General features: G+C 73.3%; 112 protein-coding genes, 1 tRNA gene, 1 pseudogene and 1 riboswitch (1 of these 115 only partly in view). Of the genes and pseudogenes, 68 read left to right on the top strand and 46 right to left on the bottom strand.

Annotated elements, in window-relative coordinates; all coding sequences use genetic code 11:
* Positions 1-184: the 3' end of a GntR family transcriptional regulator gene (locus ACGFIA_RS26415; RefSeq protein WP_393262642.1), read on the top strand. 467 nt of this gene lie to the left of the window's left edge; 184 of the gene's 651 nt are visible here — the last part of the coding sequence; the start codon falls outside the window, past its left edge; its stop codon occupies positions 182-184.
* Complete coding sequence (locus ACGFIA_RS26410) at positions 181-1,464, top strand: nitrate/nitrite transporter (protein ID WP_393262639.1); 1,284 nt, start codon at positions 181-183, stop codon at positions 1,462-1,464. Before ACGFIA_RS26415 ends, ACGFIA_RS26410 begins: the two co-directional genes overlap by 4 nt.
* A 46-nt stretch (positions 1,465-1,510) precedes the next feature.
* Here ACGFIA_RS26410 and ACGFIA_RS26405 read toward each other — a convergent pair whose 3' ends face one another.
* Positions 1,511-1,924, bottom strand: a complete 414-nt coding sequence (locus ACGFIA_RS26405; RefSeq protein ID WP_357389837.1) for a hypothetical protein — start codon at positions 1,922-1,924, stop codon at positions 1,511-1,513.
* 140 nt (positions 1,925-2,064) lie between these two features.
* Here ACGFIA_RS26405 and ACGFIA_RS26400 point away from each other — a divergent pair, with 140 nt between their 5' ends.
* The 5 genes from ACGFIA_RS26400 (at position 2,065) to ACGFIA_RS26380 (ending at position 6,890) form a co-directional block, all read left to right on the top strand.
* Positions 2,065-3,153: an S-(hydroxymethyl)mycothiol dehydrogenase gene (locus tag ACGFIA_RS26400; protein ID WP_013286410.1), complete on the top strand. Its 1,089-nt coding sequence runs from the start codon at positions 2,065-2,067 to the stop codon at positions 3,151-3,153.
* Entirely contained in the window at positions 3,150-3,779 is a 630-nt protein-coding gene (locus tag ACGFIA_RS26395; RefSeq protein WP_357389835.1) for an MBL fold metallo-hydrolase, read from the top strand. The genes ACGFIA_RS26400 and ACGFIA_RS26395 overlap by 4 nt, the downstream gene beginning before the upstream one ends.
* Before the next feature lie 131 nt (positions 3,780-3,910).
* On the top strand, positions 3,911-5,011 hold the full coding sequence (locus ACGFIA_RS26390) for a DUF3626 domain-containing protein (protein ID WP_393262637.1): 1,101 nt from the start codon (positions 3,911-3,913) through the stop codon (positions 5,009-5,011).
* Positions 5,012-5,222: 211 nt separating this feature from the next.
* Positions 5,223-5,948: a hypothetical protein gene (locus tag ACGFIA_RS26385; RefSeq protein WP_357389831.1), complete on the top strand. Its 726-nt coding sequence runs from the start codon at positions 5,223-5,225 to the stop codon at positions 5,946-5,948.
* 390 nt (positions 5,949-6,338) lie between these two features.
* The gene (locus tag ACGFIA_RS26380; RefSeq protein ID WP_357474837.1) at positions 6,339-6,890 is read left to right on the top strand and encodes a hypothetical protein; all 552 of its coding nucleotides are present in this window, start codon (positions 6,339-6,341) and stop codon (positions 6,888-6,890) included.
* A gap of 51 nt (positions 6,891-6,941) precedes the next feature.
* Here ACGFIA_RS26380 and ACGFIA_RS26375 read toward each other — a convergent pair whose 3' ends face one another.
* Positions 6,942-7,859 (bottom strand): alpha/beta hydrolase family protein, encoded by a 918-nt coding sequence (locus tag ACGFIA_RS26375; RefSeq protein ID WP_393262636.1) that lies wholly within the window; start codon positions 7,857-7,859, stop codon positions 6,942-6,944.
* Positions 7,856-8,197 (bottom strand): hypothetical protein, encoded by a 342-nt coding sequence (locus ACGFIA_RS26370; protein WP_357389825.1) that lies wholly within the window; start codon positions 8,195-8,197, stop codon positions 7,856-7,858. Before ACGFIA_RS26370 ends, ACGFIA_RS26375 begins: the two co-directional genes overlap by 4 nt.
* A 70-nt stretch (positions 8,198-8,267) precedes the next feature.
* Between ACGFIA_RS26370 and ACGFIA_RS26365 the strand changes: the two genes are divergently transcribed.
* On the top strand, positions 8,268-8,825 hold the full coding sequence (locus tag ACGFIA_RS26365) for a helix-turn-helix domain-containing protein (RefSeq protein ID WP_357474828.1): 558 nt from the start codon (positions 8,268-8,270) through the stop codon (positions 8,823-8,825).
* Here ACGFIA_RS26365 and ACGFIA_RS26360 read toward each other — a convergent pair.
* Both ACGFIA_RS26360 and ACGFIA_RS26355 read right to left on the bottom strand, forming a co-directional pair.
* Positions 8,798-10,240: an MFS transporter gene (locus ACGFIA_RS26360; protein ID WP_393262632.1), complete on the bottom strand. Its 1,443-nt coding sequence runs from the start codon at positions 10,238-10,240 to the stop codon at positions 8,798-8,800. The two genes, ACGFIA_RS26365 and ACGFIA_RS26360, sit on opposite strands and share 28 nt — an antisense overlap.
* Positions 10,241-10,311: 71 nt before the next feature.
* Entirely contained in the window at positions 10,312-10,548 is a 237-nt protein-coding gene (locus ACGFIA_RS26355) for a hypothetical protein (protein ID WP_043323944.1), read from the bottom strand.
* A 143-nt stretch (positions 10,549-10,691) separates the two neighbouring features.
* On the opposite strand from ACGFIA_RS26355, the gene ACGFIA_RS26350 reads away from it, so the two are divergent.
* A complete protein-coding gene (locus ACGFIA_RS26350; protein WP_393262672.1) occupies positions 10,692-11,840 on the top strand; it encodes a geranylgeranyl reductase family protein in 1,149 nt (382 codons plus the stop codon).
* Between the two features lie 11 nt (positions 11,841-11,851).
* Here ACGFIA_RS26350 and ACGFIA_RS26345 read toward each other — a convergent pair whose 3' ends face one another.
* On the bottom strand, positions 11,852-12,886 hold the full coding sequence (locus ACGFIA_RS26345) for an NAD(P)-dependent alcohol dehydrogenase (RefSeq protein WP_393262629.1): 1,035 nt from the start codon (positions 12,884-12,886) through the stop codon (positions 11,852-11,854).
* Positions 12,887-12,979: 93 nt separating this feature from the next.
* Between ACGFIA_RS26345 and ACGFIA_RS26340 the strand changes: the two genes are divergently transcribed.
* Positions 12,980-13,165 carry a hypothetical protein gene (locus tag ACGFIA_RS26340; protein ID WP_357389817.1) on the top strand — a complete coding sequence of 62 codons (186 nt, stop codon included), beginning with the start codon at positions 12,980-12,982 and terminating at the stop codon, positions 13,163-13,165.
* Positions 13,166-13,204: 39 nt separating this feature from the next.
* Here the strand turns inward: ACGFIA_RS26340 and ACGFIA_RS26335 are convergent, their stop codons facing one another.
* Positions 13,205-14,995: a bifunctional metallophosphatase/5'-nucleotidase gene (locus ACGFIA_RS26335; protein ID WP_393262627.1), complete on the bottom strand. Its 1,791-nt coding sequence runs from the start codon at positions 14,993-14,995 to the stop codon at positions 13,205-13,207.
* Between the two features lie 152 nt (positions 14,996-15,147).
* Here ACGFIA_RS26335 and ACGFIA_RS26330 point away from each other — a divergent pair, with 152 nt between their 5' ends.
* Positions 15,148-16,050 carry an SDR family oxidoreductase gene (locus ACGFIA_RS26330; protein WP_393262624.1) on the top strand — a complete coding sequence of 301 codons (903 nt, stop codon included), beginning with the start codon at positions 15,148-15,150 and terminating at the stop codon, positions 16,048-16,050.
* A gap of 63 nt (positions 16,051-16,113) precedes the next feature.
* Here ACGFIA_RS26330 and ACGFIA_RS26325 read toward each other — a convergent pair whose 3' ends face one another.
* The gene (locus ACGFIA_RS26325) at positions 16,114-16,764 is read right to left on the bottom strand and encodes a nucleotidyl transferase AbiEii/AbiGii toxin family protein (protein WP_357389811.1); all 651 of its coding nucleotides are present in this window, start codon (positions 16,762-16,764) and stop codon (positions 16,114-16,116) included.
* Complete coding sequence (locus tag ACGFIA_RS26320) at positions 16,761-17,087, bottom strand: hypothetical protein (RefSeq protein ID WP_357389809.1); 327 nt, start codon at positions 17,085-17,087, stop codon at positions 16,761-16,763. The genes ACGFIA_RS26325 and ACGFIA_RS26320 overlap by 4 nt, the downstream gene beginning before the upstream one ends.
* Positions 17,088-18,015: 928 nt before the next feature.
* On the opposite strand from ACGFIA_RS26320, the gene ACGFIA_RS26315 reads away from it, so the two are divergent.
* The 6 genes from ACGFIA_RS26315 to ACGFIA_RS26290 all read left to right on the top strand — a co-directional run bounded on the left by ACGFIA_RS26315 (position 18,016) and on the right by ACGFIA_RS26290 (position 25,794).
* On the top strand, positions 18,016-18,603 hold the full coding sequence (locus tag ACGFIA_RS26315; RefSeq protein ID WP_357389807.1) for a hypothetical protein: 588 nt from the start codon (positions 18,016-18,018) through the stop codon (positions 18,601-18,603).
* A gap of 377 nt (positions 18,604-18,980) precedes the next feature.
* Complete coding sequence (locus ACGFIA_RS26310; protein WP_357389805.1) at positions 18,981-20,480, top strand: hypothetical protein; 1,500 nt, start codon at positions 18,981-18,983, stop codon at positions 20,478-20,480.
* Between the two features lies 1 nt (position 20,481).
* The gene (locus ACGFIA_RS26305) at positions 20,482-21,684 is read left to right on the top strand and encodes a zinc ribbon domain-containing protein (protein WP_357389803.1); all 1,203 of its coding nucleotides are present in this window, start codon (positions 20,482-20,484) and stop codon (positions 21,682-21,684) included.
* On the top strand, positions 21,685-24,072 hold the full coding sequence (locus ACGFIA_RS26300) for a GTPase-associated protein 1-related protein (RefSeq protein WP_357389801.1): 2,388 nt from the start codon (positions 21,685-21,687) through the stop codon (positions 24,070-24,072).
* Positions 24,069-25,625: a hypothetical protein gene (locus ACGFIA_RS26295; RefSeq protein ID WP_393262619.1), complete on the top strand. Its 1,557-nt coding sequence runs from the start codon at positions 24,069-24,071 to the stop codon at positions 25,623-25,625. Before ACGFIA_RS26300 ends, ACGFIA_RS26295 begins: the two co-directional genes overlap by 4 nt.
* On the top strand, positions 25,612-25,794 hold the full coding sequence (locus ACGFIA_RS26290; protein WP_357389797.1) for a hypothetical protein: 183 nt from the start codon (positions 25,612-25,614) through the stop codon (positions 25,792-25,794). Before ACGFIA_RS26295 ends, ACGFIA_RS26290 begins: the two co-directional genes overlap by 14 nt.
* On the opposite strand, the gene ACGFIA_RS26285 is transcribed toward ACGFIA_RS26290, so the two are convergent.
* From ACGFIA_RS26285 to ACGFIA_RS26270, 4 genes are read right to left on the bottom strand one after another with little or no spacing between them, the layout of a single operon-like run.
* The gene (locus ACGFIA_RS26285; protein WP_393262616.1) at positions 25,791-29,876 is read right to left on the bottom strand and encodes an SAV_2336 N-terminal domain-related protein; all 4,086 of its coding nucleotides are present in this window, start codon (positions 29,874-29,876) and stop codon (positions 25,791-25,793) included. The two genes, ACGFIA_RS26290 and ACGFIA_RS26285, sit on opposite strands and share 4 nt — an antisense overlap.
* The gene (locus ACGFIA_RS26280; RefSeq protein WP_357387483.1) at positions 29,866-30,873 is read right to left on the bottom strand and encodes a MoxR family ATPase; all 1,008 of its coding nucleotides are present in this window, start codon (positions 30,871-30,873) and stop codon (positions 29,866-29,868) included. Before ACGFIA_RS26280 ends, ACGFIA_RS26285 begins: the two co-directional genes overlap by 11 nt.
* Before the next feature lie 9 nt (positions 30,874-30,882).
* Positions 30,883-32,625, bottom strand: a complete 1,743-nt coding sequence (locus tag ACGFIA_RS26275; protein ID WP_393262613.1) for a trypsin-like peptidase domain-containing protein — start codon at positions 32,623-32,625, stop codon at positions 30,883-30,885.
* Positions 32,622-32,966 (bottom strand): CU044_2847 family protein, encoded by a 345-nt coding sequence (locus ACGFIA_RS26270; RefSeq protein ID WP_357387479.1) that lies wholly within the window; start codon positions 32,964-32,966, stop codon positions 32,622-32,624. The genes ACGFIA_RS26275 and ACGFIA_RS26270 overlap by 4 nt, the downstream gene beginning before the upstream one ends.
* Positions 32,967-33,197: 231 nt before the next feature.
* Here ACGFIA_RS26270 and fdh point away from each other — a divergent pair, with 231 nt between their 5' ends.
* The 9 genes from fdh (at position 33,198) to ACGFIA_RS26225 (ending at position 43,726) form a co-directional block, all read left to right on the top strand.
* Entirely contained in the window at positions 33,198-36,521 is a 3,324-nt protein-coding gene (gene fdh, locus ACGFIA_RS26265) for a formate dehydrogenase (RefSeq protein ID WP_357387477.1), read from the top strand.
* On the top strand, positions 36,514-37,557 hold the full coding sequence (locus tag ACGFIA_RS26260; protein ID WP_357387475.1) for a 4Fe-4S dicluster domain-containing protein: 1,044 nt from the start codon (positions 36,514-36,516) through the stop codon (positions 37,555-37,557). The genes fdh and ACGFIA_RS26260 overlap by 8 nt, the downstream gene beginning before the upstream one ends.
* Entirely contained in the window at positions 37,554-38,735 is a 1,182-nt protein-coding gene (nrfD, locus tag ACGFIA_RS26255) for an NrfD/PsrC family molybdoenzyme membrane anchor subunit (RefSeq protein ID WP_357387473.1), read from the top strand. The genes ACGFIA_RS26260 and nrfD overlap by 4 nt, the downstream gene beginning before the upstream one ends.
* 45 nt (positions 38,736-38,780) lie before the next feature.
* Positions 38,781-38,876: transfer RNA gene (locus ACGFIA_RS26250), tRNA-Sec, on the top strand.
* A gap of 22 nt (positions 38,877-38,898) precedes the next feature.
* Positions 38,899-40,191 (top strand): L-seryl-tRNA(Sec) selenium transferase, encoded by a 1,293-nt coding sequence (selA, locus tag ACGFIA_RS26245; protein ID WP_393262608.1) that lies wholly within the window; start codon positions 38,899-38,901, stop codon positions 40,189-40,191.
* 5 nt (positions 40,192-40,196) lie between these two features.
* Entirely contained in the window at positions 40,197-41,960 is a 1,764-nt protein-coding gene (gene selB / locus ACGFIA_RS26240) for a selenocysteine-specific translation elongation factor (protein ID WP_357387469.1), read from the top strand.
* A gap of 45 nt (positions 41,961-42,005) precedes the next feature.
* Positions 42,006-42,203 (top strand): hypothetical protein, encoded by a 198-nt coding sequence (locus ACGFIA_RS26235; RefSeq protein ID WP_013286387.1) that lies wholly within the window; start codon positions 42,006-42,008, stop codon positions 42,201-42,203.
* Positions 42,203-43,480 (top strand): hemolysin family protein, encoded by a 1,278-nt coding sequence (locus ACGFIA_RS26230; protein ID WP_357474398.1) that lies wholly within the window; start codon positions 42,203-42,205, stop codon positions 43,478-43,480. The genes ACGFIA_RS26235 and ACGFIA_RS26230 overlap by 1 nt, the downstream gene beginning before the upstream one ends.
* 66 nt (positions 43,481-43,546) lie before the next feature.
* On the top strand, positions 43,547-43,726 hold the full coding sequence (locus ACGFIA_RS26225; protein ID WP_073829444.1) for a hypothetical protein: 180 nt from the start codon (positions 43,547-43,549) through the stop codon (positions 43,724-43,726).
* A 9-nt stretch (positions 43,727-43,735) separates the two neighbouring features.
* Here ACGFIA_RS26225 and ACGFIA_RS26220 read toward each other — a convergent pair whose 3' ends face one another.
* Complete coding sequence (locus ACGFIA_RS26220; RefSeq protein WP_357387465.1) at positions 43,736-44,392, bottom strand: hypothetical protein; 657 nt, start codon at positions 44,390-44,392, stop codon at positions 43,736-43,738.
* Positions 44,393-44,519: 127 nt separating this feature from the next.
* Here ACGFIA_RS26220 and ACGFIA_RS26215 point away from each other — a divergent pair, with 127 nt between their 5' ends.
* Positions 44,520-44,720: a hypothetical protein gene (locus ACGFIA_RS26215; RefSeq protein ID WP_393262603.1), complete on the top strand. Its 201-nt coding sequence runs from the start codon at positions 44,520-44,522 to the stop codon at positions 44,718-44,720.
* Here ACGFIA_RS26215 and ACGFIA_RS26210 read toward each other — a convergent pair.
* From ACGFIA_RS26210 to ACGFIA_RS26200, 3 genes are all read right to left on the bottom strand, one after another.
* A complete protein-coding gene (locus ACGFIA_RS26210; protein WP_357387463.1) occupies positions 44,717-45,190 on the bottom strand; it encodes a hypothetical protein in 474 nt (157 codons plus the stop codon). The genes ACGFIA_RS26215 and ACGFIA_RS26210 overlap by 4 nt on opposite strands.
* The gene (locus ACGFIA_RS26205; RefSeq protein WP_120569853.1) at positions 45,187-45,396 is read right to left on the bottom strand and encodes a phosphatidylethanolamine-binding protein; all 210 of its coding nucleotides are present in this window, start codon (positions 45,394-45,396) and stop codon (positions 45,187-45,189) included. The genes ACGFIA_RS26210 and ACGFIA_RS26205 overlap by 4 nt, the downstream gene beginning before the upstream one ends.
* Positions 45,397-45,489: 93 nt before the next feature.
* Positions 45,490-46,323: a universal stress protein gene (locus ACGFIA_RS26200; protein WP_357387461.1), complete on the bottom strand. Its 834-nt coding sequence runs from the start codon at positions 46,321-46,323 to the stop codon at positions 45,490-45,492.
* Between the two features lie 128 nt (positions 46,324-46,451).
* Here ACGFIA_RS26200 and ACGFIA_RS26195 point away from each other — a divergent pair, with 128 nt between their 5' ends.
* The 15 genes from ACGFIA_RS26195 to ACGFIA_RS26125 all read left to right on the top strand — a co-directional run bounded on the left by ACGFIA_RS26195 (position 46,452) and on the right by ACGFIA_RS26125 (position 58,135).
* Positions 46,452-47,198 carry an SAM-dependent methyltransferase gene (locus tag ACGFIA_RS26195; protein ID WP_393262598.1) on the top strand — a complete coding sequence of 249 codons (747 nt, stop codon included), beginning with the start codon at positions 46,452-46,454 and terminating at the stop codon, positions 47,196-47,198.
* 98 nt (positions 47,199-47,296) lie between these two features.
* Positions 47,297-48,484 carry a GAF domain-containing SpoIIE family protein phosphatase gene (locus tag ACGFIA_RS26190; protein WP_357387457.1) on the top strand — a complete coding sequence of 396 codons (1,188 nt, stop codon included), beginning with the start codon at positions 47,297-47,299 and terminating at the stop codon, positions 48,482-48,484.
* A gap of 48 nt (positions 48,485-48,532) precedes the next feature.
* The gene (locus ACGFIA_RS26185; protein ID WP_357387455.1) at positions 48,533-49,003 is read left to right on the top strand and encodes a MarR family transcriptional regulator; all 471 of its coding nucleotides are present in this window, start codon (positions 48,533-48,535) and stop codon (positions 49,001-49,003) included.
* Positions 49,004-49,303: 300 nt separating this feature from the next.
* Positions 49,304-49,942, top strand: coding sequence for a CDP-alcohol phosphatidyltransferase family protein (locus tag ACGFIA_RS26180; RefSeq protein ID WP_357387453.1), 639 nt, complete (start codon positions 49,304-49,306; stop codon positions 49,940-49,942).
* Positions 49,939-50,907, top strand: coding sequence for a DUF881 domain-containing protein (locus ACGFIA_RS26175; RefSeq protein WP_357387451.1), 969 nt, complete (start codon positions 49,939-49,941; stop codon positions 50,905-50,907). The genes ACGFIA_RS26180 and ACGFIA_RS26175 overlap by 4 nt, the downstream gene beginning before the upstream one ends.
* Positions 50,904-51,236, top strand: a complete 333-nt coding sequence (locus tag ACGFIA_RS26170; RefSeq protein ID WP_007071104.1) for a small basic family protein — start codon at positions 50,904-50,906, stop codon at positions 51,234-51,236. Before ACGFIA_RS26175 ends, ACGFIA_RS26170 begins: the two co-directional genes overlap by 4 nt.
* A gap of 10 nt (positions 51,237-51,246) precedes the next feature.
* Positions 51,247-52,179 (top strand): DUF881 domain-containing protein, encoded by a 933-nt coding sequence (locus ACGFIA_RS26165; protein ID WP_357387449.1) that lies wholly within the window; start codon positions 51,247-51,249, stop codon positions 52,177-52,179.
* A gap of 54 nt (positions 52,180-52,233) precedes the next feature.
* Positions 52,234-52,614 (top strand): glycine cleavage system protein GcvH, encoded by a 381-nt coding sequence (gene gcvH / locus ACGFIA_RS26160; RefSeq protein ID WP_357387447.1) that lies wholly within the window; start codon positions 52,234-52,236, stop codon positions 52,612-52,614.
* Between the two features lie 216 nt (positions 52,615-52,830).
* Positions 52,831-53,280 (top strand): FHA domain-containing protein, encoded by a 450-nt coding sequence (locus ACGFIA_RS26155; RefSeq protein ID WP_046570336.1) that lies wholly within the window; start codon positions 52,831-52,833, stop codon positions 53,278-53,280.
* Between the two features lie 50 nt (positions 53,281-53,330).
* Entirely contained in the window at positions 53,331-54,032 is a 702-nt protein-coding gene (locus ACGFIA_RS26150) for a MerR family transcriptional regulator (protein ID WP_357387445.1), read from the top strand.
* A 213-nt stretch (positions 54,033-54,245) separates the two neighbouring features.
* Complete coding sequence (locus ACGFIA_RS26145; protein WP_091577612.1) at positions 54,246-54,710, top strand: bifunctional nuclease family protein; 465 nt, start codon at positions 54,246-54,248, stop codon at positions 54,708-54,710.
* A 157-nt stretch (positions 54,711-54,867) separates the two neighbouring features.
* Positions 54,868-55,455, top strand: coding sequence for a MerR family transcriptional regulator (locus ACGFIA_RS26140; RefSeq protein WP_357387443.1), 588 nt, complete (start codon positions 54,868-54,870; stop codon positions 55,453-55,455).
* Positions 55,456-55,890: 435 nt separating this feature from the next.
* The gene (locus tag ACGFIA_RS26135) at positions 55,891-56,280 is read left to right on the top strand and encodes a group 1 truncated hemoglobin (protein ID WP_194803355.1); all 390 of its coding nucleotides are present in this window, start codon (positions 55,891-55,893) and stop codon (positions 56,278-56,280) included.
* 2 nt (positions 56,281-56,282) lie between these two features.
* On the top strand, positions 56,283-57,458 hold the full coding sequence (locus ACGFIA_RS26130; RefSeq protein ID WP_357387441.1) for a globin domain-containing protein: 1,176 nt from the start codon (positions 56,283-56,285) through the stop codon (positions 57,456-57,458).
* Positions 57,455-58,135 carry a DivIVA domain-containing protein gene (locus tag ACGFIA_RS26125; RefSeq protein ID WP_357387439.1) on the top strand — a complete coding sequence of 227 codons (681 nt, stop codon included), beginning with the start codon at positions 57,455-57,457 and terminating at the stop codon, positions 58,133-58,135. The genes ACGFIA_RS26130 and ACGFIA_RS26125 overlap by 4 nt, the downstream gene beginning before the upstream one ends.
* Positions 58,136-58,184: 49 nt before the next feature.
* On the opposite strand, the gene ACGFIA_RS26120 is transcribed toward ACGFIA_RS26125, so the two are convergent.
* A complete protein-coding gene (locus ACGFIA_RS26120) occupies positions 58,185-58,835 on the bottom strand; it encodes an NAD(P)H-binding protein (RefSeq protein WP_357387437.1) in 651 nt (216 codons plus the stop codon).
* Positions 58,836-58,917: 82 nt separating this feature from the next.
* Here ACGFIA_RS26120 and ACGFIA_RS26115 point away from each other — a divergent pair, with 82 nt between their 5' ends.
* Both ACGFIA_RS26115 and gcvP read left to right on the top strand, forming a co-directional pair.
* Entirely contained in the window at positions 58,918-59,760 is an 843-nt protein-coding gene (locus ACGFIA_RS26115; protein WP_357387435.1) for an NAD-dependent protein deacetylase, read from the top strand.
* Positions 59,761-59,817: 57 nt separating this feature from the next.
* A riboswitch (glycine riboswitch) is annotated at positions 59,818-59,908 on the top strand.
* Positions 59,909-59,981: 73 nt separating this feature from the next.
* Positions 59,982-62,804 (top strand): aminomethyl-transferring glycine dehydrogenase, encoded by a 2,823-nt coding sequence (gene gcvP, locus ACGFIA_RS26110; RefSeq protein WP_393262588.1) that lies wholly within the window; start codon positions 59,982-59,984, stop codon positions 62,802-62,804.
* Positions 62,805-62,898: 94 nt separating this feature from the next.
* On the opposite strand, the gene ACGFIA_RS26105 is transcribed toward gcvP, so the two are convergent.
* Complete coding sequence (locus ACGFIA_RS26105) at positions 62,899-63,099, bottom strand: DUF5999 family protein (protein ID WP_013286363.1); 201 nt, start codon at positions 63,097-63,099, stop codon at positions 62,899-62,901.
* A gap of 123 nt (positions 63,100-63,222) precedes the next feature.
* On the opposite strand from ACGFIA_RS26105, the gene ACGFIA_RS26100 reads away from it, so the two are divergent.
* Positions 63,223-64,410: a chorismate-binding protein gene (locus ACGFIA_RS26100; RefSeq protein ID WP_393262585.1), complete on the top strand. Its 1,188-nt coding sequence runs from the start codon at positions 63,223-63,225 to the stop codon at positions 64,408-64,410.
* A gap of 92 nt (positions 64,411-64,502) precedes the next feature.
* Here ACGFIA_RS26100 and pip read toward each other — a convergent pair whose 3' ends face one another.
* Positions 64,503-65,453: a prolyl aminopeptidase gene (gene pip / locus ACGFIA_RS26095; RefSeq protein ID WP_357479081.1), complete on the bottom strand. Its 951-nt coding sequence runs from the start codon at positions 65,451-65,453 to the stop codon at positions 64,503-64,505.
* 48 nt (positions 65,454-65,501) lie between these two features.
* Between pip and ACGFIA_RS26090 the strand changes: the two genes are divergently transcribed.
* On the top strand, positions 65,502-65,999 hold the full coding sequence (locus ACGFIA_RS26090) for a MarR family transcriptional regulator (RefSeq protein ID WP_357387427.1): 498 nt from the start codon (positions 65,502-65,504) through the stop codon (positions 65,997-65,999).
* A 21-nt stretch (positions 66,000-66,020) separates the two neighbouring features.
* Positions 66,021-66,530, top strand: a complete 510-nt coding sequence (gene def / locus ACGFIA_RS26085; RefSeq protein ID WP_357387425.1) for a peptide deformylase — start codon at positions 66,021-66,023, stop codon at positions 66,528-66,530.
* Here def and ACGFIA_RS26080 read toward each other — a convergent pair.
* Both ACGFIA_RS26080 and ACGFIA_RS26075 read right to left on the bottom strand, forming a co-directional pair.
* On the bottom strand, positions 66,510-67,313 hold the full coding sequence (locus tag ACGFIA_RS26080) for a GNAT family N-acetyltransferase (RefSeq protein ID WP_357387423.1): 804 nt from the start codon (positions 67,311-67,313) through the stop codon (positions 66,510-66,512). The genes def and ACGFIA_RS26080 overlap by 21 nt on opposite strands.
* Entirely contained in the window at positions 67,298-68,071 is a 774-nt protein-coding gene (locus tag ACGFIA_RS26075; RefSeq protein WP_357387421.1) for a TSUP family transporter, read from the bottom strand. The genes ACGFIA_RS26080 and ACGFIA_RS26075 overlap by 16 nt, the downstream gene beginning before the upstream one ends.
* Positions 68,072-68,245: 174 nt before the next feature.
* Here ACGFIA_RS26075 and ACGFIA_RS26070 point away from each other — a divergent pair, with 174 nt between their 5' ends.
* A complete protein-coding gene (locus tag ACGFIA_RS26070) occupies positions 68,246-69,025 on the top strand; it encodes an endonuclease/exonuclease/phosphatase family protein (RefSeq protein ID WP_357387419.1) in 780 nt (259 codons plus the stop codon).
* 3 nt (positions 69,026-69,028) lie between these two features.
* On the opposite strand, the gene ACGFIA_RS26065 is transcribed toward ACGFIA_RS26070, so the two are convergent.
* Together ACGFIA_RS26065 and ACGFIA_RS26060 are read right to left on the bottom strand one after the other, a co-directional pair.
* Entirely contained in the window at positions 69,029-69,895 is an 867-nt protein-coding gene (locus ACGFIA_RS26065) for a tetrahydrofolate dehydrogenase/cyclohydrolase catalytic domain-containing protein (RefSeq protein WP_357387417.1), read from the bottom strand.
* Between the two features lie 93 nt (positions 69,896-69,988).
* Positions 69,989-71,032: a hypothetical protein gene (locus tag ACGFIA_RS26060; RefSeq protein ID WP_393262579.1), complete on the bottom strand. Its 1,044-nt coding sequence runs from the start codon at positions 71,030-71,032 to the stop codon at positions 69,989-69,991.
* Positions 71,033-71,130: 98 nt separating this feature from the next.
* Between ACGFIA_RS26060 and ACGFIA_RS26055 the strand changes: the two are divergent.
* A pseudogene (locus ACGFIA_RS26055) lies at positions 71,131-72,164 on the top strand (beta family protein).
* Here the strand turns inward: ACGFIA_RS26055 and ACGFIA_RS26050 are convergent.
* From ACGFIA_RS26050 to lanKC, 3 genes are all read right to left on the bottom strand, one after another.
* On the bottom strand, positions 72,154-73,149 hold the full coding sequence (locus tag ACGFIA_RS26050) for a tyrosine-type recombinase/integrase (protein ID WP_357387411.1): 996 nt from the start codon (positions 73,147-73,149) through the stop codon (positions 72,154-72,156). The pseudogene ACGFIA_RS26055 and the gene ACGFIA_RS26050 overlap by 11 nt on opposite strands.
* 879 nt (positions 73,150-74,028) lie before the next feature.
* Positions 74,029-75,294, bottom strand: a complete 1,266-nt coding sequence (locus ACGFIA_RS26045; protein ID WP_357387409.1) for an MFS transporter — start codon at positions 75,292-75,294, stop codon at positions 74,029-74,031.
* Between the two features lie 315 nt (positions 75,295-75,609).
* The gene (gene lanKC, locus ACGFIA_RS26040) at positions 75,610-78,219 is read right to left on the bottom strand and encodes a class III lanthionine synthetase LanKC (RefSeq protein WP_393262575.1); all 2,610 of its coding nucleotides are present in this window, start codon (positions 78,217-78,219) and stop codon (positions 75,610-75,612) included.
* 286 nt (positions 78,220-78,505) lie between these two features.
* On the opposite strand from lanKC, the gene ACGFIA_RS26035 reads away from it, so the two are divergent.
* The 3 genes from ACGFIA_RS26035 (at position 78,506) to ACGFIA_RS26025 (ending at position 81,142) form a co-directional block, all read left to right on the top strand.
* Positions 78,506-79,075 (top strand): hypothetical protein, encoded by a 570-nt coding sequence (locus tag ACGFIA_RS26035; protein ID WP_357387405.1) that lies wholly within the window; start codon positions 78,506-78,508, stop codon positions 79,073-79,075.
* A gap of 7 nt (positions 79,076-79,082) precedes the next feature.
* Positions 79,083-80,339 carry a histidine kinase gene (locus tag ACGFIA_RS26030; RefSeq protein WP_357387403.1) on the top strand — a complete coding sequence of 419 codons (1,257 nt, stop codon included), beginning with the start codon at positions 79,083-79,085 and terminating at the stop codon, positions 80,337-80,339.
* Between the two features lie 95 nt (positions 80,340-80,434).
* The gene (locus ACGFIA_RS26025; protein ID WP_357387401.1) at positions 80,435-81,142 is read left to right on the top strand and encodes a response regulator transcription factor; all 708 of its coding nucleotides are present in this window, start codon (positions 80,435-80,437) and stop codon (positions 81,140-81,142) included.
* Positions 81,143-81,179: 37 nt separating this feature from the next.
* Here ACGFIA_RS26025 and ACGFIA_RS26020 read toward each other — a convergent pair whose 3' ends face one another.
* From ACGFIA_RS26020 to pdxY, 4 genes are all read right to left on the bottom strand, one after another.
* The gene (locus ACGFIA_RS26020; protein ID WP_357387399.1) at positions 81,180-83,555 is read right to left on the bottom strand and encodes an excinuclease ABC subunit UvrA; all 2,376 of its coding nucleotides are present in this window, start codon (positions 83,553-83,555) and stop codon (positions 81,180-81,182) included.
* A 23-nt stretch (positions 83,556-83,578) separates the two neighbouring features.
* A complete protein-coding gene (locus tag ACGFIA_RS26015) occupies positions 83,579-83,992 on the bottom strand; it encodes a VOC family protein (protein WP_357387397.1) in 414 nt (137 codons plus the stop codon).
* Positions 83,993-84,002: 10 nt separating this feature from the next.
* Complete coding sequence (locus ACGFIA_RS26010; RefSeq protein WP_357387396.1) at positions 84,003-84,455, bottom strand: helix-turn-helix transcriptional regulator; 453 nt, start codon at positions 84,453-84,455, stop codon at positions 84,003-84,005.
* A 99-nt stretch (positions 84,456-84,554) separates the two neighbouring features.
* Complete coding sequence (gene pdxY, locus ACGFIA_RS26005) at positions 84,555-85,406, bottom strand: pyridoxal kinase PdxY (RefSeq protein WP_357387394.1); 852 nt, start codon at positions 85,404-85,406, stop codon at positions 84,555-84,557.
* A 179-nt stretch (positions 85,407-85,585) separates the two neighbouring features.
* Between pdxY and ACGFIA_RS26000 the strand changes: the two genes are divergently transcribed.
* Positions 85,586-86,995, top strand: coding sequence for an OFA family MFS transporter (locus ACGFIA_RS26000; RefSeq protein WP_393262569.1), 1,410 nt, complete (start codon positions 85,586-85,588; stop codon positions 86,993-86,995).
* Positions 86,992-87,117: a hypothetical protein gene (locus ACGFIA_RS25995; RefSeq protein WP_357387390.1), complete on the top strand. Its 126-nt coding sequence runs from the start codon at positions 86,992-86,994 to the stop codon at positions 87,115-87,117. The genes ACGFIA_RS26000 and ACGFIA_RS25995 overlap by 4 nt, the downstream gene beginning before the upstream one ends.
* Positions 87,118-87,164: 47 nt before the next feature.
* On the opposite strand, the gene ACGFIA_RS25990 is transcribed toward ACGFIA_RS25995, so the two are convergent.
* The gene (locus ACGFIA_RS25990) at positions 87,165-87,893 is read right to left on the bottom strand and encodes an SDR family NAD(P)-dependent oxidoreductase (protein WP_393262566.1); all 729 of its coding nucleotides are present in this window, start codon (positions 87,891-87,893) and stop codon (positions 87,165-87,167) included.
* A 74-nt stretch (positions 87,894-87,967) separates the two neighbouring features.
* Here ACGFIA_RS25990 and ACGFIA_RS25985 point away from each other — a divergent pair, with 74 nt between their 5' ends.
* Positions 87,968-88,801, top strand: a complete 834-nt coding sequence (locus tag ACGFIA_RS25985; RefSeq protein ID WP_357387386.1) for a patatin-like phospholipase family protein — start codon at positions 87,968-87,970, stop codon at positions 88,799-88,801.
* Between the two features lie 6 nt (positions 88,802-88,807).
* On the opposite strand, the gene ACGFIA_RS25980 is transcribed toward ACGFIA_RS25985, so the two are convergent.
* Together ACGFIA_RS25980 and ACGFIA_RS25975 are read right to left on the bottom strand one after the other, a co-directional pair.
* Positions 88,808-90,031, bottom strand: a complete 1,224-nt coding sequence (locus ACGFIA_RS25980; RefSeq protein ID WP_357387384.1) for a DUF6596 domain-containing protein — start codon at positions 90,029-90,031, stop codon at positions 88,808-88,810.
* 19 nt (positions 90,032-90,050) lie between these two features.
* Positions 90,051-90,443, bottom strand: coding sequence for a YciI family protein (locus ACGFIA_RS25975; RefSeq protein WP_262015747.1), 393 nt, complete (start codon positions 90,441-90,443; stop codon positions 90,051-90,053).
* A 90-nt stretch (positions 90,444-90,533) separates the two neighbouring features.
* Between ACGFIA_RS25975 and ACGFIA_RS25970 the strand changes: the two genes are divergently transcribed.
* Complete coding sequence (locus ACGFIA_RS25970) at positions 90,534-90,998, top strand: peroxiredoxin (protein WP_256487405.1); 465 nt, start codon at positions 90,534-90,536, stop codon at positions 90,996-90,998.
* 65 nt (positions 90,999-91,063) lie between these two features.
* Positions 91,064-91,750, top strand: coding sequence for a hypothetical protein (locus tag ACGFIA_RS25965; RefSeq protein ID WP_393262561.1), 687 nt, complete (start codon positions 91,064-91,066; stop codon positions 91,748-91,750).
* A gap of 70 nt (positions 91,751-91,820) precedes the next feature.
* On the opposite strand, the gene cydB is transcribed toward ACGFIA_RS25965, so the two are convergent.
* Both cydB and ACGFIA_RS25955 read right to left on the bottom strand, forming a co-directional pair.
* Positions 91,821-92,819, bottom strand: coding sequence for a cytochrome d ubiquinol oxidase subunit II (gene cydB / locus ACGFIA_RS25960; RefSeq protein ID WP_357387380.1), 999 nt, complete (start codon positions 92,817-92,819; stop codon positions 91,821-91,823).
* Between the two features lie 17 nt (positions 92,820-92,836).
* On the bottom strand, positions 92,837-94,246 hold the full coding sequence (locus ACGFIA_RS25955) for a cytochrome ubiquinol oxidase subunit I (protein WP_357387378.1): 1,410 nt from the start codon (positions 94,244-94,246) through the stop codon (positions 92,837-92,839).
* A 228-nt stretch (positions 94,247-94,474) separates the two neighbouring features.
* Here ACGFIA_RS25955 and ACGFIA_RS25950 point away from each other — a divergent pair, with 228 nt between their 5' ends.
* Positions 94,475-95,245 (top strand): lysophospholipid acyltransferase family protein, encoded by a 771-nt coding sequence (locus ACGFIA_RS25950; RefSeq protein ID WP_357387376.1) that lies wholly within the window; start codon positions 94,475-94,477, stop codon positions 95,243-95,245.
* Between the two features lie 62 nt (positions 95,246-95,307).
* Positions 95,308-95,958 carry an NAD(P)H-dependent oxidoreductase gene (locus ACGFIA_RS25945; protein ID WP_357387374.1) on the top strand — a complete coding sequence of 217 codons (651 nt, stop codon included), beginning with the start codon at positions 95,308-95,310 and terminating at the stop codon, positions 95,956-95,958.
* Between the two features lie 130 nt (positions 95,959-96,088).
* Here the strand turns inward: ACGFIA_RS25945 and ACGFIA_RS25940 are convergent, their stop codons facing one another.
* Together ACGFIA_RS25940 and ACGFIA_RS25935 are read right to left on the bottom strand one after the other, a co-directional pair.
* Positions 96,089-96,457, bottom strand: a complete 369-nt coding sequence (locus ACGFIA_RS25940; protein ID WP_357387372.1) for a DUF4180 domain-containing protein — start codon at positions 96,455-96,457, stop codon at positions 96,089-96,091.
* Positions 96,450-96,902: a helix-turn-helix domain-containing protein gene (locus ACGFIA_RS25935; protein ID WP_357387370.1), complete on the bottom strand. Its 453-nt coding sequence runs from the start codon at positions 96,900-96,902 to the stop codon at positions 96,450-96,452. Before ACGFIA_RS25935 ends, ACGFIA_RS25940 begins: the two co-directional genes overlap by 8 nt.
* 88 nt (positions 96,903-96,990) lie before the next feature.
* On the opposite strand from ACGFIA_RS25935, the gene ACGFIA_RS25930 reads away from it, so the two are divergent.
* From ACGFIA_RS25930 to ACGFIA_RS25920, 3 genes are all read left to right on the top strand, one after another.
* On the top strand, positions 96,991-97,758 hold the full coding sequence (locus tag ACGFIA_RS25930; protein ID WP_357387368.1) for a glycerophosphodiester phosphodiesterase family protein: 768 nt from the start codon (positions 96,991-96,993) through the stop codon (positions 97,756-97,758).
* 20 nt (positions 97,759-97,778) lie between these two features.
* Positions 97,779-99,176, top strand: coding sequence for an MFS transporter (locus tag ACGFIA_RS25925; protein WP_393262555.1), 1,398 nt, complete (start codon positions 97,779-97,781; stop codon positions 99,174-99,176).
* A gap of 98 nt (positions 99,177-99,274) precedes the next feature.
* Positions 99,275-99,961, top strand: a complete 687-nt coding sequence (locus ACGFIA_RS25920) for a thymidine kinase (protein WP_393262669.1) — start codon at positions 99,275-99,277, stop codon at positions 99,959-99,961.
* A gap of 3 nt (positions 99,962-99,964) precedes the next feature.
* On the opposite strand, the gene ACGFIA_RS25915 is transcribed toward ACGFIA_RS25920, so the two are convergent.
* Complete coding sequence (locus ACGFIA_RS25915; protein ID WP_357387365.1) at positions 99,965-100,423, bottom strand: hypothetical protein; 459 nt, start codon at positions 100,421-100,423, stop codon at positions 99,965-99,967.
* A 176-nt stretch (positions 100,424-100,599) separates the two neighbouring features.
* On the opposite strand from ACGFIA_RS25915, the gene ACGFIA_RS25910 reads away from it, so the two are divergent.
* On the top strand, positions 100,600-100,971 hold the full coding sequence (locus ACGFIA_RS25910) for a VOC family protein (RefSeq protein WP_393262552.1): 372 nt from the start codon (positions 100,600-100,602) through the stop codon (positions 100,969-100,971).
* 66 nt (positions 100,972-101,037) lie between these two features.
* Here ACGFIA_RS25910 and ACGFIA_RS25905 read toward each other — a convergent pair whose 3' ends face one another.
* Positions 101,038-102,027, bottom strand: a complete 990-nt coding sequence (locus tag ACGFIA_RS25905; protein ID WP_357387361.1) for a tyrosine-type recombinase/integrase — start codon at positions 102,025-102,027, stop codon at positions 101,038-101,040.
* A gap of 84 nt (positions 102,028-102,111) precedes the next feature.
* Between ACGFIA_RS25905 and ACGFIA_RS25900 the strand changes: the two genes are divergently transcribed.
* Positions 102,112-103,125: a helix-turn-helix transcriptional regulator gene (locus ACGFIA_RS25900; RefSeq protein ID WP_393262549.1), complete on the top strand. Its 1,014-nt coding sequence runs from the start codon at positions 102,112-102,114 to the stop codon at positions 103,123-103,125.
* 5 nt (positions 103,126-103,130) lie between these two features.
* On the opposite strand, the gene ACGFIA_RS25895 is transcribed toward ACGFIA_RS25900, so the two are convergent.
* The 4 genes from ACGFIA_RS25895 to ACGFIA_RS25880 form a co-directional block, all read right to left on the bottom strand.
* A complete protein-coding gene (locus ACGFIA_RS25895) occupies positions 103,131-103,565 on the bottom strand; it encodes an Hsp20/alpha crystallin family protein (RefSeq protein WP_357387357.1) in 435 nt (144 codons plus the stop codon).
* A gap of 74 nt (positions 103,566-103,639) precedes the next feature.
* On the bottom strand, positions 103,640-104,149 hold the full coding sequence (locus ACGFIA_RS25890) for a GNAT family N-acetyltransferase (RefSeq protein WP_357387355.1): 510 nt from the start codon (positions 104,147-104,149) through the stop codon (positions 103,640-103,642).
* Positions 104,146-104,673 carry a DUF2087 domain-containing protein gene (locus ACGFIA_RS25885; RefSeq protein ID WP_357387353.1) on the bottom strand — a complete coding sequence of 176 codons (528 nt, stop codon included), beginning with the start codon at positions 104,671-104,673 and terminating at the stop codon, positions 104,146-104,148. Before ACGFIA_RS25885 ends, ACGFIA_RS25890 begins: the two co-directional genes overlap by 4 nt.
* 64 nt (positions 104,674-104,737) lie before the next feature.
* Positions 104,738-105,226, bottom strand: a complete 489-nt coding sequence (locus ACGFIA_RS25880; RefSeq protein WP_357387351.1) for a GNAT family N-acetyltransferase — start codon at positions 105,224-105,226, stop codon at positions 104,738-104,740.
* A gap of 108 nt (positions 105,227-105,334) precedes the next feature.
* On the opposite strand from ACGFIA_RS25880, the gene ACGFIA_RS25875 reads away from it, so the two are divergent.
* The 3 genes from ACGFIA_RS25875 (at position 105,335) to ACGFIA_RS25865 (ending at position 106,926) form a co-directional block, all read left to right on the top strand.
* The gene (locus tag ACGFIA_RS25875; RefSeq protein ID WP_393262544.1) at positions 105,335-105,640 is read left to right on the top strand and encodes a hypothetical protein; all 306 of its coding nucleotides are present in this window, start codon (positions 105,335-105,337) and stop codon (positions 105,638-105,640) included.
* A 13-nt stretch (positions 105,641-105,653) separates the two neighbouring features.
* Positions 105,654-106,472 (top strand): TIGR04222 domain-containing membrane protein, encoded by an 819-nt coding sequence (locus tag ACGFIA_RS25870; RefSeq protein WP_357475037.1) that lies wholly within the window; start codon positions 105,654-105,656, stop codon positions 106,470-106,472.
* A 145-nt stretch (positions 106,473-106,617) separates the two neighbouring features.
* Positions 106,618-106,926: a hypothetical protein gene (locus ACGFIA_RS25865; protein WP_357387345.1), complete on the top strand. Its 309-nt coding sequence runs from the start codon at positions 106,618-106,620 to the stop codon at positions 106,924-106,926.
* A gap of 62 nt (positions 106,927-106,988) precedes the next feature.
* Here the strand turns inward: ACGFIA_RS25865 and ACGFIA_RS25860 are convergent, their stop codons facing one another.
* Together ACGFIA_RS25860 and ACGFIA_RS25855 are read right to left on the bottom strand one after the other, a co-directional pair.
* Entirely contained in the window at positions 106,989-108,560 is a 1,572-nt protein-coding gene (locus ACGFIA_RS25860) for an MDR family MFS transporter (RefSeq protein ID WP_357475033.1), read from the bottom strand.
* 62 nt (positions 108,561-108,622) lie between these two features.
* Positions 108,623-109,237: a TetR family transcriptional regulator gene (locus tag ACGFIA_RS25855; protein WP_393262539.1), complete on the bottom strand. Its 615-nt coding sequence runs from the start codon at positions 109,235-109,237 to the stop codon at positions 108,623-108,625.
* A 333-nt stretch (positions 109,238-109,570) separates the two neighbouring features.
* Here ACGFIA_RS25855 and ACGFIA_RS25850 point away from each other — a divergent pair, with 333 nt between their 5' ends.
* Positions 109,571-110,107 (top strand): DUF1062 domain-containing protein, encoded by a 537-nt coding sequence (locus tag ACGFIA_RS25850; RefSeq protein ID WP_393262536.1) that lies wholly within the window; start codon positions 109,571-109,573, stop codon positions 110,105-110,107.
* Positions 110,108-110,223: the final 116 nt, after the last annotated feature.

Raw genomic sequence — 110,223 nt, 5'->3', positions numbered from 1 at the left:
GCGCGACCGCCAGCTGCGCATGGGCGAGGCGAGCTTCCGGCTCTCGCCTGGCTGGGCCGAGGTCGCCCTCGCCGAACACGCCGGCCAGCTCGCCGCGCTCGACGGCGACGACCCGCGGGCGTGGCACGACGCGGTGGCCGCGCACATCGACACCGCCGCCCGGATGCTCGGGACGCTGCGGTGAACGCGGGTCGCCGGCCCGCCGTCCTGGTGTACGCGGTGGCGCTGGCCGCGTACGTGGCCGCCGTGTTCCACCGCAGCTCGCTCGGTGTCACCGGGGTCGACGCGGCGGACCGCTTCCACATCAACGCCGCCGCGCTCGCCACCTTCTCCGTGGCGCAGCTCGCCGTCTACGCCGCCATGCAGATCCCGGTCGGGGTGCTGCTGGACCGGTACGGCTCACGCCGGCTGCTGCTGGCCGGTGGCGCGCTCATGGTGGCCGGGCAGCTCCTGTTCGCGGTCGCCGATGGCGTGCCGGCCGCCGTGGCCGCCCGGGTGCTCGTCGGGCTCGGCGACGCCATGACCTTCATCAGCGTGCTGCGCATCGTCGCGTTCTGGTTCCCCGGCCGGCGCAACCCGCTGCTGGTGCAGCTCACCGGCACCGTCGGCCAGCTCGGTGCGGTGCTCGGCGCCGTACCCCTGGTGGCGCTGCTGCACCAGGCGGGCTGGACCCCGGCGTTCCTGACCGCCGCGGCGCTCGGCGCGACAGTGGTGCTGCTGGTCCTCGTCGCGGTACGCGACACGCCGCACGCTGAGCACGCCACCGCGCTCGCCCCCGACCTGGCCACAGTGCGCCGCCAGCTCGCCGACGCCTGGGCCCAGCCCGGTACCCGGCTCGGGCTGTGGACGCACTTCGTCACCCAGTTCTCCGGCGCGGTGTTCGCCCTGCTGTGGGGGTACCCGTTCCTCGTACAGGGGCAGGGGTTCTCGCCGACCGCGGCGGCCGGGATGCTCACGCTGATGACGATGGCGACGCTGGTGTGCGGGCCGGTGCTCGCGCACCTGTGCTCCCGCCACCCGTTCCACCGCTCGGCGGTGGTGTTCGCGATCACCGCCGCCACCGCCGGGGTGTGGGCGGTGGTGCTGGTCTGGCCCGGCCGCGCGCCGCACTGGCTGCTCGTGACGCTCGTGGTGGTGCTGGCGGTGAACGGTCCCGGTTCGATGATCGGGTTCGACTACGCCCGCTCGTTCAATCCGGTGCGCCGCATCGGCAGCGCCACCGGCATCGTCAACGTCGGCGGCTTCGTCGCCTCGATCGTGCTGATCCTGGCCGTCGGCGTGGTGCTGGACCTGGCCACCCCGGCCGGGCAGGCCGCGCCGCCGCTGTCCGCGTTCCGCTGGGCGTTCGCCGTGCAGTTCCTGCTCTGGGCGCTCGGCGCCGTGCAGGTGCTGCGCTACCGCAACGCCGCCCGCCGCCGGCTCGCCGACGAGCGGGCCGCCGTCGTGGTCGCGGCGCCGGCCTGAGTACGCGGCCGGTCCGGCAGCGCGCGGGCGGCCCGGCGCGGCCGGTTCAGCGCCGGTGCCGGACCAGCGAGTCGAGCACCAGCGTCAGCCCCGCGCCGACCAGCCACACGTCCTTGGCCAGGCCGATGCCCGCCTCGCTGGGCCGCAGGCTGGTGCCCTCGCGCATGCCCGGCGTCTTCAGGTAGAGCTGCACCAGTCCGGCACCGAACGCGGTGAGCGCGGCGCCGGCCAGCAGCGACGGCACGAACGGGGCGAGCAGCGCCGCACCGAGGGCGATCTCGCCCCGGGACAGCAGCACGCCGAACCGGTCCGGCGGGATCTGCCCCAGCTGCGGCATCGCGCCGGCCGCCATGCCGTGCATCCCGGCGGCGGCCTCGCCCTCCAGGTTCCGCTTGCCCAGCCCGGAGTTCAGGATGTACGCGCCGATCGCGACGCGCAGTGGCGCATGTGACAACCTCATGAGCACTCCCGTCCCACCTGGTAGAGCCGGCATCCCGGGTACCCGGTCATGACCAGGACAATCCGGCGGCCTTCGTTGGGTCGCGGGTCATGATCAGCGGTAGGTTCGGCAGAGTCAGACCACGCAACGGAGGAGGCACCGTGAGCCAGGAAGTCCGGGGAGTCGTGTCGCGGCGCAAGGGCGCGCCCGTGGAGGTCACCACCATCGTGGTGCCGGACCCGGGGCCGGGCGAGGCGGTGGTCCGCATCCAGTCGTGCGGCGTCTGCCACACCGACCTGCACTACCGCGAGGGCGGCATCAACGACGACTACCCGTTCCTGCTGGGCCACGAGGCCGCCGGCATCGTGGAGCAGGTGGGCGACGGGGTCACCGACGTGGCGCCCGGCGATTTCGTGGTGCTCAACTGGCGCGCGGTCTGCGGGCAGTGCCGGGCCTGCCGCCGTGGCCGCCCGTGGTACTGCTTCGCCACCCACAACGCCACCCAGAAGATGACGCTCACCGACGGCACCGAGCTGACGCCCGCGCTCGGCATCGGCGCGTTCGCCGAGAAGACGCTCGTCCACGCCGGGCAGTGCACGAAGGTCGACCCGTCGGCCCGGCCGGCGGCTGTCGGCCTGCTCGGCTGCGGTGTGATGGCCGGTCTCGGCGCGGCCATGAACACCGGCAACGTGACCCGGGGCGACTCGGTCGCGGTGATCGGCTGCGGCGGCGTCGGCGACGCGGCGGTGGCCGGCGCGGCCCTGGCCGGTGCGACCACGATCATCGCGGTGGACACCGACTCCCGCAAGCTCGACTGGGCGCGCAAGTTCGGCGCCACGCACACCGTCAACGCCTCCGAGGACGACGCGGTGGAGGCCATCCGCGCGGCCACCGGCGGCTTCGGCGCCGACGTGGTGATCGACGCGGTGGGCCGTCCGGAGACGTGGAAGCAGGCGTTCTACGCCCGCGACCTGGCCGGCACCGTCGTGCTGGTCGGCGTGCCGACGCCGGAGATGACAGTCGACCTGCCGCTGCTGGACGTCTTCGGGCGCGGCGGCGCGCTCAAGTCGAGCTGGTACGGCGACTGCCTGCCCAGCCGCGACTTCCCCATGCTGACCGAGCTGTACCGGCAGGGCCGGCTGGACCTGGACGCGTTCGTCACCGAGGAGATCGCCCTGGACCAGGTCGAGGAGGCGTTCGCCCGGATGCACCACGGCGACGTGCTGCGCTCGGTGGTGGTCTTCCCGTGACCGCCCGCGTCGACCACGCCGTCACCTCCGGCACGTTCTCGCTGGACGGGCAGACGTTCGACGTGGACAACAACGTCTGGGTGATCGGCGACGACGCCGAGTGCGTCGTCCTCGACGCGCCGCACGACGTGGCGGCCATCCGCGAGGTCATCGGTGACCGGCGGGTGCTGGCGATCGTCGCCACCCACGCCCACGACGACCACGTACGGGTCGCGCCCGAGCTGGCCCGGGCCACCGGTGCTCCGGTGCTGCTGCACCCGGCCGACCGGGTGCTGTGGGACATGACGCACCCGGGCACGGAACCGGACGGCGACCTCACCGACGGGCAGACGATCACCGTCGGCGGCACCACGCTGCGGGTGTTGCACACCCCGGGCCACAGCCCCGGCGCGTGCAGCCTCTACGCCCCCGACCTGGGCGCCGTCTTCACCGGGGACACCCTGTTCGCCGGTGGGCCGGGCGCGACCGGACGCTCGTACAGCGACTTCGGCACCATCGTCGAGTCGATCCGTACCCGGCTGCTCACGCTGCCGCCGGAGACGGTGGTGCACACCGGGCACGGCGACGACACCACGATCGGGGCCGAGGCGCCGCACCTGGACGAGTGGATCGCCCGGGGCCACTGAGGACGACAGGGTTCGCGCGGGCCCGGCCGGGCCCGCGCGGCGTCTTGCGGCCGTCAGTGCCGGGGACAGCCGCGTCTCCGTCCGCTTCGGAGCGGCCCGGAAAACCGTGTGGCCGCGCGGCCCGCCGTCCGGTGATACTCGGGCCCGTGCCCGTCGCCACCCTCACCGCCGCCCAGTCCGCCGCGCTGCGCCACGTCCGCGACATCGCGCTGCGCGACCGCCCGTCGGCGCTCGCCGTCATCGCCGGCCACCTCGCCGCCTCCGGCGCCAGCTACCGGTACGAGGAGGTCGTCGCCGCGATCACCGGGTACGGCCGTCTGACGCTCAACTTCCACCCCGACCGGGTGCTGCGGGACGGCCGCACAGTGGTCGAGGCGCTGGACGAGGAGGGCGTCTACCGCAGCCAGTTCGAGACCGGCGTCTCCAACGGCGGCCTGACCGCGTACCCGGGCGGCGACCGGGACGTGTGGGAGCGGGCGATGTTCGGCGGCGCGTACCAGCGGCCGGGCGTGCTGCCCGCGGAGCGCCCGAAGTACGGGGGCCTGAACCTGCTCGACCACGCCGACGGCGCGTGCCCCCGGTTCGGCTCCTGTCACCTGCGGCTGCGCCCGGAGGTGCTGGCCCGGGCCACGTTCAGCTTCGGGGACAGCCACATCGAGCCCACCGAGTTCGGCACCGCCGATGTCTTCGAGCCGGTGTTCGCCGCGTTGCTGACCGCCACCGCAGGGACCGGCGTCGCCCTGGGCGTGGCCGGCATGGACACCGGCACGCTGCTGCGGACGCTGCTGTGCCGCCGCGAGCGGGAGTCCGGGCGGGTCGGCCGGGCGCTTGACGACTACGTCGAGGCGCAGGTGCACGGCGAGATCAGCCTGGCCCGCGACGTGGAGGCGCTCGTGGTCGACCCGTCGTTCCGTGGCACCGACGTGGGACGGCGCCTGGAGGCGATCGCCGCGCGGCACGGCCTGGCGCTGCGGTTCCACCCGGGCTTCGTGCTGCCGGTCGACGGCGTGGACGCGGAATTCCGGGGCCCGGACATCCCGCCGCTGGCCGCGCGGGTGGCCGCCGAGTTCGGGCACCCGGGGGAGCCGTTGCACGCGGCGCTCGTGGGCCGCGCCGCCGCCTCGGTGGTACGCGAACCGCAGCGCTGGGCCGACCGGGGACCGGTCGAGGTGACGTCGCAGCACCTCAAGCAGCTCTGGCACGTGCTGGTCCGGTTCGGCGCTCCGGCCTGATCGTCCCGGTCCGCCGCCGGAACGGCGCGCCTGCCCGGAATCCCGGGTGACCTGGGCCGCAGCCCGCGCCGTACCTGGCATTTCCGGAATGACCGACACGGCGGGCTGGTTGTGTCCCCCGTACCGCCGGAATCCAAACACCTACCCGGCGGTAGTCCCTCGAGGGGCGCTCACCCCGGAGCGCGTCGTAACGATCGAAAGGGCAACCATCGTGAAGCAGCACTTCACTCGATGGCTCCCCGCCATCGCGAAGACCGCCGTCGCGAAGACCGCCGCCGTCTCCCGTAACCGCCGTGCGGTGCTCAGCGTGGCGGGTGTGGCCGTACTGGGCGGGCTGGCCGTCGGCCCGGTCGCCGTGGCCGCGCCGGTGACCAGCGGGCCGCACGCCGGCGCCAAGGCCGCCATCGACCTGGCCACCGGCAAGAAGACCTCCACCGAGGCGGTCAAGCCCGGCCAGACCACCGGCCTGGACAAGGTGCCGACCCGGGCCGACCGGCCGGCCAAGGAGAAGCTCGTGCCGCACGGCGTCGAGGGCGCGCAGTCGCGCATCCCGCTCGACGACGCGCAGCTCGACAACGCCAAGGCCATCGTCGAGGCGGCCAAGGAGACCGGCGTGGGGGAGCGGGGCGCCGTGATCGGCGTCGCCACCTCGCTCCAGGAGTCGAAGCTGTACAACCTGGGTCACCTCGGCGCGTACAACGACCACGACTCGGAGGGCCTGTTCCAGCAGCGCCCGTCGTCCGGTTGGGGCACGTCCGAGCAGATCACCGACCCGGACTACTCCAGCAAGGCGTTCTTCAACGCGCTGAAGAACGTCGGCGGCTGGCACGAGCTGCCGCTGACCACCGCCGCGCAGACGGTCCAGGTGTCCGCCTACCCGTACGCGTACGCGCAGTGGGAGGAGCAGGCGGCGGACATCGTCCAGCAGGTCTGGTGACCCGACACCCGTAGCGAACGGCCGGCCCCTTCCGGGGCCGGCCGTTCCGCGCGCGGGGCTGATCCCCGCCGATCTTGGAGTTGTGGCACCTCGCAGACCTCGTGAACCGGACATCCTGGGCGCCACAACTCCAAGATCGACGGGGGAGGGCGGGAGGGCGGGCCTGTGGGCGGAGTGTCCGGTTGCGCTGTGGTGGGCGGCACCGCGCGGGCGGAATCGGGGGCGGGCGGGTGGCGTTGTAACCCGGAGCGGCGCCCCCGGGAACAGCCCCGGGCCGCCGGTCGTTGCACACCCGGCACGCCTCGCGCTGCCGGCCCCCCGAACTTCTTGAGCGCCTGACGGTGCCCACGCGTCCACCCCCGGATGCGTCGACCCCCGAACGGAGCCACCATGAACACGATCCTGCGCAAGAGCATTCTCGGTGTCGCCGGTCTCGCCTTCACCGGTGGCGTTTTCGCCGGCCCGGTCGCCGCGCACGCGACGGAGACCGCCAAGCCCGCCGCGGTCGCGGTCCAGAGCGTCAGTCCGCAGGGCGCGCAGTCGCACGTGGACCTGAACGACGAGCAGCTGGCCAACGCCAAGGCCGTCATCGCGGCCACCAAGAAGGCGGGCCTGCCCGAGCGGGCCGCGGTCGTCTCGATCGCCACCGCGCTGCAGGAGTCGAAGCTGGAGAACCTGGGTCACCTGGGTGACCGCAACGACCACGACTCGCTGGGCCTGTTCCAGCAGCGGCCGTCCAGCGGCTGGGGCACGCCGGAGCAGATCACCGACCCCGAGTACTCGACGCTGGCGTTCCTCAAGGGTCTCAAGCAGGTCGACGGCTGGCAGGACATGCCGCTGACCGAGGCCGCGCAGACCGTGCAGGTCAGCGCCTACCCCGACGCGTACGCGCAGTGGGAGAACCAGGCCGCCGAGATCGTCGCCGAGCACTGGAACAAGTAAGAGCTGACGAAAGGCCGGTAACCGGATCGGGTGCCGGCCTTTCGCGTGTCCTCAGTCGCTGTGCGCGGTGAGCCACGACAGCACCGGCTCGACCACCGACGGGTCCAGCGGCTGCTTCGCCTCTTCCCGGTACGCCCGCAGCGACGGCGGTCCGGGCTGGCGGCGCAGCACGTGGGTGACGTCCGGCAGCACCCCGGTCCGCACCGGCCCGCCCGCGTGCGCGGCGATGACCGGCAGGTCGGCGGGGTCGGTCTGCAAATCCTTGTCGCCGGTGAGCGCGAGGATCGGGGCCTCGACGCGCGCCAGGTCCGGCCGGGGATCGTAGCGCAGGAACTCCCGGAACCAGCGGGCGTTGAGCCGTTGCCCGCCGACCCACGCCACGTCCTTGTCGGTGGCGAGGATCTTCTCGTGGTTGCGGGCCACCTTCGCCACCAGGTCGGTGCGGGTGAGCCGCAGCAGCAGGCGTACCGGCCCGGGCAGCGTGGGCAGCAGCCGCCCGGCCTGCCAGCGCAGCACCTCGGCGCCGGTGCGCCCGGGCGCGGAGAGCAGGACCAGGCCCGCCACCGGTACGCCGCGCGCGGCGAGCGCGATCGCGGTGAGCGCGCCCTCGCTGTGCCCGACCAGGAACATCCGCCCGGCGTCCACGGCCGGGTCGTCGCGCAGCGCCGCGAACACCGCCGCCGCGTCGTCGACGTTGTCGTGGAAGCCGGTACGCGGGAACTCGCCGCTGCTCTCGCCGACGCCCCGCCGGTCGTACCGGGCGACGGCGAATCCGGCCCCGCCCAGTGCGGCGGCCAGGTGCCGCTGAATCCCCAGTGGCAGGCGGCGGTGGTCGCCGTCGCGGTTGATCGGCCCGGAGCCGGGCAGCAGCAGCGCCACCGGGTGCGGCCCGGCGCCGTCGGGCAGGGTGAGCGTGCCGGACAGCCGCTGCCCGGCCGAGTCGACGGCGAGCGGTCGGTCGATCGTCACCGCAGCACTGCCGCGGCCAGGGCGTCGGCGTCGTCGGCACCGATGAGCAGGGAGTCGTACGCCTGGCCGGTGAGGGTGATGCGGACGGCCGGCTGGCCGCCGCGGACGCTGACGAACTCCTTGCCGGCCTTGCCGCGCCAGGTGCCGACGTTGCGCGTGCGGGGCACGCCGAGGCCGGGCGCCCGGATGCCGCGGGTGGCGCGCGCCCCGTCCGGCACGACGGCGGCGCCGGCGACGGCGGAGCGGGGGAACGACAGGTCGCCGCGCAGGGCCCAGATCTTCTCGGCGGTGGTGAGCCGGACGTCGATGCGGTCGGGGGTGAGGTCGATGGTGGCCATCGGTGGACTCCTCGCTTCTGTTATCGTCAGTGAGAACATTACCGGAGGCGATAACGAAAGGGGAGCCGCTGTGGCACTCGACACCGTGGAGCTGTTGCTGCACCCGGTCCGGCTGCGCATCGTCCAGGCGTTCCTGGGTGGCCGCACGCTCACCACCGCCGACCTGCGCGCCGAGCTGAGTGACGTCCCACCGGCCACGCTCTACCGGCAGGTGGCCACGCTCGCCGACCACGGCGTGCTGCACACGGTGGGACAGCGGCAGGCCCGCGGCGCCGTCGAACGCAGCTACCGGCTCCACGAGGCCGCCGCGTCGGTCGACCCGGACGAGGCCCGGGCCATGAGCCCGCAGCGGCACCGCCAGGCGTTCCTCACCTTCGTCGCGGGCCTGCTCGCCGACTTCGACGGCTACCTCGACGCCGGCGGGGGAGACCTGGCCCGCGACGTGGCCGGCTACCGGCAGAACGCGTTCCACGCCACCGACGACGAGACCGCCGAGTTCGTCACCCGGTTCCGCGAGCTGTTCGCCGAGTACGCGGCCCTGCGCCCCGGCCCCGGCCGCACCCGGCGGCTGATCACCACAGTCCTGCTGCCCGCCGCCGATCAGGAGCCGCCCGCCGCCCGCCGGTGACCGAGCGCGATGTCCGCCACGGCGGCGCCGAGCGCCAGCACGACGATCCCGGCGGCGAGCAGCAGCGAGTGGCGGAACGCCGTGCTCCAGTCGCCGCGGTCCGCGGCGAGCGTCGAGAAGAACAGCGCGCCCACCGCGGCGATGCCGGCGGCCGACCCGATGCGCTGCCCGGTCTGGAGCATCCCCGCGCCGCTGCCGGCCATCGGCACCGGCACCTCGGACAGCGTGAGCGTCTGGTTCGGCGCGATCACCAGGCCGCTGCCCAGCCCGGCGACCAGCAGCGGCAGCGCGGTCCGCAACGGCACGTTCTCGTGCGGCCCGCCGGCCAGCACCAGGTCGGTCGCGACCAGCCCGGCCACCACCGCCGCCAGCCCGATCGCGACGAGCGGACGGCCGTACCGGGTGACCACCCGGCCGCCGAGCGCGGAGGCGAGCGCCGAACCGAGCGCGAACGGGGTGATCGCCAGGCCGGCCACGAGCGCGCTGTAACCCAGGCCCATCTGGAGGTAGAGCGTGAAGATGAAGAAGATCGCGGTGAAACCGGCGAAGTAGATCAGGCCGATCAGCGCGCCCAGCGTGTACGAGCGCACGGTGAACAGCCGCAGGTCGAACAGTGGCTGCGCGCGCCGGGCGTACCGGTGCTCCCAGAGCGCGAACCCGGCGAGCAGCAGCAGGCCGGCGGGGATCAGCAGCCACTTGCCCGCGCCCCGCCACTGCTCCCGCTGCACCAGCGGCAGCAGGATCACCGTCACCCCGGCGCCGAGGAGCAGCACACCGAGCGGATCGAGCCGGCCCCGGCCGGCGGGGTTGGTCGGCCGGGCCGGCATCAGCCGCCAGCCGAGCAGCATCGCCACGATCCCGACCGGGATGTTCACGAAGAAGACCCACCGCCAGCCGTGCTCCGTGCCGCCGAGCTGGATGAGCAGCCCGCCCAGCAGCGGGCCGACGGCGGTGGAGATGCCGATGGTCGCACCGAGCAGCCCGAACGCCCGGCCCCGGTCCGCACCCCGGAACAGCTCCTGGATCATGCCGCTGACCTGGGGATTCACCACACCGGCGGCGGCACCCTGGACGAGCCGGGCCACGACCAGCCACTCCGGCGAGCGGGCCAGGCCGGCCAGCGCGCTGGTCAGCGTGAACAGGCCCACCCCGACCACGAACGCGGTACGCCGCCCGCGCGCGTCGCCGAAGCGCCCGGCCGGCACCAGCACCAGGCCGAACGTCAGCGCGTACCCGGACAGCACCCACTGCAGGTCGCTCGGCGTGGCCTGCAACGCCCGGTCGATCGACGGCACCGCGACGTTGACGATGCTGACGTCCAGCAGCGTCATGAACGCCGCGATCAGGCCGACGCTCAGCGCGCGCCAGCGGCGCCGGTCGTCGTACCCGGGGGTCGACGCCCGGCCCTCGCTCATCGTGCCCCCCACTGACCGTCGCTCACCCGACTCCGGTCGCTACCCGGTGCCCGGTGGGGCAAACGACCCGATCACGCCACCTGACGCGCGCACCACCGGGGTCCGAAGTCCAGGCCGGACATCGGGGAGTCCTCGCGGTGCAGCAGACCCCGCTCGGTGAGCGAGTGCAGCGGCTCGCGCAGCTCCTCCTCGGTCATCCCGGTCTCCTGGGCGATCAGGTCCGGGTAGGGGACATGTCCCTGCACCTCCAGCGCGGACACCGCCTGGTAGACCCGTTCCTCGACGGCGGACAACTGGACCTGAGGCATCGCTTCCCTCCTCGGCGTGGACCGCCCGCCCCGCGGACGGCCGGCGACCGGCGGTTACCCGGATGCGCGGCGATGATGCTCACCCGTTCGGCTGTCGTACCGGGCGGTGCGGCACGGCGGTGCCCTAGGCTGCTCCCGTGATCATGGATCTCGTCGTGGTCGGCGGCGGACCCGCCGGACTCTCCGCCGCGCACGCCGCGGCCAGTGCCGGCGTCCGCACGCTCGTTGTCGAACGGGCCACCCATCCGCGCTACAAGACCTGCGGGGGCGGCCTGATCGGGACGTCGCTGGCCGAGGTCGCCGGCCGCGTCGAGGTGCCCGCCCACGACCGGGTGGACCGGCTCACGTTCACCCGGGACGGGCGGCGCGCGTTCACCCGCCGGCACCCGGCGCCACTGGTCACCATGATCCGCCGGGAGGAGTTCGACGACCGGCTGCGCGCCGCCGCCGTCGCCGCCGGGGCGCAGGTCCGCGAGGGCGTCGCGGTCCGCGCGATCGAGCAGGACCCCGACGAGGTACGCCTGCGCCTGGCCGGCGGTGAGCTGGTACGCGCCCGTACCGTCATCGGCGCGGACGGCTCCTCCGGCGTGACGGCGCGTCACGTCGGGGTGCGCTTCCGCCAGGTCGACCTGGGCCTGGAACTGGAACTGCCGGTGGACGCCGCCGAGCGGGACCGCTGGCGCGGCCGGGTGCTGCTCGACTGGGGGCCGCTGCCCGGCTCCTACGCGTGGGTGTTCCCCAAGGGCGACCGTCTCACAGTGGGCGTCATCGCGGCCCGGGGCGACGGTGACCGCACCCGCGCCTACCTGCGCGACTTCACCGACCGGCTCGGACTGTCCGGGGTGACCCCGGAGCACGACTCCGGCCACCTGACCCGCTGCCGCACCGGGGACTCCCCGCTGCGGCACGGCCGGGTGCTCGTCGCCGGGGACGCCGCCGGCCTGCTGGAGCCGTGGAGCCGCGAGGGGATCAGCTACGCGCTGCGCTCGGGCCGGCTGGCCGGGGAGGCGGTGGCCGCCGGTGACCTCGACGCGTACGCCCGCGAGGTCGACCGGCGGCTGACGCCGGAGATGCGCGCCGGGCACCGGCTGCTGGAGGTGTTCGAGCGGCGGCCCGAGGTGTTCCACGCGATGCTCGCGAGCCCGCCGGGCTGGCGGATGTTCGTCCGGTTCTGTCAGGGCCGGGCGAGCTTCGCCGAGGTGCTCGACCGGCGTCCGGTGCGGGCCGGGCTGGCGCTGCTCGACCGCCTGCCCGCGAGGGCACGGGCCGCGGCGGTCGTTCGGCACGACTGAGCGTCCCCGCGTCAGGGGACGATGACCGCCCGCCCCCGCACCTCGCCCCGGCGCAGCGCCTCGTACGCCCGCGGCGCCTCGGCCAGGGGGAACGTGTGCACGTCGGCGTGCAGCCGGCCGTCGTGGGCCAGCGCGATCACCTCCTGCAGTTCGGCGCGGGTGCCCCAGAACGGCACCACCACACCGGCCTCGAACGGCACCGGCGGCGGCTCGTCGGCGACCGGCCGTACCGGCAGGGTGCCGCCGGCCAGGCCGACCAGCAGGATCTGCCCGCCGGTGGCGACCACCTGCCGGGCGGTGTCCAGGGTGGGCTGCGCGCCGACGAAGTCGAGCACCACGTCCGCGCCGTCCGGCGCCGGCCCGACCAGCTCGCGGATCCTCTCCACCGCGTCCGGGCCGGCCTGCACGGTGTGGTGCGCGCCGAGCCGGGTGGCCAGGTCCAGCGCGGCGGTGTTGGTGTCCACCGCGACGACCCGCACCGCGGTGGTGGCCAGCAGGATCTGCAACCCCATGTGCCCCAGGCCGCCGATGCCGATCACCACGCAGGAGGTGCCGGGCCGCAGCCGGGGCCGTGCCAGGTCCACCGCGTGGTACGGGGTCAGCCCGGCGTCGGTCAGCGGCGCCGCCTGGGTCAGGTCCATGTCACCGACAGGCAGTAGCCGGGACGCGGGCACCACCACGTACTCGGCGAGCCCGCCGTCGCGGCTGAGCCCGATGCCGCCGACCGGGGTGACCCGGCAGCGGTTCTCCTCGCCGTGCAGGCAGGCCCGGCACCGGCCGCAGCCGATGATGCCGTAGACGGCGGCCCGATCGCCGGGCGACCAGCCGTCCACACCGGCGCCGACCGTGTCGACGGTGCCGGCGACCTCGTGGCCGAGCGTGATCGGGACCGGGAACACCCCGGCCGGCGCGTCGAGGATGTGCAGGTCGGAGTGACAGGCGCCGACCGCGCCGACGCGCAGCAGCACCTCGCCGGGGCCGGCCTGCGGCGTGGGCACCTCCGTGTGCTCCAGCACACCGGGTGCGGTCATCCGTACTGCGCGCATGGCTCCTCCACCTCGTCGCCGAATCGTCGCGGCGGCATACCCCTGCCGGAGCGGTTGATGCGGGGACCTGAGGGGTGGGCGCACAATGCGGTCATGAGCGAGCCGGCCGAGTCGTTCACCGACGAGGAGTACGCGTTCCTGCGGCACGTCCGCTTCGGCGAACTGCCGGTCCGGGTGCGCCCGGAGGAGCGGATCGAGTCCGCCGAGACCGAGTTCCCGCCGGACCGGCCGGACCCGGTCGGCGGGGAGTCGGAGTGGCATCTGCGCGCGGGCGGCTGACGGGGCCCGGGCACCCGCCCGGACCCCGCCGCCCCACGGTCAGAAGACCGGCACGCCGTCGCGGACCAGCTTCCAGTTGGGTACGAAGAAGTCGGCCGGGTCGATGACGCCCCTGGCCTGCGCCCAGTCGATGAGCAACTGGCGGATCTCCTGCTGGGCGTTGTAGACCTGGGTCTTCACGATGCCCGGGAAGTTGCCGCCGCCGCTGCGCCGGTAGTTGTTCACCGCCACCACGAACCGGGCGTCCGCCGCGACCGGCGTGTCGGTGCCGGCCAGCACCAGGCGGGTGATCCGCTGCCCGACCGGCCTGGCGATGTCGATGTCGTAGTCGACGCCGGAGAACACGTCGTAGTTGTAGTCCGGCACGTTGGTGTCGTTGATGTTCTCGACGTCGACAGTGGTGCCGACCGGGAAGGTCTTGAAGTACTTCGCCGAGTACTCCAGGTACGCCTTCACCTCGGCGCCGGTCAGCACGACCGCCTCCAGCGTGTTGTCGTACACGTAGAGGCCCGCCACGTCGCGGATGCGCACGTCGCCCTGCGGGAACACCGCGGTGCGGCTGAACGGCGCGGCGATGGACAGCACCGGCAGGCCCGCGTACTCGCCGCCGCCGAGGGCCTCGGTGACGACCTCGGTCTGGACGTGGTTGATGAAGTCCAGGATCGGGGTGTCCTTGTACCGCGACTCGGCGGCGGACAGTTCCACGCTGGACCGCGCGACGACCCGGTTGACGTACTCGACGGTCTTGGCGTGCTGGCCGCGTACGGCCGCGAGCACCGCCGGGTCCTCGACCACGGTGTTTGTGTTGAGCGTGGTTGCCGACTTGGCGGTGACCGTCCAGCGGCCCTTCTCCCGGGTCAGCGTGAAGTCCATCCGGGTCAGCCGCTGGCCCCACTTCGACGGCTCCGAGGTGAGGACCCGCTCGCCGGTGGTTCGGTTGGTGACGAACTTCTCCGGCACCTCGTTGTGCGCGTGGCCGAACAGGATCGCGTCGATGCCGGGGACCTGCTCGGCGATCAGCGCGGTCGGGTTCTCGTTCGGCAGCTCCGGGCCGTAGCTGGAGGTGCCGCTGTCGCCGCCGTGGGCGGAGATGACCACCAGGTCGGCGCCACGCCGGCGCATCTCCGGCACCCACTTCGCGGCGGTGGCGACCATGTCGGCGAAGACCAGGCGGCCCTCGACGTTGCCCTTGTCCCAGATGGCCACGCCGGGGTTGGTCAGGCCGAGGATGCCCACGCGCAGCTTCGGTGCGCCGTGCCCGCCGAGCTTGACCTCCTTGATCACGTACGGGAGGAAGGCCGGCTTGCCGGTCTTGGCGTTCAGCGCGTTCGCGGCGAGGGCCGGGAAGCCGAGCTGCTCGATCCAGGTCGCCAGCAGCGGCAGGCCGTAGTTGAACTCGTGGTTGCCGAGCGTCACCGCGTCGTACTCGAGGATGTTCATGGCGCGGGCCATCGGGTGCGTCTCACCGGTGCTGGTGATCGGCTCCTGCTTGGCGTAGTACGTCGCCAGCGGCGTGCCCTGGATGGTGTCACCGGCGTCCAGGACCAGCGTGGCCCGGCCCGTGCGCTCGGCGCGGATCTGGTTGACCAGTGTGGCGAGCTTCGCGACGCCGACGTCGTTGTGCTTGCTGTCGTCGAACTCCGCGTCCCTGTAGTAGTCCCAGTTGTAGACGTTGCCGTGGGTGTCCGACGTGCCGAGGATCGTCAGGTCCCAGGTCTTCGGCTGCTTCGGCTTCGCCCCGGCGGGCGCGCCGGCCAGCAGGGGAGCGGTCGCGGCGGCGGCCGCGACGGCCAGCACCTGGCGCCGCGAGGCGCCGGAGGAGGAGGTCATGAGGTGCCTTTCCGAATGGGGGGTACGCGCCTCGTGGGCGCCGCTGCGCACCATAACCACCACATGTCACCTGCGCCACACCGGCCCGAACTGTTTCCCTTCCGGTCACGCGCTGCTGTTTTCCCGCCGGTCACCGGGGTAGGGGCGCATCCATGAGCGAGGACCAGTTCACCCAGCAGCACCCGGCCGAGCAGTACGGACAGCGCGCGGGCCAGCCGTCGCAACAGCAGACGCCGCCCGGCAACGAGCAGGAGATGGGGCCGAAGCCCGACCACGGTGAGGAGTCGTACCGGGGCAGCGACCGGCTCACCGGCAAGCGCGCGATCATCACCGGCGGTGACTCCGGCATCGGCCGGGCCGTGGCGATCGCGTTCGCCCGCGAGGGCGCCGACGTGCTCGTCACCTACCTCGCCGACGAGGAGGAGAAGGACGCCCGGGAGACGGTCGCCCTGATCGAGCGGGCCGGGCGCACCGGCGTCGCGGTCCGGTGCGACCTGCGCGAGGAGGACAACTGCCGCGCCCTGGTCGACCAGGCGGTACGCGACCTCGGCGGCGTCGACATCCTGGTCAACAACGCGGCGTACCAGATGTCGCAGGACAACGGCCTGCTCGACATCACCACCGAGCAGTTCGACCGGGTCTTCAAGACCAACGTGTACGCCATGTTCTGGCTCTGCAAGTTCGCGGTGCCGCACATGAAGGAAGGCTCGACGATCATCAACACGTCGTCGATCCAGGCGTTCGACCCGTCGCCGCAGCTGCTCGACTACGCCACCACCAAGGCCGCCATCGCCAACTTCACCAAGGCGCTCGCGCAGAACCTGGCCGAGCGCGGCATCCGGGTCAACGCGGTGGCGCCCGGCCCGATCTGGACGCCGCTGATCCCGGCCACCATGCCGGAGGAGAAGGTGAAGGAGTTCGGCACCGACACGCCGCTGGGCCGCCCCGGTCAGCCGGCCGAGCTGGCGCCCGCGTACGTCTACTTCGCCTCGCAGGAGTCCAGCTACGTCACCGGCGAGATCCTCGGCGTCACCGGTGGCCGCCCGACGAAGTGAGCCGTCGCCCGCCCGGCCCCCTTGGCGGCCGTCTGCTCCGCGCCGGCCGTCTGGTTCCGCTGCTCAGCGGGGCCAGGCGGCCATCCGGCGGCGTACCTCGGCGATGCCCGGCGCGTCCAGGCCGTAGCGGGTGAACCGCCGGTCGGCCAGGCCGTCGAGGTAGCGGCCCGCCGCGCGCACGTCCTCGTCGTCCAGCGCCGGGTCCACCTGCCGAGCCAGCTCCAGCAACTGCGCCACCGTGTACCGGTCCAGCGCGGCGGACACGTCGATGTAGTCGCGTACCTCCCGCCGGTTCACCAGTGCGGCGGTCTTGTTGGCGATCAGGTCGCGCACGTCCATGACCGGACCGAGATCCATCACCACCGGGCTGCGGTGCCGGTCCAGGCGGGCCAGGCTGAGCCGGATCTGCCGCCCGTCCCGGCTCACCACGAAGTCGCGCAGATCCCGGTCGAAGCCGTCGAACACCTCGCCCAGCCCGCCCGGATCCACCTCGGTCACCCGGTAGCCGGCCCGTTCCAGCGCCGCGCGTACCCCGTCGGCCGCAGCGGCGGCGGCGCCCTCCACGTCGGCGAACAGGTCGACGTCCTCGGTGGGGCGGGTGACCAGGCCGTGCGCGGCCCACGCGACGCCGCCGCCGAGCACGAAGCGGTGCGGGCCCGCGGCGGCCAGGGCCACCCGGGCCACCTGCCGGTAGAACTCGTGCGGGTGGGTCACGCCGGGAGCAGGCTCCGGTGCCGGCCCTCCCAGGCCAGGCGTACGCCCCGGGGCAGGTTGAGCAGCGGCCACAACCGGCGCAACGTGCCCGCGTGGATCAGCTCGCGCAGGTCCTCCACGCGGGTCGTCTCGCGCAGCACGTTCTCGTACATCCAGAGCAGCTCGTCGGGGTCGCCCAGGTCGAACGCGCGTTCGCTGCTCCACATCAGGCGTACCGGCAGCTCGACGATGCCCGTGGTGGGACCGGCCAGCTCGTCGAGGGTGCGCGCCACCACGGCGGGTCGCCCGGGACGGGCGAGGTACGCGTGCGTGCTGACCGACATGGCATCAGGGTAACCCCAACCCGGCGCCGTTCCCCCCGCTCCCGCCCACCCCTCAACCCGTCGATCATGAAATTAGCGGCACCCGCCGCCCGATTCGTCCCCGCCTATTTCATGATCAACTGGGCTCGCCAGGAGATCTTGGTGCAGAACCGCCCTCATCGGGGCGGTCCCGTACCAAGATCTCCTGCCGGGGCGGGCGCGGGGGGCGGTGCGGTCCGCGCCGGGGGTCGGACTGTGCGACGTTGCCGGGTCGGCGTGGACAAAGCGGACATCCGGCTTCTGCGAGGGCTCGAATGGGGAGTGGGCTGGGGCGGTTGAGATCTTGGAGGATTTTGGCCCCCATGAGGGCCGTTTCCTTCCAAGATCTCTCTCGTGGGGTCGAGCCGGTCCGCCCCCGGTCGTCGATCATGAGGTTGGCGGCGGCAAAACGGACACCTGATGCCGTCAACTTCATGATCACCAGCCCAGCCCAGCCCAGCCCAGCCCAGCCCAGCCCAGCCCAGCCCAGCCCAGCCCAGCCCAGCCCAGGGCGGCGCGGTGCGGTGCGGTGCGGGAGCGAGTGGACGGGATCGGGCGGGTAGGTGACGGTGTCCGCGGGTGGGCGGGGTGTCGGGGTTTGGGGGTGGTCGGGGACACCCCGGTGGCGGAATCGGGGACCGGGCCGGGGCGTTATACCTGGTGCACGACCGCAGCAGCGCGCCTCCCGCACCCCAGCCGGGGTGGGCGGCACGGCCCCGGGAATGACGGGTGGGCCGGTGGTCGTTGCACATACCTCCGGCCACGACCTCAGCCCCGCGCCGTCCGGCGTGAGCGGGCGCGGCGTGAACCGGACCGACCCCCCTTTTTTTGAAGAGCGCCTGACGGTGCTCGCACCCGCACCGCATCCCCCCTTCACGGCGCGGGCGTCGACCCCCGAATGGAGCCCCCCATGAACAGCATCCTGCGTAAGAGCATCCTCGGTATCGCCGGTCTGACCGTCGCCGGTGGCCTCGCCGCCGGCCCCCTCAACCACACCGACAGCACCCCCACCACCCGGGACACCGCCGTCACCACGACGCAGGCGGCCACGCTCGACACCGCCACGCTCATCCCGCACGGCGTCCAGGGCACCCAGTCCCACATCGACCTGACCGACGAGCAGACCGCCAACGTCAAGGCGATCATCGCGGCGACGAAGAAGGCCGGCATGGACGAACGTGCCGCCGTCGTGTCGATCGCCACCGCCCTGCAGGAGTCGAAGCTGGAGAACCTCGGCCACCTCGGCGACCGTAACGACCACGATTCGCAGGGCCTGTTCCAGCAGCGTCCCTCCAGCGGCTGGGGCACGGTGGAGCAGATCACCGACCCCGAGTACTCCACGACCGCGTTCCTGAAGGGTCTCAAGCAGGTCGACGGCTGGAAGGACATGCCACTGACCAAGGCCGCCCAGACCGTCCAGGTGTCGGCCTACCCCGACCACTACGCCCAGTGGGAACAGCAGGCCGCCGACCTCGTCGCCCAGCACTGGAACAGCTGACCCGGCGGTGACCGGGGTCACGACGAACGAGCGGAAGAACCGTGACCCCGGTACCGTTGTGCAGAGCGTCGGTGTGTTCAGTGTCCCCGGGCCTCACCTAAATTGCCTTCGCGGAATACCGTTCGGCTGGAGCCGCGTCGCGCCACTCGCCGAGAGGCGACATGCACACCGACGCCGACTCCGCCCCCGGCCCCGGCCGGGGGCGGAGTTCGTCGCGCCACCGATGATCTGTCCAGCCGACGACAGTTGCTTGTGATCACCCGCCGGGCTGTGATGATCTCACCGATGTGCATGCATGGACGTGGGCGCCGGACCTGACCGGCGGCCGCTCGCCTGGACCCCGCCCCGCTCCCCGTCGCCCGAGTCCTCGCTGACCCATGGCGTTCGACGCCGAGCGTTACGACCGCGAGGTCATCAAGCCTCTGCGGGGTCACCACGGGCGCCTTCCCCCCGGTGACCTTGCCGCCCGCTACGCGGTGGAGCCGGGCTGGACCCGCGCGGAACTGATCCGTCACCTGACCGTCGTACGCCGCTTCTGGCAGGACAGCGCCGTCGGACCGGACAGCCGGGCGGAGATCTGCCGGCTGCTCATCCGGGCCGACGAGGAGCTGATCCGCACCGTCGGTGACTCCATGACTGATCCGGCCTGGTGGCAGGAGCACGGCGCCAGGGCGTCGCGGCCGCGGGAATCGATGCGGAGGCGAATACGCGACGCGATGGCGGAGGCCCGGCACTTCGCCGCGCCACCGCCCACCACGGGTCCGGCGCCGGTGAGGGCAGGCGGCGGCGCGGTGGATCCGTCCTGGCAGGCCGAGGTCCGCTCGTTCGTCCTGGCTCGCCTGGAGGATCCGGCCGGGGCCACCACGTCCCCCGTGCGACCTGCCGACACCGCAGGGGGAGCAGGGGCGGACCGCGAGTCCACCACGGCCGGCGACACCGGGTCCGCCACCACGGCAGGAGTCCCAGAGCTGACCGTGTCGGTGCTTGGTGCTCGCGGCGACCGGTGCCGGGTACGCGTGTCGTGGCCGGACGCCGGTGGCCGAGAGGTCCGCGTGCACCGCTGCGCCTCGCCGCCGCCCTGGACGGTGGGTTCCGCGCTGCCGATGACGGTCTTGGACACCTTCGGCGAGGAGCTGACCGGCGCCAGGGAGACCAGTGACGGTGAGACCGGTTTCGTCGCCGAGGTCCCCGTCGGCTACCACCTCTACGTGCCCTTCGTGATCGACGGGGAGCGGCTGACCGCTGGCCGGTTCGTGGCGCTCGGCATCGCCGAGCCGGTGCGACGGCTGCAGGCGGAACGGCGGGGCGAGGACGTCGTCCTCACCTGGATCTGGCCGCACGGGGCGCGGCGGGCCGTCGTGGAGTGGCCCGCCCCGGGCGGGACCATGCGTCACGAGGTGACCCGGTCGGCCTACGCCGGCGCGAACGGCTTCCGGATCCCCGCCGGCACACGACAGTCGGTGGCCCGGGTCGTCGTCGTGACTGACGTCGTCGGCGACGAGGTGCGGTCGGCGGTACGGGAGGTCACCCTGCCGGCGCGCCCGGTGGCTGTCTCCTACTCGTTGCACCGCAGCCCGCTCTGGCGGGCGGGACGACGGCGGATCACCGTCCGGCTCCAGGCGGACGCCGTGCTCGTCGGCGTGACGGCGACCGTGGTGCTCGGCTCGGAGCCCACCATGCCGGGAAGCGTCGAAGAGGGGTCCGTGCTGGCCGTCGCCGAACACCTGGAGCTGCGCCCCGAGCGGCCGCACGACCTGGAGGTGGCGGTGCCGTCGCTGCCGCGGCGCGCGCATCCGTACTGGATCCGCTGTTTCGTCCACGGCCCGGTGCCCACCGTGGTCGCCCTGCCCACTGTCGGATCGATGAAGGTGACCTGAGTTGTCTGAGGTGGTATGCCCGTTCTGCTATGAACGCATCGACGGCACGGCGTTGTGGTTCCAGTGTCTCGGCCAGGGCGACGCCGACCATGACGGATGCCGGACGCGGGTCGACGAGCAACGCCGGCGCAGGACCGGGTTCGGCTCGGCGGTACTGCCCACCTTCGCGCCGCCCCGTACCCAGCGGTTGCGTCCGGCACGCCTGGCGCTGTGCCCGCACTGCGGCGGGCGTACCGGCGTCCGCGCATGCCCGGAGTGCCACACCCCGCTACCGCCCAACTTCGGGCACTCGGCCAGCCCGATGATCGCGATGTTCGGCGGTAAGGGCACCGGCAAGTCGGTCTACCTGACCGTGCTCGCCCGGCAGCTGCGCTCGGCGGAACTGCGCCGGCGGTTCGGCGCGGGCATCCGGATGACCGGCGACCGGCAGGGCGGGTCGGAGTCGCCGTCGCGCTGGCTCGCCGACAACGTGGAACGGATGTTCACCGAACACAAGCTGCCGGCGCAGACCGCACCGAACCGGGAACGCCGTCGCGAGCCCCTGGTCTTCGAGTGGCGCAGCGAGCACCGCAAGTGGGGCCGCACCACCTACCGCACCAGTTACCTGTCCTTCCACGACACGGCGGGGGAGGACGTCGGGAGCCTCAGTGGCGCACACGACCTGGCGTACGTCGGCGCCGCGGACGGGCTGATCCTGCTGCTCGACCCGTTCATGCTCCCGGAGGCCCGGGAGCGGCTGCGGCTTCCCCGATCCGCGATCCGCTCCACCGAGGAGACCATCGAGGTGGTGGACCGGCTCACCCAGAGCCTGCGCGCCAGCACCGGGGTCAGCGGGAGCGAGCGCATCGGCAAGCCGGTCGCTGTCGCGTTCGCCAAGATGGACGCCTTCTTCGACGTCCTGGGACGGGAACACCCGCTCTGCCAGGAGCCGCGGCCCGGGCCCGCGTACGACGAGCGGCTGGGCCGGGCCACCCACGAGGCCGTAGCCGCGTTGCTCCGCAGCTGGAAGGGCGACGACATCGAGCAGCTCCTGCGACAGAACTACCGGACGTTCCGCTACTTCTGCGTCTCCGCGCTCGGCGCGCCGCCCGACTACGACAACGCGCTCGTCGAGCCCGGCGGTGTCCGCCCCTACCGGGTGGACGAGCCGCTGCTGTGGCTGCTCAGTCTCAACCGGTTCGGCGTCGTGCCCCGGCAGGACTGAATGACCGGGCGGTTCGACACCCTCATCTACACCGACTGCCGCGAAGGTCAGGGGCTGCTCGGCACACCGGGACTGCAATTCCAGTCCCGGTCCACCGGCGCGGACCAGGGCGCGGAGGCGGTGGTGCAACACTGCCTGCTCTACGAGCCGCCGCCCCGGTGGATGCGGGAGCGGCGTGCGGCAAACACCTATCCCGTCTCCTTCGCCCACGTCTGGGACGGGCTCCTGGCCACCGCGACCGGCGTGTACCTCGGCAGGGAGAGCGGCGGAGGGCGCGAGGGCAACCATCTCACCCACGCGATCGTGACAAGCGACCCGGCCTCCTACGGCCTGGTCCGCCCGGCCCAGCTGTTCGGGGCGCCGTTCTGGACAAGCGAGCCGGCGGACGGGCCCGGCTGCCCGCCGATCGAGGCGGGCTGGCAGCCGGGCCCGTTGGGCGCGGTGGACGCCCAGGCGTTCGTGCGTGGATCCCCGGAAGGCGCCGCTCTGCTCACCGCCCTGTTGTCGACCCTGCGGGACGGCGCCGGCCGGCGGATCCTCTTCGTCGCGCAGGAGCCGGCTGAGGTGCTGCGCTGGGTGACAGCTGTGACACTGCTCCTGCCGCAGCGGGTCGCCCTGCGGACCGGCTTCAAGGTGTTCACGCTGGACCCCGCGTATGCGCCGCAGCGGATCCTGGCCGTGCATCCCGACTGGGCCGGCCCGGCCGCCGACCTCGACAACGACCAGGGGTTCCTGGTGGTCGACCTGGTCCGGCAGGTGTGGACACCGACGCCCGAGACGCCCGAGGCACGGTGGTGGACCGAGCTCTTCCTCACCGAGGACCCCCTGGACGTGGTCGACGCGGTGGAGGTGGCGGCCGCGGCCGGGCTGCCCGGCGAGGCCGGGACCGAGGTGGCGCTGGCCGCGATCCTGCGTCGCCTGCCCGAACGGGAGGATGTCGGGCCGCTGGTTTCGTGGCTGCGGCACGGGCCTCCGCCGCTGGTGCGCCGGTACGGCGGCGGAATCGTCGACCTGCTGCTGGAGCACGTCGACCGGTGGCCCGCGAGTGTGTTGCGCGACCTCGACGAGGCCGGCCGGACCGTCACCCCCGGCCGGCACGCGGTCCGGGTCCGGACGGCCCTCATCGACGCGGAGCGGCGGGAGGTGGCGGCAACGGGACGGGTGCCGGACGAGCCGGCGCCGCCCGCTCCGCCGGCGTGGACCCGGGACGACGAGGAGCGGGCGCTCCGGCCGTGCGTCGAGGCGCTGCGCACGGCGCCGCCCGAACAGTTCGACGCGCTGCTGCGGCTGTGCGGACGGTTCGGGTTGCGGCCCTCGGCCGCCGACCTGCGCCCCGGCCTTTGGCAGTTCGTCCTGGACTGGGCGGACCATCCGGACCGTCCGTACGAGCCGCAGACCTGGGCCTGCGCGGACGAGGTCGTCGGTCTGCTGCGACAGGAACTGGGTCGGCGGCTGCTGGCGGAACCGGCGGTGGCCGGCGTGCTGGGCGACCAGTGGTGGGACGTGCTGTTGCGGGAGCCGATGCGACTGGACGAACCACTGGATGCCGCCGTGGTGGCGGCCGCGCTGCGGCACCTGCCCAGGTCGCAGCGGTACGACCTGGTGGGTCAGTGTCTGCGGACCGCGATGGCCGCACCACAGTGGATGTCGATGATGAACCGGACGGCGGCCGTGCTGTGGAGTGCACGGCCGGTCAGTCGGGTCGAGGCCGACCTGCTGCGGCGGACGGTGCCGGCGGGCACGCCGTTGGACCCCCGAACCTTCCACGTCCTGGGCATCACGGTGCTGAGCTACCAGGCCGACCCGGAGTTCGTCGACGCGGCCCAGATCCTGGTCCGGCACGGGCTGTGGACGCTGCCTCCCGAGGTGGCGCAGGCCGTCGACGGGTACCGGGCGCTGGATGTCGTACGTGATCAGCTGCGCTCCGATCGGCCCGACCTCGGCGCGCTCGGCCAGGCGGCGGCACGTCTCCCGCCCAAGCTGGTGGAGGTGCGGACGCCGGAGCTGTGCGACAAGGTTGTGGCCTCCCCGGCGGTGGCCGCCGCCGTCATGGTGCTTCTGCACGCGCCCCGGCTGGCCGAGGCGTGTTCGCGGAAGCTGCGCGCCGAGCTGGGCATGAACTCCCGGCCGGTCCACGTGGTGCTGGCCTTCGTCCTGGTCAACGCCGAGCAGCAGTCGGCGCAGATCGCCACGATGATCCAGGCAGGGGTCCGGACCGACCTCGACCAGCGGGTCCGCACCGCTGTGGCCCGCTGCTCCCAGAAACGCCTGGGCGAGATGACGGTGCAGGCCGAGAGCCTGGGACCGAAGTGGTCGGAACTCTGGAACGCCCTCGTACGGGCCGACCGGCGAAGGCTGATGCGCTGGCGGCGCGCGGACGGGCGGTGACCGTGTCCAATCCGGCCGTCCTCCTGCTGACCGCGCTCGTGGTGCTCGTCGTGCTCTACGGGCTGGCCACTGTCACCATCGCGCCGTTGACCGTCTACGCCCTGCTCGGCGGCGTCCTGGCCGGGCTGGCCCTCGGCCTGGCCGAGGCGGTTGCCGTGTTCGGCGGGGTGGTGGACGTCCCGCGCGTACGGACCCCGCACGACGAGTTCACCGCCCGGCTCCCCCGGGGACGCCGGCCTGACTACGCCTGGGTCCACTACGCCCACCGGCAGGCCGGGTACGACCTTCGGCACCTGGCGGAGCGTTGCCACGGCCGGGTCGGCGGCATGTGGCGGCGTGGTTGGCAGGACCTGCCCACCATGCCCCGCTACCACCTGCGACTCCAGGGGCCGGCACGCGACCCGGACGTCCCGCGCCCCGCCGTCCGGTCGAGGACCTGGACGATCGTCCTCTTCTGGCCCCTGCTCGCGCTGCCGGTCGCCGGTCTGACCGGGCTGACAGTGGGGGTCGTTGCCGCGCTGCTCCTCGTCGGCGCGGTCGTCGCCCTGGTGGCGGTGCCGGCCTGGTTCTGGACCCTGGCGGTGGCCGCCTTGTTACGGGCGGGCGAGCGCCGACGCCGCCGTCGGCGCGGCACTCGTCTCTGCTGTCCGCGTTGCTACTTCCTCATCGACCTTCCCGAGTACCGGTGCTCGGGCCGGCACGGCCGGGACGTGCCGGCGGGAGCCGAGCGGCATCGGATGCTCCGTCCCGGGCTTCAGGGTCTCCGGTGGCGCCGGTGCGGATGTGGACGGAAGCTGCCGGTCGGGCCGGCCGCGGCCGGCCCCCGGCTGCCGGCGTACTGTCCGAAGTGTCAGACGTCTCTCGCCGATGGCAGCGGGGCGAGCAGCGAGGTGCGGATCGCGCTGTTCGGCGCGGCGGCAGCCGGCAAGAGCACGTTGGTGGAGGCGCTCACCGCCGGGCTGGTCGCCCACTTCCCCGGCGGGCAGTGCCTGGTGAGCCGGGTGGAGGGCGGGGGACAGCCGCCGCGGCCACTGGTGGTGACCGTGACCGTCCAGGGCGGCACCGGGACGGCCCAGCGCCTCCAGTTCTTCGACGCTCCCGCCCGCGGGCTGCTCGACCCCGTCGTCTGTCGTTCGTACGCCTACCTCTACGGCACGCGGCACTTCGTGTTCGTCCTCGACCCGCTGGCCGCCGGGCTGGTGGGTGGCGTCGACGTGCCGGAGCCGTGCGATCCGCTCGACGCCTACGAACTGGTGGTGGGATGGCTGCGCAACCGGGGGGTCGACACCGGGCGATGCCGCCTCGCGGTAGTGGTCTCCCGAGCCGACCACCTGCGGCGCCTGCTCGGTGGCACCATGCCGGCGCCGGACCGGGTCCGCTGCTGGCTCGACGAGCGGGGACTGGACCAGTTGGTGATCACGGCCGCCCGGGACTTCGCCCAGGTGGGTTACTTCCTCAGCGGCCGGGACGAGCCGGCCCCGGTGGAGCCGCTGCGTTGGCTGCTGCGCGGCCGGCCCGGGGTCGGTGCGGAGGTGGCCCGTGCGCTCCGCTGACCTGCCTCCCTCCTACCGGGCATACCGGTTGGTGATCCTCGCCCTGACCGCCGCCGCGACGGGCGCGGGGACCGCCTGGTCGGTGCGGGCCGGGCTGCCGCAGGGAGCGCAGCGCTGGGCGGCGCAGTTGCTGGAGACCTTCTGGGCGGTGTGGACGGCCCTCGACTAGGACCCCGGCTGCCCTGCGGCCCCGCCGGCCTCGCGGAGCAGCCGGGCCCGCTGCCGGTGCCGCTCGGCCGTCGCAGGCTCGCCCACCCGGTCCCAGGTCTCGGCGAGGTCCTGGTGGTTGGCCATCAGAAGGGCGCGCAGGGTGGCGTCGGCGGGGTTCTCCCGGAACAGCCGGGCCAGCACGTCCCCGGCCTCGGTGAGCGCCTCGATCGCCGCCTCCACCGGGCCCGTCTCGGCGAGCATCCACGCCTGCTGCCGCAGCACCTCGGCCAGGTCCCGGCCACGGCGGGACGGGTCGCCGGTGGCGAGCTGGCGGTGCAGGACGACCACCTCCCGCAGCACCGTCGCTGCCTGATCCGCCCGGCCGGTGGACCGCAGGAGCATGGCCTGGCAGTGGCGTGCGGTAGCCATCTCCGCCACCGGCGCCGGAACCGTGGCGCCGATCAGGGCCACCGCCTGCTCGCAGGTGGCCAACGCGTCGTCCGCCGCGCCGAGGTCGGCGAGGTCCAGGGTCTGTCGGAGCAGCGCCCGGGCCAGCGCGACAGCGTGCCGGTCCGGCTCGGCGGCGTACCGCTCCCGGTAGCGGCGGACGCACTGGTTCTCCACGGCCAGGGCGGCGGCCGGGTCGCCGCTGCGACGGTGCAGCATGGCCAGCGTGGCGCGGGCCTCGTTCAGCAGATCATCACCCTCGGGCGCCCCTGCCGCGACGACCTCCTGTCCGTGCGCGATGGCGAGCCGCGCCGCCTCGAACCCCTCGTCGACGCGTTCGAGGTCGGCCAGCACCCGGGCCCGGCGGTTCTCCGCGGCGCACAGCGGCCCCCTGGCGTCCCGGGAGCCCCGGGACATCAACCGCTGGTACTGGGCGACTGCGCGGTCGGCGCTGCTGAGGGCCTGCGTCGTCAGTCCGGTCCGGGCCAGGTGGCCGGTCTGTGCGTCGAGCGTCGCGGCCAGCGCGCGTACGACGCGGTCGACGGACTGCGGCCCGGCCCGCTGCGCCAGCCGGGCCCGCAGCTCGACCTCCTCGGCGAGGACGTCGGTCACGGCGTCGGCCGCGCCCTCGGCCAGCAGCCGTTCCCGGTGCCGCGCCAGCGCGTCCGCCAGCGGGGTCAGGTAGCGGTCCCGGTCGGACAGCCGGCGGAAACCCGCGACGAGCCGTTCCGAGACGGATGCCGGCTGACCGGCGAAGAGGGCCGCCGGGTCGGGCAGCCCGTCCGCGACCGCGCGCAGTGTGGATTCCGGGGTGTCCGGGTCGGCGACCAGCCGCCGTAGCCGGTCCACCAGGACCGGTGGCAGCACCGAGGTCCGGGACCGGGTCTGCTCGAGCAGGGCGAGCAACAGCGGGGGATGGCCGCGGACGACCCTCCAGACCGGCTCGACCAGCCGGGGATGCCTGTGACAGCCGGGGCCGAGGATCTGCATCGCCCGCCGGACCTGGTCCGCCGAGCGGTCCGCCAGGATGCCGGTGACCAGATCGGGGTGGGCCAGGACGGCGGGCACCACGATCTCCGATCGCAGGTCGTCCGGCGTGACGGGCGTCCAGTACCCCTCGGGGCCGCCGGGGTAGAGCTCGTGCAGCCAGTTCGCCAGCCGGTGCAGGGTCGGCCGGTCGGTGGCCATGTCCGGACGCAGCCGGCTGATGAGGTCCTGGGCGTCGCGGGCCGTCGCCGCCCCGTACAGTGTCGCCGCCGCCACGTACCGGTCGAGCTCGCCGGGCCGGGCGTACGAGATCTGCGCGGCGACAGCTGCGTCCTCCCAGTACCGGCGTTCCCTCGTCGCGTGCGCGGCCGTCAGGTCTTCCGGGGTCACCGGCGCCGGTGCGCGCAGGGTGCGCACGAGCATGCGCAGGGCGACGATGTGCAGCGACAGCGGGGTGGCGTACCGGTCGTCACCGACGTCGGGCAGCCGCATCCGCTCGCCGTGCTCGCGCCAGCGATCCGTGCCCGCAGCCGCGTCCAGAGCCTGGGACAGGCCGCGCAGGGCTTCACGCAGCGCGCTCTGCCGCGGCGGGCCGGCCCGCCAGGGCGGGTCCAGCCGGTCGACAGTCGCGTCGCCGACGAGCCGCGACGGGCCGGTGCGTCGCAGCTCCTGCCACCAGTCACCGGCGGCCCGCGTGATCAGGAGCAGGTGGGTCGACGCGACGCGGTCGGCTCTGGCCAGCTCCCGCCGGACGGTCCCCGGCCGGGTCTCGGCCTCGTCGATCACGACCAGTTCGCCGCCCCCGGCGAGGGTGACGACGAGGCGTCCGTCCGTGTGGCCCTCCGCTACCGGGGCGGCATCGAGCTGGGCGATCAGTTCGACCAGCAGCCGGGTCTTTCCGACGCCCGGCCCTCCCGTCACGACCCGCAACGACGGCCCCGGCAGGTCCACCCAGCGACGCAGTTCGGCGAGTTCCCGGTCGCGGCCGGTGCACCGTACCGCCCGCCGCCACGGTGAGAGCAGGTCCCGCATGCCGTCGGCAGGCGCGGATCCGGGTGCCGGATCGGGCGTGGCGAGCGGACCGGCATCGTCGTCGGGGGCGGGGCGTGGCGTGGACGCGCCGGCCAGCGGCGTCCCGGCCCGGTCGAGCCGGGCCCGGGCGGTGAGGTTGACGACGGCGAAGGGCCGGCTGTCCGGTCCGAACCCGGGGTGCCCGGGCCCCGGGGTGAGCGCGGTGAAGTGCGTACGGGCCACGCCCATCCGCGACTGGACGGTTCGGGAGAGGTGCTCCAGCAGTTCGGCCGCGCGGGCCATCTTGGGCCGGCTCAGGGTGTCCAGCAGGAGCGGCTGCACACCCTCGACGAACGCGTAGCGGCCGGTCCGCGCGTCCACCACCCGCAGCAGACCGCTGAGCAGCACCTCGGCGAGTTGGGACGGGGTGGCCCGGCGGAACATCGCCTGCTGGATGTAGCGGATGACCGGCAGCACCGGCTCACTCATCGCGACGTAGGCCGCGAGTTCGACGGCCTCGGGCGAGGACGAGGAGCGGAACTGCCGGACCCGCCGCGAGGGCGGGAGGTGCCCTCCGTGTCCGGCGAGGACGGCGTCGCGCTGCTCACCGGTCACGGCGGTGACGGCCGCGGTGACCGCCGGGGCACCCGCGACGAGCCGGGTCCAGCGGCCGAACCACGCCGAGTCGATCTCCAGCACGGGCACCACGGCCCCGCGTGGTGGCGGGGACCCGTCGAAGGGCTCGAACCGCAGGTCGGAGTTGGGCGCGCCGGGACGGGGCGTGCTGAGCAGCCCGGGCGTCGTCCGGCTGCCGGTCCGTGACCACATCCGTTCGGGCAGCGGCTGGAGGACGGCGACCGGCCCGCGACGCGCCCACCGGTGCAGCAGGGCGCCGGCCGCGCCGGTGTGCCAGATCCGGTCCACGCAGTCGCTGACGACGAGGATCACCCGACGGCCGCTGGGATCTACCAGTTCGGCGCCGGTGCGCGGGTCGCCACGCCAGGTCGACAGCCTCGCCCGGCCGGCGTCGTCCCGGTCCAGCCGCCATTGGGCGACGCGCCGGAAAACCCCCGCGGCGGCGAGGGTGTCCACCACTTCGCCGGCCAGTTCCCGCCATAGCGTCATCGACGCGGTGCTGTCCACCACCACCGCCAGGTCCAGCCAACGCTCGGTCGCCGGGACCATCACCGCCGGCCACGGTCGGCCGCCCAGCAGGTGCTCGGCCGCGACGCGTACCGTCGCCTCCTCGTCGAGGACCTGTTGCCGGGGGGACGGCACCCGCCGGGTCAGCGGTCGCAGGGTCCGCTGCAGGCCCAGGCGGTCACCGAGCGAGGCCGACTGCGGCACTGTGATCTCGCCGGCCCGTATCGTGCCGGGCGCGGCGGGCGCGGCGTGCAGCGGCGTGGTCGCGGGCCGGGAGGGTGGCGGGGCCGGCGCGGGCGCGGGGGGTTCGGACGGTCGGGCGGGCGCCGGTGCGCCGGGCGCCGCCGGCTCGGCATCCACGCCCGGCGGCCCGACGGCCGGGGCCGGCGGGGGAGCGGCCACCGGCGCCGCCGGGCCGAGGTGGTGGCTCAGCCATAGGACCTCGGCGAGGTCCCGGGCGGTGGGGGCGCCCCCCACCGCCGTGATCGCGGCACGTAGCCGCTCAATCGTCATCGGGCCGGCGGGACAGGTGAGCCATCACCTTGTCGGCGAGCTGGTCCCGGTCCACACCCGTGGTCCGTCCCGCCTGGTCGGTGAGGTAGATCGCGTTGAGCAGCTGGTCCGTGGCGAGGTCGTCGTGGTCCCGCCGGCTGAGGAACCGCTGGATGATCTCCGCGCCGCTCGGGGCCAGCGTGCCCAGATGCGCCTCGACGATCCGCGACAGCTTCTCCGCCTCGGGCTGGGGCAGGGTCGCCTGGATGCACCGGCGCAGGAACGCTGGCGGGAAGTCCCGCTCACCATTGCTGGTCATCACGATGATCGGGAAGGCCCGGCAGCGGACCTGGCCGTGACGCACCGGCACCCGCTCGGTGCTGTCCGCTGTCATCACTGCGGCGTCGGCGGCCTGATCCGCCTGCCGGACCAGCTCCGGTATCTCGTACGACCCCTCCTCGAAGATGGCGAGCAGGTCGTTGGGCAGGTCCAGGTCACCCTTGTCGATCTCGTCGATGAGCAGCACCCGTGGACGCTCGGCCGGCAGCAGCGCCGTGCCGAGCGGGCCGAGGCGGATGAACCGGCCGACGTCCTCTGGCTCGTCGCCGGGCCCGGACCCGCTGTCCCGCCTGGCCTGATAGAGCCGGGCCAGCGGGTCGTACTGGTAGAGGCCGTCCTTTACCGTGACGCGGCTGGTGATGTTCCACCGCAGTGGACGCCCGAGCCCCAGCTCATGGGCGACGGCAGAGGCCAGTGTGGACTTTCCGGTGCCGGGACGGCCGGTCACCAGCAGCGGCCGGCGCAGGTGGATGGCGGCGTTGACCAGTTCAACTGTGTCGCGGTCCGGGCGGTAGTTCTCGCCCCGCCGGGCGTCGGCCGCCGACTCCTCCACCCACGGGGAGATGGGGACGGCCTCGTCGTCGAACAACCGCCACGGCGGCGGTGCCGGCAGCCGGGCGATGTCGTCGTGCGGGACACCCGTCCCGTGGTAGATCCACCAGCCCGGTCGCTCGGACACGTCCGCTCCTCACTCCGCGAAGCCGAGCGGCGCGGGGCGCCGCTTCGGTTCGTCCCACAGCAGTGTCACGTCCCGGCCGCAGTGTCCGGGATCGTCGTTCAGGCCGGATTCCGCGCGCAACGCGCGAATCGTCCGGGGAAGCTGGTCGCTGCGCAGACCATGCAGGCGTTCGGCCATGTCCCGGCAGAACCTGGTGGCCGGGCATCCCTCGGCCGGCACGGTGTGCCGTTCGCAGGAGCCTCGTCGCCACAGCAGCGCCGGCACGCCGGTGGCCACCGCCTCGTGTACGTGCCTCTCAGCGGCCCACACGCCGGTCAGGCCGACCGCTACCGGCGTGTCGTCCTGCCACAGCCAGGCCCGGAACTTGTCCGGTTGGGGAACTGCGGCGGAGCACTCCAGCCAGCGGACGATCGCGTCCAGGGTGCGTGGGTCCTCGCGCAGGCGGTTGGCACGCCGCACGATCTCGTGCGGGGTGGTGGAGTTGAACCAGTCCAGGTCGCGTACCACCACCGGCCCCTTCCAGCCCAGCGGCGCGGTGTCGCCCTCGGCGACCCAGCTCTCCACGTCCCAGCCGAGCAGCCCGCGGGGCAGGACGAACTCGACCCCGATCGTCTCGCAGCCGTGGGGGATGCGGGCGTAGGCGCGGGGCAGCGCCTGCTGCACGGCGGTACGGACCTTGGCTCGGGAGACCTCCACGTCGTCGAGGACCGGCTCGTCGAGGTCGCCCTCGGGGCCGCTCGCGGTCCAGATGGTCAGCCGGTGCGCCCGGCGGCGAGGCGCGCCGGTCGTGGCCACCCGGACCACGATCCACGCCTGCCGGACCGCGACTTCGGCGGCCGGCCCGTCAGCGGGCGACGGGCCGGCGCCCCAGCCGTGCCGGCCGCTCCATTCGTGCAGGGCGGCACGGCGGCCGGGCACCCGCTTGCCGACCTCCCGCAGCAGCCTCACCACCAGGTCGCGGATCCCGTCCTCGCCGGAGGTGGGCAGGACCGCCAGTGCCTCGGCCACCGCGAGCAGGGAGGGCAGCGGGCGGGCAGGCAGCGGGTCGGGGCCCGTCCACAGCGCCCGGCCCATGACGTGCGCGTCCGGCAGGTGGACGCCCCGCAGGATGTCCCGCAGCTCCCGGTAGGGCACCGGACCGAACGGACCCAGCGCGATCCGCTCGGCGATCTCCGGCCACTGCCTGTGGATTTCGTCCATCGGCAGGATGACGCCGCTGCGGCTCCCGCCGGGACCGGCCCGGTCGGCAGAGATCACCATGCCGACCACGTCGTACGAGCCCTTGACGTAGGCGGCGGAGCCGCTGTATCCCTCGGTCAGTACGAAGCCGGTGCCGTCGGTCGCGTCGGTCTGGCAGGCGTGGCCGGCGAGACGCGGGTCCGGCTCCGCGGTGAAGTAGGCGATCTGCCCGGTCTCGAGGTAGCCGCTGGGGAAACCGAAGGCGGCCAGTTCCTGCCCGGCGTAGACGTCCACGGCGTGCAGCGGCGCCAGCCGAGCCGGGACCACTGTCACCGGCTCGTCCAGGCGGACCACCGCGAGGTCTCCCTCGCTGCTCCCGCGCTGCCAGGGGCCGCAGAAGACGACAGTCCCCGGCGCGGCGTGGTCTCGGCCGAGAGCCAGGAACGACACGGTCACCTCGGATCGGTCACCGACGACGTGCGCGCAGGTCAGCACGTGGCGTTCGTCGATCAGGAAGCCGCTGCCGCGGGTCGCCCCGGTGATCCTGGCGTGCCACGCCGGTTTGTGACTCACCGCGCGGGTGCCTCGCCCGGGGGTGGCCCGGCGGACCAGGTCAGCTTGACCGTCAGGTGGGCGTCCATCCCGGTCTTGGCGAAGACGGCGCCCGCCTCGGCGGTGAAGTTCACGCCGAACTCGATCTCGATGTCGTCCGGGCGGTGCGCGGCGGCGCGGAAGGTGGCCAGCGCCTTCTGCGCCGCGATGTTGATCTCACGCAGGCCGGTCTCGAAACGCCTGCGCGCCTCCACGATGTGCTCGTCGAGCCCGGCCTCGCCGAACCCGGTGTCCTGGCGACGGATCTCGAAGAAGACCTCCTCGCCGTCCTCGGTCCGTACCCGCATCAGTTCCGTTGCCACTCCGACCTCCCGCCGCACCAGCTTCATCGATGATCAAGCACCACCGGGACGGGCGCTGTCGGGTGCCCGACTGAACCGGACCCCGCTTCACGTTCGCCCGGACGCCGGTCGCGGCGCCCCGTCCGGCCCCCCCGAACGGGGCCGATCGGCGGCTCGACTCGCACGTCCTAGACGGCTGGCCTAGGGTTACCGGAAGAGGTGAGCCGTTCTCGACGGGGAGGGGGTGCCCAGGTGGGTCTGAAGACGTTCATCCAGGGGTGGCCCGTCTACCGGCAACTCACCGGCACCGACCCGCTCGGTCGCGGTGCCGCCGCCCAGTCGGCGCGTTCCGCCGAGCTGAGCCCTCGCACCGATACCGCCGACGGCATGGCCCGCTCGGTCTGCCCGTACTGCGCGGTGGGCTGCGGGCAGCGCGTCTTCCACTCCGACGGCAAGGTCACCCAGATCGAGGGCGACCCGGACAGCCCGATCTCGCGCGGCCGCCTCTGCCCGAAGGGCTCGGCCAGCAAGAGCCTGGTGACCAGCCCGCTGCGCCAGACCACGGTGCGCTACCGCCGGCCGTACGCGACCGAGTGGGAAGACCTGGACCTCGACGTCGCGCTCGACATGATCGCCGACCGGATCCTCGCCGCCCGCGCGGAGACCTGGGAGGACGTCGACGACGAGGGCCGACCGCTGAACCGGACGCTCGGCATCTCCAGCCTCGGCGGCGCGACGCTGGACAACGAGGAGAACTACCTCATCAAGAAGCTGTTCACGGCGATGGGGGCACTCCAGATCGAGAACCAGGCGCGTATTTGACACTCCGCCACCGTCCCCGGTCTGGGGACCAGCTTCGGTCGCGGCGGCGCCACGGACTTCCAGCAGGACCTCGCCAACGCTGACGTCATCGTCATCCAGGGCTCGAACATGGCCGAGGCCCACCCGGTGGGCTTCCAGTGGGTGATGGAGGCGAAGAAGCGCGGCGCGAAGGTCTTCCACGTCGACCCGCGGTTCACGCGTACCAGCGCGCTCGCCGACACGTACCTGCCGATCCGGGCGGGCACCGACATCGCGCTGCTCGGCGGCGTGGTGCACCACATCCTGGAGAACGAGCTGGACTTCCGGGAGTACGTGCTGGCGTACACGAACGCGGCAAACATCGTCAGCGAGCAGTTCGCCGACACCGAGGACCTGGACGGCCTGTTCTCCGGCTACAACCCGGACACCGGCTCGTACGACCACGCGACCTGGCAGTACGCGGGTCACGAGGGCGAAGCCAAGATCCGGGGCACCGGCAAGGAACGCGACTCGGCCTCCGGGCTGGAGCACGAGTCGCACGGCGAGCCGATGCCGCCGCAGACCGAGCGGGACGAGACGCTGCGGCACCCGCGCTGCGTCTACCAGATCCTGAAGCGGCACTTCTCCCGCTATACGCCGGAGATGGTGGCGCGGGTGTGCGGCATCCCGGAGGAGAAGTTCCTCGAACTGGCCCGCGCGTGGACGGAGAACTCCGGCCGGGAGCGCACCGGCGCGCTCGTCTACTCGGTCGGCTGGACGCAGCACAGTGTCGGCGTGCAGTACATCCGCACCGGGTCGATCATCCAGACGCTGCTGGGCAACATGGGCCGTCCGGGCGGTGGCATCCTGGCGCTGCGCGGGCACGCCAGCATCCAGGGCTCCACCGACATCCCGACGCTGTTCAACCTGCTGCCCGGCTACCTGCCGATGCCGCACCACGCCGACCACCCCACGTTCGACGAGTGGGTGAACAGCATCCGGCACCCGGGCCAGAAGGGCTTCTGGGGCAACTCGCGTTCCTTCGCGGCGAGCCTGCTCAAGGCGTACTGGGGTGACGCGGCGACGCCGGAGAACGACTTCTGCTACGGCTACATGCCCCGGATGACCGGCGACCACGGCACGTACCAGCAGGTCCTGAACATGATCGACGGCAGGGTGAAGGGCTACTTCCTGCTCGGCCAGAACCCGGCCGTCGGCTCGGCGCACGGCCGGGCGCAGCGCCTGGGCATGGCCAACCTGGACTGGCTCGTCGTCCGCGACCTGTTCATGATCGAGAGCGCCACGTTCTGGAAGAACGGCCCGGAGGTCGCCACCGGCGAGATCGTCCCGGAGGAGTGCCGCACCGAGGTGTTCTTCCTGCCGGCGGCCTCGCACGTGGAGAAGGAGGGCACGTTCACCCAGACGCAGCGGCTGCTGCAGTGGCGGGAGAAGGCCGTCGACCCGCCGGGCGACGCCCGCTCCGAGCTGTGGTTCTTCTACCACCTCGGCCGCGTGCTTCGGGAGAAGCTGGCCGGCTCCACCGAGCGCCGCGACCGCGCGCTGCTGGACCTCGCCTGGGACTACCCCACGCACGGCCCGCACGCGGAGCCGAGCGCCGAGGCGGTGCTCAAGGAGATCAACGGGTACGAGGTCGGCACCGGCCGCCTGCTCAGCGGCTTCGCCGAGGCCCGCGACGACGGCTCCACGGCGATCGGCTGCTGGATCTACTCCGGCGTGTACGCCGGCGGGGTGAACCAGGCGGCCCGCCGCCGCTCCCGCCACGAGCAGGACTGGGTGGCCGCCGAGTGGGGCTGGGCGTGGCCGGCGAACCGCCGCACGCTCTACAACCGCGCGTCCGCCGACCCGGACGGCCGGCCGTGGAGCGAACGCAAGAAGTACGTCTGGTGGGATCCGGACGCCGGCGAGTGGACCGGGTACGACGTGCCCGACTTCGAGAAGACGAAGCCGCCGTCGTACCGGCCGCCCGAGGGCGCCTCCGGCCCGGACGGGCTCGCCGGTGACGACCCGTTCGTCATGCAGGGCGACGGCAAGGCGTGGCTGTACGCGCCGAGCGGCGTCCTCGACGGCCCGCTGCCGACGCACTACGAACCGGCCGAGTCGCCGATGCGCAACCCGCTCTACGGCCAGCAGGCCAACCCGACCCGCAAGGTCTACGAGCATCCGATCAACCGGATGAACCCGAGCCCGCCGGAGCCGCACAGCCAGGTCTTCCCGTACGTGTTCACGGTCAGCCGCCTCACCGAGCACCACACCGCCGGTGGGATGAGCCGTACCGTGCCGCGCCTGGCCGAGCTGCAACCGGAGATGTTCGTCGAGGTGTCACCGGAACTCGCCGGTGAGATCGGGCTGGCCCACCTGGGCTGGGCGCACCTGATCACCGGACGCGCGGTGATCGAGGCGCGGGTGCTGGTCACCGACCGGCTCACCCCGCTGCGGGTGGACGGCCGGATCATCCACCAGGTCTGGCTGCCGTACCACTTCGGCACCGAGGGCCTGGTGACCGGCGACTCGGCGAACGACCTTTTCGGCATCACGCTGGACCCGAACGTCCTCATCCAGGAGAGCAAGGTCGGCACCTGCGACATCCGGCCCGGCCGGCGGCCCACCGGCCCGCCGCTGCTGGACCTGGTCGGCGACTACCAGCGGCGGGCCGGGATGACGCCGGACCGGAAGATCCCGATGGTGACCACCGACGCGGCCGGCGGGGACGACGCCGCCGGCAGCACGGACGAGCAGTCGGCCGCCGCGCACCAGGACGGGGAACCGCATGCCTGACGCCAACAGCCTGTACGGCCCGCTGGACCCGGCCCCGGACGCGGGCTGGGTCTCCGCGCCGCCCCGGATGGGCTTCTTCACCGACACCAGCGTGTGCATCGGCTGCAAGGCGTGCGAGGTGGCCTGCAAGGAGTGGAACGACGTCCCCGACTCGGGGTTCGACCTGCTCGGCATGTCGTACGACAACACCGGCGCGCTGACCGCGAACTCGTGGCGGCACGTCGCGTTCATCGAGCAGCCCCGCCCGGCCGGTCACCGCACGCCGCCGTTCGCGGGTGACCCGACGGGCCCGGCGACCAGCCCGGCGTCGGCGGCCGCCGGCGCGCTCACGGCACCGGACACCGGTACGAATCCGGGCCTGCCGCCGGGGCAGCCGGAGGCGGCGGCGCGGATGGCCGCCGGTCCGGAGTTCCTCGGCATGCCCGGTGCCCGGCCGCCCGGGCGGGACAGCGGCGCGGAGAGCCGTACCGACTTCCGCTGGCTGATGATGTCGGACGTGTGCAAGCACTGCACGCACGCGGCCTGCCTGGACGTGTGCCCGACCGGTTCGCTGTTCCGCACCGAGTTCGGCACCGTGGTGGTGCAGGAGGACATCTGCAACGGCTGCGGCTACTGCATCTCCGCCTGCCCGTACGGCGTGATCGACCAGCGTAAGGGCGACGGCCGGGCGTGGAAGTGCACGCTGTGCTACGACCGGATCGGCGCGGGCATGACGCCCGCCTGCGCGCAGGCGTGCCCGACCGAGTCGATCCAGTACGGCCCTCTCGACGAGCTGCGGGAACGGGCCGCGAAGCGGGTCACCGCGCTGCACGAGCGCGGCGTGCCGGAGGCACGGCTGTACGGCCACGACCCGACCGACGGGGTGGGCGGCGACGGCGCGTTCTTCCTGCTGCTGGACGAGCCCGAGGTGTACGGGCTGCCGCCGGACCCGGTGGTCACCACCCGGGACCTGCCGAAGATGTGGAAGCGGGCCGGACTGGCCGCGCTGACCATGGCGGCGGCTGCCGTCGCCGCGTTCGTCGGAGGATCGTCGTGAGCCCGGACCGCCCGGTCGGTGACCGGTTCCGCCGATTCCGCGAGCGCCTGTCCACGCAACGGGAGAGCGGCGGCGCCGCCGAGGGGGAGAACGGCAGCCGGGCCACCGCCGCCGGTCCCGGCGTGGGCCGCACCGACGCGGGCTCCCGCGACGCCGGGCTGGCCCCGCACCCGCCCCGCGACGCGGTGCCGCGCCGGCCCCGCCGTAAGGGTGGCAAGGGCGGCGGGGAACAGCTCAACGTCCCACCGGCCGAGTTCACCTCCTACTACGGCCGGCCCGTCCTCAAGCCGCCGGTGTGGCGGTGGGACATCGCCGCGTACCTGTTCACCGGCGGTCTCGCCGCCGGTTCGTCGCTGCTGGCCGCGGGCGGGCAGCTCACCGGCCGCCCCGCGCTGCGCCGCGCCGGCCGGATCACCTCGCTCGCGGCGGTCGGCGCGAGCACGTACTTCCTGGTGAACGACCTGGGCCGGCCGTCACGCTTCCACCACATGCTGCGGGTGGCGAAGGTGACCTCGCCGATGTCGGTGGGCACCTGGATCCTCAGCGTGTTCGGCCCGGCCGCCGGGGCCGCGGCGATCGCCGAGGCGGCCCCGCTGCTGCCCGAGCGGGGTCTGCTGGGGCTCGGCCGCCGGCTGCTGCCCCCGGCCGGGCACGCCGCCGGTCTGGTCGCCGCCGTCACCGCGCCGGCGCTGGCCACGTACACCGGGGTGCTGCTGGCGGACACGGCGGTGCCGTCGTGGCACGAGGCGTACCCGGAACTGCCCGCCATCTTCGCCGGCAGCGCCCTGGCCAGCGGCGCGGGCGTCGGGCTGGTGGCCGCGCCGCCCGGGCAGGCTGGCCCGGCGCGGCGCCTCGCGGTGGCGGGCGCGGCGATGGAGCTGTGGGGTTCGCACCGGGTGGAGAACCGGCTCGGGCTGCTCAGTGAGCCCTACACCCAGGGCACGCCGGGGAAGCTGCTGCGCGCGGGCCGGGCACTGACCGCCGCCGGTGTCGTGGGCGCGCTCGTCGGCCGGCGCAGCCGGGTGCTGTCCGCGCTGTCCGGCGGCGCGCTGATCGCCGCGTCGGTGTGCACCCGGTTCGGCATCTTCCACGGCGGGGTCGCCTCGGCGCGGGATCCGCGGTACACGGTGGTGCCGCAGCGCGAACGCGCCGACCGGCGGGCCGCCGACCAGGTCTGACACCTCCCCGGGCGGCCCGCGCCGCGCTGTGATTGACTGCTGCGTGGAGGCGTTCAGGCGGCTGGTGCCCCTCCCGGTCTTCAAAACCGGTGTGGTCCGGGACCCGGGCCAGGCGGGTTCGATTCCCGTCCGTCTCCGCCAAACCGTTCCCGGGAGTGCGCCGATGCGTGAGGTCGACCCGCGACGGCGGGTTCCGCGCACCGACGCGCTGCTCGCCGATCCCGCGCTGGCCGCCGCCGCCGCAACGCTCGGCCGCGACCGGGTCAAGGCCGCGATCGTCCGCGCGCAGGACCGCGCCCGCCGCGGTGAGCTGACCCCCGATCAGGTACGCGACGCGGCACTGGCGGACCTGCCCGGCCGCACGCCCCGGCCGGTCCTCAACGCCACCGGCGTGGTGCTGCACACCAACCTGGGCCGCGCCCCGCTCGCCCCGTCGGCCGTGGACGCGCTCGTCGCCGCCGCCGGGCACACCGACGTGGAACTGGACCTGCGGACCGGGCGGCGGGCCCGGCGCGGCCGGGAGGCGCTCGACGCGCTCGCCGCCGCCGTGCCCGACGCGGGGGCGGTGCACGTGGTGAACAACGGCGCGGCCGCGCTGGTGCTCGCCGCGACCGCGCTGGCCGCCGGCCGGGAGATCGTGGTCAGCCGCGGCGAGCTGGTCGAGATCGGCGACGGGTTCCGCCTGCCCGACCTGCTGGCCAGCACCGGCGCGCGGCTGCGCGAGGTGGGCACCACCAACCGCACCACGCGCGCCGACTACGCGGCAGCGATCGGCGAGCACACCGGGTTCGTGCTGAAGGTGCACCCGTCGAACTTCGTGGTCACCGGCTTCACCTCGGCGGTGCCGGTGGCCGAGCTGGCCACGCTCGGCGTGCCGGTGGTGGCGGACATCGGCTCGGGGCTGCTCGCGCCGGATCCGCTGCTGCCCGACGAGCCGGACGCGGCCACCACCCTGCGCGCGGGCGCGCACCTGGTCACCGCCAGCGGCGACAAGCTGCTCGGCGGCCCGCAGGCCGGTCTGCTGCTCGGCGACGCCGGCCTGGTGCAGCGGCTGCGCCGGCACCCGCTCGCGCGGGCGCTGCGGGTGGACAAGCTCACCCTCGCCGCGCTCGCCGCCACCCTGTACGCGCCGAGCACGCCCACCCGGGACGCGCTGCACGCCGACCCGGCCCGGCTGCGGAAACGGCTGGAACGGCTGCGCGACCGGCTCGGCGAGGACGGCTGCAAGGCCGAGGTGGTGCCCAGCGCCGCTGTGGTCGGCGGCGGCGGGGCACCCGGGGTGGAGCTGGACTCGTGGGCGCTGAGCCTGCCCGAGCGGTACGCCGGGCCGCTGCGTACCGGCGACCCGGCGATCCTCGGCCGGGTGCTGCAGGGCCGGCTCCTGCTCGACCTGCGCGCCGTGCCGGAGGGCGCCGACGCGCGGGTCCGCGCGGCAGTGCTGAGCGTGGAGGACTGACCGGCATGTGGGTGGTGGCGACCGCCGGGCACGTCGACCACGGCAAGTCCACGCTGGTGCGGGCGCTGACCGGGATGGAACCGGACCGGTGGGCGGAGGAACGCCGCCGGGGCATGACAATCGACCTCGGCTTCGCCTGGACGACACTGCCCTCGGGCGGCACCCTCGCCTTCGTCGACGTGCCCGGGCACGAGCGGTTCGTGCCGAACATGCTCGCCGGTGTCGGCCCGGTCCCGGCCGCGCTGATCGTGGTGGCCGCCGACGAGGGCTGGATGCCGCAGTCGGCCGAGCACCTGACCGCGCTGGACGCGCTGGGTGTGTCGTACGGGTTGCTCGCGGTGACCCGCGCGGACCTGGCCGATCCCGGCCCGGCCTCCGCGCGGGCCCGCGCGGAGGTCGCCGCCACGTCGCTGGGCGAGGTGGAGGCGGTGCCGGTCTCCGCGGTCACCGGCGCCGGGCTGCCCGAGCTGCGCGCCGCCCTGGACCGCCTGACCGCCCGGCTGCCCGACCCGGCCGCCGACGCGCCGGTGCGGCTCTGGGTGGACCGCGCGTTCACCGTCCGGGGCAGCGGCACTGTGGTCACCGGCACGCTCGGCGGCGGCCGGCTGCGCGTCGGCGACGAGCTGGAACTGGCCGCCACCGGCGAGACGGTACGGGTACGCGGACTGCACTCGCTCGGCGTCGCACACCCCGCCGTCGAGGCGGTGGCCCGGGTCGCGGTGAACCCGCGCGGCCTGCCCCGGGACCGGGTCGGGCGCGGCGACGCGCTGCTCAGCCCCGGCCGGTTCGGGCGTACCGACCTGCTCGACGTGCGGCTGTCCGGCGATCCGGCCGCCGACCTGCCGGCCACGCTCACCCTGCACGTGGGCTCGGCGGCGGTGCCCGCCCGGGTCCGGCCGCTGGGCCCGGACACGGTACGGCTGCGCCTGGCCCGTCCGTTGCCGCTGCTGATCGGCGACCGGGCGCTGTTGCGCGATCCCGGCCGGCACCACGTCGCGGGCGGCGTGACGGTGCTGGACGTGGACCCGCCGCCGCTGCGCCGCCGGGGCGCGGCCGCCGCCCGCGCGGCGGTGCTGGCCGGCCTGGACGGGCGGCCGGACCCGGCCGGGGAACTGCGGCGACGGCGGCTGGTCCGGGCCGGGGACCTGACCCGGATGGGCGTGCCACCGACCGCGACGCCGGTGGCCGGGCAGTGGCTGGCCGACCCGGAGCACTGGCGGGACCTGGGCCGCCGCCTCACCGAGGAGGTCACCCGGTACGCCGCCGAGCATCCGCTCGCCGCGGGCGTACCCGTCGACGTGCTGCGGCACCGGCTCGACCTGCCCGACCGCGCCCTGGTCACGGCGCTGCTGCGCCCACCGCTGCGGCTGCGTGACGGCCTGGTCACCGCGGCCCCGCAGCAGACCCTGCCGGACCCGGTGGCCCGGGCGGTGGACCGGGTCCGGGCCGAGTACGGCGACCGCCCGTTCCAGGCTCCCGAGGCGCACCACCTGGCCGACCTCGGGCTCGGCCCTCGGGAGATCGGCGCCGCGGTGCGGGCCGGCGCGCTGCTGAAGCTGGCCGAGAACGTGGTGCTGCTGCCCGGCGCACCGGACGACGCGGTACGCGTGCTCGCCGGGCTGCCGCAGCCGTTCACGCTCAGCGCCGCCCGGCAGGCGCTCGGCACCACCCGCCGGGTGGCGGTGCCGCTGCTGGAGCTGCTGGACCGGCGCGGGGCCACCCGGCGGTTGCCCGACGACGCCCGCGAGGTGGTCCGCCCGCCGGGCTGAGCCAACCGGCGCCACCGCCCCACGCTGGTCACCTACCGTGACGCCATGGACCCTTCCGCGGTCTGGCGGGACAAGAACCACAAGTGGCGGATCGAGGCGTACCGGGCACCGGACCTGCGCTTCGCCATCTTCGCCACGAACGGCCCCACCGAGTCGGCGCCGCTGTGGCTGTTCGGGATGGCCGCGCTGGCCCGCTGGCTGATGACCCACGCGATCTCGCTGGACGACCTGGAGACCGACTGATGGGTGTCCAGGTCGCGCTGGTGCTGGTCCTGATCCTGGTCAACGCCGCCCTGTCCGGCAGCGAGATGGCGCTGGTGAGCCTGCGGGAGGGGCAGTTGCGGCGGCTGGCGCGGTCCGGTCGGGCCGGGGCGCGCCTGAGCCGCCTCACCCGCGAGCCGAACCGCTACCTGGCCACCATCCAGCTCGGCATCACGCTCGCCGGGTTCCTCGCGTCGGCCGCCGCCGCGGTGACACTCGCCGAGCCGCTGGTCGGCCCGCTGGGCTTCCTCGGCGCGGCCGCCCGTCCGGTGGCGGTGTTCGTGGTGACGCTGCTGCTGACGTTCCTCACCCTCGTGGTGGGGGAGCTGGCGCCCAAGCGGCTGGCCATGCAGACGGCGGAACGGTGGGCGCTGATCAGCGCCGCCCCGCTGGACCTGCTGGCCCGGCTGTCGCGGCCGGCGGTGTGGCTGCTCGGCCGCTCCACCGACCTGCTGGTCCGGCTCGCCGGCGGCGACCCGCGCGCCAGCCGCGAGGAGGTGACCGAGGAGGAGCTGCGGGAGATGCTGGTCAGCCAGCGCGGCCTGTCCGCCCAGCAGCGGGAGATCCTCGCCGGAGCGTTCGACATCGCCGGCCGTACCCTGCGGGAGATCCTCGTCGCGCGCCGCGACGTGACCACGCTCCCCGCCGACCTGCCGGCGGCCGACGCGATGCGGCACCTGGCCGCGACCGGGCGGTCCCGGGCGCCGGTGATCGGACCGGGCGGCCTCGACGACGTCCGCGGCACCGTGCACATCCGCGACCTGGTGGACGCCGACGGCGCGCTCGTCGGCGACCGGGCCCGCCCGCCGCTGCTGCTACCCGGCACGCTGCCGGTGGCCGACGCGATGCGGCAACTGCGCCAGCGCCACGAACAGCTCGCCCTGGTGGTCGACGAGTACGGCGGCGTGGACGGCCTCGTCACCATGGAGGACCTGCTCGAGGAGGTGGTCGGCGAGCTGTACGACGAGACCGACAAGGACGTACGCCGCGCCGTGCGGGAGCCGGACGGCGCGTTGCTGCTGCCCGGCGACTTCCCGCTGCACGACCTGCCCGACGTGGGCGTGCGCGTGACGTTCCCGCTGTCGCGGGAGTACACCACGGTGGCCGGGCTGGTGCTGGCCGGTCTGGGCCGGCTGCCCGAGGGTCCGGGGGAGCGGGTGCGGCTGCCCGGCCTCACCGTCGAGGTGGTCGAGGTGGCCGGGCGCGCGATCCGCCGGGTCCGGCTGCGCGGCCCCGCTGTCGGCCGCTCCCCGGACTGACACCCGGACGGGGGACAACCGCCCGATCCCCGTCCCGTGTCCGGCCGCCGGCCGTACGGTGCGGGCGTGAAGGACCGAGGACTGCGTACGTTCATCACCGTGCTGGCCGGACTTGCCGTGATCTACTTCGGGTTCTCCGGGAGCCGCGGCAGCGGCGAGGAGGGCGTCTCCGGCGGCGTGGTGCTGCTCGCGCTGCTCGCCTCGCTGCTGGCCTGGAACCTCACCAAGCCCGGCCCGGCCAAGTAGCCGCCCGGCTCAGTGGGCGGTCGCGGCGCTGCGGCTCACCTCGCCGGCCGACTCCTCGCCCAGGGCCACCCGCACCAGCGCCGACGCCAGCCGGCCGAAGTCGGCCTCGCCGACCAGCCCGACCAGGTCACCCGGGCTCGCCGGCAGGCCCAGCCGGCGCGCCCCGGCGAGCGTGCGCCGGTCGGCGTACGGGCACACGTCCGGCCAGACCGACTGCGCCTCGCGCAGGAAGATGTCCGCGCCGGTGGGGCCGATGCCGGGGAACTCGGTGAGCAGCCGGCGCAGCACGGCCCGGTCGGCGCCGGCCTCCCTGTGCAGCCGCCGCAGGTCGCCGTGCCAGCGATCAAGGCAGAGCCGGGCGCCGGTGCCGAGCATGGTGGCGGTCCGCTCGTCGTAGCGCCGGTAGTGACCCCGGCCCAGCGCGTCGACCCGGTCCTGCCAGGTCGCCGCCTCCATCGCCTGCGGGGTGCGGTAACCGGCGGCGAACAGTTCCCGGGCGGCGGCCACCGCCACCGAGGCCCGGATCCGGGTGCTCAGCAGCGTGGTGAGCACCAGCAACTGGTACAGCGGGCCGGGCCGGTCGGCCAGGGCGATGCCGGCCTCCTCCGCGTACGTGCGGGACTGCCGGTCCAGCAGGGCTCGCGCGACGTTGCGATCGTCTGGCATCCACCCGCATTACCCGCCCCGGCCCCGGCCAGACCCCCGGGCCGAGCCGGAATGCGCCGGGCGGCGGCGGGTACGCGGGGCGGGTGCGCGGCCGACGCCGTGTGCTCCCACCGGGAAGGAGAGACCCGTGGTCAAGCCGCAGCAGGAGGAACTGCGCCGGAACGACCTCGGCGCCACCAGCCAGGACAGCCGTAAGACGGCCACCCAGGCGGGCGGCCGTTCGCGAGGCCGTGGCACGTCGAACGCCGACGCCGGACGGCCCGTCCCGAGGGGACAGGCGTCGCCGTACGGCCCGGCCGGTGAGCCGGTCGCCGACGACGAGAGCTAACCGCGCGCCGACGTCGGCCGCAGCCGCCGCCAGGTGGCTGCGGCCGACAGCCCGTACGCCAGGTGCGGAATCAGGTCGGAGACCCAGTCGCCGCGCCGCCACGTGCGCGGGTCGGTCACGCCGAGCACCGTCATCGAGCCGTCGGAGGTGGCCATCACCCCGCCGCCGAGCAGCACCGTGGCCAGCGGCAACGGCACCAGGCGACGCGCGGCGAGCAGGCCGAACGCGGCTCCGGCGGCGATGCCTGTGGCGTACCCGAGAAGTGGCCCCAGGCCGGAGCGGCGGTTCGCCGCCTCGTCGCCGGGGCCCAGGTCGACGTGCGTGACGTCGGCCAGCCGTCCGGCCACCGATTCGGGGGTGCTGCTGGCCGGCCGGGCCCGTAACGCCATGTCGAGGTAGGACACCGCGTTGAGGACGGCGCTGCCGACGGCGCCCGCGATGGCGCCGTCGACAACCGCTGCCGTCCTCACTTCGGGTCACCCGGTTCCCGGTTGCCCTTGGGGCCGTAGGTCCGTTCGCCCCGGACCACACCGCGTTGGCCCCTGTCGTCCTGGAGGATCCGGTTGGCGACCTGGTTCGCCTCCTTGTCGGCGGCCCGTCCGGACTGCTCGACGAGGTCGCGAAGGCGTGCCCGCTGCTTGTCGTACGCGTTGCTGCCCGGCCGTGGTCCTGGCATCTCTGCCTCCTGCGGATCGCTGTGCGCTGACCGTAGGCGTCTACCCGCCCGGGCCGGGACCAACCGTGCCGGACCGGCCGCACGGGCCGGCGCTCAGTCCGGGGCGCGGACCACCGCGACCGGGCAGGCGGACCGGTGCAGGATCCCCTGGCTCACCGAGCCGAGCAGCAGCCCGCTCAGCTCGCCCCGGCCCTGCCGCCCCACCACCACGAGTTGCGCGTCGCGGGACGCCGCGGCCAGCGCCGCGACCGGCTTGGCGCGTATCGCCTCGGTGTGCACCGCCAGCGCCGGCCACCGCTCGCCGATCCCGGCGAGCGCCTCGGCGAGCACCCGCTCCTGCTCGGCGTCGTCCCGGTTGCGCGAGGCCGCGTGCAGCACCCGCAGCGGCGCGTCGCGCACCGCCGCGGTCTCGGCGGCGAACTCGACGGCACCGCGCGACAGTGTGGAGCCGTCCACGCCGACCACGACCGGGCCGTCCGGGCGGGCGGCGCCGCGGTCGATCAGCACCGGGCAGTCGGCGTACGAGGCGACCTGCAGGGCGACCGAGCCGATCACGAGCGCGGCGAAGCCGCCCAGGCCCCGGTCGCCGAGCACGATCACGGCGGCGGTGGGGGACTCGGCGAGCAGTACCGCCGCCGCCTCGCCGTCGATGATCTCGCCGGTGATGCGCAGCCCCGGCGATTCCGCCTCGGCCACCGCGACCGCGTCGGCGACCAGCTGCTCGGCCTGGTGGCGCAGCCCCGCACCGGGTGGTGACCCGGCCGGCGCGGAGACCGGCACGCGCATCAGCGGCCAGATGAAGCCGTGCACCAGACGCAACGGCCGGTTGCGCGCCCGCGCCTCCCGGGCCGCCAGGCGTACCGCCCGCGTCGCGGGCTCGGAGCCGTCCACTCCGGCCACCACCGCGGCCCCGTTCGCCGAGTTCACCAGTACCTCCTCGTGGCGGGCACCCCCGTGGCCAGTATCGCGGCCGGGACGTTCGGCCCGGGGCGATACCGGCGGGCTCGTCCGCTGGGTACGCTGGCGTGCAGCGCCCAGGGGAGGGAGCCCCGTCGATGGATCAGCCGGACGGACCGAGCACCGCCCGCATGATCGACTACTGGCTCGGCGGCCGGCACCACCGCCCGGTGGACGTGGCCGCCGCGACGGCGTTCGAGGCGGCGTACGGGCCCTGCGCGGCGATCTTCCGCTCGCTGCGCGGCTTCCTCGGCCGTACCGTGCGGGCCATGGCCGACGACGGGATCGACGGCTTCCTGGTGTTCGACGCGGGCGTGCCCACCTGCGGCAACGTGCACGAGGTCGCGCCGGAGGCGACGGTCCTCTACACCGACGTGGACCCGGAGACGGTCCGGCTGGGCCGGCGCCTGCTCGCCGGCAGCGACCGGGCCGGCTACGGCTACGGCGACGCCACCGACATCGGGACCGTCGACCGGGCGCAGTTGCACCGCTTCGTGCCGGGCTGGGGGAGACGGCCGGTGGGGGTGGTCTTCCTCGGGCTGGCGGCGTTCCTGGACGACGACACCCTCGCCCGTACGCTCGACGAGCTGTACCAGGCGGTGGCGCCGGGCAGCCGGCTGGCGATCGACTTCGACTCCGAGGAACTGGCCGGGCACCCGGAGGCGCTGGCCATGATGGGTCCGGCGTTCCGGATGCGGGCGCCCGGGCGGTTCGCGCCGCTGCTGGGCCGCTGGCAGCCGACCGGCGACGGCATCGTGCCGGTGGCGCGGTGGCGGCCGGTGGGGGAGCCGGAGCCGGTGCCGGACGCGTTCCACGGCGCGCTGGCGTCGCGCCCGGCCGGCTGAGCCGGTCCCGGCACGCGCGGCCGAGGCGGAGCGTACGCCGTCCCGTGGCCTTCGTATGATGTTTGCTCTGTAGCAATAGTCGTCATCGGAGGATGAGCATGCCGGAGGCGTCCGGAACGGTGTCGCGTGCCCTGCGCACGGCGCCGCCCGACAAGCTGGTGGAGACCGCGGACGCGGTGCTGCGCCAGACGCTCGGGGCCGCGCGGGCGGAGGTGTTCGTCGCCGACTACCGCGCCAGCGGACTCTGGCCGGTGCTCGACCCGGATGTGCCCGACGGCGGCCCGCTGCTGGCCCGCAGCGTGGCCCAGCGCTGTTTCAGCAGCCAGGAGCCGGTTCTGGACATCGTCGAGGACGGCCGCTGCCGGGCGTACCTGCCGCTGTCGGTGTGGGGCGAGCGGCTCGGCGTGCTGATGGTGGAGCTGCCCGGCGACCCGGACGCGGCCACCGTGGAGGCCGCCCGCGACGCCGCCGGGGAACTCGCCGTGGCGATCCGGGCGGCCGACCGGGAGACCGACCGCTACCGGCGGGCCCGGCGGCGGGAACGGCTGAGCATGGCCGCCGAGATGCAGTGGGACCTGTTGCCGGGGCGCAGCGTACGGCTGGGCGACGCGCTGCTCGCCGGACAGCTCGAACCGGCGTACACGGTGGGCGGTGACCACTTCGACTGGTCGGTGGACGGTGACCGGCTCACCCTCACCGTGCTCAACGGCACCGGCATCGGCCTGGCCGCGTCGATGCTGACGGCGATGACCGTCAACGCCATGCGCAACGCCCGGCGGTCCGGCGGCAGCCTGGTGGAGCAGGCGGAGCTGGCCTCGGACACCATCTACTACCAGCACCGGGGCAGCCGGCACGTGGCCACCCTGCTGCTGGAGCTGGACAGCCGGCGGGGCGTGATGCGGGTGGTGGACGCCGGCTCTCCGCAACTGCTGCGGCTGCGCGGGGGCCGCGTCACGCCGATCGCGCTGGAGCAGCAACTGCCGCTGGGCATGTTCGCCGAGACGCGCTACGACGTGCAGGAGTTCACTCTGGATCCGGGCGACCGTCTCTTCGTGGTCAGCGACGGGGTGTACGCGGCGGAGCCCGACGACCAGGAGCCGTACGGCGTCCGGGCGATGGCGCGCGCGATGCGGTCGACTCGGCTGCAGCCGGCGACCGAGGCAGTTGGTACGGTGATGCGCGAACTGCACGCGTACCATGCCGACGCGGATCTCCGCGACGACGCGGTGGTCGTCTGCCTGGACTGGCTGGGCTCCAGCCGGTCCGACGACGCGACGGGGCAGTGACCGGGGCGGCGGAGCGAACACGAGCGGGACGATCGCAGGGGACAGCGAGTGGAGCGACCTCCGAATCTTGCCGCGGCCATCGAGTCGGCTGCGGAGGCGCTCATCGGTGTGCTCGACTCCGCGACCTCCCGGCACACCGTCAGCGTCTCACCCACCCAGTTGCGGGTGCTGTCGCTGATCGTGTCGCATCCGGACACCAACGTGAACCGGCTGGCCGAGCTGCTGGACGTGGTCCCGTCGTCGGCGAGCCGGCTCTGCGACCGCCTCGAGGCGGTCGGCCTGTTGCGCCGGGTGGCCGACCCGCGCGACCGGCGGGAGGTGCGGCTGATCCCGACCGCGGCGGCGGACACGCTGCTGCGCGACCTCCAGGAGAGGCGGCACCGGGCGGTGCAGGCCGTGCTCGACCGGATGCCCAACCGGGTGCAGCACGAGCTGCTGCTGGCGCTTGTGGCGTTCAGTCAGGCGGCCACCACGACCGCCCCGCAGGCCGGCTCCGACTCGGCCGCGCGTACCGCCTGACCCGGCACGCCGGCGTCCGCCCCGCCTCCCACCGCTCGACTAGTGTCCTAGGATGCCTTAGCGGTTGTGACGGTCGCCACCGTGACACCGCTGAGCAACCACGCAGCGGGGCGAACGGACGGGAAGGGCGAGCCCGATATAGTGGCAGCGCAACTGGGCGGGCCCGTGATCACGGGCCGCGTCGGGGAGGTCCCAGCCCGGGATCACAGAGGGCGCCGGCGTCTGACCGGCCGGCAACGCGCACGTCCCTCCAGCGGCCGCTCGTCCGGCTGCCGGACCGTGCTGCGAAGGGAGGGTTCGGTGTCGCGTCGGCCGGCTCCAGCTGAGCAACCGGATTCCAGGGCCGCCACGGTCGTGGGAGACCGCGTCCTCACGCTGCCCAACCTGATCAGCTTCGTCCGGCTCGTCGGCGTGCCGGTCTTCCTGTACCTGTTCCTCGTGGTCCGTGCCGACGTCGCCGCCATCGCGGTGCTCGCCGTGGGCGGCACCAGCGACTGGGTGGACGGCTGGATCGCCCGCCGTCTGGGCCAGGTGAGCCGGCTCGGCGAGCTACTCGACCCGCTGGCCGACCGCCTCTACATCCTCGCCACGCTGCTCGCGTTCACCGCCCGCGAGGTGGTGCCCTGGCAGTTCACCGGGGCGCTGCTGGCCCGCGAGCTGCTGCTGCTGGTGTCCCTCGGCGTGCTGCGCCGGTACGGCTACGGCCCGCCGCCGGTGCACTACATGGGCAAGACCGCGACGTTCCTGCTGCTGGCGGCGTTCCCGGTCCTCCTGCTGGCGGACGCTGTGCCGGGTGCCGGCACCGCCGCCGGCGCGATCGGCTGGGGGCTGGCCTGGTGGGGCCTGGTCCTCTACTGGGTGGCCGGCGCGATGTACGTGGTGCAGGCCAGCCGCCTCGTGCGGGTCATGCGGGAGCGGCGCGCGGAGGCGGCGGCATGACCGCGCCGCCGTCCCGGGACGGGGAGAAGGAGCGCGACCCGTCGAGCCGGGTGTACGCGCCGGATTTCCTGACCGAGCTGTTCCGCAATCCGCTGGATCCGGGATACGGGGACGCGTCGGAGCGCCGGGCGACGGGCTCGATGTCGCGGGTGCGGCAGGTGCTGGGCCGCCCGGTGAGCCTGCTGGTGCTGGCGGTGATCGGGTTCCTGTTCGCGGTGGCGTACCGGGAGACGGTGGCGGAGGAGCCGAGCCGCGCGACGGCGCGGGCCGGCCTGGTCGCCGAGATCAAGGGCCGGGAGGCGGAGACCGACCGGTTGACCGAGCGCGCCGAGCAGTTGCGCGAGGAGGTCGGCCGGCAGCGGGACGCGACGCTGAGCGGTTCGCAGGCGTCCCGGCTGCGCACGCTGGAGGCGGGTACCGGCCTGGCCCGGGTGCGCGGGGACGGCGTGGTGGTGCGGCTGGCCGACGCGGCGGCGGACGAGGACGGCGTGACCAACGGGGACGCGGGTCCGTCCCGGGTGCTGTATTCGGATCTGCAGAAGGTCGCTAACGCGTTGTGGGCGGCGGGCGCCGAGGCGGTGGCGGTGAACGGCCAGCGGTTGACGGCGACGTCGACGATCCGGTCGGCGGGTGAGGCGATCCTGGTGGACTACCGGCCGGTGACGGGTCCGTACGAGGTGCAGGCGATCGGGCCGAGGTCGATGCGGGACCGGTTCGACGAGAGCCGGGCGGCGGCGTTGATGCGTGAGGTGGCGCGGACGACGGGTCTGTCGTTCGGGGTGAAGCGGGTCGGTGACCTCACGTTGCCGGCGGCGCCGCAGCCGCGGCTACGCTACGCCGAGCCTCCGGCGACGCCGGGTCCGAGCGCGAGTGCGCGCCCGTCGGGTTCGGGTGCCGCCGGTTCGTCGAGTCCTGGGTCGTCCGGCCCGGGTGTTTCTTCCAGCCCTTCGGGAGGTGGCCGATGATCGCGGTGCTGGCGTTGCTCGCCGGTGTGGTGCTCGGGGTGTATCTGGACCCCACCGTGCCGGCGGCGTTGCAGCCGTATCTGCCGATCGCTGTGGTGGCCGCGTTGGACGCGGTGTTCGGTGGGGTGCGGGCGAAGCTGGACCGGATCTTCGACGACAAGCAGTTCGTGGTGTCGTTCATCTCGAATGTGCTGGTGGCGGGTCTGATCGTGTATCTGGGTGACCAGTTGGGCGTGGGCGGTCAGTTGTCGACGGGTGTGGTGGTCGTGCTCGGCGTGCGCATCTTCGGAAACGTGGCGGCGATCCGCCGGCACCTGTTCCGGGCGTAGGTTTGTGGCGATGAGCGAGGAACACAGGGAGACGGGGACGGGGTGGCCGCGGCCGGGGGAGCCGGCGCGGCCGTCGGGTCCGGCTGGTGAGCCGGATCCGCGCCCGGACGCGCCCGATCCGGACGAGTTGAGCCCGTTGGCGCCGGTGGAGCCGGTGCCGGACGAGGCGGCGGAGCCCGCGGAGCGGGAGGCGGTGCCGGAGTCCGAGCCGGAGCCGGGTGCGGCGGCCGGTGCGCCGTCGGTGGCCCGGCGGTTCTCGTCGGCGGGCGCGATGATCGCGGTGCTGCTGGCGTTGCTGGGTTTCACGCTGGTGGTGCAGTTCAAGACGACGTCGACGGATCCGACGCTCGCGGCGACGCGGGAGGAGGACCTGGTGCGGATCTCGTCGGATCTGGATTCGCGGGAGCGGCGGCTGCGCCAGGAGATCGAGTTGCTGGAGGAGAGCCAGCGGCAGTTGCGCTCGGGTGAGCAGGGCCGGCAGGCGGCGTTGGAGGAGGCGACGCGGCGGGCGGACGAGCTGGGCATCCTGGCGGGTACGTTGCCGGCGGTGGGCCCGGGTCTTGAGGTGCGGTTCTCGGGGCCGTCGAAGGCGGTGTCGTCGACGCGGATCCTGGACGCGGTGCAGGAGTTGCGGGGTGCGGGCGCGGAGGCGATGCAGATCCAGGGGGCGGACGGTACGGCGGCGCGGGTCATCGCGTCGACGTATTTCGTGGACGGGCCCGATGGTGCGCTGGTGGTGGACGGGCGTCGGTTGACGGGTCCGTTCACGATCATGGTGATCGGTGATCCGGCGACGATGCGTACGGCGTTGAACATTCCCGGCGGGGTGGTCGCATCGGTGCGGGACGGCGGCGGTAACGTGACCTCCGAGGATCGTGAGGTTGTGGAGGTTTCGCAGCTGCACGCGCCGATCAAGCTGGACCACGCCCGGCCGGTTTCGTGACCGGTCGCGGCCGCGCCGGTTTCTCCGGTGCACCGATGACGAAGGACGCAGCTGGTGATTCCTGAGGATCTGCGGTACACCGCCGAGCACGAGTGGGTGGTCGGTGGTGACGGTGGTGTCGTCCGCGTCGGTATCACGCACTTCGCGCAGGACGCCCTGGGTGACATCGTGTTCGTGCAGCTGCCGGAGCCCGGTGCGGTGGTGGCGGCGGGTGAGTCGCTGGGCGAGATCGAGTCGACGAAGAGTGTGTCGGAGATCTACGCGCCGCTGAGCGGTACGGTGTCGGCGCGCAACGAGGCGTTGGCCGACACCCCTGAGGTGATCAACACGGATCCGTACGGTGCGGGGTGGTTGGTCGAGATCACTCCGGACGATCCGGCGGCGGTCGAGGGTTTGCTGACCGCCGATGCGTACCGCGAGCTCACCGAGAGCTGAGTTCGTGCTGTTCCGGGCGGCGGCGTGGTTCCGCGCGTCCGGTTGCCCTGCATTTCGGCGCTGGCTAGGCTCGCCCAGTCGACCGAGAACCAATAGTTTGAGCGTTGCGGAATGCGCCTTCCCGGGCAAGGGGAGCCAGCCGCCGGGTGTGGTGTTGCCCGGCGGCCAGACCCGCCATTCCCTGACGCCGACCGAACAGATCCGTGAGGTGGTCCCATGACGCGCCCAGACGACGAGTTCCCCCCGCTCGACGTCACTTCGACGCTCAATCTCGGCTCGCTCGACGAAGTGCTGGAGGGGCCGGACACCGATGTGGTGCCGAGCCGGATGTCCGGTTCGTTGCCGCCGGGTATGGCGTTGCTGGTGGTTCGCCGGGGTCCGAATGCGGGTGCCCGGTTCCTGTTGGACCACGATGTGACGACGAGTGGGCGGCACCCGGACAGTGACATCTTCCTGGACGACGTGACGGTGTCGCGGCGGCACGCGGAGTTCCACCGTGACGGTGGGACGTTCACGGTGCGGGATGTGGGCAGCCTGAACGGCACGTACGTGAATCGTGAGCGGGTCGAGGCGGCCACGTTGAGTAACGGTGACGAGGTGCAGATCGGTAAGTTCCGGGTGGTGTTCATCGCCGGTCCGCGTCCGGAGGAGGCCGGCCGGGGGTGAACGAGCCTGCGGCTTCGACGCCGTCCGGGGCGGCGCGGGCGCCTGCGCTGATGAGTATCGGCGAGGTGCTGGCGCAGTTGCGGCCGGAGTTTCCGGACGTCACGATCTCGAAGTTGCGGTTCCTGGAGGCCGAGGGCCTGGTGGAGCCGCAGCGGACGCCGGCGGGTTATCGGAAGTACGGCTGGGACGATGTGGCGCGGTTGCGGTTCGTGTTGACCGCGCAGCGGGATCAGTATCTGCCGTTGCGGGTGATCCGGGAGCAGTTGGCCCGGTGGGACGGGTCTGGCCCGTCGCCGGGGCGGGGGCGGCCGAACCTGGTGGCTGTGGGTCCGGGTGGTGAGGTTCCGGGCCGGGAGCCGGGGGAGTCGGCCGAGTCGTCGGAGGTGCGGCTGGACCGGGCCGGTCTGATCGCTCGTAGTGGTGTTGACGAGTCGACGCTCGCGGAGTTGGAGCGGCTGGGTGTGCTGGTGTCGGATCCGCCGGGGTGGTACGACGCGGATGCGTTGATCATCGCGAGTGCGGTGGCGGGTCTGGCGGCGTACGGGTTGGAGCCGCGGCATCTGCGGGCGTACCGGTCGGCGGCGGATCGTGAGGTCGGCTTGTTCGCGCAGTTGGTGGCGCCGTTGGCGCGGCAGAGTGATCCGGCGGCGCGGGCTCGGGCGGCGGAGACGGCGCGGGAGCTGGTGGCGTTGTCGCAGCGGTTGCACGCGGCGTTGCTGCGGGTGGGGTTGCGGTCGACGTTGGGCCGGTGAGGTCGGTGCGGAGGGTCGGGTGCCGTTACGGCGTCCGGCCCTTCGTCGCGTGTGGGCGCGGAAAGATCTGCTTGGTGGCGCGTGTCGTAGGCTTGCCGGGGTATGCCCGTCCGGCGAGGCGTGGTGCACGTAGCGCGTGGGACTCCCGTGTCCTGGTCCGTGTACCGTGCAGGGAAGGGCGCGGTGCAAGGTGACGACGACACGGAGGCGGCGGTGCGCGAGCTGAGCGTGGTCGGAGTTCGGGTGGAGCTGCCCAGTAACCAGCCGATCGTCCTGCTGCGGGAGGTCGAGGGGGACCGCTATCTGCCGATCTGGATCGGCGCGGTCGAGGCGACGGCGATCGCCTATGAGCAGCAGGGGGTCAAGCCGGCCCGGCCGTTGACGCACGATCTGCTGCGGGATGTGCTGGCGGCGTTGCAGGCGCCGTTGCGGGCGGTGGAGATCACCGAGTTGAAGGAGAACGTGTTCTACGCGGATCTGCTTCTGGGTGACGGGGTGCGGGTGTCGGCGCGGCCGAGTGACTCCATCGCGTTGGCGTTGCGGGTGGGTGCTCCGATTCGTTGTGCGGAGCAGGTCCTCAGCGAGGCGGGGATCGTGATCCCGGACGAGCAGGAGGACGAGGTGGAGAAGTTCCGGGAGTTCCTGGATCAGGTGCGTCCGGAGGACTTCGCGGGTTGAGGCGTGCCGGTGCGTGGTGTCGCCGGGTGGTGGCGCGGCGTGTCGTGGTGTCTCCTGCGGGTGAAGTGCGGGGGGCGGCGTTAGGGTTGCCGTGTCGAGTGGTGCGCGTACGGGGAGTCGGCGCGGCACCGCCACGGGCGCGGGGAGGTTGGTCCGGATGCACGAGCCGCGGGATCCTGGTCCGAGTGTGGAGCAGCAGCAGGCGGGTGTGGGGGCCGATCCGGCCGGTGACGGCGAGGTCGGTTATCGGGGTGTGACCGCGTGTTCGGCGGTGGGCATCAGTTACCGGCAGCTCGACTACTGGGCGCGTACGGCGCTTGTGGTGCCGAGTGTGCGTGACGCTTCGGGTTCGGGGACGTCGCGGTTGTACTCGTTCCGCGACCTGGTGGTGTTGAAGGTCGTGAAGCGGCTGCTGGACGCCGGGGTGTCGTTGCAGAACATCCGGAAGGCGATCGAGGCGTTGCGGTCGCGTGGGGTGGACGATCTGGCGGGCATCACGTTGATCTCCGATGGGACGACCGTGTACGAGTGCCGGTCTCCGGAGGAGGTGGTCGACCTGTTGCAGGGCGGCCAGGGGGTGTTCGGCATCGCTATCGGTGGGGCGTTCAAGGAGATCCAGGGTTCGTTGTCGCATCTGCCGGCGGAGCCGGTGGGTGGGCAGGAGCCGGCGGCCGCGGCGGAGCCGGAGGCCGAGCCGGTGGGTGACGAGTTGGCGGCGCGGCGGGCCCGGCGTCGGGCCGGGTGACCTGCGTCGCGTCTCGTTGACGGGATCGCGCCGCGCCCGAAAAGGGTGTGGCGCGATTCGTGTTTTGGTGACGGGGTGTGCTCCTTCCCGGTGGCCTTCGGGGTGTGTGCGGCGCGGTTCGAGTAGTGCGTGAATGTCCGCAGGTCACTGCCGCTGCGCACGTGATGTCCGAAAAGGACGGTACGTCGTTCGTGTTCACCTGCTGTCGCCGCCTGGTAGCTCTTTGTTCATCGACCTCGCCCCGGTTGTTGACTGTCCGTAGTTGACAGTTCTCGGGATCCGGACAGGGTGGGCGTGAACTGGCGCGTCGGGCACGCTATGGTCCGTTCCGGTCGTCGGCGTGTCGAGATCACGGCGGAACGCTGTGTGACGCCGCGCCGGACGGCGAACCCCTGCCGCGGCGCTGACCGCGGACCCCTGCTGGAAGGACCGAGCATGACGGTGACGAGCGAGACCACCCCGATCTCCCACTACGAGCGCATCGGTGGCGCGGCGGCGGTGAAGGCCGCTGTGGAGCTGTTCTACGACAAGGTGCTGGCCGATCCTGATCTGGCCGGCTACTTCGCCGACGTGGACATGGTGGAGCAGCGGCGGCACCTGGCGTTGATGCTGGCGGTGGTGCTGGGTGGCCCGAACGAGTACGCGGGCCGCGGGCTGGACGAGGCGCACCAGCCGTTGAACATCACGGGCGAGCACTACGCGAAGGTCGGTGAGCACCTGACCGCGACGCTGGTGGAGCTGGGCGTGCCGGCGGACGTGATCGCCGACGTGCAGGTCGTGCTCGGGCAGGTGCGGGAGCAGGTCGTGTCGGCGGGAGACGCCTGAGCGTGGACGTCGCACGGCTCAAGCAGAGCTGGTCCCTGGTCGCCGCGCACGGCGACCAGGTGCCGCTCTACTTCTATTCGACGCTGTTCCTGTCGCATCCGGAGACGCGGCAGATGTTCCCGACGAACATGGCCGGGCAGCGGGACCGTCTGGTGGCGGCGTTGGGGCATGTGGTGTCCCACGTGGATCAGGTGGACCGGCTGGTCGGGTTCCTGCGGGACCTCGGCGCGGATCACCGGAAGTTCGCGGTGCGCGCCGAGCACTACCCGGCCGTCGGTGAGGCGCTGCTGGCGACGTTGCGGCACTTCTGCGGTGAGGCGTGGACCGAGGAACTGGCCGCCGACTGGACCGCGGCGTACGGGCTGGTCGCGCAGGTGATGACGGAGGGCGCGCAGGCCGCGGAGTCGCAGTCGCCGCCGTGGTGGGTGGCGGAGGTGCTGACCCACGAGCAGCGCACGTTCGACGTGGCGGTGCTGACGGTGCGTCCGCAGTATCTGTTGCCGTTCCGGCCGGGCCAGTCGATCGGGGTGTCGCATCCTGCGGTGCGGTCGTGGCGGTACTACTCGCCGGCGAACGCGCCGCGTCCGGACGGCACTGTGGAGCTGCATGTGCGGGCCGCGCCGGGTGGTGTGGTGTCGTCGCGGCTGGTGTACGGGTGCGCGGCCGGTGACCAGATCCATCTGGCGTCGCCGGTGGGGGACCGGTTGACGTTGTGGCAGGCCGGGTCGTCGGATCTGCTGCTGCTGGCCGGTGGCACCGGCTGGGCGCCGGTGAAGGCGCTGGTGGAGCAGGTCGCGGCGGAGGGTTCGGGGCGGCGGGTGGACCTGTATGTGGGTGCCCGTTCGCGGACGGAGTTCTACGACAGCGAGGCGATCGACAAGTTGGCGGCGACGCATCCGTGGCTGCGGGTGTCGTACGTGGCCGGGGCGGAGCCGGGGCGGCCGGGGGAGCCGGTGCGGATCGCCGACCGGGCGCTGGCCGACGGGGACTGGCGGTCGCGGCATGTGTACGTGTGCGGGTCCGACGAGATGGTGGGTCATTCGGTGGCGGCGTTCGCCGCTGCCGGTTACGAGCCGGGCCAGGTGCATCACGAGGGTTACGGCAAGCACTGGTACGGCCCGGCGTGGCGGACGATGACCGGCGCCGACGGGCCGGGAACAACGGAGGTGAGCCGGTGAGCGCGGGCCCGATCAGTGGTTACGACGCGCAGCAGGTGTCCGGTCCGGTGCAGGTGCGGTTGACCGCCGACCGGGTCCGGCGGTGGGAGTTCGGGTCGGCGGCGTTCACCCGGCGCGGTTACGACCAGACCGATGTGGACCGGTTCCGGTTGCAGGTGGCCGACGAGCTGGATCTGCTGGCGGCGCAGGTGGCGAACCTGCGGGCGGAGAACGAGCGGCTCAACGACCATCTGGAGCTGCACCGGCACGGGGTGATCCCGAGCGCCGAGGCGGCGGTGGCGCCGGCGGCGAAGGAGGTCAACCTGTTGTCGGCGGCGCAGCGGGAGGCCGAGCAGATCATCGCGCAGGCCCACGACTACGCGCGCCGGGTCGCCGAGTACGCCCGTACCCAGTACGAGAGTTACATGCGGGCGGCGGCGGAGGAGGCGAAGCGGGAGGCCGAGCGGGCGGTGGCGGAGTACCGCAGCGCGGCCGGGAGCGGCTTCGACGACTCGGTGGCGGCGCGGGAGGCGCTGCGGATCTTCGGCGAGATGATGATCTCGCACATGCAGGCGGCGGCGCGGCACCTCGACGACGGCAGTGAGCAGCTGGCGCGCACGATGGAGCGGATCGCCCGGGAGTTGCCGCAGGGCGGTGGGGGCGTGCCGCAGCCGGCGTTGTCGCGTCACCAGCGTTGAGCGCCTGTCCCGGCCCGCCTGTCCCGGCGGGCCGGGACGTGCCGGCGGGTCAGACGGCGGCGATCGCCTCGGCGATGGGGCTGTCCCCGCCGACCAGTTCCAGGGTGTGCCCGGCGGTGGCCGGGGCGTACAGCAGGGCGAGCAGCACCCGGGCCACGTCGGCGCGGCTGATCGCGCCGGGTTCGACGTGCCGGGCCAGGGTGATGCGGCCTTCGGGTTCGTCGTCGGTGAGGCGGCCGGGCCGCAGCACCGTCACGTCGAGGTCCCGCGTGGTGACGTCGTCCTCGGCGGCCTTCTTGGCCCGCAGGTACGCCGCCCACACGTCGTCGGTGCCGTCGGCGGGGGCGGCGTCCACGCCCATGGAGGAGACCAGCAGGTAGCGGCGTACCCCGGCCTGGACGGCGGCGTCGGCGAGCAGCACGGCGGCCCCGTGGTCGACGGTGTCCTTGCGGTCGGCGCCGCTGCCGGGTCCGGCGCCGGCGGCGAACACGACCGCGTCGGCGCCGTGCAGGTGCGCGGCGAGGGTGCCGACGTCGGTGTGTTCCAGGTCGCAGACGACGGGTTCGGCACCGGCTGCGCGCAGCGCGGCGGCGTGGTCGGGGTTGCGGATGAGTCCGACCGCGGTGTCGCCGCGTCCGGCCAGTTCCCGCTCCAGCAGTTTGGCGATCTTTCCGTGGCCTCCGGCGATGACGACGCGCATATGGTCAACCTAGCCCGCCCGGGCGTACCCCGCCGGGTGACCGGCCTCGCCGATCACCGTGCCGGCGAGGGAGCATGGACGGGTGAGTGAGGCGTTCGAGGAGTTGACGCGGCTGGTGGCCGCCGGTGGTGTGGTGGTGCTCAGCGGCGCGGGCCTGTCCACCGAGTCGGGCATCCCGGACTACCGGGGGCCCAGCGGCGCGGCCCGGCGGCACACCCCGATGACGTACCAGGAGTTCACCCGGGATCCGCTGGCGCGGCGGCGGTACTGGGCGCGTAGCCACCTGGGCTGGCAGATGATCGCGCGGGCGGCGCCGAACGACGGGCACCGGGCGGTGGCCCGGTTGCAGGCGGCCGGGCTGCTCGGGGGGATCATCACCCAGAACGTCGACGGGCTGCACACGGCGGCCGGCGCGGCCGGGGTGATCGAGTTGCACGGCCGCCTCGACGAGGTGACGTGCCTGGACTGCGGCAACGCCACCGGCCGCGACGAGCTGCACCGGCGGCTGTCGGAGGCGAACCCGGGTTTCGACGCCCGGGTGGCGCGTGTCAACCCCGACGGTGACGTGGATCTGCCCGACGAGGCGGTGACCGGGTTCCGCACTGTCGGCTGCGCGCTCTGCGGCACGGGCATGCTGAAACCGGACGTGGTGTTCTTCGGTGAGACGGTGCCCGCGCCCCGGGTCGCCGACTGTTTCGCCCTGGTCGAGCGGGCCCGGGCGCTGCTGGTGCTCGGGTCGTCGTTGACGGTGATGTCGGGGCGGCGGTTCGTGCTGCGGGCGGCCCGCCACGGCATCCCGGTGGCGATCGTCAACCAGGGTGTCACCCGTGGCGACGGGTACGCGGCGCTGCGCCTGGACGCGCCGCTGGGCGCCACGCTGTGCGCGCTGGCCGACCGGCTGGTGGCGGCCCCGGCGGCGGTGTGATCATCCCCCGGGACATGAGCCGGAAACACGCCCGCTGGTAGCGTGGAAGGTGCCGGTACCACCCACGTGGGAGAGACCGTCGATCCGACGGCGCCGAAGGGGCAGATTCTCCCCGGAACCTCTCAGGCAAAAGGACCACGTGGGCAGGCGCTGTGGAGCGCGTCAGCGCGACTCAGGGGGAGGCCGACCCGTCGACCTCGCCCCACCAAGGAGCGCAGCGCATGACCGCAGAGCAGTTCGCCGACCGGCACATCGGTCCCGGCCGCGACGACGAACGCCGGATGCTGGAGACCGTCGGTTACGGCTCCGTCGACGAGCTGATGGACGCGGCGATCCCCGAGGTGATCCGCTGGCACGGCACCCTGGACCTGCCGGCTCCGGCGAGCGAGCGGGAGGCGATCGCCGAGCTGCGCGCCCTGGCCGCCCGCAACACCGTCGCCGTGTCCATGATCGGCCTGGGGTACCACGGCACGCACACCCCGGCGGTGATCCGCCGCAACGTGCTGGAGAACCCGGCCTGGTACACCGCGTACACGCCGTACCAGCCGGAGATCAGCCAGGGCCGGCTGGAGGCGCTGCTGAACTTCCAGACCATGGTCACCGACCTGACCGGTCTGGCCACGGCGAACGCCTCCATGCTCGACGAGGGCACCGCCGCGGCCGAGGCGATGACGCTCGCGCGCCGCGCGTCCAAGAGCAAGAGCCCGGTGTACGTGGTCGACGCCGACGCGCTGCCGCAGACCGTCGCGGTGATCGCCAGCCGCGCCGAGCCGCTCGGCATCGAGGTGCGCGTGATCGACGTGGAGCGCGACGAGTTGCCGGCGGAGTTCTTCGGCCTGCACCTGCAGTACCCGGGCGCCTCCGGCGCGGTCCGGGATCACCGGGCGCTGGTCGAGGCGGCGCACGGCGTGGGCGCGCTGGTGGCTGTCGCGGCGGACCTGCTGGCGTTGACGCTGCTGCGCCCGCCGGGCGAGATCGGCGCCGACATCGCCGCCGGCACCACCCAGCGGTTCGGTGTGCCGATGGGCTTCGGCGGGCCGCACGCCGGCTACCTGGCGGTGCGTTCGGGCCTGGAGCGGATGCTGCCGGGCCGCCTGGTGGGGGTGTCCCGCGACGCCGACGGAAACCCGGCGTACCGGCTGGCGTTGCAGACCCGCGAGCAGCACATCCGCCGGGAGAAGGCGACCAGCAACATCTGCACCGCGCAGGTGCTCCTCGCGGTGATGGCCGGCATGTACGCCGTCTACCACGGCCCGGACGGGCTGCGCGCGATCGCCCGGCGTACCCACGAGGCGGCGGCGCGGCTCGCGGCCGGGCTGCGGGCCGGCGGCGTCGACGTGGCCGACGTGCCGTTCTTCGACACCGTCACCGCGATCGTGCCGGGCCGGGCCGCCGACGTGGTGGCCGCCGCGGCCGAGCGCAACGTGAACCTGCGGCTGGTCGACGCCGACCGGGTCGGCGTGTCGTGCGACGAGACCACCACGCCCGCGCACCTTGAGGCGGTGTGGGCGGCGTTCGGCGTCGACGGGTTCGACGGCGACACCGTGACGGCGCTGCCGGACGGGCTGGCCCGCACGTCGGGCTTCCTCACCCACCCGGTGTTCCGCAGCCACCACTCGGAGACGGCGATGCTGCGTTACCTGCGCCGCCTGGCCGACTTCGACTACGCGCTGGACCGGGGCATGATCCCGCTGGGGTCGTGCACGATGAAGCTCAACGCGACCACCGAGATGGAACCGATCACCTGGCCGGAGTTCGCGCACCTGCACCCGTTCGCGCCGGACACGCAGACCGCCGGGTACCGGGAGCTGATCGCGCAGCTGGAGGGCTGGCTGGCCGAGGTCACCGGCTACGACGCGGTCAGCGTGCAGCCGAACGCCGGGTCGCAGGGTGAGCTGGCCGGGCTGCTGGCGATCCGCGGCTACCACCGGGAGCGCGGCGAGGGGCACCGCGACGTGTGCCTGATCCCGTCGTCGGCGCACGGCACCAACGCCGCGTCGGCGGTGATGGCCGGCATGCGGGTCGTGGTGGTCGGCTGCGACGCCGACGGCAACGTCGACCTGGTCGACCTCGACGCGAAGATCGACAAGCACCGGGACGCGCTCGCCGCGATCATGGTGACGTACCCGTCGACGCACGGCGTGTACGAGACCGGCATCGCCCAGCTGTGCGCGAAGGTCCACGACGCGGGCGGGCAGGTGTACGTCGACGGCGCGAACCTCAACGCGCTGGTCGGGTTCGCCAAGCCGGGCCGGTTCGGGGCGGACGTGTCGCACCTGAACCTGCACAAGACGTTCTGCATTCCGCACGGCGGCGGCGGCCCCGGGGTCGGGCCGGTGGCGGTGCGGTCGCACCTGGCGCCGTTCCTGCCCGGTGACCCGCTCGGCGCGCGCGCCGACGGGCGGCCGGCGATCTCGGCGGCGAACCACGGGTCGGCGGGGATCCTGCCGATCCCGTGGGCGTATCTGCGGATGATGGGCGCCGACGGCCTGGCCCGCGCCACCGGCGTGGCGGTCCTGGCGGCGAACTACGTGGCGGCGCGGCTGCGCAACCACTTCCCGGTGCTGTACGCCGGCAACAAGGGCCTCGTCGCGCACGAGTGCATCCTGGACCTGCGTCCGCTGACCAAGGCCACCGGCGTGAGCGTCGACGACGTGGCGAAGCGGCTGATCGACTACGGCTTCCACGCGCCGACGATGTCGTTCCCGGTGGCCGGGACGCTGATGGTGGAGCCGACGGAGAGTGAGGACCTGGCCGAGCTGGACCGCTTCTGCGACGCGATGATCGCGATCCGGGCGGAGATCGACAGGGTCGGCTCGGGGGAGTGGCCGGCGGGGGACAACCCGCTGTCCAACGCGCCGCACACGGCGGCGATGGTGTCGGCAGACGAGTGGCCGCACCCGTACCCGCGGTCGGTGGGCGCCTACCCGGCGGGGGTGGACCGGGCGGGCCGGTACTGGCCTCCGGTGCGGCGCGTCGACGGCGCGTACGGCGACCGGAACCTGGTCTGCTCGTGTCCCGCGCCGGAGGCGTTCGAGGACTGAGCGGCGGACGCCGGGGCGGTGGGCTCTCGCCGCCCCGGCCGGCGCGCCGGACGGTCGTGACCGGCGCGTACGCTCACTGACGCTGCGTGATCGCTCAGGCGACGAGGGCGTGGCGGGCCGGACCCCGGTGGGGGGCGATGGTGCGCCCGTCGGGGAGCAGCTCACCGGTGTCCTCGAAGACGATGACACCGTTGCAGAGCAGGCTCCAGCCCTGCTCAGGGAAGCAGGCGAGAACGCGGGCGGCCTCTCGGTCGGTCGCGTCGGCGGAGGGGCAGGTGGGCTGGTGCTGACACATCGGGTTCTCCGGACTGTGGGGGCACTGTGTCATGGTTCACATGACCAGTGACGCACAGTACCAAGGAAAACTGAGCGGCAACGAGCAAGGATGCGTCTTGTTCACCCAGAATGGGCTGAACGGATGACCCGTAACCGCCCGGACGTCGTGGAAGCGCTCCCACTGGTGGAGGTCGATGCTCCCGGCGCGCCGCCCGGATGTCGCCGGCGGCTCGTCGAGACCGCCCGGCTGCACTGGTCGATCGGCGACGGCGGCGACCCCGCCGACCTGGCGCAACGCTTCCTCGCCGCGCACGGCGTCGACCGCGACGACCTCGCCCGGCCCGGTCGCCACGACCCGGACGCCGCGGTGTGCGGTGCCGCGCTGTACCTGTCCGCCGCCGCCGGCGCGTACGCCATCGGCGTGTCGCCCGGCGCGCCGAGTCCCGCGCCGGCGCTGCCCGACCTGGTCGTGGTCGTCTACCACCACACCGACCGTCAGGCGGCGCCCCGGCCGCCCACCCCGTGGCGGCTCGGGCCCTGGCGCGACAGCTGGACCCCGGCCGCGCACGCCGACGCCGTCGGCGCGGTCCGCGCCGCCATCGCCCGCGGCGACGTCTACCAGGTCAACGTCGTCGGCCACGCCGCCGCCGCCTACACCGGAGACCCGCTGCCCGCTCTCACCCGTCTCGCCGCGCTGCCCGGCGCCCGCTACGGCGGCACCCTGCACGGCCCCGGCTGGGCGCTCGGCTGCGCCTCCCCGGAAACCCTCATCGCCGTCGAGCACGGCCGGCTGGTCACCCGCCCGATCAAGGGCACCCGCCCGGCCACCGCCGCCGGACGCCGCGACCTGCTCGCCTCGGCCAAGGAACGCGCCGAGCACGTCATGATCGTCGACCTGGAACGCAACGACCTGGCCCGGGTGGCCCGTACCGGCTCGGTGCGCGTCGACGAGCTGTTCGCCGTACGCCGCTGGTGTGACCTGTGGCAGGCGGAGTCCACGGTGTCGGCGGCGCCCGCCGACGGCCTGGGCCTGGCCGACCTGCTGCGCGCCGTGTGCCCCGGCGGGTCGGTCACCGGCGCACCCAAACACGCTGCCCTGGCCCGCATCGCCGCGCTCGAGCCCGTCGGACGCGGCGCGAGCATGGGCGCGCTCGGCTGGGTCGGCCCCGACCGCCTCGACCTGGGCCTGACCATCCGCACCGCCGCCGCCGACGGTGACCTGCTGCACCTGTGGGCCGGCGGCGGCATCACCTGGGACAGCGACCCGGCCGCCGAGGTCGCCGAGGCCGCCGCCAAGGCCGCCCCGATCCGCGCCCTGCTCGCCGGCTGAGCGGTCGCCCGGCCTTTCGCGGCGGGTCCGGCAGCCGGCGCGCCGTGCGCGGCGGCGTGGGCTCCTCGGGCCGGTAGCGGCCGCCTGACCGCTCAGCCGGCGGCGGCGAAGGAGTCCAGGGCGGCGACCACCCGCTCGCCGATACCCTGCCCGCCGCCGTGGCCGCCGGACTCCACGATCTCCAGCCGCGCGTCCGGCCAGTCCCGGGTCAACTGCCACGCGATGTCCGGCGGGCCGCTGACGTCCAGCCGCCCCTGCACCAGCACCCCCGGGATACCGGCCAGGCGGCCCGCGTCGCGCAGCAGCTGCCCGTCCGGCTGGAAACCCCGGTTCGCGAAGTAGTGCGTCACCAGCCGGGCGAACCCGTACCGGAACACCGGATCGGCGAACCGGGGACTCGGCGCGTACCCGCCCGCCAGGGACACGTGCACGTCCTCCCAGTCGCACCAGTCCCGCGCCGCCCGGTCCCGCACCGCCGGGTCCGGGTCGGCGACCAGCCGGGCGTACGCGGCGGACAGGTCACCGTCGCGGTCGGCCTCGGGCACGCCGTCGCGGAACCGCGCCCACTCCTGCGGGAACACCCGGCCCATGTCCCGGGTCACCCACTCGATCTCGCGGCTGGTGTTGGCGACCACGCTGAACAGCACCAGCGCGCTGACCCGATCCGGGTGCCGCTGCGCGTACGCCAGGGCAAGGGACGACCCCCACGACGCGCCGCACAGCAGCCACCTGTCGATCCCCAGATGCGCGCGCAGCGCCTCCATGTCGGCCAGCAGATGCGCGGTGGTGTTCACCGACAGGTCGGTGGCCGGATCCGACGCCGGGGGAGTGCTGCGCCCGCAGCCACGCTGGTCGAACAGCACGATCCGGTAGGCGGCCGGGTCGAACAGCCGCCGCCAGGACGCGCCCGCCCCGGAGCCGGGCCCGCCGTGCACCACGAGCGCCGGCCGCCCGTCCGGGTTGCCGCACGTCTCCCAGTACACGTGCTGCCCGTCCCCGGCGTCCAACATGCCGTGCGCGTACGGCTCGATCGGTGGATACATCAGTGGCCTCCCCGAGTCAGATACAACAGCGCTGTTACATTAGTGGACGTGACCGCCCCCGACCGCGACGCCCTCGGCACCCTGCTACGCCACGTCCTGGACGTCCTCGACGGTGACGTCGCCGCCGTCCACGACCGGCTCGGCCTCACCGACTACCGGCCCCGCTACTCACCAGTCGTGCGCGCGCTCGTCGCCGACGGCCCGCTGCCCATCCGCGACCTCGCCGCCCGCGTCGGCGTCACCCACTCCGCCGCCAGCCAGACCGTCGCCCAGATGCGCCGCGCCGGCCTCGTCGACCTGCGCCCCGGCACCGACGCCCGCCACCGCATCGTCACCCTCACCGACCGCGCCCGCGCCCTGCTGCCCGCCGTCGAAACCGAATGGGCCGCCACCACCGCCGCCGTACGCCACCTCGACACCGAACTGCCGGTGCCGCTCGCCGACGAGCTGTACGCCGTCCTCGACGCCCTGCGCCGCCGCCCCCTGCGCGACCGCATCGCCGACACCGGACTCCTCGACACCGCAGCGGACACCCGGAACCGGTAAGCAACGGATAGCCTTCCGGGCATGACTATGCGCCCCATCCGGATCATCGGCGACCCCGTGCTGCGCACCCCCAGCGAACCCGTCACCAGCTTCGACGCCGAACTGCGCGCCCTCGTCACCGACCTGATGGACACGCTGCTCGGCGCACCCGGCCGCGCCGGCGTCGCCGCACCCCAGATCGGCGTCAACGCCCAGGTGTTCGTCTACGACGCCGACGGCCGGCGCGGCCACATGATCAACCCCACGCTGGAGGTGTCCGACGAACTCCAGGACGACGAGGAGGGCTGCCTGTCCATCCCCGGCCTGTACTTCCCGACCCCCCGCGCGCTGCACGCCACCGCCCACGGCTACGACCAGCACGGCGAACCGCTCACCGTCACCGGCAGCGGCTTCCTCGCCCGCGCCCTGCAACACGAGACCGACCACCTGCGCGGGCGCCTCTACGTCGACACCCTGCGCGGCGACACCCGCCGCCGCGCCCTGCGCGAGATCCGCGCCGGCCGATTCGACTCACCCAGCCGCGGCCGCTGACGTCAACGCGCACTCGGTGAACCCGGCCGCCCGGGAAAACCCCAACCGCTCGTACAGGCGCACCGCCGCCGCGTTGTCCGCCCGCACGTTCAACGTCACGTGATCCACCGACGTGAGCAGCCGGGCGCACAACGCCGCCACCACACCCGCGCCCAGACCACGACCCCGCACATCCGGATGCGTCGTCACGTTGCCCAGCGCCGCCACCCGCCAGCGCGGCGAGAACACGTGCACCCCCGCCACCGCCACCAGCCGGCCGCGCTCCCGCACCCCCACGTACTGGCCCGTCCGCAGCATCCGCGCGTCGAACCAGTTCCCCGGATACGCCACCGCGTACAACCCGGCCAGCTCCGCCTCGTCCGCCGGCCCCAACGGCTCACCCACCGCCGGCACCCCGGCCAGCCGCCCCGGATCAGTCAACGCCATCCGGTGATGCGCCGCCGCCTCCGACACCACGAACCAGCGGCCCACCGTGGCCTCCAGACCGGGGGACAGGTGCGCCCACATCCGCGCCGGCAACACCGGCGCCGCCTCCGCCAGCAACCCCGAAAGCTCCGCCACCCGATCCGGTGCCGCGAACGCCAGCAACGTCGGCAACTCGACCCCGTGATACAGCAGCACCACCTGGTCACCACGCCGGAACCAGGACGTGTACGGCCAGAAGAAATCGTCCAGATCACCCAACTGGTACGCGTGCAACACCGGATCCCGGCCCAGCAGACCCGCAAGCACCGCCCGGTCGTGCTCCGCCCGCACCGCCACCGCGATCAGCTCGCCGTCCACTGGTCGTAACCCAGCCGGGCCACCAGCGCCAGCACCACCACCAGCAACACCACCCGCACGAACCCGGCGCCGCGCTTCAACGCCATCCGCGCGCCCACCGCCGCGCCCACCACGTTGCACACCGCCATCGCCGCACCAAGCGTCCACCACACGTGCCCGGTCAACCCGAAAACCACAAGCGCACCCAGATTCGTGCCCGCGTTCACGACCTTCGCCATCGCCGAGGCGTGCACGAAATCCGAACCCAGAATCGCCGTGAACGCCAGCACCAGGAACGTGCCCGTACCCGGCCCGATCAGCCCGTCGTACAGGGCGATGCCCAGACCGGCCACCGCCACCGCCACCACCACCCGCTTCGGGGTCCGCCGCTGCGGCGACGCCACCACACCCAGCGACGGCCGCGCCAGCACGAACACCGCCACCGCCACCAGCACCACGAGCACCACCGGCCGGTACGCGCTGCCCGGCACCGCACCCGCCAACGCCGCACCCAGCCCCGCCGTCAGCACCGCCAGCCCGGCCGCCGGACCCGCCACCGCCCAGTCCAGCTTCGTGCGCCGCGCGTACGTCACCGCCGCCGTCGACGTACCGAAGATCGCCGCCAGCTTGTTCGTGCCCAACGCCGTCGCCACCGGCACACCCGGCGCCGCCACCAGCAACGCCGGCAACAACAACAGACCGCCGCCACCCACCACCGCGTCCACCCACCCGGCCAGGAGGGCAGCGGTCAGCAACGTCGTCAACGACAGGGCATCCACCGCCGCATTCTGCCCACGCCACCACCGGCCGCGAGGCACCCTGTGGCCAGCCTCACCGCCCCCGGCGACGCCGCAACCACACCCCGACCGACCCCACCGCCACGAACACCAGCATCGAACAGCACAACAGTTTCAGCACCCGGCAAGACTCCCACGACGACGTAGGGTGTCCAGGTGCGCCTGGCCACCTTCAACCTGCTGCACGGCCGATCCCTCACCGACGGGCTCGTCGACCCCGACCGGCTCACCGCCGCCGTCACCGACCTCGACGCCGACGTCCTCGCCCTCCAGGAAGTCGACCGCGACCAGACCCGCAGCGGCAAACTCGACCTCACCGCGGTCGCCGCCCGCGCCCTGCACGCCGACCACCACCGCTTCGCCGCCGCCGTCGTCGGCACCCCCGGCGAACAGTTCCGCCCCCTCACCCACGACGACGACGGCCACGGCGAACCCCTCTACGGCATCGGCCTGATCAGCCGCCACCCCGTCCGCTCCTGGCAGGTCACCCGCCTGCGCGCCGCACCCGTCCGCTCACCCATCTACGCACCCGGCCCCGGCGGCGGACTCGTCCTGCTCCGCGACGAACCCCGCGTCGTGCTCGCCGCCGTCCTCGACACCCCCCACGGCCCCCTCACCGTCGCCGCCACCCACCTGTCCTTCGTCCCCGGCTGGAACGTGTGGCAACTACGCCGCGTCGTCCGCGTCCTGCGTACCCTGCCCGCACCCCGGATCCTGCTCGGCGACCTCAACCTGCCCGCCGGACCCGCAGCCGCGCTCACCCGCTGGCAGCCCCTGGCCCGCCGCCCCACCTACCCGGCCGGGCAACCCCGCGTCCAACTCGACCACATCCTCGCCGACCGGCACGCGCTCGACCGGCTGCCACCCGTCACGGCCGTCCACACCCCGCTGGCCACCATCTCCGACCACCGGCCCCTCGTCGTCGACCTCGGCTGACGCTCAGCCCAGACCGCTCTGCCGCCGCGCCGCCTCCACCGCGTTACGGAACAACATCGCCACGGTCGTCGGACCCACCCCGCCCACACGCGGCGTGATCGCACCCGCCACCTCGGCACACGACTCGTCCACGTCCGGCAGCAGCCGCCGCCCCTCGTACCGCACCCCACCACCGACCACCACCGCACCCGGACGCACATGCTCCGGCCGCACGATCCCCGGCACCCCCGCCGCCGCCACCAGGATCTCCGCCCGCCGCGTGTACCGCGGCCAGTCCGCCACACCCGTGTGCACCACGGTCACCGCCGCGTTCGCCGTCGGCCGCTTCTGCGCCAGCAACATCGCCAACGGCCGGCCCAACGTCGCACCCCGGCCCAGGATCACCACCTCCCGGCCCGCCACCGGCACACCGTGGAACGCCAGCAACGCCTCGATCCCCGCCGGCGTACACGGCAACGGACCCGGCAACCCCAACGCCAGCCGGCCCATGTTCACCGGGTGCATCCCGTCCACGTCCTTGTCCGGGTCCAGCTCCGCCAACGCCCGGTCGTAGTCCAGGTGACCCGGGATCGGATACTGCACCAGCACCCCGTGCACCGTCTTGTCCGCGTTGAGATCCGCCAGCACCGCGTGCAGATCCGCCTGCGACGCCGACGCCGGCAGAGGCACGTGCGGCGACGCGAAACCCAGCTCCGCCGCCTGACGCTGCTTGATGCGGATATAGCCCGCGCTCGCGTCGTCGTCACCCACCAGCACCGTCGCCAGCGCCGGCGTCACCCCCGCCGCACGCAACTCGGCCACCGACGCGGCGACCTCCGACAACACCCGCTCCGCCACCGGCGCACCCGGCAACAACCGCGCAGAAGACATACGACACCTCGCCCGCGAGGGCCCAGGCGGTCGACCCCCACGACGAGCTCCCCGATGGTTCACCCATCCCCGTGCCGCCAGTCGCGTTCCCCCTCAGCCTGCCACAGCCTCCGCCGCCACCGCATCCACCACCGCCTGCCAGCGCGGCAACGCCGCCAGCAGCGCGTCCGCCCGCAGCCGCCGATCCGCCGCCGACGCCACACCCATATCCGCCAGTACCGCCCCGAACGCCCGCCCCCGCTCCGGCCCCACCGCACCCAGCACCACATGACACCGCGCGTACGTCACCAGCACCCAGAACATCGCCTCTCGGGGCCGACCCGACGCGATCAGCTCAGCCGCACCGTCGAACACCACCGGACGCCCCGCCGCACCCAGATCCGCCCCGAACGCGAACCCCTCCCGCGGCAACCGCGACGCCTCGTCGAACAGCACCGCCAACCCGGCCAGATGCTCCCGCACCCGCGCCGCGTCCACACCCACACCGCCGCCGTCGAGCGTGTCCAGCAACCCCGCATACCGATCCTCGAACCCGAACCGCGACAACACCCCCTCCGCCCGCACATACCGCCGCCGCACCGTCGGATCCGCCAGCCCCGCCACCGCCGGCCACACCGCCAGCAACGACGTCGGGAACACCCACGCCAGCACCTGCTCCGCCGGCGACCCCGAGCCGCCGACCGCCCGCAATCCGTTCTCGATCCGCCGCCGCACCCCCGCACACCGCGCCCGCGCCCACACCGGATCCGCGAACCCCGCCGCCACCCGCTCCCGCACCGCGGCCAACCGCCCCGACGGATCCGCGATCACCCCATCGGTACGGAACATCGGCGCGAACACCCACGACCCCAGCACGTCCTCCGGGCCGCCCAACTCGTCCCACGTGATCGTGCTGACCTCCAGCAGCACCCCCCGGTGCACGAACTTGCCCACCTTCAGGCCGGGCTCCCGGCGTACCAGCAGCACGTCCACGTCCGACCACGGCGGCAGCACCGCGTCGTCGGGCAATCCCACAGTCGACCCGCTGAACAACGCCCCCTCGATCGACGGGTCGGCGCGCATCCGCTCCCGCACCCACCCGACCGCTACCGCCCGCGCCGCACCCACCCGCATCCGCCCGATCCTGCCAGCGCGCACCCGCCTGCTCCCAATCAATATGAACACGCATGGTTGTCGATCAGGCACAGAACGTGGAACATCGACGTAAGTGACTGTCGTCGAAATCGTGTGGGGCGATGCGAATGACGGACTACCACCCGATCCTCAAAGGGCGCCAAGCCGAACTCCAGGCCGTCAGTCACGTCCCCGACGAACTCGCACCACACATCCTCCCGATTTTCGACCTGCCACCCTCCGAGCACGGTCCGATCACCGACGCATGCACCTTCAGTCAACGCGCACAGGACAGCATTCCGCGTGACATGGTCATCGCCGTCGACGTGCGCCACCTCCCCGAGCCCACCACCGGCACCCGCCGACCACTCCGAGACATCGCGGACGACCTACACCCGTGGGGGATCCCCGCGCTGCCCGTCGCCCACCTGAACGACAGCCCTGCACAACTGGCCGACGTCCGTTACGCCGCCGCGCCCTACGGCGGCGTTCTCCGGCTCACCGCAGACCACACCGAACCGGACGACACCGAAACCGACGCACAACTAAGCCACGTCCTCTCCGCCACCGAACTGCAACCCGAGAACTGCACCCTCGTCATCGACGTCGCCGAGTTGGCATCCGACCGGCACCTCACGAGAGCCGAACCCCTTGTCCGCAAACACCTCGTGTGGGCCGGACGCCGCCCATGGAAGGCGGTCGTCATCGCTGCCGGAGCCATGCCCGCCACGATCTCCCACGTACCAGCCCACACCGCCATCCCGCTCCGCAGGCTGGACTTTGACCTCTGGCAGCGGCTCAAGGACCACGACATCCAGTTCGCCGACTACGGCGTCACCTATCCCGGCGCCGGCTCCGGACCCCGAGGGCCAGCACCCAACATCCGCTACACCCACCAGGACGCCTGGTGGACCTACCGTGCGCCGCGCGGCGGCAAGGGCAGCGGCAACAGCGGCATCTACGACATCTGCCAGGCCCTCGTATCCGCCGACCACTGGCCGCCCACCGGGCGTCACTTCTCCTGGGCGACGAGCAGATCGCCCTGCGCGCCGCCCGCCACGCCGGCCCTGGCACCGCCTCCCAATGGATCGCCTGGGCAACGTCACACCACCTGGCCTACGTCGCCGCTCAGCTCGGCCTGACGGCTATCGCTTGACCAACCCCGACAACGCCCGGTTGGTGCGGTTCGCCGCCACCGCCGCCCGCTGCTGACCCGCCGTCACCTCGATGTACGTCTGCGACGACGCCAACGACGCGTGCCCCAGCAATCGCATGATCTCCGCCGCGCTCGCCCCGTCCTCCGCCAACCGCGTCGCGAACGTGTGCCGCAACGCGTGCAACCGCGCGCCCCGCGGCACCCGGTCACCGATACCCGCGCGCCGGTAACACGACTCCACCAGGTACTGCAGCCCGCCCCGCCGTAACGCCTCACCCTGCCGGTCCACCAGGAAAGGCGAGTCCGGCCGCACACTGCGCGACCCGAACCGGCGCCGCCGGCTGTCCAGATAACCCACAAGCACCCGGTCCACGGCGTCGTCGATCGGCACCGTGCGCGGCCGCCCACCCTTACCCGCCACGTCCACCCGCCGCTCGCCGTCGCGCCCCGCCACCGACGACACCCGCAACGCCAGCAGCTCCGACAGTCGCAACCCCGCGCACAACGCCAGCGCCAGCACCGCCAGGTCGCGCTCCGGCCACGGATCGCGCTGCCGGCCTTCCGCGCGCGCCACCGCCGCCAGCAGTTCCTCCGGGGTGTCCTCGCCCCGCAGCGGCTTGGGCCGGGGGAGCGGCGTTCGGGGCCGTCCCACCGCCGGCATCGGATTTCCCGGTACGACGCCCTCGGCCACCAGGAACGTGAAAAAGCTGTTCCACGTCGACCAGGCACGATGGACCGACGCGGCGGCGCGGGGAGCGGCGAACCGTGCGAACGCCGCGCGCATCACCTTGGGGGAGAGCGCGGCGACCGCAAGACGGTCCAGGGGGAGGGGAGTGGTGTCACCGTCGGCGGCGACCAGCTCAGCCACTGTGGTCAGGTCTCGCCGGTACGCGGCCAGAGTGTGGGGGGAGGGCTTATGGGTGGCCCGGGCGGTCAGGAACTCCTTGATCAGACCCCCTACCGTTTCGTCCGGTTTGTCATGCATAAGGGATATTATGCATGATTCTCGCGTTCCTGTCAGGGGTCATTCCAGGGGGAGTGCCATCCGATCAACCAATGATCAACTCAACCTCGCCGAGGTGGCTGCATCCCGAGCGCTCCGATGCAGCCACCTCGGCGAACTGGCGACAGCGACGCCCGTCGGCGCTCGGGAGGCGCCGGGAGAGAGGGCGGAAGGGCCGGCACCCGCTCTGTTCCGGCGATCATGAAGTTGACCGGGAATCCTGTCCACTTTGTCGCCACCAACCTCATGATCGCCGGAATGGTGAAACGAGATGAGGGGGCGACGCCGGAGGACCGGTGTCGGTGGAGTTCGCGCCTCGGCGGGCTGCCGGGCGCGGTGAAAGCCCGGGCGACATTGCGCCCGTTGCGGACCAACGAGCCGACCGCGCGGTGGTCGGTAACCGCACCACGCTGCTTCTGCTGCGGGAGCCGTCGGTCCGTGGGAGCGAAGTTGGTGCCGCGTTCGGGGTGCGACGAGTGATCGGTTGAACGCCGGCACCGACAGGGCCCGCGTTAGGCGGTCAGCCGCCCGCGCGGGTGCCTGGGGAGACCCCCAAGTCCAGCTTGACATAATGTACATTATCGAACCCTGGTAACGAGGCCGTCCTCGACGCTGAGAGCGTCCGACAGCGCCTTCAACACCCCGGCCCAACAGTGGCCGGCCGGCACCAGCAACACCGACGCGGCTCTCCGCTTCCGGCCTGAGGTACAGCAGCGGAACCACGGTCAACTCTTGCGCAGCTTTACGCCGGCACCTCGTCCCTTGTGGCCTGGGACGGGAAGAATGTCGAGGCGTTCTCATGATCATCCGAACGTCCCGGCGCGGTTCTGAAGAACAGAACCGATGCCTCTCCCCTGTCCCTCAGACCGGCTGCGGGTCGCGGTGCTCGGCCTCCCCCGCCTCTTGACCGTCCTCGACAGACCGCAGGTCCGGCATGGCGCGCACAGCGGGTGCGAGGGCCGCGACGACGGCGAGCGCCAGCATGACGGCGGCGAAGCTGCCGAACACCACCGGGGCCGGTACCCGGTCGATGAGCAGACCGGACAGCGCCGGACCGAACGGCGCCACGATCAGCGCGATGAAGCTGGTGGCGGCGTTCGCCCTGCCCTGGAGCTCGCCGGGGGTCAGCAGGGTCTGGAGGGTCAGCATGCTGATGTTCGCCGCCGGTACGACCAGGACGCAGGCACCGGCGAGCGCGCCCAGGACCAGTCCGTTGTCGGTGGTGGCCATCGCGGTGGTGAGCACGCCGCAGGCCCAGATGACCGCGAGGATCAGCCAGCGGGTGGGTACCCGGGCGGTCAGCCAGGACGCGACGAGTGACCCGGCGACGGCGCCGAGCCCGACGCACGCCATGACGGTTCCGGCGGACAGGCCGGAGGCGCCGTTGCGGACCGGCACGACGATGATCGCCAGCAGCACGCCGGCGAATGCGAAGTTCAGGACGGCGCCGCTGAGCAGCGTGAACCGCAGTGAGGGGTGCCGCCACAGGAACCGGACACCGGCGACCGCCTGCCGGGGCAGCGACTCCCCCGGCGTGGTCAGGGTGCGGCCGAGCGGGCCGCGCAGCAGGGCCACGGCGATCAGGGAGACGGTGTACGAGATCGCGTCGACGAGGAACGGCAGTGCCGGGGCGAGGCCGAACAGGAAGCCGCCGAGGGGTGGGCCGGCCAGGTGGACGACGCCGTTGCGGGTCTCGTTGAACACGGTGGCCGTACGCAGGTCCCGGGCCGGGACGACGGCGCGGGTGGCTGCCGCGGCGGCGGGTTGCAGCGCGGCTCCGAGACCGGCGGTGGCGGCGGCGAGGAGGGCGAGCAGCAGGACGGGCGCGTGTCCGACGAGGGCGAGGAGGGTGACGCCGGTGACGGCGAGCAGCGCGCCGCCGTCGCAGCAGAGCATGAGGATGCGCCGGTCGCGGCGGTCGGCGAGCAGGCCGGCGGGCAGGAGTACGAGGACGAGGGCGATGCCTTCGGCGAAGGCGACGAGGCCGGCGTCGGTGGCGGAGCCGGTGGTCATGAGAACGAGGAGCGGTGTGGCGACGGCGGTGACCTGGGTGCCGAGTTTCGACGCGGTGCGGGCGACGGTGATGAGGAGGAAGTCGCGGTTGTGTCGCAGGCCGGTGGGTGGCATGAGGGCTCCGTGGGCGTGGTGGCGGGCGGGAGGTCGGCTCCACCGGGCGGGTTGACGGCGGACCCGGGCGGGGGCGGTTGTCGCCCCCGCCCGGGTCGCCAGGCGGATCAGGTGTGGCTGTCGCCACTGCCGTCTCAGCCGTTGCAGCAGGCGATGCTGATGCTGCTGGACTGCGGCGGGACCGCGTGGCGGGTGCCGTTCTGCATGGCCATGGCCTGCAGGTTGAGGAGCTTCGTCATGGGGGTTCACCTCCTTCTCGGGTGTGGTGGGGCTGGCCGTCGGTGGTTCCGACGGGGTCTGTGGGCGCCGGCTGGTTCAGCTCGCGGCCAGGAGGTGGCCGGTGGGCGCGACGTGGGTGGGCGCGTCGAGGAAGGGCAGCGTGACTGCGGTGCGGTGCAGCGCGGCGTGGATCGCGGAGAGGATTCCGGCGCCGCCGGCGGCGAGGTCGGTGCAGATGCGCAGCAGGGTGTCGCCGGGGAACGCGAGGTGGCCGTCGAGGGCGTAGGCGTGCCAGGCGAGCCGGGTCAGGTGGGCCGGGGTGTGGCGGGGCGCGTCGTCGCGGACGAGGCCGGCGGGACCGTGCGGGGTGGTGCGCGGCGGGTCGTCGGTGAGCAGGGCGGTGGTGGCGAGTAGTCCGGCGCGGCCGTGGAAGAGGCCGGGTAGCAGGACGAACTCGACGTCGATGGTGCGGTGGACGGTGGTGACGATGTCGCGCAGCCAGGGGCGTTCGCCGTGGCGCAGCAGTGTGTGCGCGGCGACGGCGATGCCGGCGCTGCCTTCGTCGAGGTAGAACAGTCGCCGTGCGCCGTCGCGTACGTGCAGGTTGCCGTTGTCGTCGCGGACGGTGTGCTGCAGGTCGCGGCGCAGGGCGGTGCGGGCGGCGCGGAGCCAGGCGGGGTCGGCGGTGGCTTCGTGGAGGCGGGTGAGGAAGATCGCGGGGCCGGACCAGCCGTGGAGCAGGCCGGGGCGTGCGGGTTCGGGCACTGGGTGTCTCGTGTCGCCGGTGAGGGTGCGGGCGAGTCGGTCGCCGAGGTGCAGGGCGGCGTCGGGGACGGGTCTGCCGGGGCGGAGCAGGGCGAGTCCGATGCCGGCGAGGCCGCTGTGCAGGCCGGGGCCGTAGCGGTCGTGGAGGCCGGTGCGACATCGGTCGAGTAGTTCATCGGCGTCGTCGTGGTGTCCGGTCCGGTCGAGCAGCGCGGCGATGCCGGCCAGGCCGTCGTAGAGGCCGAGGTGGGCGGCGGGCAGGCGGTGGGCGGCGTGGGTGAGCCAGTCGAGGTGTTCGTCGCGTTCGGGGTAGTCGACGCCGGTGGTGACGAGTGCCCAGATGACGCCGGCGGCGCCGTGCGCGAGGGTGGCGCCACCGTGCGGGAACTGGCCGGGGTCGCCGGGGAAGAGCCGGTCGGTGCGGTGCGGCGTGGCGGTGGCGCGGATGCCGGCGGCGAGTGAGGCGATCAGCTGGCGTTGGTCGGCGGGCCAGGGGTAGCGGGTGACGCGGCGGCGGCCGGGTGCGGACGGGGCCGGGTTCAGGGCGGTGTGCAGGTCGTCGCGGATGCGGTCGAGGTAGCCGGGTGGCAGGGGGAAGCGCCGGGCGACAGTGGTGAGGTCGTCGAACTTGTCGTCGCACAGCGCCGCGAGTGGTGTCAGTGGGACGAAGACGGCGAGGCGGAGGCAGGCGAGCGCGTATCTGTCGACGGCCGGGCCGCGGCGGATGCGGGGTGTGGCGAAGCCGGGGTCGCCGAGTGACGGGGCGAAGTCCTCGTCGAGCAGGTATGCCTGTTCGAAGTCGACGAGGACGATCCGGCCGTCGGGGCGGATCATGATGTTGGCGGTGTGCAGGTCGCCGAAGACCACTCCCCTGGCGTGTATCTGGGACAGGGCTGCCTCGACCTGGTCGATGACGTCGAGTGCCCAGGTGGTGTAGTCGGTCAGGTCCTTCTCGGTGGGGTCGGGGTGGATCAGGGGGTGCCGCATGGCGAGGTGGTGCTGGAGGGTGTCGCCTTCGACGTGCTCCTCGACGAGGAAGTGGTGTTCCCACCAGGTGAGGCGGTCGAGCAGTCGTGGGACGCAGTCGAGGCCGGCGAGCCGGCGCAGCATGTCCTCTTCGCGGCGCAGGCGGGTGAGCGCGTCGGTTCCGGCGCCGTCGAGGCCGGCGTGCGGGCGGGCTTCGCGCAGGACGACGGTGCGGCCGTCGCGCAGGTCGGTGGCGCGGTAGACGCCGCCGGCGTTGGAGTGGTGCAGGGCTTCCTCGATGCGGTAGGGCGGATCGTCGTCGGTCTGGGCGTCGACGGCGGCGATGTGTTCGGCGACGAAGTCGGGTACGGGGGCCCAGTCGGGCACGGTGAAGACGGGTTCGCGGCGGTCGGGGACGAGGGTTCCGTCGGGGCGGATGACGGCGGGGACGGGCTGGCCGCCGTCGACGCACCACAGTTCGGCGAAGCCGCCGTAGCGCAGGTAGAGGGGGCCGTCGTGCCAGCGCAGGTCGCTGAGGACGTACGGGCCGCGGTAGCCGGCGAGGCGGGCGCCGAGGTCGTCGAGGATGCGGCGCAGGGCGGTGTCGTCGGCCGGGTAGAGGGCGGCGAGTTTGCCGCTGCCGGCGCGGTGGGCGTACTTCTCGTTGTTGACCAGGGCGAGGCGGCGGCTGCGCTGGAACTTGAAGGCGACGCGGTGGTTCACGCAGTGGTCGCGTACCAGGTCGAGGACGTCGGCGGCGTCGTCGAGGCCGACTGACACGTGGACTTTCCAGCCCTGCTGCGGCAGTTGGGCGTGCGGTGGGTGCCACATGACCCAGCCGCCGTGCTCGGCGACGCGCCAGCCGTCGGGCGGGGTCTGGTCGGCCAGCGGGAACCGGCTCGCCGTGTCGGCGACGTACGCCGGTGAGTCGACGTGGACCGGGTCGGCGATCAGGAACGCACCGGGCGTGGGCATGGCAAACCTCGCGGCCGTGACGGATGGGTTTGGGTGTCCGGGGGCGTTCGGTGTGTGGCCGTCGTCGTCCGGACTGGTTCCATCGTGGTGGTCGCCGGCGGGTGTTGGCGTCCGGCCGTGGGGCGAGGTTCGGGGTCCGTCCCGGCTGGGTGCCGGGTGGCGGGGGTCCGTCTGGAAGTGGACACCGGATGTCACCCGGTACGGGGACGTCCGGCGGGTCGGTGTGGGCCAGAATTTCTCGCGTACGCGGGCTGTCCGCCCGCAGTTCCTTCTGTGGAGGTCCGTGATGAGAACCGAGGTCCAGTCGCCGCCGGTGGTGGTGTTCCTGCAGGCGGAGCGGCCGGCCGGGTGGGTGACAGTGGCGCGTGGGGTGCCGCTGGACGGCCGGCGGTGTCTGCTGAGGACGGTGGGCGCGGGCCGGGCCCGGTCCGGTGACGCGGTGCGCCTGGTGGGTGTGGCCGGCGGGGACGCGTGGTCGCTCGCGGTCGCGGAGGTGTCGGTGCTGCACCGTGACGAGGCGGACCTGCTGATGGTGTCCCTCGCCGGTGAGACGGTCGCCGGCGGGTACGGCACTGATGCCTTGTCGGTGCGCCGGGTGCTGGCGATGCTCGCCGACGACGCGGACGGGCGGTGGCGGGTGGCTGCGGGCGCCGCGGCCGACGTGGTGGCGCCGGTGGTGCTGGCCGGGGCGGGCCGCCGGGGTGAGCCGGGCCGGCCGGCGGTGCCGGTTACCACGCACCGGGTGAGCGCGGCCACGCCGCCGCCCGACGGTGACGGAGGCGGTGACGACGACGGCTCTCCGCTGTCCTGGACGTGCCGGTTGTTCGGGATCGGCTGCCCCGCGGAAGACTCCTGACCCGCCGATGACCTCGGTGGCCGGTGCGGTGGCGCCGTCCGACCCGGCGCGGGCGGCGAGATGGTGGCGTCACGATCTTCTGCTGCTGCCGGTGCTGGGCCTGCTCGACCTGTTCACCGCGTCGTCCGTGGTGATCCAGAGCGAGCCGGTCGGCCCGGCCCGGCAGTGGTTGCAGGTGCTCGCCGCGGTGCTGTCGGTCGGTGCCCTGTGGTGGCGGGTCCGCGCGCCGGTCGCGGTGTTCGCCTTCGAGTGCGTGCACGGCGTGGCGATGTGGTTCCTGCTGCACGACTACCGGCCGTGGGTGGGCCTGATCGTGGCCCTGTACACGGTGGCGGCGTTGCGGCCGCTCGTGGTGTCGGCGGTGGCGTACGCGGCGGCGTGCGCCCGGAGCCTGCTCAGCGCGTTCGACTCGTTCCGGGTGGAACCGAACCCGGGCGCGCGGGCCGGTGAGTTCGTGGTGACCGCGCTGATGTTCGCGCTCATCTACGCGGCCGCGTGGACGGCCGGGTCGGTGGTGCGGCGGCACCGGCGGCGGGTGGCCCAGCTGGAACGGGAGCGGCGGGTGGCGCGGGCGGAGGCGGTGGCGTTGGAGCGTCGCCGGATCGCCGCGGAACTGCACGACGTGGTGTCCCATTCGGTGACGGTGATGGTGTTGCAGGCCGCCGGGGCGGCGCGGATCAGCGCGTCCGACCCGGAGCGGACGCGGGAGGCGTTGCTGCACATCCAGCAGGCCGGGCAGCAGGCGATGGCGGAGTTGCGGCGGCTGCTGGAGGTCATGCGGGCCGAGTCGGGCCCGGCGGACGGTGAGCCCGGCCCGCAGCCGCGGCTGGACGACATCGAGGTGCTGCTGACGTCGATGCGGTGTGCGGGGCTGACAGTGACCATGTCGGTGTCCGGCAGCCCGAGCCCGCTGGATCCGAGTATCGAGCTGGCGGCGTACCGGACGGTGCAGGAGAGCCTGACGAACACGCTCAAGCACGTCGGTCGGCGGGCCTGCGCGACTGTTCATTTCGGGTGGCGGGAGCGGGTGCTGTTGCTGCGCGTCGACGACGACGGCACGGGCCGGGAGCCGGGCTCGGCGGCGGGACTGTCCACCGGCAACGGGCTGGCCAGCCTCGCCGAGCGGCTGGAGCGCGTCGGCGGCCGCCTGGTCGCCGGGCCGCGTCCGGAGGGCGGGTTCCGGGTGAGCGCGACGCTGCCGGTCGCGCAGCGCGGCGACCTGGTGGCGGCGTCGGGTGACGGCGGGGCACCGGTTGTCGGGTGAACGCGTGTCCGCTGTGCGACATCCGGCTGGCCGGCGGCGCCGACGTCGATGATCATGTGGTGGGGCCACTGTCACGGCCGACGACGGGAGCCTTCATGATCCGGGTGCTGCTCGCGGACGACCAGCCGCTCGTACGGGCGGGGCTCGCGATGCTGCTCACCAACGAACCTGACATCGAGGTCGTCGCCGAGGCCGACGACGGGGCGCAGGCCGTCGAGGTCAGTCGCCGGTTGCGCCCGGACGTGGTGCTGATGGACGTGCGGATGCCCGGCACCGACGGGCTGGCCGCGACCCGGTTGATGGCGGACGAGCAGCTCATCGACGATTCGGAGCGGCCGGTACGGATCATCATGCTGACCACGTACCACGTGGACGAGGCGGTGCACGCCGCGTTGCGGGCGGGCGCCTCCGGTTTCGTGCTCAAGGACGCCGCGCCCGCCGAGCTGGTGTCGGCGATCCGGGCGGTCGCCGCCGGGGAGGCGTGGCTGGATCCGGCGGTGGCCCGGCGGCTGCTCGACGACCTCGCCGCCCGGCCCGACCCGGGACTGCCCACCCCGGTGCAGATGCGCCGGCTCACCCCGCGGGAGCGGGAGGTGCTGGTGCTGATGGCGTACGGGATGTCGAACCGGGAGATCGCCGAGCATCTCGTGCTCGGCGACGCGACGGTCAAGACGCACGTCAGCCGGGTCCTGACGAAACTGGGGCTGCGGGACCGGACGCACGCGGTGGTGGCCGCGTACCAGTGCGGCCTGGTGGAACCCGGCACCGCGCCGCCGGCCCGGATGGCCGGCCTGTCCCGCTGAGACCCGCGGCGCGCCCGGGGCTCAGCGGGCGCGGCGCTCAGGCGCGGACGTAGTCGGCGAGGTGTTCGCCGGTGAGCGTGGACCGGGCGGCGACGAGATCCGCAGGGGTGCCCTCGTAGACGATCCGGCCGCCGTCGTGTCCGGCGCCGGGGCCGAGGTCGATGATCCAGTCGGCGTGCGCCATGACCGCCTGGTGGTGTTCGATCACGATGACGGACTTGCCGGCGTCGACGAGCCGGTCGAGCAGGCCGAGCAGCTGGGCGACGTCGGCCAGGTGCAGGCCGGTGGTGGGTTCGTCGAGGACGTACACGCCGCCCTTGTCCCCCATCCGGGTGGCGAGCTTGAGGCGTTGCCGTTCCCCGCCGGACAGTGTGGTCAGGGGTTGACCGAGCGTGAGGTAGCCGAGGCCGACGTCGGCGAGCCGGTCGAGGATGGTGTGGGCGGCCGGGGTGCGGGCGTCGCCGTCGCTGAAGAACGTCTCGGCCTCGTCGACGGACATGGCGAGGACCTCGCTGATGTCGCGGCCGGCGAGGTGGTAGTCGAGCACGGCGGGCTGGAAGCGTTTGCCTTCGCAGTCCTCGCAGGTGCTGGCGACGCCGGCCATCATGCCGAGGTCGGTGTAGATGACGCCGGCGCCGTTGCAGGTCGGGCAGGCGCCTTCGGAGTTGGCGCTGAACAGGGCGGGTTTGACGCCGTTGGCCTTGGCGAAGGCCTTGCGGATCGGGTCGAGCAGGCCGGTGTAGGTGGCCGGGTTGCTGCGGCGGGAGCCGCGGATGGCGGTCTGGTCGACGCTGATGACGTCGTCGCGTTTGGCCAGTGAGCCGTGGATGAGGCTGCTCTTGCCGGAGCCGGCGACGCCGGTGACCACGACCAGGACGCCGAGGGGGATGTCGACGTCGACGTCGCGCAGGTTGTGGGTGCGGGCGCCGCGGATCGGCAGGGCGCCGGTGGGCGTACGCACGGCGGTCTTGAGGGTGGCGCGGTCGTCGAGGTGGCGGCCGGTGGTGGTGTCGCTGGCGCGCAGGCCGGCGACGGTGCCTTCGTAGCAGATGGTGCCGCCGTGGGTGCCGGCGCCGGGGCCGAGGTCGACGACGTGGTCGGCGATGGCGATGGTCTCGGGTTTGTGTTCGACGACGAGGACGGTGTTGCCCTTGTCGCGCAGTTGCAGCAGGAGGTTGTTCATGCGGGCGATGTCGTGGGGGTGCAGGCCGATGGTGGGTTCGTCGAAGACGTAGGTGACGTCGGTGAGGGACGAGCCGAGGTGGCGGATCATCTTGGTGCGCTGGGCCTCGCCGCCGGAGAGGGTGCCGGCGGGGCGGTCGAGGCTGAGGTAGCCGAGGCCGATCTCGACGAAGGAGTCGAGGGTGTCCCCCAGTGCCTTGAGCAGTGGGCCGACGGAGGGTTCGCGCAGGTCGCGTATCCAGGTGGCGAGGTCGCTGATCTGCATGGCGCAGGCGTCGGCGATGTTGATGCCGTTGATCTTCGAGGAGCGGGCTTCGGGGGCCAGGCGGGTGCCGTCGCAGTCGGGGCAGGTGGTGAACGTGATGGCGCGTTCGACGAAGGCGCGGATGTGGGGCTGCATGGCGTCGACGTCCTTGGCGAGCATCGACTTGCTGATGGCGGGGATGAGGCCGGTGTAGGTGACGTTGATGCCGTCGACCTTGATCTTGGTGGGTTCCTTGTGGAGCAGGTCGTCGAGTTCGCGCTTGGTGTAGTCGCGGATGGGCTTGTCGGGGTCGAACAGGCCGCTTGCGCGGAAGATGCGGCCGTACCAGCCGTCCATGCTGTAGCCGGGGATCGTGATGGCGCCCTCGTTGAGGGAGAGCTTCTCGTCGTAGAGGACGGTGAGGTCGAAGTCGGTGACGGCGCCGCGGCCCTCGCAGCGGGGGCACATGCCGCCGAGGCGGTTGAAGGTGCCCTTCTTGGTCTGGGTCTTGCCGGGGCCGCGGTCGACGGTGATGGCGCCGGCGGCGCGTACGGAGGGGACGTTGAACGAGTAGGCGTTGGGCGGGCCGATGTGGGGGTCGCCGAGGCGGCTGAACAGGATGCGCAGCATGGCGTTGACGTCGGTGGCGGTGCCGACGGTGGAGCGGGGGTCGGCGCCCATGCGTTCCTGGTCGACGATGATGGCGGTGGTGAGGCCTTCGAGGACGTCGACCTCGGGGCGGGACAGGGTGGGCATGAAGCCCTGGACGAAGGCGCTGTAGGTCTCGTTGATGAGGCGTTGGGACTCGGCGGCGATGGTGCCGAAGACCAGTGAGCTCTTGCCGGAGCCGGAGACGCCGGTGAAGACGGTGAGGCGGCGTTTGGGTAGTTCGACGTCGACGTTGCGCAGGTTGTTCTCGCGGGCGCCGTGGACGCGGATGATGTCGTGGCTGTCGGCGCGGTGCAGGCCGGTGGTGGCCTCGCTCATGGTCTCTCCGTCCGTGGTGTGGGTCAGCGCCGTTCGTTGATGCGGATGAGGTTGCCGGTGGGGTCGCGGAAGGCGCAGTCGCGTACACCGTAGGGCTGTTCGGTGGGTTCCTGGACGACGTCGGCGCCGCTTGCCGCGAGCCTGTCGAACAGGCCGTCGAGGTCGTCGGTGGCGAGGGTGAGCGCGCCGTAGCTGCCCTTGGCGATGAGTTCGAGGATGGTGCGGCGTTCGTCGTCGTTGATGCCGGGGTCGGCGGCGGGTGGGTGCAGGACGATGCCGGTCTCGGGCTGTTCGGGTGGGCCGACGGTGAGCCAGCGCATGGTGTCGCCGCGGCCGACGTCGTTGCGGAGTTCGAAGCCGAGGGTGTCGCGGTAGAACGCGATGGCGGCGTCGGCGTCGGTGTGCGGCAGGAACGCGTAGTGAATGGTGATCGTCATGGTGGTCACGCTAGTGCTGCCGGCCGGTGCGGGCTTCTCGATTCCTGACCGGTCGGGTGGCTTGTTTGGTCAGGCACGGGGGCGGTTCGGCGGTGTCGGGGGCGTGGCGGGCGCGGTAGGCGCTGGGTGGTTCGCCGACGAGTTCGGTGAAGCGGGTGCTGAAGGTGCCCAGGGACTGGCAGCCGACGGCGAAGCAGACATCGGTGACGCTGAGGTCGCCGCGGCGCAGCAGCGCCATGGCGCGTTCGATGCGGCGGGTCATGAGGTACGCGTACGGGGACTCGCCGTAGGTCTGACGGAACTGGCGGCTGAGGTGTCCGGCGGACATGTGCTCACCGCGGGCGAGGGCTTCGACGTCGAGGGGTTGCGCGTATTCGCGGTCGATGCGGTCGCGGACGCGGCGCAGCCGGGTCAGGTCGCGGAGGCGTTGGGCGAACGCGGGGTCGTCGGTGACCGGGGGCACCCGTGCATCTTCGCTGTTCGGCGGCGGTGTCGTCCACCTGTTCGAGCGGCGAGTCGCCGCCCGGGCGCACCTGTGCGGCAGGTGCGCCCGGGCGGGCGGTCAGCGCAGCCGGCGGGCGGTGAAACGGGTGGGCGGGTCGGCGATGGCGTCCTGGGTGGCGACGATCTGCAGTTCGCGGGTGCCGGCTTCGAGGGTGGCCTCGAGTACGGCGTAGATCGAGTTGGTGGTGTGTTCCAGGGCGGTCCGGGGTGAGCCGGTGGTGGCGAGATGGGCGAGGTAGAGGGCGGCGGTGACGTCGCCGCCGCCGTTGGGGGTGATCGGCAGCAGCGGGGTGGTGACGGCCCAGGCGCCGTCGTCGGAGACGGCGACGACCTCCAGGTGGCCGGCGGGCAGGTCGCCGTGCAGGACGCTGGTGACCAGGACGTGCCGGGGGCCGGTGGCGCGGACGGCGTCGACGGCGGCGAGCAGGTCGTCGAGGGTGTCGGTGGTGCGGCCGGCGAGGAATTCCAGCTCGAACTGGTTGGGGGTGACGATGTCGGCGCGGGGGACGACGGTGTCGCGGAGGTATTCGGGGATGCCGGGGCGGACGAACATGCCGCGGCCGACGTCGCCCATGACCGGGTCGCAGCAGTAGAGGGCGGCCGGGTTGGCGGCCTTGACGCGGGCGACGGCGTCGAGGATGACGGCGCCGACGGCGGGGTCGCCCTGGTAGCCGGAGAGCACGGCGTCGGCGGTGCCGAGCACGCCGCGGTCCTCGATGCCGGCGATGACGTCGGCGACGTCGGTGGGCGCGAGCAGGGGGCCGCGCCAGGCGCCGTAGCCGGTGTGGTTGGAGAAGTGCACGGTCAGGACCGGCCAGACCTCGTGCCGGAGGCGTTGCAGGGGGAACACGGCGGCGGAGTTGCCGACGTGGCCGTAGGCGACCGACGACTGGATGGACAGGATCTTCACCCGGTCATCGTCGCATCTCCGCTGGTGGTGACGGTTGGTGGTGGGATGATGACCGGGTGGCTGCGGCGGCGACCGTTCGGCTCAGTGTTCCGACCGTCCGGCGCTCGGCGGGTTTGGGCGCGGCGTGCGGTGGGGGCATGAACCGAGGGGTTCTCGCCATCTGGACGGAGGAAGCAACGATGCTTTCCGCACTCGATCGTCGGCACACCGTCGCGCCGCCGGGGTACAGCCGCTGGCTGATCCCTCCGGCGGCGCTGGCGATCCATTTGTGCATCGGGCAGGTCTACGCGACGAGCGTGTACAAGAACTCCCTGATCGCGCACTTCGACACGGGGCAGACGGCGATCGGGGTGATCTTCAGTATCGCGATCGTGATGCTGGGGTTGTCGGCCGCGGTGGCCGGCACGTGGGTGGAGGCGAACGGCCCGCGTAAGGCGATGTTCGTCTCGGCGTGTTTCTGGGCGGCGGGCTTCCTGGTCGGGGCGCTGGGCATCGCGACCGGCCAGCTGTGGTTGCTGTATCTGGGGTACGGGGTGCTGGGCGGGATCGGTCTGGGGATCGGGTACATCTCCCCCGTCTCCACGTTGATCAAGTGGTTTCCGGACCGCCCGGGTCTGGCGACCGGGTTGGCGATCATGGGGTTCGGTGGTGGGGCGATGGTGGCCTCTCCCCTGTCCCGGCAGCTGCTGTCGCTCTACGACTCGGGCTACGACCCGTCGGACAGCGGTTCCACGGCGTCGGGGTCGGCGCTGGTGTGGCTGTTCGTGACGCTCGGCGTCGGCTATTTCGTGATCATGATGTTCGGGGTGTTCAACGTTCGGGTGCCGGCGCCGGGCTGGCGGCCGGCCGGGTTCGACCCGGCGCAGGTGGCGGAGAAGCCGCTGGTGACGACCGCGAACGTGTCGGCGGCGAACGCGCTGAGGACGCGGTCGTTCTGGCTGCTGTGGGTGGTGCTGTTCTGCAACGTGACGGCGGGCATCGGGATCCTGGAGCAGGCCAGCCCGATGATCCAGGACTTCTTCCGGGACAACGGGACGTCGGCGGTGTCGGTGGCGGCGGCCGGCGGGTTCGTGGGGCTGCTGTCGCTGTTCAACATGGCGGGCCGGTTCGTGTGGTCGTCCACGTCGGACGTGATCGGCCGCAAGCCGATCTACGTGCTGTACCTGGGCGTGGGCACGGTGCTGTATCTGCTGCTGGCACTGTTCGGGCAGACCGCGACAGCGTTGTTCGTGCTGCTGGCCTGCGTGATCCTGTCGTTCTACGGCGGCGGTTTCGCGACGATGCCGGCGTACCTGCGGGACCTGTTCGGCACGTTCGAGGTGGGTGCGATCCACGGCCGGCTGCTGACCGCGTGGTCGGCGGCGGGTGTGGCCGGGCCGCTGATCGTCAACGGGTTCCTCGACGCGCAGGGCGAGCCGGGCACGTTGACCGCGGCGGCGTACCGGCCGGCGTTGTTCACGATGGTCGGCGTGCTGGTCGTGGGTCTGGTGGCGAACCTTCTGGTGCGGCCGGTGCCGGAGCGCTACCACGAGCCGGCGTCCGGGCGGGACGGGACAGCACCGGGTGCGACGGAGAGGAGCGGATCGTGAACGAGCGGACCGGTGGCGGGCAGGGAGCCCGTCTGGTGGTGTCGTGGCTGCTGGTGTCGGCGCTGCTGGGCTACGGGGTGGTGCAGACGGCGATCACGGCGGCGAAGCTGTTCACCGAGTAGCACAGGCGAGAAGGCGGCCCGGGGGATGTCCCCGGGCCGCCGCCGGGTCAGAGACCGCCGCCGACGCGCAGCACCGCGCCCGTGGTGTACGAGGCGTCCGCGCCGAGCAGGTACGCGATCGCGCCGGCCACCTCCTCGGGTTCCCCGGCACGGCCCATCGGGATCCGGCCGGCGGCGCTGTCGGGGCGGTCGGGCACGCCGGAGCGGGCGTGGATGGTGGTACGGATGATGCCGGGGGCGACGGCGTTGACCCGGATGCCGCACGGCGCGAGTTCCTTGGCCAGCCCGACGGTGAGGGTGTCGGTGGCGGCCTTGACGGCGGCGTAGTGGACGTACTCGCCGGGTGAGCCGAGGGTGGCGGCCACCGAGGAGACGTTGACGATTGCGCCGCCGCTGGTGAGCCGCCGGGCGGCCTGCTGGGCGCACAGCACGTACCCGATGAGGTTGACGTCGACGACCTCGCGCAGGTCGGTGACGCGCAGGTCGGTGAACGGGCCGATCGGGCTGGTGACGCCGGCGTTGTTGACCAGGCCGGTGAGCGGGCCGAGCCGGTCGGCGGCGTCGAAGATGAGGCGTACCTGGTCGGGGTCGGTGGTGTCGGCGGCGACGGTGACCGCGCGGCGGCCGGCGGCGCGCACGTCGGCGGCCACCGTCTCGGCGGCGGTGTGGTCGGTGCGGTAGCCGATGACCAGGTCGTGGCCGTCGGCGGCGAGCCGGCGGGCGGTGGCCGCGCCGATGCCGCGCCCTCCCCCGGTGACGATGGTGACGGAGCTCAATTCCTCTCCCCTACCTGGTGGTGAGGGCCGACGTTACCGTGGGCGGGACCATCCGGGGTGGAGAGGACTGTCACATGGGGCGCGCGTTGGTGCTGGGTGGCGGCGGGGTGACAGGGGTGGCCTGGGAGCTGGGCCTGCTGGCCGGGCTCGCCGGGCACGGCCTGCGGCTGGACGAGGCGGACCTGGTGGTGGGCACGTCGGCCGGGTCGGTGGTCGGGGCGCAGGTGCGCTCGGGTACGCCGCTGACGGAGCTGTACGAGGCGCAGTTGCGGCCGCCGCGCGACGAGGTGCCGGCCCGGCTCGGCGCCGGTGTGCTGTTGCGCTGGGCGTGGGCCGGTGGGCGGGGCCGCGACGCCGCGCGGGCCCGGGCGCGGATCGGCGCGATGGCGTTGTCGGCGCGTACCCCGTCGGAGCAGTCGCGGCGGGCGGTGATCGCGGCGCGGCTGCCGTCGCCGGACTGGCCGGCGGCGCGGCTGCTGGTCACCGCCGTGGACGCGGCGTCGGGTGAGTTCGTGGTGTTCGACGCCGACAGCGGGGTGTCGCTCGTGGACGCGGTCGGCGCCAGCTGCGCGGTGCCGGGGGTGTGGCCGCCGGTGACCGTCGACGGCCGGCGGTACGTCGACGGCGGGGTGCGGTCGCCGGTGAACGCGGATCTGGCGGCCGGGTGCGGGCAGGTGGTGGTGCTGGCGCCGACGCGTGCGGCGGTGGGGCCGATGCCGCGGCCGGCGGCGCAGGTCGCGGCGTTGCGGGAGGCGGGGGCGCGGGTGGCGGTGGTGTCGCCGGACCGGACGGCGCGCACGGCGATCGGCCGTAACGTGCTGGATCCGGCGCGGCGGGCGGCGTCGGCGCGGGCCGGGTTCGCCCAGGCCGACACGGTGGCCGCCGAGGTGGCCGGGGTGTGGCGGTGACCGCGATCAGGAGTCGCTGGTCAGGCGGGCCAGCCGCCGGTTGAGGTAGCGCTGTTCGGGCAGGCTGCCGGTGAGGCGGGCGGCCAGCCGGTAGTGCTCGGCGGCGGCCCGCGGATCGCCGTGGAGTTCCAGCAGGTGGGCGCGGACGGCGTGCAGCCGGTGGTGGTCGCGCGTCGCCGGGTCGGCGAGCAGCGGGTCGAGCAGCGCCAGTCCGATGGCGGGGCCGTGCGCCATGGCCACGGCGACGGCCTGGTTGAGGGTGACGAACGGGCTGGGAGCGACCCGGCTCAGCATGTCGTAGAGGACGCTGATCTGCAGCCAGTCGGTTTCCGGGAAGGCCGGCGCCTCGGCGTGCACGGCGGCGATGGCCGCCTGGAGCTGGTAGCGGCCCACCGGGCCGTGCGGCAGGGCCCGGTCGAGCAGCGTTACTCCCTCGTCGATGAGGTCGCGACGCCAGCGGGTGCGGTCCTGCTCGGCGAGCGGCACGAGGTCACCGGCGGCGTCGGTGCGGGCGGGTGAGCGGGCGTGGGTGAGCAGCATCAGCGCCAGCGCGCCGGCGGCCTCGTGGTGGCCGGGTAGCGCCGCGTGGACCTGCCGGGTGAGCCGGATCGCCTCCTCGGCGAGCTCCACGTCGACGAGCTGGTCACCGGAGGTGCGGGTGTAGCCCTCGCTGAACACCAGGTGGCACACGTCCAGCACGGCGGCCACCCGGTCGGGCAGCGCGTCCGGCGGCGGCATGGTGAACCGGGCGCCGGCCTCGCGCAGGGTCGTGCGGGCGCGGCTCAGCCGCTGCGTCATGGTCCGGGCCGGCACCAGGTAGGCCGCGGCGATCTGCTCCACGCGCAGTCCCGCCACCGCGCGCAGGGTCAGCGCGACCTGGGAGGGGCGGCTCAGTGCCGGGTGGCAGCACAGGAACAGCAGCCGCAGCGTGTCGTCGGCGCCGGTCACGGGCGTGTCGTCATCGACGGGCGGTACCACGCCGGCGCCGGGTTGCCGGGCCGCGTCGAGCCGCTCGCGGCGGGTCCGGGCCGCCTCGGCGCGCATCCGGTCGATCAGCCGCCGCGAGGCGACCTGGATGAGCCAGGCCCGCGGTTCGTCGGGCACACCGGTGAGCGGCCAGCGAGCGGCGGCCGCCTCCGCCGCGTCCTGCAGGGCGTCCTCGCAGGCGTCGGGGTGCCCGTAGCGGCGCAGCAGCGCGGCGCGGACGTGCGGCGCTTCCCGGCGCCACACGTCCGCGAGGGGCGCGGCGTCACTGATCGGAGCCGCCCGGCCACATCAGGGGCCGCAGCTCGACCGTCTCGCCCGGGCCGGCGAACTTCGCGGCGACGGCCTCCGCGCGGGCCTGGTCCTCGACGTCGACGAGGAAGAAACCGGCGAGGTGTTCCTTGGCCTCCGAGTACGGGCCGTCGGTGGCCAGGGGTGCGCCGTCGCGCCACCGGTAGAGCCGTGCGGTGCCGGGGTCGGCGAGCGCCTCCCCCATGACCAGCTCACCGTTGGCGTGCAGCTCGGTCATCACCTGCTCGAAGTCGGCGTTGAGCTGTTCGCGTACCTCGGCGGGCAGCTCCTGGTGGGCGGCGAGGTATTCGGAGGTGGGGTGGCCCCACGGCTCCGGGTTGGAGTGGATCATGATCACGTACTTCACTGGCTGTCCTTCGCGTCGTGCGGCGGTGTCTCCCCGCCGCTCGCCCGGTACGACGGAGCGGGATCGCCGATGTCTACATATCCTCGCGTCATGAGTGACGCGGTGGGTGTCGGTGACCTGGTCGAGGATTTCACGCTGCCGGACGAGACGGGTACGCCACGGCGCCTGTCGGAGTTCCTGGCCGCCGGTCCGGTGGTGCTGTTCTTCTACCCGGCGGCGATGACGCGGGGCTGCACGGCGGAGAGCTGCCACTTCCGGGACCTGGCGGCGGAGTTCGCGGCGGTGGGCGCGCAACGGGTGGGGATCAGCCGGGATCCGGTGCAGCGGCAGGCGGAGTTCTCCCGCCGGCACGGGCTCGGCTATCCGCTGCTGTCCGACGCCGACGGCGAGGTGGCGCGGGCGTTCGGGGTGCGGCGGCGGCTGCCGCTGGGCGCGCTGAGCACCCGGCGGATGACGTTCGTGATCGGCACGGACCGGCGGGTGCTCGCCGTGGTGCACAGCGAGCTGAGCATGAACGAGCACGCCGACGCGGCGCTGCGCGCCCTCGGGGGCTGATCATCGCGGTGTCGCAGCCGGCTGGTATCAAGGCTGCGTCAAACAGGTGTACGGAAGAGGGCGTGATGGCGGGTCAGGGTTTGTCCACTGACGAGGTTCAGGGAATCCGGGAGGCCCTTGCGGCGGGCCGCAAGCCCCGGGTGGTGTTCACCGAGGCGGCCGGGCAGATGGCCGGGCAGCTCGGGCAGGTGGTGGAGCTGACCGACCCGGCGGCGTCGGAGGAGTTCGTGGTGGTGCGGTTCGGCCGCGACGAGCTGCCGTTCTCCCCCGCCGACGTGGCGATCGCCCCCAAGGGCGCCGGGCGGCGTCCGGCCGCGGAGGCGAAGCCGGAGCCGGAGCAGCCGCCGGCCGCGCCGGAGCCTGCGTTCGTGCTGGACACGCCGCGGGTGCCGGCGCCGCGGCGGGAGGAGACGAAGACCGAGGCGCCGCCGGCGGAGCCGAAGCCGGCGAAGCGGGCGGTGAAGGCCGCGAAGCCGAAGACGCCGCCGGGGCTGACCGTGACGCTGGCCTACGCCGAGGGCGAGTGGACGGTGGCCGCGCAGCAGGGCACGAAGGCGCTGGCCCGGCCGTACGTGGTGAAGCCGGCCGAGGCGCTGCGGATGGTGGCGCTTGTCGACGTGCCCGGCGTGCAGGAGGCGGTGGAGCAGATCCTGGCCGCCGAGCGGGCCGAGGCCGAGCAGCAGGCGGAGAAGCTGCGCGCCGAGCTGGCCGAGATCGAGGCGCGGCTGGCGGAGCTGCGCGAGGCGCGCTGACCCTTGGACGCCCCGCGGGGCCGGTGCGACCCCCTCGCGCCGGCCCCGCGCCCCTGCGCCCACAGGTCGATCAGTGTTGCGGGATGTTCTGTACCCCGATCCGGCGGCGGAACACCCAGTACGTCCAACCCTGGTACGCCAGCACGATCGGCGTGAACACCACTGCCACCCACGTCATGATCTTCAGGGTGTACGGGGTGGACGCGGCGTTGGTGGCGGTGAGCGTGCCGGCCGCGTCGAGGGTGGACGGCATCACGTTCGGGAACAGCGCGGCGAACAGCGTCGCCACGGCCAGCGCGATCGCCACGGCGGTGCCGGTGAACGCCCAGCCCTCCCGGCGTACCTTGGCCGCGGCCAGACCGCCGAGCAGGGCGAGGGCGGCACCGACGGCGAGCACGACGGCGGCGGCGCTGGAGCGGATGCTCAGCGACCAGCTCAGGAACGCCACAGCGGCCACGGCGGTGCCGACGCCGAGCTTGACGGCGAGGGCGCCGGCGCGCTCCCGGATGTCACCGGTGGTCTTGAGCGCCAGGAACACCGCGCCGTGGGTGAGGAACAGCCCCAGCGTGGTCAGGCCGCCGAGCAGCGCGTACGGGTTGAGCAGGTCGAACAGACCGCCGACGTACTCGTGGTCGGCGTCCAGGGGCACGCCGCGGAAGATGTTGGCGAACGCCACGCCCCACAGCACGGCCGGGATCGCCGAGCCCCAGAAGATGGCCTGGTCCCAGCGGCGCTTCCAGGACGCCTCGGGCCGCTTGTGGCGGTACTCGAAGGCGACGCCGCGGGCGATCAGGGCCAGCAGAATGAGCAGCAGCGGCAGGTAGAAGCCGGAGAACAGGGTGGCGTACCACTCGGGGAAGGCGGCGAACATGGCGCCGCCGGCGGTGATCAGCCACACCTCGTTGCCGTCCCAGACCGGGCCGATGGTGTTGATCAGGACGCGGCGCTGCCTGTCGTCGCGGCCGAGCACCGGCAGCAGCATCCCGACGCCGAAGTCGAAGCCTTCGAGGATGAAGTAGCCGGTGAAGAGCACTGCTACGAGGAGAAACCAGACGGTCGTCAGTTCCACGGTTGGGCTCCGGGGTGTCAGTAGGCGAACGCCAGCGGGCGCTCGGCGTCGTCGGTGTCGTCGTCGGTCTGCGGGGTGACGTCCGGGACGCCGGCGCGGGCGTAGCGGACCAGCAGCTTGAACTCGACCACCGCGAGGACGGCGTAGATGAGGGTGAACGCGGTGAAGGAGGTGAGGACCTCGGTCAGGGAGACGCTGCGGGACACGCCGTCGCGGGTGAGCATCTCGCCGAAGACGATCCACGGCTGGCGGCCCATCTCGGTGAAGATCCAGCCGAAGGAGTTGGCGAGCAGCGGCAGCACGGGCATGACCAGGCCGGCGCGCAGCAGCCACTTGCTGGTGGGGGTGCGGCCCTTGCGCTGGCTCCAGAGCACCAGCAGCGCGATCGCGGCGGCGGCCAGCCCGAAGCCGATCATGAAGCGGAAGCTCCAGTAGGTGACCGGGATGATCGGGGCGTAGTTGCCGGGGCCGTACTGGCTGGCGTACTGGGCCTGGAGGTCGTTGATGCCCTGCACGGTGCCGTTGGGGTCGCCGGTGCCGAGGAACGACAGCAGGTACGGGATCTTGATGGCGAACAGCTCGCGGCTGCCGTCGAGGCTGCCGACGGTGAGCACGGAGAACGAGGCGGGGCTCTCGGTGGTGTAGAGGCCCTCGGCGGCGGCCATCTTCATCGGCTGCACCTCGGTCATGATCTTGCCCTGGATGTCGCCGGTGAGGATGACGAGCGCCGAGGAGACCAGGACGACCCAGGAGCCGAGCTTGGTGGCGAAGCGGTACGCGCCGGTGTCGGCGCTGTCGCGGTTGCGCATCACGTGCCACAGGCCGACGGTGACCATCAGCGACCCGGCGACCAGGAACGCACCGGCCAGGGTGTGCGGGAAGGTGATCAGGGCGACCTTGTTGGTGAGCACGGCGACGAAGTCGGTCAGCTCGGCGCGGCCGCTCTCGGGGTTGATCCGGAAGCCGACCGGGTTCTGCATGAACGAGTTGGCGGCGAGGATGAAGTACGCCGACAGGTTGGTGCCGATCGCGGCGGCCCAGATCGAGGCCAGGTGCAGGCGCTTGGGCAGCCGGTCCCAGCCGAAGATCCACAGACCGATGAACGTGGATTCGAGGAAGAACGCGACCAGGGCCTCGATGGCCAGCGGCGCACCGAAGATGTCGCCGACGAAGCGGGAGTAGTCGCTCCAGTTCATGCCGAACTGGAACTCCTGCACGATGCCGGTGACCACACCCATCGCGAAGTTGATCAGAAACAGTTTGCCGTAGAACTTGGTGAGTTTGAGGTACCGCTCGTTGCCGGTGCGGTGCCACATGGTCTGGAGGATCGCCACCAGCACGGACAGGCCGATGGTCAACGGCACGAACAAGAAGTGGTAGACGGTGGTGACACCGAACTGCCAGCGGGCGACGTCCAACGCGTCCACCTGAAAACCCCCAGCTGCGCATACTACGAGACGTAGTAGATACTACTCGTCGTCGTAGGGAGACCAGCAGGGCCGCAGGGCCCCACCCGGCCCGGGACCAATGACCCTGATCACCCTTGCCGGAGGACCTGCGGTCCCGGGCTCACCCTTGCCGGAGGACCCTGCGGTCCCCGGATCACCGTGCCCGGGTGCCGGGATCGCCCTGGCTCGTGCGACCATCCAGCGTTGATGAACAGCACCCCCTGGCGCGCGCCGCTGCTGTGGCGGGCCGCGCAGACGCTCGCCTGCGCCGCCGTCAGGCTGGTCGGCCGGCTGGAGGTCACCGGCGACGTGCCCGACGCGCTGCGCCACGGCCCGCTGGTCCTGGCCGCCAACCACATCAGCCCGTTCGACCCGGTGGTCCTCGCCGCCGCCTGCCGGGTCCGGCGGGTCGCGCCCCGGATCATGGCCACCGGCGGGCTGTTCCGCACCCCGGTGATCGGGGCGCTGATGCGCCACGCCGGGCACATCCGCGTCGACCGGGGCACCGCCGCGGTGCACCGGTCACTGGAGGTCGCCGCCGAGGCGGTGGCCGGCGGCTCGGTGGTGCTGGTCTACCCGGAGGGGCGCATCGGGCTCGACCCCGGCATGTGGCCCGAGCGGGGAAAGACCGGCGCCGCCCGGCTCGCCTTCGCCGGCGGCGCCGCTGTGGTGCCGGTCGCCCAGTGGGGCTCGCACGAGGTGCTGCCCTACCGGGCGCCCAAGGGGATGCTGCGCGCGGTCGCCCGGGCGATCGTCCGCCGGCCCGCCATCAGGGTGCACTTCGGCGCCCCGGTGCCGCTGGACGACCTGCGCTCCGGCTCCCCCGGCGCGGCCCGGCAGGCCACCGACCGGATCATCGACGCGATCACCGACGACCTGGTGGCGCTGCGCCCCGACGAGCCGGACCTGCCACGCCACGTCGACCCGGGGCGGCCCGTCGAGACCACCCGCGCCCACCGCCGCCACCGCGCCGGCTGAGGCATCCCGGCCCCGGTGGCGGGTATCAAGTCCCGCACCCTTTGGGCGGAGAGGACCTGGTCATGACCACTGTCCGAGCACTCGTACTCAACTGCACCCTGAAGCGTTCCCCGGCGACGTCCAGTTCACAGGTGCTCGGCCAGGAGGTGCTCGACGCGCTGGCCGATCAGGGCGTCGACGGCGAGATCGTCCGGGTGGTCGACCACGACGTGCGCTTCGGGGTCTCCGTCGACGAGGGCGACGGAGACGGCTGGCCCGACATCCGTGCCAAGCTGCTCGCCGCCCAGATCCTGATCATCGCCACGCCGATCTGGCTCGGTCAGCCCTCGTCGGTGACCAAGATGGTCCTCGAACGGTTGGACGCCGAGCTGTCCGAGACCGACGAGCAGGGCCGCCTGCGCACCTACGGCAAGGTCGGCGGGGTGGCCGTGGTCGGCAACGAGGACGGCGCGCACCACACCATCGCCGAGGTGCAGCAGGCCCTCAACGAGGTGGGGTTCACCTGCCCGGCCGCCGGGGCCACCTACTGGGTCGGGGAAGCGCTGCACAAGACCGACTACATCGACGCCCGCCCCAAACCCGACACGACCGGCCGCACCACCGCCGCGCTGGCGCTCAACAGCGCCCACCTGGCCCGGCTGCTCGCGGAACAGCCGTACCCGCCACCTGGATCCCGTGACGCAGGCACCGGCACCAGCAGCCACCCGGGCTGACCCGGCACACCCCAACCCCGACCTCGGCCCGCTCCCGCCCGTCGACCTTGCAGTTGGTGCCCCGGCAAACCCGGCGAAACACCCCTGACGAGGGCCGCAAGTGCAAGATCGGCGAGGTGGGGCGGGTGGGTCAGGTGGTGTTGCGCAGCCGCTCTTCGAGCGCGTCCAGGTCCGGCACGAACCACACCTGGTCGTGCCGGTTCGACTCGGCCACCAGCGCGCGCAACGCGCCGCTGCGCTCCAGGTGGGCGGAGATGTCACCGACGACGGCAAGGCGCAGCCGGTAGTTGACGAACTTCTGCATCACCTCACCGGCGAAGCGGGTGCCGAGGGTGAAGAAGGCGGGGTCGAGCCGGCCGGCCGGCACCGCGACCACTGTCGCGCCGAGGAACGCCGCGCCGATCAGGTCCAGCGCGTCGCGCTCGGTGGCGATCGGCGGGCCGTCCGGGTCGCAGACCAGCACCTGCTCGCCGGCGCGCTCCTGCATCAGGTCAGCCATGGTCGCGCTCCCCGCCGCCGAGCAGGCCGTTGCCGCCGTCGAGCACCCCGTCGAGCAGGCGCAGCAGGTCGGCGGTGGCGGTGAGGTCGCCCAGGATCATGATGGTCATGCGGTGCCGCTCCTCGTCGTGGACCGTCTGCACGCGCAGCGGACGGTCCGGGTCGTGGTGGGTGTTCACGCCGGCCAGCACCAGCGTGGCGAGCCGGTCGGCGGCGGTCCGGTCGACGCCGTCGAGGCGGACGACGCTGGACACCTCCGCTCCCGGCGCCGAGGCGGCCGGGGCAGGCCGGCCGGTCAGCGCGTCCAGGTCCGCGCGGGCGATCCGGTACTGCTTACCGATCCGGGTGGCCCGCAGCCGCCCGGATCGGATGTAGCCGCGCACGGTGCGCACGTGCAGGCCGAGCAGGTCCGCGACCTGCTCCACCGAGTACATGTCGTTACTCATCGCACCCTATGTTAATCGAGTTAGGGAACGATAGGGAATTTCATCGCCCGGCCATCTGCGGGCCACCCCGGGCGGGCATACTGCCCGCGTGCAGCCCCGTCACGGCTACCTCGACGCGCCCGCGCCGCTGGCGTTCGCCCACCGCGGCGGCGCGGCCGACGGCGACGAGAACACCACCGCCGCGTTCGCCCGTGCCGTCGCCCTCGGCTACCGGTACGTGGAGACCGACGTGCACGCCACCGCCGACGGCGTGTCAGTGGTCTTCCACGACCCGACGCTGCGCCGCGTCACCGGCGAACAGGGCCGCATCGCGGACCTGCGCTGGGCCGACCTGTCCTCGGTGCGCGTCGGCGGGGCCGCCCTGGTGCCCCGCCTGGACGAGGTGCTCGACGCCTGGCCGCAGGTGCGGTTCAACATCGACGTGAAGGCCGACGGGGGCGTGGAACCCACTGTCGCCACCGTCACCCGGGTCGGCGCGGGCGGCCGGGTGCTGCTCGCCTCGTTCAGCGACGCCCGGCTGGCCCGGCTGCGGGCGCTGGCCGGGCCGGAGGTCGCCACCAGCCTCGGCATGCGCGGGGTGGCCCGGGTGCGGCTGGCCTCGCTGCACGGGCGGCCCCTGCGGCTGCCCCCGTCCGTGGTGGCCGCGCAGGTGCCGGTCTCCTTCGGGCGGCTGCCGGTGGTCGACAGGCGGTTCCTCGCGTACTGCCACCGGATCGGGTTGCAGGTGCACGCCTGGACGATCGACGAACCTGCCCAGATGCACCACTTACTTGATCTTGGTGTGGATGGCATCATGACCGATCACGTCAGCGTGCTCCGTGACGTCTACCGCAGTCGCGGCCACTGGGCCGCCTGACCCCCCGAGGACGACCCCCGATGGCCGATACGGTCACCCCCGCCGTCGCCGACCCCGCCGGACCGGGCAGCACCCGCCGCGAGCGCACCGGCTGGTACTTCTACGACTGGGCGAACTCCGCGTTCCAGACCACAGTCATCACGGTCTTCCTCGGGCCGTTCCTCACCACAGTCACCGAGCTGGCCGCCGGCTGCGAACTGGGCGCGGACAGCTGCGACGGCGCGGTGTACCCGCTGGGCATCAAGGTCGCCGCCGGCTCGTTCTACCCGTACCTGATCTCGCTGTCGGTCTTCCTCACCGTGTTCGTGCTGCCGGTGGTCGGCGCGATCGCCGACCGGTCGGCGCACAAGAAGCGGCTGCTCGCCGCCGCGGCGTTCACCGGCGCCGGCGCGACCATCGCGTTCGCGTTCGTCACCGGCGAGCGCTACCTGCTCGGCGGCGCGCTGTTCCTGATCGCGAACATCTCCTTCGGCGCCGCCGTGGTCGTCTACAACTCGTTCCTGCCGCAACTGGGCGGCCCGGACGAGCGCGACGGCATCTCCAGCCGCGGCTGGGCCATCGGTTACCTCGGCGGCGGGCTGCTGCTCGCGCTGAACCTGGTCGCCGTCACCATGCTCAGCGAGGAGGGCAACGCCCAGCGCACGCTGGACCTGGCCCGCTGGTCGATCGTGTCGGCCGGCGTGTGGTGGGCCGCGTTCACCCTGGTCCCGCTGCGCTGGCTGCGCGAGCACCCGACCGAGGCGGCCCGCCGGGGCGGCAGCGGTGTCAACGTGCTCACCGACGGGTTCCGGCAGCTCGGGCGCACCCTGCGGGAGATCAAGACGTACCCGCTGACGCTGTACTTCCTGCTCGCGTTCCTGGTCTTCAACGACGGCATCCAGACCGTCATCACCCTGGCCAGCCAGTACGGCACCGAGGAGCTGCGGCTGGAGCAGAGCACCCTGATCGTGACCATCCTGCTGGTGCAGTTCCTCGCCTTCGGCGGCGCGCTGGCCCTCGGCGCGCTCGCCAAGCGCATCGGCGCCTGGAAGACCGTGCTGCTGTCGCTGGTGCTCTGGACCGGTGTGATCGTCGCCGCGTTCCGGCTTCCCGCCGAGGCGCCCGTACCGTTCATGATCCTCGGCGGCTGCATCGGCCTGGTGCTCGGCGGCAGCCAGGCCCTGAGCCGGTCGTTGTTCAGCCAGCTCATCCCGGCCGGCAAGGAGGGCGAGTACTACGGCTTCTACGAGATCAGCGACAAGGGCACCAGCTGGCTCGGCCCGCTGGCGTTCGGCCTGGTCTTCCAGCTGACCTCGTCGTACCGGGTGGGTCTGGTGTCGCTGCTGATCTTCTTCGTGGTCGGTTTCGCGCTGCTGGCCGCCGTGCCGATGCGCCGGGCCATCATCGCCGCCGGCAACACCCCGCCCCGGGTGCTCTGACCCGCCGTGCCCCGGCGGGTGGATCATCGCGGGCCTGATCGGGCGTCGTCGATCGGCTAGGCTGCCCCGACGTGACCGACGACGCCGTCCCGACCTGCCTGGCCCGCCCCCTGCCGGGGCCTGGTGACGACCGAGCCGCCGGCTGCGCCGCCGCGCGCGGCGTCGACGGCCGGCCGCTGCACGCCGCCGCGCTGAAGTTCTTCTGGGGGCCGATGGACTGCGGCAAGTCCACCATGGCGTTGCAGATGAACCACAACCACGCCCGGCAGGGCCGCCGCGGCCTGGTCACCACCCGCATCGACCGCTCGCTGGGCCCGCAGGTCACCACCCGCATCGGCCTGGCCCACGAGGCCGTCGAGGTCACCGACGACCTCGACCTGCGCGTCCTGGTCCGCGACGCGTGGGCCGAGGGGGTACGGGTGGACTACCTGATCTGCGACGAGGCGTCGTTCTACAACCTCGAACACGTCGAGCAGATGGCCGAGCTGGTCGACCGGTTCGACGTCGACGTCTACGCGTTCGGCCTGGCCACCGACTTCCGCTCCTGCCTGTTCCCGGCCGCGCAGCGGCTGTTCGAGCTGGCCGACGAGGTGGCCCGCATCCAGGTCGAGGTGCTCTGCTGGTGCGGCCGGGAAGGGCTGCTCAACGCCCGCGTGGTGGACGGCCGGGTGGTCCGCGAGGGCGCGCAGGTGGTCATCGGCGACACCGTCGACACCGCCGACGTGCGTTACCAGGTGCTCTGCCGCCGCCACTACCGCGCAGGCGACCTCGGCCCGCGCGCCTGAGCATCAGAAGGGATCCCCGCACACCCGCCAGCCGCCGCCCTCCGGCACCACCGGCAGCTCACGTTCCTCGCTGCCGCCGCCGTCGCGGTTGATCCGCACGAGCACCGTCCCGTGCGGCCGGCCGGACCGGGTCGCCACCGAGACGTCGACGATCTCGTAGCCGCTGACCTGCGGCGGCGTCCGCACCCAGCTGCCGAAGCCGGCCTTGCTCCACTTGCCTCGGGCCTCGGCGCACAGCCGCTCGTACGCCGCGTCGGTGTCCCCGGACGCGACGTCACGGAAGAACCCGTCGGCGGTCTCCCGCACCGGCCCGTCGGCCTGGAACACCACCTGCGCGTTCCACACCGCCAGCCCGGCCACCCCGATCAGGCAGGTGCCCACGCCGAGACCGGCGATCAGCACGCCCGCGCGTAGCGGCCGGCGACGCCGGGCCGGGTGGTGCCAATCCCGCTGCCTGCCCATCACCGACGACGCTAGGCAACCGGGCAGCGGCGCGCAGGCAGTTACGGCGCGCAGGTCACTCCGTGTAGCCCGGTTAGACGGTCGGTGCCGCGTGTCGGTGAGTCGTTTCCGCTCTCAGCTCGGCCTCGCCGTCATACCTGACGACAGGTGGCAGGTATGCACGGCAGACTCCCGGCATGACCAGTCACGCAGACATCGCCATGATCAACCTGGACAGCTCCGACCCCGCCGCACACGCGGCCTTCTACGCCCACGCGCTCGGTGGGGAGATCACCCACAGCGAGGCCGAGTACGCGATGATCACCAAGGACGGCACGTCGATCGGCTTCGGCCTGGTGCCCGGCTTCGCGCCGCCGGCCTGGCCGGACGAGAGCGGCGACAAGCGCTACCACCTCGACCTCTACGTCGACGACGTGACGGCCGCGGAGAAGGATCTGATGGCGGCCGGGGCGACCCGGCCCGGCTTCCAGCCCGGCGGTGAGCGGTGGACCGTCCTGCTGGACCCGATCGGGCAGCCGTTCTGCCTCTGCCCCCGTCCGCAGGGCTGACCGGCAGCGATGCGGGCCGCGAACCACCGCGGCCCGCATCGCTGCCGGGTCACCCGCTCCGACGGCTCAGCCGCGCCGGCGGGCCCGAGCAGCCCAGATGGTGTACGCCGGGTCGCGGTCCAGGTTGTGCCGGTCCCGGTCGTAGCGGCGGGTGGTACGCGGATCGGCGTGCCCCATCGCGTCCTGCACGTCCTCCAGCGGCACCCCCTCGGAGCGGGCCGTGGTGGCGAACGCGTGGCGCAGCGAGTGCGGCGACAGCTTCGCCCACGCCGCGATCCCGGCACGTTGCGCCAGCCGTCGCACCAGCCGGAACACGGCATGCCGGTCCAGCCGCCCGCCGGTGGCGGTGATCAGCAGCGGGCCGGTCAGCTCCGGCACCGTGACACCCTGCGCGGCGGCCCGTACGGCCAGGTAGGCGTCGACCGCGTACGCGGTGCCCGGGGTGAGCGCGCGCCGGCGTACCTTGCCGCCCTTGCCCACGAAGCGGACGCTGCGGTGACCGCGTTCCGTGCCCAGGTCGGACACGTCCAGCGCGACCAGCTCCCCGACCCGCAGGCCCAGGTCGGCCAGCAGCGCGACGGCGGCCCGGTTGCGGGCGGCGGCCGGACCGGTGTCGGCGTCGGCGGCGGCGATCAGCGCGTCGACCTCCTCGGGGGTCAGGCCGACGGTGGCGGAGTGGTCCCGGTCCACGCGCGGGCGGTCCGCCGCCGACACCGGGTTGGCCGCCATCGCGCCCAGCTTGACCAGGAAGTCGTACCAGCTCGACAGCGCGGACAGCCGGCGCGCGACGGTGGCCGGGGTGAGCGGGCGGCCGGCCCGGCCGCGGGGGGTGGACTCCAGTTCCCGGCCGTAGGCGTTGACGTCGAGGAAGGTCGCCCGCAGCGGGTCGAGCCCACGCTCGGCGCACCAGCTCAGCCAGCCGGTGACGTCCCTCCGGTACGCGTCGCGGGTGTGCTCGGACAGCCGCCGGTTGCGCAGCCACGCCTCGGTGACGTCGGCCGGGCCGGCGGGCAGGGCGGCGGTACGGGCGCGGGGCAGCACCTCGGGGCGAAGCATGTGAGAAAGGTTCTCAGTAAGTGGGGGGTTTGGCGACGAGGCGCGCCCGTCCCCGGTCACCCGGGTCCGGGTTAGCGTCACCGGGTGCGTGCCAGCCGGCTGGTCTCCCTGCTGTTGCTCCTGCAGACCCGGGGGCGGATGACCGCCCAGGAACTCGCCGACGCCCTGGAGGTGTCGGTGCGGACCGTCTACCGCGACGTCGAATCGCTCGGCGCCGCCGGAGTCCCGGTGTACGCCGATCGGGGGCCGGCCGGCGGATACCGGCTGCTGGAGGGCTATCGGACCCGGCTCACCGGGATGACCGGCCCAGAGGCCGAGGCGCTGTTCCTCGCCGGCCTGCCCGGCCCGGCCGCCGAACTGGGACTGGCGTCGGTGGTGGCCGCCGCCGAGCTGAAGGTGCGCGCCGCGCTCCCCGGTGAGCTGGCCGACCGCAGCGGCCGGATCCGGCAGCGGTTCCATCTGGACGCGCCCGGCTGGTTCCGGCACCCGGAGGCCACCCCGCACCTGGAGACGCTGGCCGGCGCGGTCTGGCGGGACCGGCTCGTGCGGCTGCGGTACCGGCGCTGGCGTGCCCCACGGGAGGTGACCCGGCTGGTCGCCCCGCTGGGCGTGGTGCTCAAGGCGGGCCGCTGGTATCTGGTGGGCCGCTGCGAGGAGCAGATACGCACCTACCGGGTCGGCGCGGTGCTCGACGCCGAGGTCACCGCCGAGCCGTGTGCGCGGCCCGACGACTTCGACCTGGCCGCGTACTGGCGGGAGTGGACCGCCCGCTACGAACGCGACGTCTACCGTGACCAGGCCCGCATCCGGCTCACCGTGGCGGCGCTGGAGTTCATGCCGTACGTGTTCCCGCCGGAGATGAGCCGCGCCGCCCGGGCCGCAGCCGGTGAGCCCGGCCCGGACGGATGGCTGGAGACCACAGTGCCGATCGAGTCGGTCCGGCACGCCCACACCGAGTTCCTGAAGCTCGGCGCGGAGGTCGAGGTGCTCGCCCCGGCGGCGCTGCGCGACCGGTTCATCGCGACCGCGCACGCGTTGGCCCGGCTCTACGGCGACGCGGGGTCGGCCGGTGCTCCGGCCTCCCCCGCGTCGGCGTGACCTGCTCAGACGGTGGTGAGCTGACGGCGGCCGTTGCCCTCGGCGGGCGTGCTGACCGCGATCCGGCGCGGCTTGGCGCGCTCGGCGATGGGGATGCGCAGCGTCAGCACCCCGTTGTCGTAGCCGGCCTCCAGCCGGTCGGTGTCGAGCGTGTCGCCCAGGAACAGCTGCCGGGTGAACGTGCCCATCGGCCGCTCGGCGGCGACCAGCTCGACGTTCTCGCCGGTGGGGCGGCGCCGCTCGGCGCGGACGGTCAGCACGTTGCGCTCGACGGTGCAGTCGATGCTGTCCGGGTCCACGCCGGGCAGGTCGAACGCCGCGTAGAAGTGGTCACCGTCGCGGTAGGCGTCCAGGTGCATCACGGCGGGCCGGGCGGTGGTGCCGAAGAACTGCTCGGCGATCCGGTCGATCTCGCGGAACGGGTCGGTACGCATCAACATGGCTCTTGCCTCCTCGGTTCTCCTGGCCCAAGGTCTCAAGTTGAGTCTTGGAGACTCAAGTTCCTGCTTCTGTTTTAGCGCGCCCCCGCCACGTCGTCAACCCGGCCCGCGAGCGCCTTCTCGAACCAGTGCTGGGCGTACGGACCGCTGCTGAAGGCGGGGATCTCCCGGTAGCCGAGCCGGGCGTACAGGGCACGCGCCTCGACCAGATCCGAGCGGGTGTCCAGCCAGATCCGCCCCGCACCGCCGGCGACCGCGTACGCCTCGATCGCGCCGACCAGCGCCGCGCCGCCCCCGGCGCCCCGGTGCTCCGGGCGCACGTACATGCGGGTCAGTTCGGCCCAGCCCGGCTGCCACCTCAACCCGGCGCACCCGGCGAGCCGTCCGTCGCGGCGGGCCAGCACCAGCAACCCGGTCGGCGGGGTCAGGTCGTCGCTCGGGTTCTCGGCCAGCGCGGCGTCCACCTCGTCGGGCTGCTCCGGGCGGCCGTACCAGCGGCGCACCATCTCGGCCATGTACTCCCGCAGCATCAGCGTGGCGTCCGGCTCGTCGGGGAGCGCGAGCTGCGTGCTCCAGCCGCTCACGGGCCGGTCCGCCAGTAGACGCCCTGCTCGCGGGTGAGCAGCATGTCGTCGATCAGGTAGCGGCGCAGCGTCACGTGGTCGGCCTCGCCGCCCTCGCACCACCGGCGCAGCGCGTCGTCCACCTCGCGCTCCGGATAGCGCCGCCCCGGCTCGAAGGCGCGTTCGGTGATGTGCTCCAGCAGGACGCGGCGGCGCCCCCGCTGCGCGGGCAGCCGGGTCAGCGCGCCGTCGCGCAGGAACGTGCGCAGGATCGTCTCGCGCGGGTTCGCGGCCGGGCCCGCCGGTGCCGCCACCCCGGCCCGGGCGAACTCGCGCAGCCGCTCGGCGTCGACCCGTAGCCCGCCGCCGCCGTCGTCGAGCACACCGGCGTCGGTGAGACGGCGTACGGCCACTGCGGCGTCACGGGCGGGCAGCCCGGTGCGGGCCACCACGGCCGGCACGTCGCGGGCACCGAGCACGATCGCGGCGAACACGGTCCGGCGACGCTCGTCGGCGAGCGCCCCGGCGAGGGCATGAGCGGTCATGGCGGGCAGCCTGTCAGCAACCGCCGGATCCGGCGAGGCGTTTTCCGGTCACCGCCGCCGCGGTTCACAGCCGCCGGTGCATGACGTGCAGCCCGACCCGTCCCCGCGTCGGGTGCGCGAACGCCTCCGGCACGGTGCCGACCACGGCGAAACCCAGCCGCCGGTACAGCTCCACGGCCGCCGTGTTGGTCTCCACCACGGCGTTGAACTGCATCGCGGCGAAGCCCTGCCGGCGGGCCCAGTCCAGCGCCTCCGCGCACAGCGCCCGGCCCACACCCCGCCCGCGGGCCTCCGCCGCGACCATGAAACTCGCCGTCGCCACGTGCGATCCCGGCCCGGGCCGGTTCGGGCCCATCTTCGCGGTGCCGCGCACCACGCCGTCGTGGTCCACCGCGACCGAGGTACGCCCCGGCGGGCGCTCCACCCACACCTCGCGCGCCGTCTCCGGCGGCCAGTCCGGGTCGTACGCGAACGTGTCGGCGGTGGCCAGAACGTCGGAGAGAATCGGCCAGACGTGAGCCCAGTCGGCGTCGGTGTAGTCACGGATCCGCATCGCGAGGGAGGCTAGCCGCCGGCCCGGCCGTCCGGCCAGCGGTTTGCGTCCACCCGGCCGAGGGTCGCGGGGCATCGACGGCACGCCGATGCGGTCCATCATGGGCAGGTGGCCGAATCAGTCGCCGGCATCGATCGGAGCGAGGCCGCCGCACCCGGTGGCCCGCCGCCCGCCGGTCCGCGTACCGTCGCGCCCCTGGTCGTGGGCCGGTCGGCACCGTCGTGCTGCTGTCGCTGGCCGGCCGCTACGACGGCGCGGCGGTGGTCCTGGTCGCCGCGATCGCCCGGCAGTTCGGCGCCGGCCGGGTCGACCAGACGGGCCGATGTGGACAACGGCGAGCCGATCTTCCTGGGCCGGGGCCTGCGGCGTCGGTGGTCCCGGATCTGGGACACCGAGGTACGCCACGGCTCCTGAGATACTTGCCGTCATGCTCTGGGGAGTCAGCGGGCCGATCTTCCTCCTCGACTACCTCGGCGCGGTCGCCGTGGCAGTCGTGATCGCCCTGGCGGTACGCGAACTGACCGGCCGCCGTACCCGGGGCGCGACGCCCGACCGGGTCGAGTTGGCGTACCTGACCGACCGGGCGCTGCTGGCCTGCCAGGTGGGGGTGGCGGCGCTGCGCCGCGCCGGCGGGGTCGAGGTCGGCGAACTCGCCACCCTTCAGGCGCAGGGGCGGCCCCCGGCCGGGTCGCCCGCGCTGGTGCGCGCCCTGCACTCCGCGCTGCGCCGCCCGCAGACCTGGGCGGCCGTGCTCGCCGACCCGGAGGTGGGCCGGGCGCTGCGCCGTACGGTCGGGCGGCTGGTCCGCGACGGCTGGCTGCTCACCCGGGCGCAGCGGCGGCGGATCGCGCTGGGCACGGTGCCGCTGTTCGCGGTGGCCGCGGTCGGGCTGACCCGGCTGGTGGACAGCGCGGTGGAGGGGCGTTCCGCCGGCGGTCCGGCCTCGGTCGCCGGGCTGCTGCTGTGCTGCCTGGCCACCGCGCTCGGCGGCTGGTGGCTGACCGAGGTGCCGGAGACCGGTGCCGCCGCCCGCGCGCTGCTGCGGCGGCTGCGCCGCGAACACGCCGACCTGGACCCGGAGCGCCGCCCGGTCTGGCAGGGCCGGGACACCGACACGCTGCTGACCGGCATGGCCCTGTTCGGCCCCCGGCCGCTGCTGGCCGTGGACCCGGCCTTCGCCGTGCAGGTCGGGGTCGACCCGGAACGCGACCGCCCTCGCCCCGACCGCAAACCCGCCCGCCGCTGACCAGACCCCCCATTCGGGCCGATCATGAAGTTGGCGGTGCCAGGTGTCCGTTTTGCCCGGCTCAACGTCATGATCGGCGGGGTGGGTGGGGTAGGCCGCGGCACCGGCCGGGTTTCCTTGTCTTGAGCGCCGGGAAGGCTCGGGCATGGCCGAGACATTCGTGAGCGAAGACCTGAAGACACTGCAGGCGATTGCGCGCGGGGCCGGCATGCAGGAGGTCGACCGCCTGTCGCCGGACCAACTGGTCGAGGCGCTACGCCGCGCCGGGGTGACGAACGGTACGCAGGACCAGTGGCCGCCCCAGCCGGTCGAGGATCCGGCGCACCTGGCCGGGCTGCCCCGCAGCTCGCTGACGCAGGGCGACGAGAGCACCGGCGGACGCGCCGCCGAGGAGGCGATCGGTGCCATGCCCGGCGAGTCCGGCACCGAGATCAACGACCGCACGCAACGCTGACCGTACGCACAAGGGGCCGCCCCCGGTGATCCCGGGGGCGGCCCCACGCCCGCTCGGACGCCTCAGTGCGTGCCGGCGGCGGCCGCCGCCTCCTCGCGGGCCCGGCGCTCGTCGCCGCTGAGCGTGTTCAGCGGCTTCTCCTTGATGAACAGCACGACGATCAGGGCGAGCAGCGCGAAGGGCGCGCCGATGAGGAACATCTCCGACGTGGCGATGCCGTAGACGTCCTGCACGATGCGCAGCACCGGCTCCGGCAGGGTGGACAGGTCCGGCACCTCGGCCGACCCGCCGCCGGCCGCGACCGGCCCCAGCCGCTCGACGGTCAGCGAGGTCACCCGGTTGGCCAGGACCGCGCCGAGCGCGCTGACCCCGACCGCGCCGCCCATGCTGCGGAAGAACGTCAGCACCGAGGTGGCCGCGCCCAGCTCGGCGGCCGGCACGTCGTTCTGCGCGGCCAGCACCAGGTTCTGCAGGAGCATGCCCACGCCGACACCCAGCACCGCCATGTGCACCGACAGCACCGGCACGCTCGTGTTCGCGTCGATGGTGCTCAGCAGCAGCATGCCGACCGTCATCACCGCGGCGCCCGCCACCAGGAACATCTTCCACCGGCCGTACTTGGTGATGAGCTGGCCCGCGACGGTCGAGGAGACCAGCAGGCCGAGCACCATCGGCAGGCTCATCAGGCCGGCCACCGTCGGCGACTTGCCCAGTGAGGTCTGGAAGTACTGCGACAGGAACACGGTGCCGCCGAACATCGCCACGCCCACGAGGATGCTCGCCACTGTGGTAAGGCTGACCGTGCGGTTGCGGAAGATGCCCAGCGGGATGATCGGCTCCTCGGTGCGGGCCTCCACGAACACGGCGAGCGCGAGCAGCGCCAGCCCGCCGCCGACCAGAAGGGCGGTCCAGCCGGAGGCCCAGTCGAACTTGTTGCCGGCCAGCGACGACCAGATCAGCAGCGTGGACACGCCCGAGGTGATCAGCAGGGCGCCGAGCCAGTCGATGCGGACCTTGCGGCGGACCACCGGCAGGTGCAGCGTCTTCTGCAGCAGCGCGATGGACAACAGGCTGAACGGCACGCCGATGAGGAAGCACCAGCGCCAGCCGAGCCAGGACGTGTCGACCAGGACACCGCCGATCAGCGGGCCGGCGATGGTGCCGACGCCGAAGACGGCGCCGAAGATGCCGGCGTACCGGCCCAGCTCGCGCGGCGGGATCATGGCCGCCATGACGATCGTGGCGAGCGCCGTCATGCCGCCCGCGCCGATGCCCTGGATGACCCGGCTGAGCAGCAGCACCTCCACGTTCGGGCTGAAGCCGGCGACGAGCGAGCCGACCACGAACAGGCCCAGGGACAGCTGGATCAGCAGCTTCTTGCTGTAGAGGTCGGCCATCTTGCCCCACAGGGGCACGGTCGCGGTCATCGCCAGCAGCTCGCTGGTGACGATCCAGGTGTAGACGGTCTGGCTGCCGTTGAGGTCGGCGATGATCCGGGGCAGCGCGTTCGCCACCACCGTCGAGGCGAGGATCGCCACGAACATGCCGACCATCAGGCCGGACAACGCCTGGAGAACCTCCCGGCGCGACATCCGCGTACCCGCCTCGGCGGGCGCGACAGTGGCGGTGGTCATCGAACTCCTTGTCGTGTGCACGTGCGAGCGGCCGCGCGACTGCGGCCGCCGGTACGAATGGGTCAGGTCGCGGCGTGTGGATCGGGCAGGCCGGCGGCGACGGCGGCGAACGCCTCGGCGGTCAGCTCGCGCAGTGTCGTGTCGGGTCGCTCGACCCACTGCATCAGGGCGGTGCGGAGGACCGCGCCAGCCACAGTGGTGACGAGCGTCGGGTGGCCATGGCACGGGTCGAGGCCGAGCCGGGCGGCCACCGCCGCGACGATCACCTGTTCCGTCTCCGCGTTGCCGCTGATCAGCCGTGGAAGCAGCGACGGGTTCGCCGCGATCACCCGCAGGCGCAGCAGCCACACCTCGCGGTCGGCCTCGACGGCCTCGACCACGTCGTCGAAGGCCAGGCGCAGCACGTCGAACGCGGACAGCTCCGGCGGCGCGGCGAGGATGCGGGCCGCAAGCACCTCGCGGTCGGTCGGCTGGTCGCCGAGCAGCGCCTCGTCCTTGCTGGGGAAGTAGTTGAAGAAGGTGCGGGCCGACACGTCGGCGGCCTCGCTGATCTCCTCCACCGTCACCTGGTCCAGGCCGCGCTCGGCGACCAGGCGCAGCGCGGCGGCGCTGAGGGCGGCGCGGGTCTGCCGCTTCTTGCGGTCACGCAGGCCGGGGCGGCTCTGATCCGAGGTCACGCCACGACATTAGGAGCGATCTTGCAGAGGGTGCAAACTTTTAGTGAGTGAAGTGACGGGCGACGCATCGCGACGGCGCCGGAAAACGGGTTGAGAGCGGTTCCGGACGTCCCGTACGTTTCCCGCACTCCTGTCGCAGCGAAGAAGGACGATTCCGCGTGACCCCTCCTGCTCTCTAGAACCTGACACGTTCCCCACGCCTGTAGCCGGCCGTTCCGCGCCGGCTCCCCGGGCTGCCCTCGCGCGCCCGGGCACAGCGTCCGAGGCCGCGCGTAATCGGCCTCGCGTCAGGTCTTCAGAGATCAGGTCTCCATGTCATCCCAACCGCATATCGTGCTGCCCTGGGTCGTACGCCGGACCCGCCTTCCGCTGCTGTCGCTGCGCTGCGTCACCTGCCGGGCGGAGTCGGCCACCGCCGCCCGGGGCAGGTTCCGCGTCAACGCCAACGGCAAGATCCTGGACGTGTGGCTGCTGGTGCACTGCGTGTCCTGCGACCGGACCAGCAAGCTCACCGTCCGGGAGCGGGCGGCGGTCAGCTCGTTCGATCCCGCCGATCTGCACGGCCACCAGCTCAACGATCCCGATCTGGTGGCGGCCACCCTGCTGGACCCGGCGTTCGCCCGGCGCTGCCGCTTCACCCTGGACTGGACCGGCGCGTGGCGCCTGGACGCGCCGGTCCTACCGCTCGACGGGTGCCCGGTCCAGGTGGACGTCACCTTCGACGACCCGGTGCCGGTACGCCCGGACCGGCTCATCGCCAACCGGTTCGGCCTCACCCGGCCCGAGGTGCTGCGCCGGGTCAAGTGCGACATCCCGCTGAACCGTCCGACGAGCACCGCGTTCACCTTCACCGTGCTGGCGGAGGACTGAGCGAGGCGGGGGGGGGGGGGGGGGGGGGGGGGGGGGGGGGGGGGGCGGCCCCCCCCCGCCCGCGCGCCCGCCCCCCCCCGCCCCCCCCCGCGCCCGCGCGGGCGCCCCGGGCGGGC

Source organism: Micromonospora sp. NPDC049203, assembly GCF_043197215.1.
In the GTDB taxonomy this organism is placed as follows: domain Bacteria; phylum Actinomycetota; class Actinomycetes; order Mycobacteriales; family Micromonosporaceae; genus Micromonospora.
This window is presented reverse-complemented; position numbering and strand designations above follow the sequence as displayed.

Excerpts from the sequence above, each read along its gene's own strand:
- ACGFIA_RS26405 (WP_357389837.1), bottom strand. The coding sequence starts at position 1,924 with ATGAGGTTGTCACATGCGCCACTGCGCGTCGCGATCGGCGCGTACATC.
- ACGFIA_RS26380 (WP_357474837.1), top strand. The coding sequence starts at position 6,339 with ATGAACACGATCCTGCGCAAGAGCATTCTCGGTGTCGCCGGTCTCGCC.
- ACGFIA_RS26370 (WP_357389825.1), bottom strand. The coding sequence starts at position 8,197 with ATGGCCACCATCGACCTCACCCCCGACCGCATCGACGTCCGGCTCACC.
- ACGFIA_RS26360 (WP_393262632.1), bottom strand. The coding sequence starts at position 10,240 with ATGAGCGAGGGCCGGGCGTCGACCCCCGGGTACGACGACCGGCGCCGC.
- ACGFIA_RS26355 (WP_043323944.1), bottom strand. The coding sequence starts at position 10,548 with ATGCCTCAGGTCCAGTTGTCCGCCGTCGAGGAACGGGTCTACCAGGCG.
- ACGFIA_RS26350 (WP_393262672.1), top strand. The coding sequence starts at position 10,692 with ATGGATCTCGTCGTGGTCGGCGGCGGACCCGCCGGACTCTCCGCCGCG.
- ACGFIA_RS26345 (WP_393262629.1), bottom strand. The coding sequence starts at position 12,886 with ATGCGCGCAGTACGGATGACCGCACCCGGTGTGCTGGAGCACACGGAG.
- ACGFIA_RS26340 (WP_357389817.1), top strand. The coding sequence starts at position 12,980 with ATGAGCGAGCCGGCCGAGTCGTTCACCGACGAGGAGTACGCGTTCCTG.
- ACGFIA_RS26335 (WP_393262627.1), bottom strand. The coding sequence starts at position 14,995 with ATGACCTCCTCCTCCGGCGCCTCGCGGCGCCAGGTGCTGGCCGTCGCG.
- ACGFIA_RS26330 (WP_393262624.1), top strand. The coding sequence starts at position 15,148 with ATGAGCGAGGACCAGTTCACCCAGCAGCACCCGGCCGAGCAGTACGGA.
- ACGFIA_RS26320 (WP_357389809.1), bottom strand. The coding sequence starts at position 17,087 with ATGTCGGTCAGCACGCACGCGTACCTCGCCCGTCCCGGGCGACCCGCC.
- ACGFIA_RS26315 (WP_357389807.1), top strand. The coding sequence starts at position 18,016 with ATGAACAGCATCCTGCGTAAGAGCATCCTCGGTATCGCCGGTCTGACC.
- ACGFIA_RS26310 (WP_357389805.1), top strand. The coding sequence starts at position 18,981 with ATGGCGTTCGACGCCGAGCGTTACGACCGCGAGGTCATCAAGCCTCTG.
- ACGFIA_RS26300 (WP_357389801.1), top strand. The coding sequence starts at position 21,685 with ATGACCGGGCGGTTCGACACCCTCATCTACACCGACTGCCGCGAAGGT.
- ACGFIA_RS26285 (WP_393262616.1), bottom strand. The coding sequence starts at position 29,876 with ATGACGATTGAGCGGCTACGTGCCGCGATCACGGCGGTGGGGGGCGCC.
- ACGFIA_RS26260 (WP_357387475.1), top strand. The coding sequence starts at position 36,514 with ATGCCTGACGCCAACAGCCTGTACGGCCCGCTGGACCCGGCCCCGGAC.
- selA (WP_393262608.1), top strand. The coding sequence starts at position 38,899 with ATGCGTGAGGTCGACCCGCGACGGCGGGTTCCGCGCACCGACGCGCTG.
- selB (WP_357387469.1), top strand. The coding sequence starts at position 40,197 with ATGTGGGTGGTGGCGACCGCCGGGCACGTCGACCACGGCAAGTCCACG.
- ACGFIA_RS26235 (WP_013286387.1), top strand. The coding sequence starts at position 42,006 with ATGGACCCTTCCGCGGTCTGGCGGGACAAGAACCACAAGTGGCGGATC.
- ACGFIA_RS26230 (WP_357474398.1), top strand. The coding sequence starts at position 42,203 with ATGGGTGTCCAGGTCGCGCTGGTGCTGGTCCTGATCCTGGTCAACGCC.
- ACGFIA_RS26220 (WP_357387465.1), bottom strand. The coding sequence starts at position 44,392 with ATGCCAGACGATCGCAACGTCGCGCGAGCCCTGCTGGACCGGCAGTCC.
- ACGFIA_RS26205 (WP_120569853.1), bottom strand. The coding sequence starts at position 45,396 with ATGCCAGGACCACGGCCGGGCAGCAACGCGTACGACAAGCAGCGGGCA.
- ACGFIA_RS26195 (WP_393262598.1), top strand. The coding sequence starts at position 46,452 with ATGGATCAGCCGGACGGACCGAGCACCGCCCGCATGATCGACTACTGG.
- ACGFIA_RS26190 (WP_357387457.1), top strand. The coding sequence starts at position 47,297 with ATGCCGGAGGCGTCCGGAACGGTGTCGCGTGCCCTGCGCACGGCGCCG.
- ACGFIA_RS26175 (WP_357387451.1), top strand. The coding sequence starts at position 49,939 with ATGACCGCGCCGCCGTCCCGGGACGGGGAGAAGGAGCGCGACCCGTCG.
- ACGFIA_RS26170 (WP_007071104.1), top strand. The coding sequence starts at position 50,904 with ATGATCGCGGTGCTGGCGTTGCTCGCCGGTGTGGTGCTCGGGGTGTAT.
- ACGFIA_RS26165 (WP_357387449.1), top strand. The coding sequence starts at position 51,247 with ATGAGCGAGGAACACAGGGAGACGGGGACGGGGTGGCCGCGGCCGGGG.
- ACGFIA_RS26155 (WP_046570336.1), top strand. The coding sequence starts at position 52,831 with ATGACGCGCCCAGACGACGAGTTCCCCCCGCTCGACGTCACTTCGACG.
- ACGFIA_RS26150 (WP_357387445.1), top strand. The coding sequence starts at position 53,331 with ATGAGTATCGGCGAGGTGCTGGCGCAGTTGCGGCCGGAGTTTCCGGAC.
- ACGFIA_RS26140 (WP_357387443.1), top strand. The coding sequence starts at position 54,868 with ATGCACGAGCCGCGGGATCCTGGTCCGAGTGTGGAGCAGCAGCAGGCG.
- ACGFIA_RS26135 (WP_194803355.1), top strand. The coding sequence starts at position 55,891 with ATGACGGTGACGAGCGAGACCACCCCGATCTCCCACTACGAGCGCATC.
- ACGFIA_RS26120 (WP_357387437.1), bottom strand. The coding sequence starts at position 58,835 with ATGCGCGTCGTCATCGCCGGAGGCCACGGAAAGATCGCCAAACTGCTG.
- gcvP (WP_393262588.1), top strand. The coding sequence starts at position 59,982 with ATGACCGCAGAGCAGTTCGCCGACCGGCACATCGGTCCCGGCCGCGAC.
- ACGFIA_RS26105 (WP_013286363.1), bottom strand. The coding sequence starts at position 63,099 with ATGTGTCAGCACCAGCCCACCTGCCCCTCCGCCGACGCGACCGACCGA.
- ACGFIA_RS26100 (WP_393262585.1), top strand. The coding sequence starts at position 63,223 with ATGACCCGTAACCGCCCGGACGTCGTGGAAGCGCTCCCACTGGTGGAG.
- pip (WP_357479081.1), bottom strand. The coding sequence starts at position 65,453 with ATGTATCCACCGATCGAGCCGTACGCGCACGGCATGTTGGACGCCGGG.
- def (WP_357387425.1), top strand. The coding sequence starts at position 66,021 with ATGACTATGCGCCCCATCCGGATCATCGGCGACCCCGTGCTGCGCACC.
- ACGFIA_RS26065 (WP_357387417.1), bottom strand. The coding sequence starts at position 69,895 with ATGTCTTCTGCGCGGTTGTTGCCGGGTGCGCCGGTGGCGGAGCGGGTG.
- ACGFIA_RS26050 (WP_357387411.1), bottom strand. The coding sequence starts at position 73,149 with ATGCATGACAAACCGGACGAAACGGTAGGGGGTCTGATCAAGGAGTTC.
- ACGFIA_RS26045 (WP_357387409.1), bottom strand. The coding sequence starts at position 75,294 with ATGCCACCCACCGGCCTGCGACACAACCGCGACTTCCTCCTCATCACC.
- lanKC (WP_393262575.1), bottom strand. The coding sequence starts at position 78,219 with ATGCCCACGCCCGGTGCGTTCCTGATCGCCGACCCGGTCCACGTCGAC.
- ACGFIA_RS26035 (WP_357387405.1), top strand. The coding sequence starts at position 78,506 with ATGAGAACCGAGGTCCAGTCGCCGCCGGTGGTGGTGTTCCTGCAGGCG.
- ACGFIA_RS26030 (WP_357387403.1), top strand. The coding sequence starts at position 79,083 with ATGACCTCGGTGGCCGGTGCGGTGGCGCCGTCCGACCCGGCGCGGGCG.
- ACGFIA_RS26025 (WP_357387401.1), top strand. The coding sequence starts at position 80,435 with ATGATCCGGGTGCTGCTCGCGGACGACCAGCCGCTCGTACGGGCGGGG.
- ACGFIA_RS26020 (WP_357387399.1), bottom strand. The coding sequence starts at position 83,555 with ATGAGCGAGGCCACCACCGGCCTGCACCGCGCCGACAGCCACGACATC.
- ACGFIA_RS26015 (WP_357387397.1), bottom strand. The coding sequence starts at position 83,992 with ATGACGATCACCATTCACTACGCGTTCCTGCCGCACACCGACGCCGAC.
- ACGFIA_RS26000 (WP_393262569.1), top strand. The coding sequence starts at position 85,586 with ATGCTTTCCGCACTCGATCGTCGGCACACCGTCGCGCCGCCGGGGTAC.
- ACGFIA_RS25985 (WP_357387386.1), top strand. The coding sequence starts at position 87,968 with ATGGGGCGCGCGTTGGTGCTGGGTGGCGGCGGGGTGACAGGGGTGGCC.
- ACGFIA_RS25970 (WP_256487405.1), top strand. The coding sequence starts at position 90,534 with ATGAGTGACGCGGTGGGTGTCGGTGACCTGGTCGAGGATTTCACGCTG.
- ACGFIA_RS25965 (WP_393262561.1), top strand. The coding sequence starts at position 91,064 with ATGGCGGGTCAGGGTTTGTCCACTGACGAGGTTCAGGGAATCCGGGAG.
- ACGFIA_RS25950 (WP_357387376.1), top strand. The coding sequence starts at position 94,475 with ATGAACAGCACCCCCTGGCGCGCGCCGCTGCTGTGGCGGGCCGCGCAG.
- ACGFIA_RS25945 (WP_357387374.1), top strand. The coding sequence starts at position 95,308 with ATGACCACTGTCCGAGCACTCGTACTCAACTGCACCCTGAAGCGTTCC.
- ACGFIA_RS25940 (WP_357387372.1), bottom strand. The coding sequence starts at position 96,457 with ATGGCTGACCTGATGCAGGAGCGCGCCGGCGAGCAGGTGCTGGTCTGC.
- ACGFIA_RS25935 (WP_357387370.1), bottom strand. The coding sequence starts at position 96,902 with ATGAGTAACGACATGTACTCGGTGGAGCAGGTCGCGGACCTGCTCGGC.
- ACGFIA_RS25925 (WP_393262555.1), top strand. The coding sequence starts at position 97,779 with ATGGCCGATACGGTCACCCCCGCCGTCGCCGACCCCGCCGGACCGGGC.
- ACGFIA_RS25915 (WP_357387365.1), bottom strand. The coding sequence starts at position 100,423 with ATGGGCAGGCAGCGGGATTGGCACCACCCGGCCCGGCGTCGCCGGCCG.
- ACGFIA_RS25910 (WP_393262552.1), top strand. The coding sequence starts at position 100,600 with ATGACCAGTCACGCAGACATCGCCATGATCAACCTGGACAGCTCCGAC.
- ACGFIA_RS25905 (WP_357387361.1), bottom strand. The coding sequence starts at position 102,027 with ATGCTTCGCCCCGAGGTGCTGCCCCGCGCCCGTACCGCCGCCCTGCCC.
- ACGFIA_RS25895 (WP_357387357.1), bottom strand. The coding sequence starts at position 103,565 with ATGTTGATGCGTACCGACCCGTTCCGCGAGATCGACCGGATCGCCGAG.
- ACGFIA_RS25885 (WP_357387353.1), bottom strand. The coding sequence starts at position 104,673 with ATGACCGCTCATGCCCTCGCCGGGGCGCTCGCCGACGAGCGTCGCCGG.
- ACGFIA_RS25880 (WP_357387351.1), bottom strand. The coding sequence starts at position 105,226 with ATGCGGATCCGTGACTACACCGACGCCGACTGGGCTCACGTCTGGCCG.
- ACGFIA_RS25870 (WP_357475037.1), top strand. The coding sequence starts at position 105,654 with ATGCTCTGGGGAGTCAGCGGGCCGATCTTCCTCCTCGACTACCTCGGC.
- ACGFIA_RS25865 (WP_357387345.1), top strand. The coding sequence starts at position 106,618 with ATGGCCGAGACATTCGTGAGCGAAGACCTGAAGACACTGCAGGCGATT.
- ACGFIA_RS25860 (WP_357475033.1), bottom strand. The coding sequence starts at position 108,560 with ATGACCACCGCCACTGTCGCGCCCGCCGAGGCGGGTACGCGGATGTCG.